The 113,070-nt window shown below is 69.6% G+C and carries 111 protein-coding genes, 4 tRNA genes and 1 riboswitch (1 of these 116 only partly in view); of the genes, 92 read left to right on the forward strand and 23 right to left on the reverse strand.

The window, feature by feature from the left end:
* The 9 genes from DEP02_RS00585 to recQ all read left to right on the forward strand — a co-directional run.
* Positions 1–961: molybdopterin-dependent oxidoreductase (locus DEP02_RS00585; protein WP_157977350.1), on the forward strand; the 961-nt coding region annotated here is incomplete at its 5' end.
* Positions 958–2,322: an NADH-quinone oxidoreductase subunit NuoH gene (gene nuoH, locus DEP02_RS00590; protein WP_112465336.1), complete on the forward strand. Its 1,365-nt coding sequence runs from the start codon at positions 958–960 to the stop codon at positions 2,320–2,322. The genes DEP02_RS00585 and nuoH, both read left to right, overlap by 4 nt.
* Positions 2,315–2,956, forward strand: a complete 642-nt coding sequence (gene nuoI / locus DEP02_RS00595) for an NADH-quinone oxidoreductase subunit NuoI (protein WP_112465337.1) — start codon at positions 2,315–2,317, stop codon at positions 2,954–2,956. The genes nuoH and nuoI overlap by 8 nt, the downstream gene beginning before the upstream one ends.
* Positions 2,953–3,795, forward strand: a complete 843-nt coding sequence (locus tag DEP02_RS00600) for an NADH-quinone oxidoreductase subunit J (protein ID WP_112465339.1) — start codon at positions 2,953–2,955, stop codon at positions 3,793–3,795. The genes nuoI and DEP02_RS00600 overlap by 4 nt, the downstream gene beginning before the upstream one ends.
* A complete protein-coding gene (gene nuoK, locus DEP02_RS00605) occupies positions 3,792–4,091 on the forward strand; it encodes an NADH-quinone oxidoreductase subunit NuoK (protein WP_112465340.1) in 300 nt (99 codons plus the stop codon). The genes DEP02_RS00600 and nuoK (DEP02_RS00605) overlap by 4 nt, the downstream gene beginning before the upstream one ends.
* A 15-nt stretch (positions 4,092–4,106) precedes the next feature.
* Positions 4,107–6,053, forward strand: a complete 1,947-nt coding sequence (gene nuoL / locus DEP02_RS00610; protein ID WP_112465342.1) for an NADH-quinone oxidoreductase subunit L — start codon at positions 4,107–4,109, stop codon at positions 6,051–6,053.
* A gap of 5 nt (positions 6,054–6,058) precedes the next feature.
* Complete coding sequence (locus DEP02_RS00615; protein ID WP_112465343.1) at positions 6,059–7,630, forward strand: NADH-quinone oxidoreductase subunit M; 1,572 nt, start codon at positions 6,059–6,061, stop codon at positions 7,628–7,630.
* Positions 7,627–9,276, forward strand: coding sequence for an NADH-quinone oxidoreductase subunit NuoN (gene nuoN / locus DEP02_RS00620; RefSeq protein WP_112465345.1), 1,650 nt, complete (start codon positions 7,627–7,629; stop codon positions 9,274–9,276). Before DEP02_RS00615 ends, nuoN begins: the two co-directional genes overlap by 4 nt.
* Positions 9,277–9,464: 188 nt before the next feature.
* On the forward strand, positions 9,465–11,444 hold the full coding sequence (gene recQ / locus DEP02_RS00625) for a DNA helicase RecQ (protein ID WP_112465437.1): 1,980 nt from the start codon (positions 9,465–9,467) through the stop codon (positions 11,442–11,444).
* 23 nt (positions 11,445–11,467) lie between these two features.
* Here the strand turns inward: recQ and DEP02_RS00630 are convergent, their stop codons facing one another.
* Positions 11,468–12,403: a M56 family metallopeptidase gene (locus DEP02_RS00630; protein ID WP_112465346.1), complete on the reverse strand. Its 936-nt coding sequence runs from the start codon at positions 12,401–12,403 to the stop codon at positions 11,468–11,470.
* A gap of 187 nt (positions 12,404–12,590) precedes the next feature.
* A complete protein-coding gene (gene fahA / locus DEP02_RS00635; protein ID WP_112465347.1) occupies positions 12,591–13,802 on the reverse strand; it encodes a fumarylacetoacetase in 1,212 nt (403 codons plus the stop codon).
* 235 nt (positions 13,803–14,037) lie between these two features.
* On the opposite strand from fahA, the gene DEP02_RS00640 reads away from it, so the two are divergent.
* Together DEP02_RS00640 and DEP02_RS00645 are read left to right on the forward strand one after the other, a co-directional pair.
* Positions 14,038–15,276, forward strand: a complete 1,239-nt coding sequence (locus DEP02_RS00640) for a carboxylate--amine ligase (protein ID WP_112465349.1) — start codon at positions 14,038–14,040, stop codon at positions 15,274–15,276.
* Positions 15,277–15,471: 195 nt separating this feature from the next.
* A complete protein-coding gene (locus DEP02_RS00645; RefSeq protein ID WP_112465350.1) occupies positions 15,472–16,281 on the forward strand; it encodes an HAD family hydrolase in 810 nt (269 codons plus the stop codon).
* Here DEP02_RS00645 and DEP02_RS00650 read toward each other — a convergent pair.
* Positions 16,275–16,769: a transglycosylase SLT domain-containing protein gene (locus tag DEP02_RS00650; protein ID WP_112465352.1), complete on the reverse strand. Its 495-nt coding sequence runs from the start codon at positions 16,767–16,769 to the stop codon at positions 16,275–16,277. The two genes, DEP02_RS00645 and DEP02_RS00650, sit on opposite strands and share 7 nt — an antisense overlap.
* 3 nt (positions 16,770–16,772) lie before the next feature.
* Positions 16,773–16,963, reverse strand: a riboswitch (cyclic di-AMP (ydaO/yuaA leader).
* 485 nt (positions 16,964–17,448) lie between these two features.
* Between DEP02_RS00650 and DEP02_RS00655 the strand changes: the two genes are divergently transcribed.
* The 5 genes from DEP02_RS00655 (at position 17,449) to DEP02_RS00675 (ending at position 22,597) form a co-directional block, all read left to right on the forward strand.
* On the forward strand, positions 17,449–18,459 hold the full coding sequence (locus tag DEP02_RS00655) for a polyprenyl synthetase family protein (protein WP_112465353.1): 1,011 nt from the start codon (positions 17,449–17,451) through the stop codon (positions 18,457–18,459).
* A 284-nt stretch (positions 18,460–18,743) separates the two neighbouring features.
* Positions 18,744–19,991 (forward strand): LolA family protein, encoded by a 1,248-nt coding sequence (locus DEP02_RS00660; protein WP_112465354.1) that lies wholly within the window; start codon positions 18,744–18,746, stop codon positions 19,989–19,991.
* An 80-nt stretch (positions 19,992–20,071) separates the two neighbouring features.
* Positions 20,072–21,016, forward strand: a complete 945-nt coding sequence (locus tag DEP02_RS00665) for an ABC transporter ATP-binding protein (RefSeq protein WP_112465355.1) — start codon at positions 20,072–20,074, stop codon at positions 21,014–21,016.
* The gene (locus tag DEP02_RS00670) at positions 21,003–21,878 is read left to right on the forward strand and encodes an ABC transporter permease (RefSeq protein ID WP_112465356.1); all 876 of its coding nucleotides are present in this window, start codon (positions 21,003–21,005) and stop codon (positions 21,876–21,878) included. The genes DEP02_RS00665 and DEP02_RS00670 overlap by 14 nt, the downstream gene beginning before the upstream one ends.
* 146 nt (positions 21,879–22,024) lie before the next feature.
* Complete coding sequence (locus tag DEP02_RS00675) at positions 22,025–22,597, forward strand: hypothetical protein (RefSeq protein ID WP_438947708.1); 573 nt, start codon at positions 22,025–22,027, stop codon at positions 22,595–22,597.
* 33 nt (positions 22,598–22,630) lie between these two features.
* On the opposite strand, the gene DEP02_RS00680 is transcribed toward DEP02_RS00675, so the two are convergent.
* The 7 genes from DEP02_RS00680 to DEP02_RS00710 all read right to left on the reverse strand — a co-directional run bounded on the left by DEP02_RS00680 (position 22,631) and on the right by DEP02_RS00710 (position 32,555).
* Positions 22,631–24,208, reverse strand: coding sequence for a DUF4153 domain-containing protein (locus DEP02_RS00680; RefSeq protein ID WP_438947709.1), 1,578 nt, complete (start codon positions 24,206–24,208; stop codon positions 22,631–22,633).
* 380 nt (positions 24,209–24,588) lie between these two features.
* Positions 24,589–25,551 carry an EamA family transporter RarD gene (gene rarD / locus DEP02_RS00685; RefSeq protein WP_112465358.1) on the reverse strand — a complete coding sequence of 321 codons (963 nt, stop codon included), beginning with the start codon at positions 25,549–25,551 and terminating at the stop codon, positions 24,589–24,591.
* Between the two features lie 140 nt (positions 25,552–25,691).
* Positions 25,692–26,771 carry a 2-oxoacid:ferredoxin oxidoreductase subunit beta gene (locus DEP02_RS00690; RefSeq protein ID WP_112465359.1) on the reverse strand — a complete coding sequence of 360 codons (1,080 nt, stop codon included), beginning with the start codon at positions 26,769–26,771 and terminating at the stop codon, positions 25,692–25,694.
* Entirely contained in the window at positions 26,764–28,692 is a 1,929-nt protein-coding gene (locus tag DEP02_RS00695; protein WP_112465360.1) for a 2-oxoacid:acceptor oxidoreductase subunit alpha, read from the reverse strand. The genes DEP02_RS00690 and DEP02_RS00695 overlap by 8 nt, the downstream gene beginning before the upstream one ends.
* Positions 28,693–28,861: 169 nt before the next feature.
* Positions 28,862–29,533: a response regulator transcription factor gene (locus DEP02_RS00700; RefSeq protein WP_112465361.1), complete on the reverse strand. Its 672-nt coding sequence runs from the start codon at positions 29,531–29,533 to the stop codon at positions 28,862–28,864.
* Between the two features lie 234 nt (positions 29,534–29,767).
* Entirely contained in the window at positions 29,768–31,135 is a 1,368-nt protein-coding gene (locus tag DEP02_RS00705) for a sensor histidine kinase (RefSeq protein WP_112465438.1), read from the reverse strand.
* Positions 31,136–31,331: 196 nt separating this feature from the next.
* Entirely contained in the window at positions 31,332–32,555 is a 1,224-nt protein-coding gene (locus DEP02_RS00710) for a sensor histidine kinase (RefSeq protein ID WP_112465362.1), read from the reverse strand.
* Between the two features lie 243 nt (positions 32,556–32,798).
* Here DEP02_RS00710 and DEP02_RS00715 point away from each other — a divergent pair, with 243 nt between their 5' ends.
* The 12 genes from DEP02_RS00715 (at position 32,799) to DEP02_RS00770 (ending at position 44,426) form a co-directional block, all read left to right on the forward strand.
* Positions 32,799–33,206 carry an NADH-quinone oxidoreductase subunit A gene (locus DEP02_RS00715; protein ID WP_112465363.1) on the forward strand — a complete coding sequence of 136 codons (408 nt, stop codon included), beginning with the start codon at positions 32,799–32,801 and terminating at the stop codon, positions 33,204–33,206.
* Positions 33,197–33,805, forward strand: coding sequence for an NADH-quinone oxidoreductase subunit B (locus DEP02_RS00720; protein ID WP_112465364.1), 609 nt, complete (start codon positions 33,197–33,199; stop codon positions 33,803–33,805). Before DEP02_RS00715 ends, DEP02_RS00720 begins: the two co-directional genes overlap by 10 nt.
* Positions 33,802–35,220, forward strand: coding sequence for an NADH-quinone oxidoreductase subunit C (locus DEP02_RS00725; protein ID WP_112465365.1), 1,419 nt, complete (start codon positions 33,802–33,804; stop codon positions 35,218–35,220). Before DEP02_RS00720 ends, DEP02_RS00725 begins: the two co-directional genes overlap by 4 nt.
* Entirely contained in the window at positions 35,217–36,185 is a 969-nt protein-coding gene (locus tag DEP02_RS00730) for a complex I subunit 1/NuoH family protein (protein ID WP_112465366.1), read from the forward strand. The genes DEP02_RS00725 and DEP02_RS00730 overlap by 4 nt, the downstream gene beginning before the upstream one ends.
* Complete coding sequence (locus DEP02_RS00735; RefSeq protein ID WP_112465367.1) at positions 36,186–36,803, forward strand: NuoI/complex I 23 kDa subunit family protein; 618 nt, start codon at positions 36,186–36,188, stop codon at positions 36,801–36,803. It abuts the gene before it with no gap.
* Positions 36,800–37,441, forward strand: a complete 642-nt coding sequence (locus tag DEP02_RS00740; RefSeq protein WP_232838896.1) for an NADH-quinone oxidoreductase subunit J family protein — start codon at positions 36,800–36,802, stop codon at positions 37,439–37,441. Before DEP02_RS00735 ends, DEP02_RS00740 begins: the two co-directional genes overlap by 4 nt.
* Positions 37,441–37,842 (forward strand): NADH-quinone oxidoreductase subunit NuoK, encoded by a 402-nt coding sequence (nuoK, locus tag DEP02_RS00745; protein WP_112465440.1) that lies wholly within the window; start codon positions 37,441–37,443, stop codon positions 37,840–37,842. The genes DEP02_RS00740 and nuoK (DEP02_RS00745) overlap by 1 nt, the downstream gene beginning before the upstream one ends.
* Positions 37,839–39,833: an NADH-quinone oxidoreductase subunit 5 family protein gene (locus DEP02_RS00750; protein WP_112465439.1), complete on the forward strand. Its 1,995-nt coding sequence runs from the start codon at positions 37,839–37,841 to the stop codon at positions 39,831–39,833. Before nuoK (DEP02_RS00745) ends, DEP02_RS00750 begins: the two co-directional genes overlap by 4 nt.
* A 6-nt stretch (positions 39,834–39,839) precedes the next feature.
* A complete protein-coding gene (locus DEP02_RS00755; protein WP_112465368.1) occupies positions 39,840–41,414 on the forward strand; it encodes a complex I subunit 4 family protein in 1,575 nt (524 codons plus the stop codon).
* Positions 41,411–42,940, forward strand: coding sequence for an NADH-quinone oxidoreductase subunit N (locus DEP02_RS00760; RefSeq protein WP_112465369.1), 1,530 nt, complete (start codon positions 41,411–41,413; stop codon positions 42,938–42,940). The genes DEP02_RS00755 and DEP02_RS00760 overlap by 4 nt, the downstream gene beginning before the upstream one ends.
* A 233-nt stretch (positions 42,941–43,173) precedes the next feature.
* Complete coding sequence (htpX, locus tag DEP02_RS00765; RefSeq protein WP_112465370.1) at positions 43,174–44,037, forward strand: zinc metalloprotease HtpX; 864 nt, start codon at positions 43,174–43,176, stop codon at positions 44,035–44,037.
* Positions 44,034–44,426 carry a YccF domain-containing protein gene (locus tag DEP02_RS00770; RefSeq protein ID WP_112465371.1) on the forward strand — a complete coding sequence of 131 codons (393 nt, stop codon included), beginning with the start codon at positions 44,034–44,036 and terminating at the stop codon, positions 44,424–44,426. The genes htpX and DEP02_RS00770 overlap by 4 nt, the downstream gene beginning before the upstream one ends.
* Positions 44,427–44,451: 25 nt before the next feature.
* Here the strand turns inward: DEP02_RS00770 and DEP02_RS00775 are convergent, their stop codons facing one another.
* On the reverse strand, positions 44,452–45,726 hold the full coding sequence (locus DEP02_RS00775; RefSeq protein ID WP_112465372.1) for an APC family permease: 1,275 nt from the start codon (positions 45,724–45,726) through the stop codon (positions 44,452–44,454).
* A gap of 153 nt (positions 45,727–45,879) precedes the next feature.
* Between DEP02_RS00775 and DEP02_RS00780 the strand changes: the two genes are divergently transcribed.
* Complete coding sequence (locus DEP02_RS00780; protein ID WP_112465373.1) at positions 45,880–46,143, forward strand: GlsB/YeaQ/YmgE family stress response membrane protein; 264 nt, start codon at positions 45,880–45,882, stop codon at positions 46,141–46,143.
* Positions 46,144–46,273: 130 nt separating this feature from the next.
* Here the strand turns inward: DEP02_RS00780 and DEP02_RS00785 are convergent, their stop codons facing one another.
* A complete protein-coding gene (locus DEP02_RS00785; protein ID WP_112465374.1) occupies positions 46,274–46,762 on the reverse strand; it encodes a YajQ family cyclic di-GMP-binding protein in 489 nt (162 codons plus the stop codon).
* A gap of 228 nt (positions 46,763–46,990) precedes the next feature.
* On the opposite strand from DEP02_RS00785, the gene DEP02_RS00790 reads away from it, so the two are divergent.
* Positions 46,991–47,072 (forward strand) — tRNA-Tyr (locus tag DEP02_RS00790).
* A gap of 71 nt (positions 47,073–47,143) precedes the next feature.
* Here the strand turns inward: DEP02_RS00790 and DEP02_RS00795 are convergent.
* Positions 47,144–47,800 carry an SDR family oxidoreductase gene (locus DEP02_RS00795; RefSeq protein WP_112465375.1) on the reverse strand — a complete coding sequence of 219 codons (657 nt, stop codon included), beginning with the start codon at positions 47,798–47,800 and terminating at the stop codon, positions 47,144–47,146.
* A gap of 102 nt (positions 47,801–47,902) precedes the next feature.
* On the reverse strand, positions 47,903–49,168 hold the full coding sequence (locus tag DEP02_RS00800; RefSeq protein ID WP_112465376.1) for an amidohydrolase family protein: 1,266 nt from the start codon (positions 49,166–49,168) through the stop codon (positions 47,903–47,905).
* 197 nt (positions 49,169–49,365) lie between these two features.
* Here DEP02_RS00800 and DEP02_RS00805 point away from each other — a divergent pair.
* The 7 genes from DEP02_RS00805 to DEP02_RS00835 all read left to right on the forward strand — a co-directional run bounded on the left by DEP02_RS00805 (position 49,366) and on the right by DEP02_RS00835 (position 52,712).
* Positions 49,366–49,438: transfer RNA gene (locus DEP02_RS00805), tRNA-Thr, on the forward strand.
* A gap of 46 nt (positions 49,439–49,484) precedes the next feature.
* Positions 49,485–49,557 (forward strand) — tRNA-Met (locus DEP02_RS00810).
* An 86-nt stretch (positions 49,558–49,643) separates the two neighbouring features.
* The gene (rpmG, locus tag DEP02_RS00815; RefSeq protein WP_003948671.1) at positions 49,644–49,808 is read left to right on the forward strand and encodes a 50S ribosomal protein L33; all 165 of its coding nucleotides are present in this window, start codon (positions 49,644–49,646) and stop codon (positions 49,806–49,808) included.
* Between the two features lie 96 nt (positions 49,809–49,904).
* Positions 49,905–50,357 (forward strand): MaoC family dehydratase N-terminal domain-containing protein, encoded by a 453-nt coding sequence (locus DEP02_RS00820; RefSeq protein WP_112465377.1) that lies wholly within the window; start codon positions 49,905–49,907, stop codon positions 50,355–50,357.
* Positions 50,358–50,364: 7 nt separating this feature from the next.
* A complete protein-coding gene (locus DEP02_RS00825) occupies positions 50,365–50,793 on the forward strand; it encodes a MaoC family dehydratase (RefSeq protein WP_112465378.1) in 429 nt (142 codons plus the stop codon).
* A gap of 88 nt (positions 50,794–50,881) precedes the next feature.
* Complete coding sequence (locus tag DEP02_RS00830; RefSeq protein WP_112465379.1) at positions 50,882–51,937, forward strand: UDP-N-acetylmuramate dehydrogenase; 1,056 nt, start codon at positions 50,882–50,884, stop codon at positions 51,935–51,937.
* Between the two features lie 58 nt (positions 51,938–51,995).
* The gene (locus tag DEP02_RS00835) at positions 51,996–52,712 is read left to right on the forward strand and encodes a DsbA family protein (protein ID WP_112465380.1); all 717 of its coding nucleotides are present in this window, start codon (positions 51,996–51,998) and stop codon (positions 52,710–52,712) included.
* A 10-nt stretch (positions 52,713–52,722) separates the two neighbouring features.
* On the opposite strand, the gene DEP02_RS00840 is transcribed toward DEP02_RS00835, so the two are convergent.
* Both DEP02_RS00840 and DEP02_RS00845 read right to left on the reverse strand, forming a co-directional pair.
* A complete protein-coding gene (locus DEP02_RS00840) occupies positions 52,723–53,787 on the reverse strand; it encodes an adenosine deaminase (RefSeq protein WP_112465381.1) in 1,065 nt (354 codons plus the stop codon).
* 130 nt (positions 53,788–53,917) lie between these two features.
* On the reverse strand, positions 53,918–55,144 hold the full coding sequence (locus DEP02_RS00845; RefSeq protein WP_157977351.1) for a pyridoxal phosphate-dependent aminotransferase: 1,227 nt from the start codon (positions 55,142–55,144) through the stop codon (positions 53,918–53,920).
* Positions 55,145–55,452: 308 nt separating this feature from the next.
* Between DEP02_RS00845 and DEP02_RS00850 the strand changes: the two genes are divergently transcribed.
* The 3 genes from DEP02_RS00850 (at position 55,453) to nusG (ending at position 56,819) form a co-directional block, all read left to right on the forward strand.
* A tRNA-Trp gene (locus DEP02_RS00850) sits at positions 55,453–55,525 on the forward strand.
* A 107-nt stretch (positions 55,526–55,632) separates the two neighbouring features.
* Positions 55,633–55,920 carry a preprotein translocase subunit SecE gene (gene secE, locus DEP02_RS00855; RefSeq protein WP_112465383.1) on the forward strand — a complete coding sequence of 96 codons (288 nt, stop codon included), beginning with the start codon at positions 55,633–55,635 and terminating at the stop codon, positions 55,918–55,920.
* Positions 55,921–56,000: 80 nt separating this feature from the next.
* Positions 56,001–56,819, forward strand: a complete 819-nt coding sequence (nusG, locus tag DEP02_RS00860) for a transcription termination/antitermination protein NusG (RefSeq protein ID WP_112465384.1) — start codon at positions 56,001–56,003, stop codon at positions 56,817–56,819.
* 155 nt (positions 56,820–56,974) lie between these two features.
* On the opposite strand, the gene DEP02_RS00865 is transcribed toward nusG, so the two are convergent.
* Positions 56,975–57,880, reverse strand: coding sequence for a hypothetical protein (locus tag DEP02_RS00865; protein ID WP_112465385.1), 906 nt, complete (start codon positions 57,878–57,880; stop codon positions 56,975–56,977).
* Between the two features lie 358 nt (positions 57,881–58,238).
* Between DEP02_RS00865 and rplK the strand changes: the two genes are divergently transcribed.
* The 14 genes from rplK (at position 58,239) to DEP02_RS00945 (ending at position 78,062) form a co-directional block, all read left to right on the forward strand.
* Positions 58,239–58,673: a 50S ribosomal protein L11 gene (gene rplK, locus DEP02_RS00870; protein ID WP_112465386.1), complete on the forward strand. Its 435-nt coding sequence runs from the start codon at positions 58,239–58,241 to the stop codon at positions 58,671–58,673.
* Between the two features lie 99 nt (positions 58,674–58,772).
* Positions 58,773–59,498, forward strand: coding sequence for a 50S ribosomal protein L1 (rplA, locus tag DEP02_RS00875; protein ID WP_112465387.1), 726 nt, complete (start codon positions 58,773–58,775; stop codon positions 59,496–59,498).
* A 159-nt stretch (positions 59,499–59,657) separates the two neighbouring features.
* Positions 59,658–60,590 (forward strand): SCO4651 family lipoprotein, encoded by a 933-nt coding sequence (locus DEP02_RS00880; protein ID WP_232838903.1) that lies wholly within the window; start codon positions 59,658–59,660, stop codon positions 60,588–60,590.
* 118 nt (positions 60,591–60,708) lie between these two features.
* Positions 60,709–61,542 carry an SCO4651 family lipoprotein gene (locus DEP02_RS00885; RefSeq protein WP_112465389.1) on the forward strand — a complete coding sequence of 278 codons (834 nt, stop codon included), beginning with the start codon at positions 60,709–60,711 and terminating at the stop codon, positions 61,540–61,542.
* A 300-nt stretch (positions 61,543–61,842) separates the two neighbouring features.
* Positions 61,843–62,373, forward strand: a complete 531-nt coding sequence (gene rplJ / locus DEP02_RS00890; protein ID WP_112465390.1) for a 50S ribosomal protein L10 — start codon at positions 61,843–61,845, stop codon at positions 62,371–62,373.
* Positions 62,374–62,490: 117 nt separating this feature from the next.
* Positions 62,491–62,880: a 50S ribosomal protein L7/L12 gene (rplL, locus tag DEP02_RS00895; RefSeq protein ID WP_112465391.1), complete on the forward strand. Its 390-nt coding sequence runs from the start codon at positions 62,491–62,493 to the stop codon at positions 62,878–62,880.
* A 610-nt stretch (positions 62,881–63,490) separates the two neighbouring features.
* On the forward strand, positions 63,491–66,979 hold the full coding sequence (gene rpoB, locus DEP02_RS00905) for a DNA-directed RNA polymerase subunit beta (protein WP_112465392.1): 3,489 nt from the start codon (positions 63,491–63,493) through the stop codon (positions 66,977–66,979).
* 97 nt (positions 66,980–67,076) lie between these two features.
* Complete coding sequence (locus DEP02_RS00910) at positions 67,077–70,976, forward strand: DNA-directed RNA polymerase subunit beta' (RefSeq protein WP_112465393.1); 3,900 nt, start codon at positions 67,077–67,079, stop codon at positions 70,974–70,976.
* A 133-nt stretch (positions 70,977–71,109) separates the two neighbouring features.
* A complete protein-coding gene (locus DEP02_RS00915; RefSeq protein ID WP_232838898.1) occupies positions 71,110–71,667 on the forward strand; it encodes a DUF1707 and DUF4190 domain-containing protein in 558 nt (185 codons plus the stop codon).
* 1,100 nt (positions 71,668–72,767) lie between these two features.
* Complete coding sequence (rpsL, locus tag DEP02_RS00925) at positions 72,768–73,139, forward strand: 30S ribosomal protein S12 (protein ID WP_030422047.1); 372 nt, start codon at positions 72,768–72,770, stop codon at positions 73,137–73,139.
* Between the two features lie 2 nt (positions 73,140–73,141).
* Positions 73,142–73,612, forward strand: coding sequence for a 30S ribosomal protein S7 (gene rpsG / locus DEP02_RS00930; RefSeq protein WP_112465396.1), 471 nt, complete (start codon positions 73,142–73,144; stop codon positions 73,610–73,612).
* Between the two features lie 40 nt (positions 73,613–73,652).
* Positions 73,653–75,779, forward strand: a complete 2,127-nt coding sequence (gene fusA / locus DEP02_RS00935) for an elongation factor G (protein WP_112465397.1) — start codon at positions 73,653–73,655, stop codon at positions 75,777–75,779.
* A gap of 156 nt (positions 75,780–75,935) precedes the next feature.
* Positions 75,936–77,129, forward strand: a complete 1,194-nt coding sequence (gene tuf / locus DEP02_RS00940) for an elongation factor Tu (RefSeq protein ID WP_112465398.1) — start codon at positions 75,936–75,938, stop codon at positions 77,127–77,129.
* A gap of 270 nt (positions 77,130–77,399) precedes the next feature.
* Positions 77,400–78,062, forward strand: coding sequence for a hypothetical protein (locus DEP02_RS00945; protein ID WP_438947710.1), 663 nt, complete (start codon positions 77,400–77,402; stop codon positions 78,060–78,062).
* A 205-nt stretch (positions 78,063–78,267) separates the two neighbouring features.
* Here DEP02_RS00945 and DEP02_RS00950 read toward each other — a convergent pair whose 3' ends face one another.
* Together DEP02_RS00950 and DEP02_RS00955 are read right to left on the reverse strand one after the other, a co-directional pair.
* Positions 78,268–79,644 (reverse strand): alpha-lytic protease prodomain-containing protein, encoded by a 1,377-nt coding sequence (locus DEP02_RS00950; RefSeq protein WP_112465399.1) that lies wholly within the window; start codon positions 79,642–79,644, stop codon positions 78,268–78,270.
* Between the two features lie 164 nt (positions 79,645–79,808).
* Positions 79,809–80,771, reverse strand: coding sequence for a LysR family transcriptional regulator (locus tag DEP02_RS00955; protein ID WP_112465400.1), 963 nt, complete (start codon positions 80,769–80,771; stop codon positions 79,809–79,811).
* A 164-nt stretch (positions 80,772–80,935) separates the two neighbouring features.
* Here DEP02_RS00955 and DEP02_RS00960 point away from each other — a divergent pair, with 164 nt between their 5' ends.
* From DEP02_RS00960 to gdhA, 9 genes are all read left to right on the forward strand, one after another.
* A complete protein-coding gene (locus DEP02_RS00960) occupies positions 80,936–84,016 on the forward strand; it encodes a glycosyl hydrolase 115 family protein (RefSeq protein WP_112465401.1) in 3,081 nt (1,026 codons plus the stop codon).
* An 87-nt stretch (positions 84,017–84,103) separates the two neighbouring features.
* Entirely contained in the window at positions 84,104–84,685 is a 582-nt protein-coding gene (locus DEP02_RS00965) for a DUF2563 family protein (protein ID WP_232838899.1), read from the forward strand.
* Positions 84,686–86,451: 1,766 nt separating this feature from the next.
* Positions 86,452–87,555, forward strand: a complete 1,104-nt coding sequence (gene mycP / locus DEP02_RS00975; RefSeq protein ID WP_332871912.1) for a type VII secretion-associated serine protease mycosin — start codon at positions 86,452–86,454, stop codon at positions 87,553–87,555.
* A gap of 160 nt (positions 87,556–87,715) precedes the next feature.
* On the forward strand, positions 87,716–88,132 hold the full coding sequence (locus DEP02_RS00980; RefSeq protein WP_232838901.1) for a hypothetical protein: 417 nt from the start codon (positions 87,716–87,718) through the stop codon (positions 88,130–88,132).
* A 64-nt stretch (positions 88,133–88,196) separates the two neighbouring features.
* Complete coding sequence (locus DEP02_RS33805) at positions 88,197–89,381, forward strand: hypothetical protein (RefSeq protein ID WP_198668234.1); 1,185 nt, start codon at positions 88,197–88,199, stop codon at positions 89,379–89,381.
* A gap of 304 nt (positions 89,382–89,685) precedes the next feature.
* Positions 89,686–90,090, forward strand: coding sequence for an SAM-dependent methyltransferase (locus DEP02_RS00990; RefSeq protein WP_332871913.1), 405 nt, complete (start codon positions 89,686–89,688; stop codon positions 90,088–90,090).
* A 619-nt stretch (positions 90,091–90,709) separates the two neighbouring features.
* Complete coding sequence (locus tag DEP02_RS01000; RefSeq protein ID WP_112465405.1) at positions 90,710–91,345, forward strand: PH domain-containing protein; 636 nt, start codon at positions 90,710–90,712, stop codon at positions 91,343–91,345.
* A gap of 19 nt (positions 91,346–91,364) precedes the next feature.
* Positions 91,365–91,637, forward strand: coding sequence for a hypothetical protein (locus DEP02_RS01005; protein WP_112465406.1), 273 nt, complete (start codon positions 91,365–91,367; stop codon positions 91,635–91,637).
* Between the two features lie 319 nt (positions 91,638–91,956).
* Positions 91,957–93,312 (forward strand): NADP-specific glutamate dehydrogenase, encoded by a 1,356-nt coding sequence (gene gdhA / locus DEP02_RS01010; RefSeq protein ID WP_112465407.1) that lies wholly within the window; start codon positions 91,957–91,959, stop codon positions 93,310–93,312.
* 95 nt (positions 93,313–93,407) lie between these two features.
* Here the strand turns inward: gdhA and DEP02_RS01015 are convergent, their stop codons facing one another.
* The 4 genes from DEP02_RS01015 to DEP02_RS01035 all read right to left on the reverse strand — a co-directional run bounded on the left by DEP02_RS01015 (position 93,408) and on the right by DEP02_RS01035 (position 97,014).
* Positions 93,408–93,854: a hypothetical protein gene (locus DEP02_RS01015; RefSeq protein WP_112465408.1), complete on the reverse strand. Its 447-nt coding sequence runs from the start codon at positions 93,852–93,854 to the stop codon at positions 93,408–93,410.
* 91 nt (positions 93,855–93,945) lie between these two features.
* Positions 93,946–94,257, reverse strand: coding sequence for a PIN domain-containing protein (locus tag DEP02_RS01020; protein WP_232838902.1), 312 nt, complete (start codon positions 94,255–94,257; stop codon positions 93,946–93,948).
* Between the two features lie 112 nt (positions 94,258–94,369).
* Positions 94,370–94,678 carry a ribbon-helix-helix domain-containing protein gene (locus tag DEP02_RS01025; protein WP_112465409.1) on the reverse strand — a complete coding sequence of 103 codons (309 nt, stop codon included), beginning with the start codon at positions 94,676–94,678 and terminating at the stop codon, positions 94,370–94,372.
* A 341-nt stretch (positions 94,679–95,019) separates the two neighbouring features.
* Positions 95,020–97,014: an ATP-binding protein gene (locus DEP02_RS01035; protein ID WP_112465410.1), complete on the reverse strand. Its 1,995-nt coding sequence runs from the start codon at positions 97,012–97,014 to the stop codon at positions 95,020–95,022.
* 663 nt (positions 97,015–97,677) lie between these two features.
* Between DEP02_RS01035 and rpsJ the strand changes: the two genes are divergently transcribed.
* From rpsJ to DEP02_RS01185, 29 genes are all read left to right on the forward strand, one after another.
* Positions 97,678–97,986 carry a 30S ribosomal protein S10 gene (gene rpsJ, locus DEP02_RS01040; protein ID WP_003948644.1) on the forward strand — a complete coding sequence of 103 codons (309 nt, stop codon included), beginning with the start codon at positions 97,678–97,680 and terminating at the stop codon, positions 97,984–97,986.
* A gap of 18 nt (positions 97,987–98,004) precedes the next feature.
* Entirely contained in the window at positions 98,005–98,649 is a 645-nt protein-coding gene (gene rplC / locus DEP02_RS01045) for a 50S ribosomal protein L3 (protein ID WP_112465411.1), read from the forward strand.
* 8 nt (positions 98,650–98,657) lie between these two features.
* A complete protein-coding gene (gene rplD / locus DEP02_RS01050; RefSeq protein ID WP_112465412.1) occupies positions 98,658–99,317 on the forward strand; it encodes a 50S ribosomal protein L4 in 660 nt (219 codons plus the stop codon).
* Positions 99,317–99,736 carry a 50S ribosomal protein L23 gene (gene rplW, locus DEP02_RS01055; RefSeq protein WP_112465413.1) on the forward strand — a complete coding sequence of 140 codons (420 nt, stop codon included), beginning with the start codon at positions 99,317–99,319 and terminating at the stop codon, positions 99,734–99,736. Before rplD ends, rplW begins: the two co-directional genes overlap by 1 nt.
* 53 nt (positions 99,737–99,789) lie before the next feature.
* Entirely contained in the window at positions 99,790–100,626 is an 837-nt protein-coding gene (gene rplB / locus DEP02_RS01060) for a 50S ribosomal protein L2 (protein WP_112465414.1), read from the forward strand.
* A 12-nt stretch (positions 100,627–100,638) separates the two neighbouring features.
* A complete protein-coding gene (gene rpsS, locus DEP02_RS01065) occupies positions 100,639–100,920 on the forward strand; it encodes a 30S ribosomal protein S19 (RefSeq protein WP_112465415.1) in 282 nt (93 codons plus the stop codon).
* A gap of 41 nt (positions 100,921–100,961) precedes the next feature.
* Entirely contained in the window at positions 100,962–101,309 is a 348-nt protein-coding gene (rplV, locus tag DEP02_RS01070) for a 50S ribosomal protein L22 (RefSeq protein WP_003974262.1), read from the forward strand.
* Entirely contained in the window at positions 101,309–102,139 is an 831-nt protein-coding gene (gene rpsC / locus DEP02_RS01075) for a 30S ribosomal protein S3 (RefSeq protein ID WP_112465416.1), read from the forward strand. The genes rplV and rpsC overlap by 1 nt, the downstream gene beginning before the upstream one ends.
* Before the next feature lie 5 nt (positions 102,140–102,144).
* Entirely contained in the window at positions 102,145–102,564 is a 420-nt protein-coding gene (rplP, locus tag DEP02_RS01080) for a 50S ribosomal protein L16 (protein ID WP_112465417.1), read from the forward strand.
* Positions 102,564–102,788 carry a 50S ribosomal protein L29 gene (rpmC, locus tag DEP02_RS01085; RefSeq protein ID WP_018564811.1) on the forward strand — a complete coding sequence of 75 codons (225 nt, stop codon included), beginning with the start codon at positions 102,564–102,566 and terminating at the stop codon, positions 102,786–102,788. The genes rplP and rpmC overlap by 1 nt, the downstream gene beginning before the upstream one ends.
* Positions 102,788–103,069 (forward strand): 30S ribosomal protein S17, encoded by a 282-nt coding sequence (gene rpsQ, locus DEP02_RS01090; protein WP_112465418.1) that lies wholly within the window; start codon positions 102,788–102,790, stop codon positions 103,067–103,069. Before rpmC ends, rpsQ begins: the two co-directional genes overlap by 1 nt.
* A gap of 286 nt (positions 103,070–103,355) precedes the next feature.
* The gene (gene rplN / locus DEP02_RS01095) at positions 103,356–103,724 is read left to right on the forward strand and encodes a 50S ribosomal protein L14 (RefSeq protein WP_003998823.1); all 369 of its coding nucleotides are present in this window, start codon (positions 103,356–103,358) and stop codon (positions 103,722–103,724) included.
* A gap of 2 nt (positions 103,725–103,726) precedes the next feature.
* Positions 103,727–104,050 carry a 50S ribosomal protein L24 gene (gene rplX / locus DEP02_RS01100; protein ID WP_111003147.1) on the forward strand — a complete coding sequence of 108 codons (324 nt, stop codon included), beginning with the start codon at positions 103,727–103,729 and terminating at the stop codon, positions 104,048–104,050.
* Positions 104,050–104,607, forward strand: coding sequence for a 50S ribosomal protein L5 (gene rplE, locus DEP02_RS01105; RefSeq protein WP_112465419.1), 558 nt, complete (start codon positions 104,050–104,052; stop codon positions 104,605–104,607). The genes rplX and rplE overlap by 1 nt, the downstream gene beginning before the upstream one ends.
* A 5-nt stretch (positions 104,608–104,612) precedes the next feature.
* Entirely contained in the window at positions 104,613–104,798 is a 186-nt protein-coding gene (locus tag DEP02_RS01110) for a type Z 30S ribosomal protein S14 (RefSeq protein ID WP_112465420.1), read from the forward strand.
* Positions 104,799–105,009: 211 nt separating this feature from the next.
* Complete coding sequence (rpsH, locus tag DEP02_RS01120; RefSeq protein WP_112465421.1) at positions 105,010–105,408, forward strand: 30S ribosomal protein S8; 399 nt, start codon at positions 105,010–105,012, stop codon at positions 105,406–105,408.
* Positions 105,409–105,432: 24 nt separating this feature from the next.
* The gene (rplF, locus tag DEP02_RS01125; RefSeq protein ID WP_112465422.1) at positions 105,433–105,972 is read left to right on the forward strand and encodes a 50S ribosomal protein L6; all 540 of its coding nucleotides are present in this window, start codon (positions 105,433–105,435) and stop codon (positions 105,970–105,972) included.
* 3 nt (positions 105,973–105,975) lie between these two features.
* Positions 105,976–106,359 (forward strand): 50S ribosomal protein L18, encoded by a 384-nt coding sequence (rplR, locus tag DEP02_RS01130; RefSeq protein ID WP_112465423.1) that lies wholly within the window; start codon positions 105,976–105,978, stop codon positions 106,357–106,359.
* 40 nt (positions 106,360–106,399) lie between these two features.
* Entirely contained in the window at positions 106,400–107,005 is a 606-nt protein-coding gene (gene rpsE / locus DEP02_RS01135; RefSeq protein ID WP_112465424.1) for a 30S ribosomal protein S5, read from the forward strand.
* A 2-nt stretch (positions 107,006–107,007) separates the two neighbouring features.
* Positions 107,008–107,190: a 50S ribosomal protein L30 gene (rpmD, locus tag DEP02_RS01140; protein WP_073951480.1), complete on the forward strand. Its 183-nt coding sequence runs from the start codon at positions 107,008–107,010 to the stop codon at positions 107,188–107,190.
* A gap of 2 nt (positions 107,191–107,192) precedes the next feature.
* On the forward strand, positions 107,193–107,648 hold the full coding sequence (gene rplO, locus DEP02_RS01145) for a 50S ribosomal protein L15 (protein ID WP_112465425.1): 456 nt from the start codon (positions 107,193–107,195) through the stop codon (positions 107,646–107,648).
* Positions 107,649–107,829: 181 nt separating this feature from the next.
* The gene (gene secY / locus DEP02_RS01150) at positions 107,830–109,143 is read left to right on the forward strand and encodes a preprotein translocase subunit SecY (protein ID WP_112465426.1); all 1,314 of its coding nucleotides are present in this window, start codon (positions 107,830–107,832) and stop codon (positions 109,141–109,143) included.
* The gene (locus tag DEP02_RS01155; protein ID WP_112465427.1) at positions 109,143–109,793 is read left to right on the forward strand and encodes an adenylate kinase; all 651 of its coding nucleotides are present in this window, start codon (positions 109,143–109,145) and stop codon (positions 109,791–109,793) included. Before secY ends, DEP02_RS01155 begins: the two co-directional genes overlap by 1 nt.
* A gap of 242 nt (positions 109,794–110,035) precedes the next feature.
* Positions 110,036–110,872 carry a type I methionyl aminopeptidase gene (map, locus tag DEP02_RS01160; RefSeq protein ID WP_112465428.1) on the forward strand — a complete coding sequence of 279 codons (837 nt, stop codon included), beginning with the start codon at positions 110,036–110,038 and terminating at the stop codon, positions 110,870–110,872.
* A gap of 241 nt (positions 110,873–111,113) precedes the next feature.
* The gene (gene infA / locus DEP02_RS01165; protein ID WP_003948620.1) at positions 111,114–111,335 is read left to right on the forward strand and encodes a translation initiation factor IF-1; all 222 of its coding nucleotides are present in this window, start codon (positions 111,114–111,116) and stop codon (positions 111,333–111,335) included.
* A gap of 77 nt (positions 111,336–111,412) precedes the next feature.
* Positions 111,413–111,526 carry a 50S ribosomal protein L36 gene (gene rpmJ / locus DEP02_RS01170; RefSeq protein ID WP_003998809.1) on the forward strand — a complete coding sequence of 38 codons (114 nt, stop codon included), beginning with the start codon at positions 111,413–111,415 and terminating at the stop codon, positions 111,524–111,526.
* Positions 111,527–111,743: 217 nt separating this feature from the next.
* Positions 111,744–112,124, forward strand: a complete 381-nt coding sequence (gene rpsM, locus DEP02_RS01175) for a 30S ribosomal protein S13 (protein ID WP_112465429.1) — start codon at positions 111,744–111,746, stop codon at positions 112,122–112,124.
* A gap of 69 nt (positions 112,125–112,193) precedes the next feature.
* Positions 112,194–112,598: a 30S ribosomal protein S11 gene (rpsK, locus tag DEP02_RS01180; protein WP_003956432.1), complete on the forward strand. Its 405-nt coding sequence runs from the start codon at positions 112,194–112,196 to the stop codon at positions 112,596–112,598.
* Between the two features lie 153 nt (positions 112,599–112,751).
* Positions 112,752–113,070: the beginning of a DNA-directed RNA polymerase subunit alpha gene (locus DEP02_RS01185; RefSeq protein WP_112465430.1), read on the forward strand. It continues 704 nt past the right edge of the window; the window shows 319 of its 1,023 coding nt (coding positions 1–319); its start codon is at positions 112,752–112,754; its stop codon lies beyond the right edge, outside the window.

The raw sequence follows: 113,070 nt of genomic DNA on the forward strand, positions 1-113,070 counted from the left end.
GGTGTGGATCCCGCGCCGGGCGGGCGAGCGCGGCGCCGTCGAGGCCGGCGCACTGCCGTCGCTGCTGCCGGGCGGGCGTCCGGCGACCGACCCGCGCGCGCGGGAGGAGGTCGCCGCGCTCTGGCGCGTCGCCGAACTCCCGCACCGCTACGGCCGCGACACCGGCCAGATCATCGAGGCCGCGGCCGGCGGCGAACTGCAGGCGCTGCTCGTGGCCGGTGTGGAGGTCGCCGACCTGCCCGATCCGGCACGCGCGCGTGAGGCCCTGTCCGAGGTGGGCTTCGTGGTGTCGCTGGAACTGCGGCCCAGCGAGGTCACCGAACGAGCGGACGTGGTCCTGCCCGTCGCCGCCGTCGCCGAGAAGGCCGGCACCTTCCTCAACTGGGAGGGCAGGGTCCGCTTCTTCGAGGCCGCGCTCAAGCCCGACCAGATGACCCGCACGCTGTCGCCCACCGACGCGCGCGTCCTGCAGATGCTGGCCGACGCCATGGACGTACACCTGGGGCTGCCGGACCTGCGGACCGTGCGCGCGGAGCTGGACCGGCTGGGCGCCTGGACCGGGCCGCGCGCCGACGACCCGCAGGGGGCCACGGGCGTACTGCCCCGGCCCGCCGCCGGGGAGGCCGTGCTCGCCGGGCACCGGCTGCTGCTCGACCAGGGTGTCCTGCAGGAGGGCGACGAGGCGCTCGCCGGCACCCGGCATGCCGCACGCGCGCGCGTGTCGCCCGCCACGGCCGCCGAGGTGGGCGTCCGGAACGGCGACCTGCTCGCCGTGACCGGCCCCGCGGGATCGGTCGAACTCCCGCTGGAGATCACCGAGATGACCGACCGGGTGGTGTGGCTCCCGCTGAACTCCGTCGGCGGGGGTGCCGCCTCCGACACCGGGGCGGTGCCCGGCTCCCTCGTCCGTATCGGCCCGGCGACGTCCTCGACCGAGGCCCCCAAGGAGGTGGAGGCATGAGCCCGTACCTCGCCGCTGAGAACCTTTCGATGTTCGGCACCGATCCGTGGTGGCTGGTCGTCGTCAAGGCGGTGTTCTGCTTCGCCTTCCTGATGGTGACCGTGCTGTTCTCCATCGTCTGGGAGCGCAAGGTCGTCGCCTGGATGCAGCGGCGCATCGGCCCCAACCGGAACGGCCCCTGGGGCATGCTCCAGTCGCTGGCCGACGGCGTGAAGCTGATGCTCAAGGAGGACCTCGTCGTCAAGCGCGCGGACAAGGTGGTCTACGTCCTCGCGCCGATCGTCGCCGCCATCCCGGCCTTCATGGCGATCGCGGTGATCCCCTTCGGGCCGGCCGGCAACGAGATCTCGATCTTCGGCCACCGCACCGCGATGCAGCTGACCGACCTGCCGATCGCGGTGCTCTACATCCTCGCGGTCGCCTCCGTCGGCATCTACGGCATCGTGCTGGCGGGCTGGAGCTCCGGATCCACCTACCCGCTCCTGGGCGGCCTGCGGTCCTGCGCGCAGATGATCTCCTACGAGATCGCCATGGGCGTCGCGTTCGCCTCCGTGTTCCTGTACTCGGGGTCGATGTCGACATCGGCGATCGTCGAGCAGCAGCACGACCGCTGGTACATCCTGCTGCTGCCGTTCTCCTTCATCCTCTACATCGTCACGATGGTCGGCGAGACCAACCGCGCCCCGTTCGACATGCCGGAGTCCGAGGGCGACCTGGTCGGCGGCTTCAACACCGAGTACTCGTCGATCAAGTTCGCGATGTTCATGCTCGCCGAGTACGTGAACATGGTGACGGTCTCGGCGGTGGCGACCACGCTGTTCCTGGGCGGCTGGCGGGCCCCCTGGCCGATCAGCACCTTCTGGGAGGGCGCCAACCACGGCTGGTGGCCGCTGCTCTGGTTCGTGATCAAGGTCCAGCTGCTGCTGTTCTTCTTCATCTGGCTGCGCGGCACGCTCCCACGGGTCCGCTACGACCAGCTGATGAAGCTCGGCTGGAAGGTGCTCATCCCGGCCTCCGTGGCCTGGCTGATGCTCGTGGCGACAGTGCGGGTGCTGCGCAACGAGAACGTCGACTTCGTCGACATCGCCCTGTACGTCGGCGCCGCCGTGCTGACCGTACTGGTCCTGTCCTTCGTCGCCGACATGTTCCGCGAACGGGCGAAGGCCGCCGAGAAGCCCGTCGCCCAACCCGTCGGCTTCGACCCGATGGCCGGCGGATTCCCCGTACCGCCGCTGCCGGGGCAGGAGCTGCCGCCGGTGCCGCGGCGCCGCCCGCGCCGCGAGCGCGAGTTGATTGTCAGTGGCGGGTCGGATACTGAACGTGACGGATCTCTGGATGGAAAGGAGGCGTCCGATGGCTGAGGAGCCCAAGGAGACCAACCCCGGTTTCCTGAACCCCGTGGCCGGCTTCGGCGTGACCTTCAAGGCCATGTTCAAGAAGCGGCTGACCGAGCAGTACCCGGAGCAGGAGAAGACCACCGCTCCGCGCTTCCACGGACGGCACCAGCTCAACCGCCATCCGGACGGCCTGGAGAAGTGCATCGGCTGTGAGCTGTGCGCCTGGGCCTGCCCCGCCGACGCCATCTATGTGGAGGGCGCCGACAACACCGACGAGGAGCGCTACTCGCCGGGCGAGCGGTACGGCCGCGTCTACCAGATCAACTACGCCCGCTGCATCCTGTGCGGCCTGTGCATCGAGGCGTGCCCCACGCGCGCGCTGACGATGACCAACGAGTTCGAACTGGCCGACTCCAGCCGCGCCAACCTCATCTACACCAAGGAACAGCTGCTCGCCGGACTCGAAGAGGGCATGGTCGACACGCCCCACGCCATCTACCCGGGCACCGACGAGCAGGACTACTACCGGGGTCTGGTGACGGAGGCCGCGCCCGGCACGGTGCGCCAGGCCGCCGTCTCCAAGGGAGAGGCCCCGCAGGAGGCCTCCTCGACCTTCGGCGAGGACGAACCCGCGTCGGAGGAGGTGATCGGCCGATGACCGCACAGCTCGCCGCCTACTCCACCTCCACCGGAGAGGCCTTCCAGTTCTGGGTCCTCGGCACCGTCGCGGTGATCGGCGCCCTGTGCACCGTCTTCATGAGGAGGGCCGTGCACAGCGCGCTGTGCCTGGCCGCCACCATGATCGTCCTGGCGGTGTTCTACCTCGCCAACGGCGCCTACTTCCTGGGCGTCGTGCAGATCGTCGTCTACACCGGCGCGATCATGATGCTGTTCCTGTTCGTGGTGATGCTCGTCGGTGTGACCGCCGCGGACTCCCTGAAGGAGACCATCAAGGGCCAGCGCTGGCTGGCCCTCCTGTGTGGGCTCGGCTTCGGCATCCTGCTCTTCGCGGGCATCGCCCACGCCTCCCTCAAGGACTTCCACGGCATCGGCAGGGCGAACGCGAACGGCAATGTGGAGGGCCTGGCCTCCCTCATCTTCACCCGGTACGTGTTCGCCTTCGAACTCACCGGCGCCCTGCTCATCACGGCCACCGTCGGCGCCATGGTGCTCACCCACCGCCAGCGCACCGAGCGGGCCCGCACCCAGCGCGAGCTGTCCGAGCAGCGCGTGCGCGAGGGGACGCACGTACCGCCGCTGCCGGCACCCGGCGTCTACGCCCGCCACAACGCCGTGGACATCGCCGGCCTGCTGCCCGACGGCACCCCGTCCGAGCTCACCGTCAGCAAGACGCTGCGCGAGCGCGGCCAGATCCGGGACGTCTCCACGGAGGCGCTCAACGATCTGAGGGCCCTGGAGCAGCGCGCCGAGGAGCGCCTGGAGCGCACCGAGATCGAGCCGGCGACCTTCAAGCGGTCCGAGGAGGCGTCGAAGTGAACCCCGTCAACTACCTCTACCTCGCCGCCCTGTTGTTCACGATCGGCGCCACCGGCGTGCTGATCCGGCGCAACGCCATCGTGATCTTCATGTGCATCGAGCTGATGCTGAACGCCTGCAACCTCGCGCTCGTCGCCTTCTCCCGGATGCACGGCAACCTCGACGGCCAGATCATCGCGTTCTTCACGATGGTCGTCGCCGCAGCGGAGGTCGTGGTCGGGCTCGCGATCATCGTGTCGCTGTTCCGTTCCCGCCACTCGGCCTCGGTCGACGACGCCAGCCTGATGAAGCTGTAAGGGGTCGGAAGAATCGTGGAGAACCTGATTGCGCTGCTGATCGCGGCGCCCCTGCTCGGAGCGGCCGTCCTCCTGGTCGGCGGCCGGCGCCTGGACGCCGTCGGCCACTGGATCGGCACCCTGCTCGCGGCCGTCTCCTTCGGGATCGGCCTGGTCCTCTTCGCCGACCTGCTCGGCAGGAGCGCCGACCAGCGGACCCTGACCCAGCACCTGTTCAGCTGGATCCCGGTGGCCGGCTTCCAGGCGGACGTCACGTTCCGCCTCGACCAGCTGTCGATGACGTTCGTACTGCTGATCACCGGTGTCGGCTCGCTGATCCACCTGTACTCGGTCGGGTACATGGAGCACGACGAGCGGCGCCGCCGCTTCTTCGGCTATCTGAACCTGTTCCTCGCGGCGATGCTGCTGCTCGTCCTCGCCGACAACTACCTGCTGCTGTACTTCGGCTGGGAAGGTGTCGGCCTCGCCTCCTACCTGCTGATCGGCTTCTGGCAGCACAAGCCCGGCGCGGCCACCGCGGCGAAGAAGGCCTTCCTGGTCAACCGCGTCGGCGACATGGGCCTGGCCATCGCGATCATGCTGATGTTCGCGACGTTCGGGACCTTCGCCTTCGGGCCGGTGTTCAGCCACGCCGGTGACACCTCCGAGGGCAGGCTCACCGCCATCGCCCTGATGCTGCTGCTGGCCGCCTGCGGCAAGTCCGCCCAGGTGCCGCTGCAGTCCTGGCTCGGCGACGCGATGGAGGGCCCGACCCCGGTCTCCGCCCTCATCCACGCCGCCACGATGGTGACCGCGGGCGTCTACCTGATCGTCCGCTCCGCAGCGGTCTTCAACGGCGCGCCCAGCGCACAGCTCGTGGTCACCGTCGTCGGCGCGGTCACGCTGCTGTTCGGTGCGATCGTCGGTTGCGCGAAGGACGACATCAAGAAGGCACTGGCCGGCTCGACCATGTCGCAGATCGGCTACATGGTGCTGGCCGCGGGCCTCGGCCCCATCGGCTACGTCTTCGCGATCATGCACCTGGTGACGCACGGCTTCTTCAAGGCCGGGCTGTTCCTCGGCGCCGGTTCGGTCATGCACGGCATGAACGACGAGGTCGACATGCGCAAGTACGGCGGCCTGCGCAAGTACATGCCGGTCACCTTCATCACCTTCGGCCTCGGCTACCTCGCCATCATCGGCTTCCCGGGCCTGTCCGGCTTCTTCTCCAAGGACAAGATCATCGAGGCGGCCTTCGCCAAGGGCGGCACCGAGGGCTGGATCCTCGGCGGCGCGGCCCTGCTGGGCGCGGCCATCACCGCGTTCTACATGACACGCGTGATGCTGTTGACGTTCTTCGGCGAGGAGCGCTGGCGCAACCGGCCGACGGCCTCCCCCGCCGAGCCCGACGTGGAGCCGGCGGCCGAGGATCGCGGGACCCGCGCCGAGCCGCACCCGCACGAGTCGCCCAGGGTCATGACGATCCCCATGATCGTGCTGGCCGTCGGGTCGGTCCTCGGCGGCGCGTTCTTCAGCATCGGCGACCGCTTCCTGCACTGGCTGGAGCCGGTCACCGGACACAGCGAGGGCAACTCGCCGCTCAGCGCCCTGACCGTCACCGCGGCGACCATGGTGTGCCTGGCGATCGGCGTGGCCATCGCCTGGGCCCAGTACGGCCGCAAGCCGGTCCCGGTCGTCGCCCCGCGCGGGTCGCTGCTCACCCGGGCCGCCCGGCGCGACCTGCTCCAGGACGACTTCAACCACGTCGTCCTGGTCCGCGGCGGCGAGCACCTCACACGGTCCCTGGTGTACCTCGACCACACCCTGATCGACGGTGTCGTCAACGGCACGGCGGCCTCGGTCGGTGGCCTGTCCGGGCGGATGCGCCGGCTGCAGAACGGCTTCGCGCGCTCCTACGCGGTCTCGATGTTCGGCGGTGCGGCACTCCTGGTGGCCGCGACCCTGCTGATGAGGGCGGTCTGATACCGATGTCCTTTCCTCTGCTGACAGCGACGGCGGTACTCCCGGCCGTCGGGGCCATCGCCACGGCCGCCGTGCCGGCCGCCCGGCGCACCGCCGCCAAGTGGCTCGCCCTGGCCGTCTCGCTGGGCACGCTCGCGCTGGCGGTCACCATCCTGGTCCGCTTCGACCCGGGCGGTGCCCGCTACCAGCTCACCGAGTCCCACTCCTGGATCGCGGCCTTCGGGGTCCGGTACGAACTGGGCGTGGACGGCATCGCGGTGGCGCTGATCGGGCTGACCGCCCTGCTCGTCCCGTTCGTGATGCTGGCCGGCTGGCACGACGCCGACCAGTTGGAGACCGGAAGCCGCCGCTGGCGGCCGACACAGGGCTTCTTCGCCCTGATCCTGGCTCTTGAGGCGATGGTGATCATCTCCTTCGAGGCCACCGACGTCTTCCTCTTCTACATCTTCTTCGAAGCCATGCTGATCCCGCTGTACTTCCTCATCGGGGGCTTCGGGGACCGTGCGCACGAGCACGGGGAGAAGGCGGCGTCGACACAGCGGTCGTACGCGGCGGTGAAGTTCCTGCTCTACAACCTGGCCGGCGGCCTGATCATGCTGGCCGCGGTGATCGGCCTGTACGTGGTCGCCGGGAGCTTCTCGCTCACCGAGATCGCGCAGGCCCGTGCCAACGGCTCGCTGCACATGGCGACCGACGTCGAACGCTGGCTGTTCCTCGGCTTCTTCTTCGCCTTCGCGGTGAAGGCGCCGCTGTGGCCGTTGCACACCTGGCTGCCCAACGCCATGCAGGAGTCCACCGCGCCGGTCGCCGTCCTCATCACGGCCGTGGTCGACAAGGTGGGCACCTTCGCGATGCTCCGCTTCTGCCTCCAGCTGTTCCCGGAGGCGAGCAAGTGGGCCACGCCGGTCATCCTGGTCCTGGCCCTGATCAGCATCATCTACGGTGCGCTGCTGGCGGTCGGCCAGCGGGACATCAAGCGCCTGATCGCGTACGCGTCGATCTCGCACTTCGGCTTCATCATCATGGGCATCTTCGCGATGACCAGCCAGGGCCAGTCCGGGGCGACGCTCTACATGGTCAACCACGGCCTGTCGACGGCCGTGCTCATGCTGATCGCCGGCTTCCTGATCTCCCGTCGCGGCTCCCGGCTCATCGCCGACTACGGCGGTGTGCAGAAGGTCGCTCCGGTGCTCGCCGGCACGTTCCTGATCGGCAGCCTCGCCACCCTGTCCCTGCCGGGACTGGCGCCCTTCGTCAGTGAGTTCCTGGTCCTGGTCGGCACGTTCACGCGCTACCCGGCGATCGGCATCGCCGCCACCTTCGGCATCGTGCTCGCCGCGCTGTACAGCCTCGTTCTCTACCAGAGGACGATGACCGGCCCGGTCAAGAAGGAGGTCTCGGCGATGCCGGACCTGCGGGTGCGGGAGCTGGTGGTCGTGGCACCGCTGGTCGTGCTGCTGATCTTCCTGGGCGTCTATCCCAAGCCCGTCGCGGACATCGTCAACCCGGCGGTCAAACAGACCTTGTCCGACGTACACAAGACCGACCCCAAGCCCGAGGTGGAGGCGGCCAAGTGAGCACAGCAGTCGTCCACAACCTGTGGACAACCGCGGCCGATCCGATCTCGAAGATCGACGCGCCGAAGATCGAATACGGGCAGTTGTCGCCCACCCTGATCGTCGTGGGCGCGGCGATCGTCGGGGTGATCATCGAGGCGTTCGTCCCGCGCCGGTCGCGCTACTACGCGCAGGTGTTCGTGTCCGTCGTCGCGCTCTGCGCCGCGTTCGCCGCGGTCGTCGCGCTCGCGGCGGACGGATACGGCACCACCAAGGCGCAGATCGCGGCCATGGGCTCCATCGCCGTCGACGGACCCTCCCTGTTCCTGCAGGGCACGATCCTGCTGGCGGCCCTGGTCGGCCTGTTCACCTTCGCCGAACGGCGACTGGACCCGGCCGCGCACGGCAACCGGGTCGACTCCTTCGCCGCGCAGGCGGCGTCCGTACCGGGCAGCGACAGTGAGAAGGCCGCGGTCAAGGCCGGCTTCACCACCACCGAGGTCTTCCCGCTGCTCCTGTTCGCGGTCGCCGGCATGCTGGTGTTCCCGGCGGCCAACGATCTGCTGACCCTGTTCGTGGCCCTGGAGGTCCTGTCCCTCCCGCTGTACCTGCTGTGCGCGCTGGCCCGCCGCAAGCGGCTGATGTCGCAGGAGGCGGCGGTCAAGTACTTCCTGCTGGGCGCGTTCGCCTCCGCGTTCACCCTGTTCGGCATCGCGCTGCTGTACGGGTACGCGGGCTCGGTGTCGTACGCGACGATCGCGCAGGTCGTCGACGGAAACGTGCCGAGGATCGACCCGGTGCTCGCGAACACCATGGGCAACGACGCGCTGCTGCTCATCGGCGCCGCGATGGTCACGATGGGCCTGCTGTTCAAGGTGGGCGCCGTACCGTTCCACATGTGGACGCCGGACGTCTACCAGGGCGCGCCGACCCCGGTCACCGGGTTCATGGCGGCGGCGACCAAGGTGGCGGCCTTCGGCGCGCTGCTGCGGCTGCTGTACGTCGTCCTGCCGGGCATGCGCTGGGACTGGCGGCCGGTGATGTGGGCGGTCGCGATCGTCACCATGCTGGTCGGTGCGATCGTCGCGATCACGCAGACCGACATCAAGCGGCTGCTGGCGTACTCGTCGATCGCCCACGCCGGATTCATCCTCGCGGGTGTCATCGCGACCTCGCGGGACGGCGTCTCCTCCGTCCTGTTCTACCTGGCCGCGTACTCCTTCGTGACGATCGGCGCCTTCGCCGTGGTCACCCTGGTCCGCGACGCCGGCGGCGAGGCCACGCACCTGTCCAAGTGGGCGGGGCTCGGCCGCCGTTCGCCGCTGGTGGCGGCGGTCTTCGCGGTGTTCCTGCTGGCCTTCGCCGGCATCCCGCTGACCTCCGGCTTCGCGGGGAAGTTCGCCGTGTTCAAGGCGGCGGCGGAGGGCGGCGCGGTCCCGCTGGTCGTGATCGGTGTGATCTCGTCCGCGGTCGCCGCCTTCTTCTACATCCGCGTGATCGTCCTGATGTTCTTCAGCGAGCCGCGTCCTGAGGGCCCGACGGTGGCGGTCCCGTCACCGCTGACGATCACCGCGATCGGCGTGGGCGTGGCGGTCACGGTGGTGCTCGGTGTGGCGCCGCAGTACTTCCTGGACCTGGCGAACCAGGCGGGGGTGTTCGTGCGCTGAGGCCGTCTCCGCGACACGCGGCTGCCCGGTACCTCCGTCGGCGGAGGTACCGGGCAGCCGCATGTAGGGCCGGACAGTCGTATGTGCGGATCTTCGGACTGGCGTCCTGTGGATAACTTCGGGGTCCGTCGGTGCGGACCCCTATCGTGGAGGCAGTGGTCGAGGGACGACGCACGGGGGACGAGACGATGAGCGGGACGGGCGGTGTCACCGAGATGCCAGTGATGGACAGCGAGGCGAGCGAGGTGCTGGCCACGCTGCACCGGGTCTTCGGATACGAGGCATTCCGGGGCGAGCAGGAAGCGGTCATCGAGCATGTGGTGGCGGGCGGCGACGCCGTCGTGCTCATGCCCACCGGTGGTGGCAAATCGCTGTGCTACCAGATTCCGGCCCTGATCAGACCCGGTACGGGCGTCGTCGTGTCGCCGCTGATCGCACTCATGCAGGACCAGGTGGACGCGCTGCGGGCGCTGGGTGTGCGCGCCGGGTTCGTCAACTCCACGCAGGACTTCGACGAGCGTCGCGTGGTGGAGGCGGAGTTCCTGGCCGGCGAGCTGGACCTGCTCTACCTGGCACCGGAGCGGCTGCGCCTGGAGTCCACGCTCGACCTGCTCTCCCGCGGCAAGATCTCCGTCTTCGCCATCGACGAGGCGCACTGCGTGTCCCAGTGGGGCCACGACTTCCGCCCCGACTACCTGGCGCTGTCGCTGCTGGGCGAGCACTGGCCGGACGTGCCGCGGATCGCGCTCACGGCGACAGCCACCCGCGCCACCCACCAGGAGATCACCCAGCGGCTGAACATGCCGCAGGCCCGGCACTTCGTGGCGAGCTTCGACCGGCCCAACATCCAGTACCGGATCGTGCCCAAGGCCGACCCCAGGAAGCAGCTGCTGACCTTCCTCGGTCAGGAGCACCCGGGCGACGCGGGCATCGTGTACTGCCTGTCACGCAACTCGGTGGAGAAGACGGCGGAGTTCCTCAGCCGCAACGGCATCGAGGCGGTGCCCTATCACGCCGGTCTGGACGCGGGCACCCGCGCCGCGCACCAGTCCCGGTTCCTGCGGGAGGACGGCCTGGTCGTGGTCGCCACCATCGCCTTCGGCATGGGCATCGACAAGCCGGACGTACGGTTCGTCGCCCACCTGGACCTGCCCAAGTCGGTCGAGGGCTACTACCAGGAGACCGGCCGCGCGGGACGCGACGGCCTGCCGTCGACGGCCTGGATGGCCTACGGCCTGAACGACGTCATACAGCAGCGCAAGCTCATCCAGTCCGGCGAGGGCGACGAGGCCTTCCGCCGCCGGGCCCAGGCCCATCTGGACGCGATGCTCGCCCTGTGCGAGACGGCCCGGTGCCGCCGCGGCCAGCTCCTCGCCTACTTCGGCCAGGACCCGGACCCGGCCGGCTGCGGCAACTGCGACACCTGCCTGACCCCGCCCGAGACCTGGGACGGCACGGTCGCGGCCCAGAAGGTGCTGTCGACGGTGGTGCGGTTGAAGCGGGAGCGGGGTCAGAAGTTCGGCGCGGGGCAGATCATCGACATCCTGCTCGGCAAGCGCACCGGCAAGGTGATCCAGTTCGACCACGACCAACTGTCCGTCTTCGGCATCGGCGAGGAACTCACCGAGGGCGAATGGCGGGGTGTCGTACGGCAGTTGCTGGCGCAGGGCCTGCTCGCGGTCGAGGGTGAGTACGGCACGCTGGTACTGACCGACAGCAGCGCCTCGGTGCTGCGGCGCGAGCGTGAGGTGCCGCTGCGCAAGGAGCCGGGGAAGCCGGCGGCCGTACGGGCGTCGACCGCCCGGGCCGACCGCAAACCCAAGGCGGCGGCGGCCGAGCTGCCCGAGGAACTGCTCCCCGCCTTCGAGGCCCTGCGCGCCTGGCGCGCCGAACAGGCCCGCGAGCAGGGGGTCCCGGCCTACGTGATCTTCCACGACGCCACCCTGCGGGAGATCGTCATGCTCTGGCCGGTCTCCGTGCCACAGCTCGGCACGGTCGGCGGCGTCGGCGAGAAGAAACTGGCGACGTACGGGGACGGGGTGCTCGCGGTGCTCGAGTCACTGGGCGGGCCGCCCGGCGCGGCAGTGGCCGATGACGGCACGGCCGGTCCGGGCGGACCGGAACCGGCGGAGGACCTGCCCGAACCGGAACCCGACGACTGGATGTAGGCGGCTGGGCACAGGGGCGGGCGTCACATGGCCGTCAGCCCCGGGGCGAATGTGATCAGCAGCGGGAGCAGGGGCACCAGGGACGCCACCGCCGTGGTGAGCGTCCTGTGCCCGCGGTCCAGCCGGGGCGGGGGCTCCAGGAGGCGGTCCACCCGCTCGCCCAGCAGGCGGTGGCTGTTGGCGCAGGAGAGGACTCCGCGGTGCTGGTTGAGCTCGATCAGGGCCAGCGCCGTGGTGAGGTGGCCGTGGCGGCGGGAGGCCGTGTCGTCGGCGGCCAGTTCGACCAGCCGGTGCGTCTGGTCGCAGAAGTGCGCGAACAGCGGAACGCGCGGGAAGCCGGTGGCCAGCGCGGTCGACAGGTGCAGCAGCCAGTCGTGGCGGGCGCGGGCGTGACCCCGCTCGTGGGCGAGGACGGCGTCGAGCTGGTGGCCGGTGAGCCGGCGCAGCGCGCCGGTGGTGACGACCAGCTGGGGCGGGTGACCGGGCACCCACCAGGCGTCGGGGTACTCGTCCTCCAGCACCAGCAGCGGCCCGCGGGCCGCCGGAAGGCCGGCGGGCAGGTCGGGAGCGCGTTCGCGCAGGTGCGCTCGGGCCAGGCCGCGGCGCCGGCGCGCCTCGACGAGTTCGCGGGCGAGCATCGCGGTGGTCCAGGCGGCGCCGCAGGCCAGCAGCAGGGTGAGGCCGGCTGTCCAGGCAGGCGCCGCCGAGAGGTCGTACGCGGCGGTCACGGCCGGCGGCGCCGGGGCGAAGACCCGGTCGTGAACGGTGCGGAAGACGGCCGCGGTGCCCAGCACCAGGGCGGCGAGGCAGCACAGCAGAGCCGTGGCGACCAGGCACTGCCACACCCACAGCGCGACGACGGGCTCCCGTTCGGGCCACGCCGCCCGGGTCAGCGCGCGGGGGACCGGCACGGCGACCGTCAGTGCGACGGCGCCCAGCAGGAGCAGGCAGACGGTCATTGCCACGGACTCCGGATCCTCGTCGGAGGGGGCGGGTGTCGGGGTCGTGCGGTGGTGGGGCGGTGGGGTACGGCAGGCCGGCGCGTCGGGCGCGCACGGCCTGCCGCCAGTATGACGGTCACGGGCACCGGGAGTCAGGGGCCGGCCGCAACCGATTCCCCCGCCACACCGGCCACAGACACCCCCGTCATCCCGACACGATCCGCCCCGCCACCTCCCCGAGCCCCACCCGGGCGCCGCCCGCCCCCGGAGCCCAGGCCGACAGCGTCACCACGTCCCCGTCCTCCAGGAACGCCCGCTTGCCGTCCGGGAGTTCCAGCGGATCACGGCCGTTCCAGGTCAGCTCCAGCAGCGAGCCGCGTTCGCGTTCGGTGGGTCCGCTCACCGTGCCCGAGCCGTACAGGTCTCCCGTGCGCAGCGAGGCGCCGTTGACGGTCAGGTGGGCGAGCTGCTGCGCGGCCGTCCAGTACATGGTGGAAAACGGTGGCTCGGACACCACGTGACCGTTGATCGCGACGGAGATCCGCAGGTCGTAGCCGCCGGGCTCCTCCGCGGAGTCGTCGAGATAGGGCAGCAGCGGATGGGTGCGCTCCGGCGGAGCCACCCGCGCGTGCTCCAGCGCGTCCAGCGGGGTGATCCACGCCGACACCGACGTGGTGAAGGACTTGCCGAGGAACGGGCCGAGGGGGACGTACTCCCAGGCCTGGATGTCGCGCGCCGACCAGTCGTTGAGCAGGCACAGCCCGAAGACGTGCTCGCGGAAGTCGCCCAGCGCGACCGGCTGCCCCATCCGCGACGGGACGCCCACCACGAAGCCGACCTCGGCCTCGATGTCCAGCCGGACCGAAGGACCGAACACCGGTGCGGGGTCGGTGGGAGCCTTCCGCTGGCCCGAGGGGCGCAGGACGTCCGTGCCCGAGACCACCACCGTCCCGGAGCGGCCGTGGTAACCGATCGGCAGGTGCTTCCAGTTGGGGGTCAGCGAGTCCGCGGCGTCCGGGCGGAAGATCTGCCCGACATTGCGGGCGTGGTTCTCCGAGGAGTAGAAGTCGACGTAGTCCGCGACCTCGAAGGGCAGGTGCAGGGTCACCGAGGACAGCGGGTGCAGGAACGGCGCGACCGCCTCCTGGTGGGACGGCACCGTCACCCACGCCGTCAGCGCGCGCCGCACGTCCGACCACGCGGTGCGGCCGGCGGCGAGCAGGGGGTTCAGGGTCGGCCGCGCGAGCAGGTCGGCGTACGGCGAGCCGAGCGCCCGAGCCGCCGCACCGGCGTCGAGAACGTGGTCGCCGAGCCGGACGCCGACGGTCCTCTCCGGCGACCCGGCCCGGGAGAAGACGCCGTAGGGAAGGTTGTGCGGACCGAAGGGGTCGCCCTCGGGGACCTCGAAGGGGGGCATGGGGTGTACTGCCTTCCTTTCCCGTTATCCACGTGATCCACGTGCTTTCCATGTGGTCGCGCCACACGTTACGGGGGTACTGCCGTTCTTGGGCAGGGCCTAAAGAGTTTGCAATGTCCGAATTGGTCTTGTGGGAGGGGTCAATTCCGGCTTAGCGTCCTTGGGGGACGCGGGCGGGGTGGGTCCGCTCCGCAGGGGGACACGTGGGGGGCCCGTGGCCAGGAATGCCGTCAGTGTGCCTTTCCGGGCCGACCGTGATGTACCGGGCCTGATCGTGAAGTTCGGGGACTATCCGCTGCACCACGGCGGGGTGGGCGCGATCCGCAGTCTGGGCCGTCTCGGCATCCCCGTGTACGCGATCACCGAGGACGCGTACACGCCCGCCGCCGCCTCCCGCTATCTCAGGCGTGCGTTCGTCTGGCCGACACGGGGCACGGAGGAGGCGGACCACCTGGTGGAGGGCCTGCTGCGGGTCGGCCGCCGCATCGGCCGGCCCACCGTCCTCGTACCCACGGACGAAGAGGCCGCCGTCCTGATCGCCGAACACCAGGACGAGCTCAAAAGCCGCTTCCTCTTCCCGCGCGTCGCCCCCGGCCTGCCGCGCCGCCTGGCCAGCAAGCAGGGCCTGCACGAGATGTGCGTGGAGCACGGAATCCCCAGCCCCGCGGCCGCCTTCCCGCAGTCGTACGACGAGATCGTGGCGTTCGCCGACCAGGCCTGCTTCCCGGTGGTGGCCAAGAACCGCGAGGCGTTCGTACGGCGCGAACGCCCGGCCGTGAACGGCACCACGAGGATCACCACCCGCGAGGGCCTGCTGACCCTCGCCCGCGACTGGGGCGAGCGGCCCGGCGTGGTCCTGCAGGAGTACCTGCCGCGGGAGGAGGCCGAGGACTGGATCGTGCACGCCTACTTCGGTCAGGACTCGGCCCCGCTCGCGATGTTCACCGGCGTCAAGGTCCGCTCCTGGCCGCCGCATGCGGGGATGACGGCGAACGCGTACATCGTGGACAACCCGGAACTCGCCGACCTCGCCGCGCGTTTCATCAAACAGATCGGCTTCACCGGCATCGTCGACCTGGACCTGCGCTTCGACCGGCGCGACGGACAGTACAAGCTCCTCGACTTCAATCCGCGCATGGGCGCCCAGTTCCGGCTCTTCGAGAGCGAGTCGGGGGTGGATGTCGTGCGTGCCATGCACCTCGACCTGACCGGTCGCCCCGTTCCGGAGGGGGAACAGCGCGCGGGCCGCCGGTACGTCGTGGAGAACATCGACCTGCCCGCCCTGCTCGCCTACCGCCGCAGCGGCTGTACGACGCCGCACGCGCCGGCGAGGGCGAGCGGGACGGAGCTGGCCTGGCTCGCGGGTGACGACCCGCTGCCGTTCCTCACCATGCTCGTGCGCTTCGTGCGGCCCGGCGCGAAGCACCTCCACCAACTGTGGCGGACCAACCGCCGCGGCAGCGCGACCGGTTAGGGCAGCCCGGTCCTGCGGCTGCCCAAGCTCCTCGTGACGGGGCCCAGTCGGGCAATTCGGGGAGTTTCCCGCTCGGGGCACCGAAGCGCCCGCCCGGACGGGAGGGTTGAGGGAGGGCGGCCGGAACAGCCGTGTCCGCCGCCGTCGTCCGGTTCCCGTCGAGTCGCCGGGGCGGAGGGTACGTATTCTCTGATCATGCCCCCTGCCCTCGCATATACCCTCATCGCCACTGACCTGGACGGAACGCTGCTGCGCGGCGACGACAGCCTGTCCGAACGGTCCCTCGCCGCGCTCGCGCGGGTGGCGGCCGCCGGTGCCCGGCACCTCGTGGTGACCGGACGGCCGGCGCCGAGGGTGCGGCCGCTGCTCGACGCCCTGGGCGCCACGGGGCTCGCGGTGTGCGGTCAGGGCGCACAGGTCTACGACGCCGTCACGAACCGTCTGCTGTGGTCGGTCACCCTGGACCGGGAACTGGCCGAGACCGCGCTCGGCAAGATCGAGGCCGAGGTGGGCGAGGTGTACGCCGCCGTCGACCAGGACGGCGTCGACGGGCTCACGCTCATCGAGCCGGGGTACCGCATGCCGCACCCGACCCTGCCCGCCGTACGGGTCGACCGGCGCGACGACCTGTGGCGCACGCCCATCAGCAAGGTGCTGCTGCGCCATCCCGTGCTGTCCGACGACGAGTTGACGGCGGCGGCGCGCAGCGTGGTGGGCTCCCTGGCCACGGTCACCATGTCGGGCCCGGGGACCGTCGAACTCCAGCCGTGCGGCATCACCAAGGCGACCGGGCTGGCGCTGGCCGCAGGACACCTGGGGCTGGGCCGCGAGAGCGCCCTCGCCTTCGGTGACATGCCCAACGACATCCCCATGTTCCAGTGGGCCGCCCGGGGTGTCGCCATGGCCAACGCCCATCCGGAGCTCAAGGCGGTGGCCGACGAGGTCACGCTGTCGAACGAGGACGACGGCATCGCCGTCGTCCTCGAGCGATTGTTTGATCAGTAGGGGCCGTTGACGTTGTCGATCGAGCCGTACCGCTTGGCCGCGTAGTTGCAGGCGGCGGTGATGTTCGCGACCGGGTCGTAGATGTCGTACGAGGTGCCCGGGACGTGGTAGGCCTTGAAGGTCGGGTCGATGACCTGCAGCAGGCCCTTGGACGGGATGCCCTTGGCCGCGTTGGAGTCCCAGAGGTTGATGGCCCGCGGGTTGCCGGAGGACTCGCGCATGATGTTGCGGTGGATGCCGTTGTAGGTGCCCGGGATGCCGTTCTTCTTCATGACCTCCAGGGAGGCGCGGATCCAGCCGTCGAGGTTGTTCGGGTAGCCGATGCCCGTGATCGTCCGGACGGTGGCCCCGCCGGCCGGGGTCGCCGCGGACGCGCTGGTGGCACCGAGGAGCGGAACGGCGAGGACGGCGACACCCGTACCGGTGACGGCGAGGGTGCGGAGGGCGCGGGCTGTGCGGGAGCGGTGGCGCTGACCCTTTGCAGGCATGGGGAATTTCCTCTCCGTCGCCTGCGAGGTGAGCTGTCGGGTTCGGGCGGGGAGGTGCCCGGCCGTGCCTTTGAGGGCACGACTTCACCCCGAGCCGTTCCGGCGCGGCGTACGACACAGGACGTACGACGCCCGGCCCGGCGACTTACCTGGGTCCCCCGCTCCTGCCGTGAGTGACTTGGTCGATGGGTTCACGGGCGGCGGCAGGATTCGGCGTCCGCCCGTCGGCCGGGAACGTATGCGAGAGCACATGTCCGGAACAAGGGTCGGATGCGGGGAACGCCCTGATTGACCTTGATCCGAGGGGTATGAGGTGCTTGATCCTTTGCGCCCGCCAAGGCTCAACTGGCGTACAGGCAAAGGAAAGGTCAAGTCGACCGGGGGGAGATGGGCAGAGAGGTCGACGTGACCCAATTCACGGTTTGGTGGCGTGAGGAGTAATTGCGGCCAATGGGAATTGAAACCCCAATAGGGGTGAATCGGGCCGTGTGGGTGAGTGCCCGTATGGGCCGTGCGGCAGGCGCGTGATGGTGGTCACGTCGGGTGATGAGGCCCGACCCGTATCGGTGGGCGCTATCGGTGATCGAAACTTGACCGGATACGCTGACTTGAGTGATGGCAGAGACCTATCGACAAGCCGTGTGACCGCCAGCTGACACCAGCAGACAGGAGACCCCTCGTGACCGTCGTCGGGCCGTTCGGGCTGAACGTGCGGGACCAGGCTCTCGAAGCCGATGTCCGGGCCGGGATGGCGGCTGTCGAGGAAGGCCTGCTCGAAGCCACCAAGAGCGAGGTCCCGTTCATCACGGAGGCCGCTCAGCACCTCGTCAAGGCGGGCGGGAAGCGGTTCCGTCCGCTGCTGGTGATGCTCGCGGCCCAGTTCGGCGACCCGTACGCGCCGGGGATCGTGCCGTCGGCCGTGGTCGTGGAGCTGACCCACCTGGCCACGCTGTACCACGACGACGTGATGGACGAGGCCGCGGTGCGCCGCGGGGTGGCCAGCGCGAACACCCGCTGGGGCAACTCCGTCGCCGTCCTGACCGGCGACTTCCTGTTCGCCCGGGCCTCGCAGGTCCTCGCCGACCTCGGGCCGGAGGCGGTCCGGGTGCAGGCCGTGGCGTTCGAGCGGCTGGTCACCGGGCAGATCCTGGAGACGGCGGGCCCGCAGGACGGCCGGGACCCGGTCGACCACTACCTGGACGTGCTGGGCGGCAAGACCGGGTCGCTGGTGGCGGTGTCGTGCCGGTTCGGCGCGATGATGTCCGGCGCCGACGAGACGGTCGTGGACGTGCTGACGCAGTACGGCGAGCGGCTGGGCGTCGCCTTCCAGCTCGCGGACGACGTCCTGGACATCGCCTCCGACTCGCACGAGTCCGGCAAGACGCCCGGCACGGACCTGCGGGAGGGCATCGCCACGCTGCCGGTCCTGCGGCTGCGCGAGCGCGTGGCCCGGATGGGGCTGGCCGAGGACGTCGCCCTGTGCGAGCTGCTGGACTCCGACCTGAGCGACGACACGCGGCACGCCGAGGCACTGACGGCGCTGCGCACTCACCCGGCGCTGGAGCAGGCCCGCCGGGACACGGTGCGCTACGCCGAGGAGGCACGGGCCGCGCTGGCTCCGCTGCGCGAGTGCGAAGCGAAGACCGCGCTGACGGACCTGTGCGACGCGGTGGTGCACCGGGCCGGCTAGGGCCGGTTCCAGGCCGTGCGGCCCGCGCCGGGCTGCTCCATTCGGGTGGCGCTCTCCACCCCGACCCCTACGGGGTGGCGGAGGCGCCGCCCTTTTCGTGTCATACCGCAGGCGTACACGAGTTGGCTCCGGGGACTGACGCTTCCTCGCGGCCGATTTGGTCGGATGGAGACCACGGACCACACCACTCCTCACCGATTTGGGTGAGAATGGCGGCTCGGGGTTGCCCCAGTTCGAAGGACAGCCGAAGAACAGCCGCCGCCGACAACGGAGGTAGGGCACACATGGCACCGTACGAATCCGACGACAGCACGGGCGCCGGGCAGGTGGACGGCAAGCACTCGGGCCGGCGCAGGGCCGCGCGCTACGTCGTCCCGGTCGCGGTGGTGGGGGTGACGGCGGTGACCATCGGGCTCGTCCCGGCACTCGCCGACTCCGGCAGCCCCGACCTGCCGAAGATCACCGCGCAGCAACTCGTGGAGAAAATAGCCCGGTCGGACGTCCAGCAGCTGTCCGGCACGGTCAAGATCAGCACCGACCTGGGCCTGCCCGACCTCGGCGGCCTGGAGAGCGGCCTGATCCCGGGCGTCGGCAAGGGTGGTGAGGGCTCGTCGGCCGACCCGACGTCCAAGCTGACCGAACTGGTCTCCGGCACGCACACCCTGCGCGTCGCGGCCGACGGCCCGGACCGGCAGAAGATCTCGCTGATCGAGAAGGCGGCCGAGTACAGCCTCATCCACAACGGCAAGGACGTCTGGGGCTACGACAGCGAGTCGAACGAGGTCTTCCACGGCACGGCGGCCGACAGCGGCGGGAAGCACAGGGGCGACAGGGGCGACGTGCCCGCCACGCCCAAGGACTTCGCCGACCAGGCCCTGAAGTCGGTCGACGACACCACCTCGGTGATCGTCGACGGCACCGCGCGGGTCGCCGGCCGCGACGCCTACCGGCTGGTCGTCAAGCCGAAGCACGCCTCCGGCACCACGGTCGGCGCGATCAGCATCGCGGTGGACGCCAGAACCGGGCTGCCGCTGAAGTTCACTCTCACCCCGGCGAGCGGCGGCGCCGCCGTCGTGGACGTGGGCTTCACCCAGGTCAGCTTCGCCAGGCCGGCCGCCGCCACGTTCGACTTCACCCCGCCCAAGGGGGCGAAGATCACCGAGGAGAAGGACGCCGGAAAGGGCACCGGCAAGGACAGGGGCAAGGACGCCGGACCGGGTGAGCACTTCCGGGACTCCGGCCCGGCGCGGAAGGACCTCGCGAAGAGCGGCGGCCCGACGGTCCTCGGCAAGGGCTGGAACTCCATCGCCGTGTTCGACTCCGGCGCCGAGGGCGGCATCCCGTCGTCCTCCGGCAACGGCGACCTGAGCGGCTTCCTCGGCTCGCTCGGCGACCGCGTCTCCGGCACGTTCGGCAAGGGCACGGTCTTCTCCACCCGCCTGATCAACGCCCTGATGACGGACGACGGCAAGGTCTACGTCGGTGCCGTCACCAAGGACGCGCTGGTGAAGGCGGCGAACACCGGGCGGTGACGCCGGGCGGTGACGCCGCGCGGTGAGAGCGCGCGGTGAGAACGCGACGGCACGACGAAACGGACGGAACGAGGGAGCCGATGGACGAAGGGAATGACGGCGTCATCCGCACCCGCGGGCTCACCAAGCGCTACCGCGGCGGGCAGCTCGCCGTCGACGGTCTCGACCTGACCGTCCCGGCGGGCAGCGTCTTCGGCTTCCTCGGTCCGAACGGCTCGGGCAAGACCACCACCATCCGCATGCTGATGGGGCTCATCGAGCCCACCTCCGGCACGGCGCGCGTGCTGGGGCACGCCATGCCCCGCTCCTCGCGCGCCGTGCTGCCCCGGGTCGGCGCGCTCATCGAGGGCCCGGCCCTGTACGGCTACCTGACCGGCCGGGACAACCTGCTGCGCTACGACGCCGCCGACTCGACCGCCGACCCCCGCACCCGGCGTGCCCGGGTCGCCGCCGCGCTGGACCGGGTGGGCCTGACGGCGGCGGCGGGCAAGAAGGCCAAGGCGTACTCCCTGGGCATGAAACAGCGCCTGGGCCTCGCCGCCGCGCTGCTCCAGCCGCGCAGACTGCTCGTCCTGGACGAGCCGACCAACGGCCTCGACCCGCAGGGCATGCGCGAGATCCGCTCCCTCATAAGGGAGTTGGCCTGTGACGGCACGACCGTCTTCCTCTCCTCCCACCTGCTGGACGAGATCGAGCAGGTGTGCACCCACGCGGCCGTCATGACCCAGGGCCGGCTGGTCACCCAGGGCGCGGTGGCCGAGCTGGCCGCCGGTGCGCGCGGACGGCTGGTGGTGACCACGCCGGACACCGGGGAGGCGGCCCGGGTGCTGAAGGAACAGGGCGTCGGCGACCTGGTCGTCGGCGAGGACCGGGTGACCGGCGACCCACCGGAGCGTGATCTCGCCGAGGTGAACGCCGCGCTGGTGACGGCGGGCGTCCGCGTGCGTGGCTTCGGGCTCGAACGGGCCTCGCTGGAGGACGCGTTCGTGGCGCTCACGGGGGAGGGCTTCGATGTCGCGGGCTGAGACCGCCGTACGCACCCCGAGCCCGCTGTGGACCTTCGGGCTGCTGCGCAGCGAGCTGGCCACCACCTTCCGGCGCTGGCGCACCCTCGCCCTGCTGGGCGTGCTGGCCGCCGTACCGGTCCTGGTCGGGGTGGCCGTCAGGATCGAGACGGGGGACGGCTCGTCGCCGGCCCACGGGGGCGGCGGTGACGGCCCGGCGTTCATCGCGCAGATCACCAACAACGGACTGTTCCTGGTCTTCACCGCGCTGGCCGCCACCCTGCCGTTCTTCCTGCCGATGGCCGTCGGCGTGATCGCGGGTGACGCGATCGCGGGGGAGGCGAACACGGGCACCCTGCGCTATCTGCTGGTCGCCCCGGCCGGCCGTACCCGCCTGTTGCTGGCCAAGTACGCCACGACGATGGTGTTCTGCCTGGTCGCCACCCTCGTGGTCGCCGTCTCGGCGCTCACCGTGGGCGCGCTGCTCTTCCCGCTCGGCGACCTGACGACCATCTCCGGCACGCGGATCGGCTTCGCCGAGGGACTGGGCCGGGCACTGCTGATCGCCCTCGTCGTCGCCGCGTCCCTGACCGGCCTCGCCGCCCTCGGCCTGTTCGTCTCGACGCTGACCAACAGCGGCATCGCGGCGATGGCCACGACCGTGGGCCTGCTGATCACCGTCCAGATCCTCGACCAGATCCCCCAGCTCCACGCGATCCAGCCGTATCTCTTCTCCCACTACTGGCTGTCCTTCGCCGACCTCATGCGCGAGCCGGTCCACTGGGACGGCCTGGTGAAGAACCTTCAGCTGCAGACCCTGTACGCGGCGGTGTTCGGCTCGGCGGCCTGGGCACGGTTCACGGCGAAGGACATCACCGCGTAGGGACCGGCCCCGGTGACGGCGCGGGCCACCGGTTCCTGGTGCGAGTCTGTGACGTTGCGGTGACGTGGGCGGGGCAGGCGGGCGGCGAGACTCGACAGTACGCGTACGCGTACGACCGGATGGCACTCATCCGAGTGAGGGAACCGATGTCTCGACCGACCCGCGAGCCCGCCCCCGCCCGCGGTTTCGACGCAGTGGCCGAAGCCGTGCTCGGCGAGGACCCCAGGACCGCGACCGGTGGGACGGGCGCCGTCCTGCTCGCCGAACCCCTGGCGCGGATCAACGAGGCCGTGAAGGAGGGCCGTATCGACGAGGCGGCGACGCTGACGGAACGCACCGTCGCGCAGACCTCCGGCACCCTCGACCCGGACCACCCCGAGGTACTGCGCCTGCGCGAACTGACCGCCTACATCGCCTACTTGGCGGGCGACCCGCTCCGTTCCCTCCGCCTCTGCCTCGACCTCGCCCGCATCCACCGCCGCCACCGCGACGCGGAGGCCGCCTACGGCGACATCCAGAGCGCGGCCACCGCCTGGCGCGCGGTCCGCGACCCCGAGCAGGGCCTGCGCCTCGGCCGCGACCTGATCGGCCTGTGGACCGAACTCACCACCGAGGCCGGCCCCGCCGCCGACGACATGGACCAACTGCGCTCCGCCCGCGCCCGTATGGGCCGCCTGGCCGAACGAGCCCGCAACGCGGCGCCCCCGGCTACGAGCTGACGCGTTCGCCGCGGCGGAAACGGGACGCCCCGGTCAGCGGTACTCGGAGCTCTCCCCGATGCTTTCGCAGACCATCGGGTCCGTCATCGCAGGCGGCCGTTCCTCGAGGATCTGCCGGGCGCGGACATCTCCCCAGCTGGTCTCGTACCAGGACGCCGTTGCCGGACCGAGCTCCTTCGCCAGGGCACCGAGGACGCAGGACCGCAGGGGCTCCTCCAGCCTGTCCAGGGCGGGGACCGCGTCCGCCGAGAGGTCACGCGCGTAGTCCAGGTCGAACCTGTGGGTCCTCTCGTAACGCCGCACGTTCTTCTCGGCGATCAGACCGTCGGGAGAGGCCAGGCCGAAGGCGAGGACCCCGGCAGCTGCCGACGCGGCGACGGCGCGGGGCAGCCGGCGTGCGCCCCAGATTCCGGCGGCCATGATCAGCAGGATGACCAGGCCGAGCCACAGTTCCACGGCCACGACGGAGATCCGCAGCCGGGTCAGCCCGTACGCCTCGACGTACATGTCCATGCGCCGTACCGCCGAAGCGACCACGATCAGGGTGAGTGCGCAGAGGGTGCCGAGGACTCCCCGCACCAGGGTCCGGTCACCGGGCCCGCCGCGTGGTGCCCAGCGCAGCGCGAGGACGATGACCAGGAGGGTGAGGAGCGTGGCGAGGAGGAGCTGCCAGAAACCCTGCCGCGCGTACTCGGAGTAGGTCTGGCCGGTCTTCTCCAGGACGGCCTGGTATCCGCCGAAGAGGACGGCGAGCTGGATGGCGTTGAAGACGGCGAACAGGGCGCACAGCACGAGCAGGGGAAGCGCCCACTCGCCCCGGCCGCGGGCGCGGCCCGGAGTGGTCCTGAAGCTGTCCCACCGCAGCGGGGCGGCGGCGCTGTGTGCCGCCGCGAGGGCACCGAGGAGCCCGAGGGCGAACAGCACCAGCCGCCAGGGGCCTTCGCCGACGGACGTGTCCGGGACCAGTCTGCTCAGCAGGTCGGCGAAGGCCGAGTCGGCCCCGGCGAACAGCGCGCCGAAGACGAGGAGGAGCACGGCCGTCACGGCAAGGGCCCGCAGCGCGGAACCCACGTTGCCGGAGGCGTTGCCGGCCCGGGCGCGCACTCCTCGCCAGCCCCACACGGTGCCCTTGAACAACGAGTTGACCAGCCCGAAGGAGCTGAGGGCGACACCGGCCCAGGTCCGCGAGCCGTGGAGGGCGAGCGATGCGAGACCGATGGCGGTGGCCACGGCGAGGAAAGAAGGCCACTGGGCGGCGCGCAGCGCCGGAACCAGCAGGAGGGCGAGCCCTCCGACGCCCCAGGCGAGCGTCCAGGGACGGGCCTGTGTCCGGCCCGCCTGGCGCGCGGCGAAGTACGCGGTGAGCGTGGCCGGCAGGGCGACGAGCAGCAGATTGACGCCCACACCGTGGCTGAGCAGCACCATGCTGAGCACGCCGGTGGCGAGCGCCGACCAGAGGACGGGGGTGTCCACGGTGGAGGGCGGTTCACGGGGCAGGTCGGTGAACCAGAGTTCGTGGGTGTGGGTGCCCGCGTACACGGAGCCGGGGGCTTCGCCGGACCGCGTGTCCGTCGCCGCGCGCGCCCTGCCCTCCGCCTCTCCCTCAGGCACTTCGGGTATGCGCTCCGTCGGCCGGGACCGCTCGGGCGGTTTGGCGGGCACAGGTGGTTTCTCTGTCATGGGACCCCCTCCCAACCGGCCCCTGAACGCATGTACTCGGGTACGTCGAGCGGGTACCGGTGTCGCTTGCGAAGCCGACCGCCATGATCGTCAGGGCGGCGTGCCCGCAAGGGTAGCGGGGCGCGGACATGTCACGCTCCACCGAGCCGATCCGGCCGGCCGGGCCACGCAGAACTCGTTGCCCTCCGGCTTCCGGCATCCGCCGGAACAGCGGCCGGCCCGTGTGCCAGGAACCATTGACAACAACGGGTGGCCGGGCGCCCGTGCCCGCTCCGGGGTGCTCACACCGTTACCGGCGGCGGGCCTGCCGTCTACGCCTCCACCGGATCCGCCTTCGCCACCGCCGCCGCCCGGGGAGCCCCGATCCGGGCCCTGAGCAGTGCCGCCCGTCGGGCCGTGCGCAGGCCGTCCCAGGTCAGGAGGGTCAGGGCCAGCCAGACCAGGGCGAATCCGGCCCAGCGCTCGGCGGGCATGGACTCGTGGAAGTAGACGATGCCCAGCAGGAACTGGAAGAGCGGGGCCATGTACTGCAGCAGGCCCAGTGTGGACAGCGGCACCCGTATCGCGGCCGCGCCGAAACAGACCATCGGCAGCGCGGTGACGATGCCCGTGGAGGCGAGCAGGGCGGTGTGCCCGGCGCCCTCGGTGGCGAAGGTGGAGCGGCCCTGGGCGCCCAGCCACAGCAGGTAGGCGAGGGCGGGCAGGAACTGGACGGCGGTCTCGGCGGCCAGCGACTCGACGCCGCCGAGGTTGACCTTCTTCTTCACCAGACCGTAGGTGGCGAAGGAGAAGGCCAGGCACAGGGAGATCCACGGCGGGCGGCCGTAGCCGATGGTCAGCACCACGACGGCGGCGGCGCCGATGCCGACCGCCGTCCACTGCACGGGCCGCAGCCGCTCCTTGAGGAGCAGCACGCCCATCGCGATGGTGACCAGCGGGTTGATGAAGTAGCCGAGGGAGGCCTCGACGACGTGCCCGCTGTTCACGGACCAGATGTAGACGCCCCAGTTGACGGTGATCACCGCGGCGGCGACCACGACGAGGCCCAGCCTGCGCGGCTGCCGCAGCAGTTCGCCGGCCCAGGCCCAGCGGCGTACGACGAGCAGCGCGACGGCGACGAAGGCGAGGGACCACACCATGCGCTGGGCGAGGATCTCCACCGCGCCGGCGGGCTTGAGCAGAGTCCAGTAGATGGGGACGATGCCCCACATCCCGTAGGCGGCTATGCCGTTCAGCAGTCCTGTGCGCCGTTCAGCCCTCGGCTTCTCGCTCAAGCGATCCCTCCTTCATGCTCTGCCCGCGTGCGCGCGCCACAGAAGAAGGTAACGCCGGACACCCCCGCCTGTCATACCCGTACCGCAGGACGGTCATGACAGGCGGGGGTGCCCGGCGTACTCGGCAGGAGCCGGCGTACTCAGCCGACGACCGTCCAGGTGTCCCCGCCGGCCAGCAGCGCCGCCAGGTCGCCCTTGCCGCGCTGCTCGATCGCCGTGTCCAGCTGGTCGGCCATCAGGGTGTCGTACACCGGGCGGTCGACGGAGCGGAGCACACCGATCGGCGTGTGGTGCAGGGTGTCCGGGTCGGCCAGCCGGGACAGCGCGAAGGCCGTGGTCGGCGAGGTCGCGTGGGCGTCGTGGACGAGGATGTCGGACTCGTTGGCCGGGGTGACGTCGACGATCTTCAGATCGCCGGTGGCCGCGTCCCGTACGACACCGCGCGCACCGTCCTCGCCGAAGCGGATCGGCTGCCCGTGCTCCAGGCGGATCAGGGCCTCCTGGGCCTGCTGGCGGTCCTTGAGGGCGTCGAAGGCACCGTCGTTGAAGATGTTGCAGTTCTGGTAGATCTCGATCAGCGCGGTGCCCGGGTGGGCGGCGGCCTGGCGCAGCACCTCGGTCAGGTGCTTGCGGTCGGAGTCGATCGTCCGCGCCACGAAGGACGCCTCCGCGCCGATCGCCAGCGACACCGGGTTGAAGGGCGCGTCCAGCGAGCCCATCGGCGTCGACTTGGTGATCTTGCCGACCTCGGAGGTCGGGGAGTACTGACCCTTGGTCAGGCCGTAGATCCGGTTGTTGAACAGCAGGATCTTGAGGTTGACGTTGCGGCGCAGGGCGTGGATCAGGTGGTTGCCGCCGATCGACAGCGCGTCGCCGTCACCGGTCACCACCCACACGCTCAGGTCGCGCCGCGAGGTCGCCAGGCCGGTGGCGATGGCGGGGGCGCGGCCGTGGATGGAGTGCATCCCGTAGGTGTTCATGTAGTACGGGAAGCGGGAGGAACAGCCGATGCCGGAGACGAAGACGATGTTCTCCCTGGCCAGTCCCAGCTCCGGCATGAAGCCCTGGACGGCCGCCAGGATCGCGTAGTCGCCACAGCCGGGGCACCAGCGCACTTCCTGGTCGGACTTGAAGTCCTTCATGGACTGCCTGGCCTCGGCCTTCGGCACCAGGGAGAGCGCCTCGACCGTGCTCCTGCCTTCCGTGGACGTCTCAGCCATCGATGGCCTCCTTCAGAGCCGTGGCGAGCTGTTCGGCCTTGAACGGCATTCCGTTGACCTGGTTGTACGAGTCCGCGTCCACCAGGTACTTCGCCCGCACCAGAGCGGCGAGCTGCCCGAGGTTCATCTCGGGGATCACCACCTTGTCGTAACGTTCCAGGACCGCGCCGAGGTTCTTCGGGAACGGGTTGAGGTGGCGCAGATGGGCCTGCGCGACGGCCTCCCCGGCCGCGCGCAGCCGGCGTACGGCCGCGGTGATCGGGCCGTAGGTCGAGCCCCAGCCCAGAACGAGGGTGTTCGCGCCGTCCGGGTCGTCGACCTCCACGTCCGGGACCTCGATGCCGTCGACCTTGGCCTGCCGGGTGCGGACCATGAAGTCGTGGTTGGCGGGGTCGTAGGAGATGTTGCCCGTGCCGTCCTGCTTCTCGATGCCGCCGATGCGGTGCTCCAGGCCCGGCGTGCCCGGGATCGCCCACGGGCGGGCCAGCGTCTTCGCGTCCCGCTTGTACGGCCAGAACACCTCTGTGCCGTCGGCCAGGGTGTGGTTGGGCCCCTGCGCGAACCGCACGGTGAGGTCCGGCAGCTCGTCCGGCTCGGGGATGCGCCACGGCTCGGAGCCGTTGGCCAGGTAGCCGTCGGAGAGCAGGAAGACGGGCGTGCGGTACGTCAGCGCGATGCGGGCCGCGTCCAGGGCGGCGTCGAAGCAGTCGGCCGGGGTGCGGGGGGCGACCACCGGGACCGGGGCCTCGCCGTTGCGGCCGTACATCGCCTGCAGCAGGTCGGCCTGCTCGGTCTTGGTCGGCAGGCCGGTGGACGGCCCGCCGCGCTGGATGTCGACGATCAGCAGCGGCAGCTCCAGGGAGACCGCGAGCCCGATGGTCTCCGACTTCAGGGCCACGCCCGGGCCGGAGGTCGTGGTGACGGCGAGCGAACCGCCGAAGGCGGCCCCGAGCGCCGCACCGATGCCGGCGATCTCGTCCTCGGCCTGGAAGGTCCGCACGCCGAAGTTCTTGTGCCGGCTCAGCTCGTGCAGGATGTCCGAGGCCGGGGTGATCGGGTACGAGCCCAGGAACAGCGGCAGGTCCGCCTGCCGGGAGGCGGCGACCAGGCCGTAGGCCAGGGCCAGGTTCCCGGAGATGTTCCGGTAGGTGCCGACGGGGAAGGCCTTGGCGGCCGGGGCGACCTCGTAGGAGACCGCGAAGTCCTCCGTCGTCTCGCCGAAGTTCCAGCCCGCGCGGAAGGCGGCGATGTTGGCGGCCGCGATGTCCGGCTTCTTGGCGAACTTCGTCCTCAGGAACTTCTCGGTGCCCTCGGTGGGCCGGTGGTACATCCAGCTCAGCAGGCCCAGCGCGAACATGTTCTTGCTGCGCTCGGCCTCCTTGCGGGACAGGTCGAAGTCCTTCAGCGCCTCCACCGTCAGCGTGGTCAGCGGCACCGGGTGCAGGCTGTAGCCGTCCAGCGAGCCGTCCTCCAGCGGGGAGGCATCGTAGCCGACCTTCGCCATCGCGCGCTTGGTGAACTCGTCGGTGTTGACGATGATCTCCGCGCCGCGCGGCAGATCGCCGATGTTCGCCTTCAGCGCGGCCGGGTTCATCGCGACCAGCACGTTCGGCGCGTCGCCGGGGGTGAGGATGTCGTGGTCGGCGAAGTGCAGCTGGAAGGAGGACACGCCCGGCAGGGTGCCCGCGGGGGCGCGGATCTCGGCCGGGAAGTTCGGCAGGGTCGACAGGTCGTTGCCGAAGGCCGCCGTCTCCGAGGTGAAACGGTCACCGGTGAGCTGCATACCGTCGCCGGAGTCCCCCGCGAACCGGATGATCACCCGGTCCAGACGGCGGACGTCCTTCGTCCCGGCCGCCCTGCGCTGCTCTCCTACGACGGCTCCGTCGGCCTGCTCCGCTGGACTGCTGACCTGGCTGGTCACTGAACTGGACCTCCCTCGAGGCGGCTGTATGGGAGCGGCCTTCACGAAGAGCCTGCCGAAGACCTTCCCGGTTTCAACCCTACGTCGGTCAGGGTCGCCTTCCTTGAACCGTTCGTATGGTGGACGCGACGCTGAGACGGCTCGATCCGACCGTCACAGTGTCGGACGATCAAGAGTTCAGATAGGTGAGCACGGCCAGAACACGCCGGTGATCCCCGTCACTCGGGGCCAGTCCGAGCTTCAGGAAGATGTTGCTGACGTGCTTCTCGACCGCGCCGTCGCTCACCACCAGCTGCCGGGCGATCGCCGAGTTCGTCCGCCCCTCGGCCATCAGGCCCAGCACCTCCCGCTCCCGCGGGGTGAGCCCGGCCAGCACGTCCTGCTTGCGGCTGCGCCCCAGCAGCTGGGCGACCACCTCCGGGTCCAGGGCCGTACCGCCCTCGGCGACCCGCACCACCGCGTCCACGAACTCCCGGACCTCGGCCACCCGGTCCTTGAGCAGATAGCCCACCCCGCGACTGGAGCCGGCCAGCAGCTCGGTGGCGTACCGCTCCTCCACGTACTGCGACAGCACCAGCACACCCAGCCCCGGGTGCGCCTTGCGCAGCTGGACGGCGGCCCGCACCCCCTCGTCGGTGTGCGTCGGCGGCATCCGTACGTCCGCCACGACGACGTCGGGCAGCGCCGACTGGTCGTACAGCTCCGTGATGGTCTTGATCAGCGCCTCGGCGTCGCCGACACCCGCCACGACCTCGTGCCCGCGGTCGGTCAGCAGCCGGGTCAGGCCCTCCCTGAGCAGCACTGAATCCTCGGCGATGACCACCCGCACCCTGTCCTCCACGATCCTCGGCCCCCCACAGCCCCGCTCGTCGGTCGTTGCATACGACATGGTCCAGCATTCCAGCATTCGGACCCTGCCGCGCCCGGGCCCCGGGAAGTGGGGGAGGTGGCTGCGTATTCGACGTATTCGGCTACACGACTGACGGCATGTTGCGGCATGTCTCGGCCTGCCGACCACGGCCGGGTGGCCGCGGCCGGCAGGCCGCACGTCAAAGAATTCGGATCCGCGGTGCGGTCAGCGCCGCCAGGGCAGCTCCGCCGTCACCCGGGTGGGCCCGCCGGCCGGCGAGTCGACGACCAGGATCCCGTCCACCGCGTCCAGCCGCTCGGCCAGCCCCGCCAGGCCCGACCCCTCGGACGGGTCCGCACCGCCGACCCCGTCGTCCACGACCTGCAGCATCAGCCGGTTCTCCGCCCGCCACACGTCGACGGAGGCGGACCGGGCCCCGCTGTGCTTGCTGACGTTCTGCAGCAGCTCGGAGACGGTGAAGTAGGCGATGCCCTCGATCGCCGGTGCCGGCCGCTGCGCCAGGTCCACCTCCACCCGCACCGGCACGGTGCAGCGCGAGGCGACCGAGGACAGGGCCGCGTCCAGACCGCGGTCGGTCAGTACGGCGGGGTGGATGCCGCGGGCCAGGTCCCGCAGCTCCTGCAGCGCCGTCTTCACCTCGCCGTGCGCCTCGTCCACCATCCGCGCCGCCGCCTGCGGGTCCTCCGCCAGCTTCTCCTTGGCCAGGCCCAGGTCCATCGCCAGCGCCACCAGCCGGGCCTGCGCGCCGTCGTGCAGGTCCCGCTCGATGCGCCGCAGGTCCGCGGCGGCCGTGTCGACCACGACACCCCGGTCCGACTCCAGCTCCACCACCCGCGCCGACAGCCGCGACGGCCCGAGCAGCCCGTGCACCAGCACCCGGTCCACCATCGTCAGCGCCCGCACGATCCACGGCGTGGCCAGCGTGAACAGCAGCCCCACCAGCGCGGTCACCGTGATCTCGAACGGGTTGTCGAGGTAGATGCCGTGCTGCCCGTCGCCGTAGAGCTGGATGCCGCCCTGGTCGGCCCACATCGGGAAGACCCAGAACCACAGCGGGTACGTCAGCAGCCCCCAGCCCAGCGACCAGAAGGTCACCGCGACGGAGAAGGAGAACACCGCCCACGGGAACTGCAGCACGGCGTAGAGCAGGGCCCGCCAGGAGCTGCCGCTCTTCAGCAGGGTCCCCGTCCAGGCCAGGACACCCGACTCCTTCGTCCGCAGCGGCTCCGGCTCGGCCACCTCCAGGCCGAGCAGACCGCGCGCCCGCGCCCGCTCCAGCACGCCGAACAGGCGGCAGCCGGCCAGCGCCGCCGCCAGCACCGGGACACCGAAGAACGTCACCAGCATGCCCACGCCCAGCGACACCATCGTGACGGCGTACGTGAAGAGCATGATGCCGACCGGCAGGCTCAGCAGCACGTATCCGAACTCGCGCCAGCTGCGCGCCTCGAACGGCGCCCGCAGCCCGGCCGGCACCAGGTGCCGCCGCCGGCCCGGGGTCCCGTCGTGGAACCCGTCCCCGCTGTAGGGCCCGTACCCCTGTCCGTACCGCGATCCGTACTGGGTGGCCATCGGCGTCGTCCCGTTCCCCTCGTCGTGCTGCGTCTCGTCGCGCTGCGTCTCGTCGTGCTGCGTCCTGCGGCTTGCTTTCCGCGGCTGTCCCGCCATGCCTCCAGCCTGCTCGGCCGTGGGGGGTGGGGCCATGGAGCGCGTCGGCGTCCTGGGCGGGGGGTTTTCCCCACCCCTTGCCGGGGGCGCCCGCGTCCCGCTACCTCGGGCCGGAGGCGTCCGCGCCCCGGCCGTCCGTGCGGTCCCGCCACGGCAGCTCCGCCGTGACCGTCGTCGGGCCGCCCTGCGGCGAGTCGACGACGAACAGGCCGTCGACCGCGTCCAGCCGCTCGGCCAGACCGCGCATCCCCGTCCCGCCGTCCAGCCGGGCACCGCCGCGGCCGTCGTCCCACACCTGGATCAGCAGCCGGCCCTCGGTCCGCCACACGTCGACGGAGGCGGACCGGGCCCCGCTGTGCTTGCTGACGTTCTGCAGCAGCTCGGAGACCGTGAAGTAGGCGATGCCCTCGATGGCCGCGGCCGGGCGGGCGTCCAGGTCGGCCGTCACCTTCACCGGCACGGTGCAGCGCGAGGCGACCGAGGACAGGGCCGCGTCCAGGCCGCGGTCGGTCAGTACGGCGGGGTGGATGCCGCGGGCCAGGTTCCGCAGCTCCTGCAGCGCGAGCTTCACCTCGCCGTGCGCCTCCTCGACCATCGCGGCGACCAGTTCGTCGGCCTGACCCTCCAGCAGCTTCTCCTTGGCCAGGCCGAGACCCATGGCCAGGTTGACCAGCCGGGCCTGCGCGCCGTCGTGCAGGTCCCGCTCGATGCGCCGCAGGTCCGCGGCGGCCGTGTCGACCACGACACCGCGGTCGGACTCCAGTTCGGCGATGCGCCGCTCCAGCTCGTCGGAGGGCGAGAGCAGGGCGCGCACCATGGCCCGGTCCACGTTCGTCATGCCCCGCGCGAGGAACGGCAGCACCGGCCACAGCACGAACAGCGAGACCAGCGTGACCACGAAGGTGAACACGCCCCAGGGCAGTCGCATGAAGTGGTACAGCGCCGTGCGCCAGCCCACCGGGTCCTTCAGCGCCGTCCAGAGCCGGTTGGGCAGTCCTTTCGTGCGGAGCAGCGGCAGCGGGCTCGGCTCCTCGATCCGCACCCCGAGCAGTGCCCGGGCCCGCGCCCGCTCCAGCCGGCCCAGCTGCCGCGTGCCCATGAGCCCGGCCGCCAGCAGCGGGAAGCCGATCACGTTGAGCGTCAGCGCGGCGCTGGTGGGCAGCACCGACACCACGTAGACGAAACCGAACAGCGACACCGGCAGGTTCGCCAGGAGATGCGTGATCTCCTTCCAGGTGGGCAGGTCGTAGGCGAGACGAGCCGGGGGCAGACGGTCCTCGGCGCCGGCTGCCACCGGATCGGCGGGGGAGTTGCGTGCGGTCATACCGGTCAGCGTGCCGTGCGGCGGGCGTCCCGCGCCATGAGGTCGGCCGCCCTGTCCGGCGGGGGAAAACCCCACCCTCGCACCTCATGGTGTGCAGGACTGCTTACCGTTCCTTTATCAGGGCCTAGACTCCCGTGCGTACAGATCGTCGAACACAGGGCCAGAGGACAAGGCCAGAAGACAGGGCCGGGAGACAGGTCCGGGAGACAGGGCCGGCACGGCCAGGGAGCGAGGGGACGGACGGTGCGGGAGACGTTGCGGGGGTCGACCGCCGTCGTCGCGGCGGACCACTTCCAGTCCTATTCGGTCGTCGGGCTGCTCGCCGTCGTGGGCGTGCTGTTCGTCGCCGTCGCCTTCGGCGCGGGCCGGCTGCTGCGCCCGGTGGTCCCCACGCCGGAGAAACTGCTGACGTACGAGTGCGGCGTCGACCCCGTCGGCGAGGGCTGGGCGCACACCCAGGTCCGCTACTACGTCTACGCCTTCCTGTACGTCGTCTTCGCCGTCGACTCGATCTTCCTGTTCCCCTGGGCGACGGTCTTCGCCGCCCCCGGCTACGGCGCGACGACGCTCGTGGAGATGTTCATCTTCCTCGGCTTCCTGGCCGTGGGCCTGCTGTACGCATACAAGAAGGGCGTCCTGGCATGGACGTGAACCCCGAGCCCGTTCTGCTGCCCGAGCCGAAGAGGCTGGGCGCGCTCGCCCGGCTGGCTCCCGAGCCGATGAAGGTCGTCCTGAACTGGGGCCGCCGCTACTCGCTGTGGGTCTTCAACTTCGGTCTCGCCTGCTGCGCGATCGAGTTCATCGCCGCGTCGATGGCCCGGCACGACTTCATCCGGCTCGGCGTGATCCCGTTCGCGCCCGGGCCGCGCCAGGCCGACCTGATGGTGGTGTCCGGCACGGTCACGGACAAGATGGCCCCGGCGATCAAACGCCTGTACGAGCAGATGCCCGAGCCGAAGTACGTCATCTCCTTCGGCGCCTGCTCCAACTGCGGCGGCCCGTACTGGGACTCGTACTCCGTCACCAAGGGCGTCGACCAGATCATCCCGGTGGACGTCTACGTCCCCGGCTGCCCGCCGCGCCCGGAGGCGCTGCTCCAGGGGATCCTGAAACTCCAGGAGAAGATCGCGCGGGAGTCGCTGGGGGAGCGGTACGGGGTCGGGACGGCGCGCCCTTCGACGGCGGCGCTGCGGAGCGGGCTGGTGAATCCGCCGGCCGCCGGAGCCGTCGGCGAGGAGGACGCGCGATGAGCGGTGCCGGTGCCGGCTGGCTGCCCGCGCCCGCCGAGGAACTGTTCGGCGAAGGGGCCACGGCGGAGGAGTCCTACGAGGTCCTCACGGTGGACGTACCGCCCACCGCGTGGGTGCCCGCTCTGCTGACCGCCCGCGACGAGCTGGGCTGCACCTACTTCGACTGGCTGAGCGCGGTCGACGAGCCGGGCACGGGCTTCCGCGTCTCGGCCCACGTCGTCGCCCTCGCCCCGGTACGGCGCCTGCTGCTGCGTACGACGGTCCCGCACGAGGCGTCGGTGCTGCCCACCGCGGTCGACGTCTACGCGGGCGCGGGCTGGCACGAGCGCGAGACGCACGAAATGTTCGGGGTCCGCTTCGAGGGCCACCCCGCCCTGGACCACCTCCTCCTGCCGGAGACCTTCGAGGGCCACCCCCTGCGCAAGGACTTCGTCCTGGCCGCCCGCGTCGCCAAGGCCTGGCCGGGGGCGAAGGAACCAGGGGAGCCCGCGGTGGGTACCGCCCACGGCGGCCCCAGGCGCCGCCAGATGCTGCCCCCGGGCGTCCCCGACCCCAACGAGTGGGGCCCCTTGAAGGGCCAACTCCCACCGGCCCCGGCCCGCCCCGCAAGGGGCACGGCCCGCCCGGCGGGCGAGCGTCCGGTACGGCGTACCCGCACGGCGGCGGAGGGCTCGGCGAGCCAGACCGGCTCCGTAACGGACGCGACCGGGGCCGCGAGGCCCCGCCGGACGCGGAGCGCGAGCGAGGGTTCGGTCAGCCAGGGCACCGGCCGGGAGACTCCGGCGGGGACCGAGGGCGCGCCCGGCGAGGCCGGGGCGGTGGCCGGGAGCACCGCGCCGCGGGGGCAGGCGGCCGGGGGGTCCCGCCGGGCGCGAAGTGCGTCCGAGGGGTCGGTCAGTCAGCGCGCGGCAGGCGTGGAGGACGCGAGCCCGGAGGCTGCGACGGCGGCCGAGGGCGCACCCGCGGAAGGCGGCGGGGCGGTGGCCGGGGGTGCCGCGCGGCGGAAACAGGCCGCGGCCGAAGGCGCGACGTCGCAGGCCGCGGCGGCGGAAGGGCCGGCCGCGGAGGCTTCGGTGGCCCATGAGCCGGGCGCGGAGGCGTCCTCCGCAGCCCGGTCCGGGCCTCGGCGTACGCAGAGCGCGTCCGAGGGGTCGGCTTCCCAGCGGGCCGGCACCGGGCCACGTCGTGCGCGCAGCGCGAGCGAGGGTTCGGCCTCCCAGCGTGCGGCGGCGGCCGACCGGTCGCCCGTGCCTCCCGCGACCCCGCGCAGCCCGGACGCCCCCTGGCACCACGCCCGCCCGGCGTTCGACGAGTCCGAGCCGAAGCCGCGGCGGAAACCCGAGGACGCCACCCCCGACGACAACGCCCCCGACACCCCTGACACCCCCGACGGCTCCGAAGGAGGCCCGCAGTGAACGACGCGGTCGACGTCGCCCTGCGACTCCTGATCGTCTTCGCGGTCTTCCTCACCTTCCCCCTGATCATCGGTCAGACCGAGCACAAGGTGATGGCCCACATGCAGGGCCGCCTCGGTCCCATGTACGCCGGCGGCTTCCACGGCTGGGCCCAGCTCGTCGCGGACGGCGTGAAGTTCGTGCAGAAGGAGGACGTGGTCCCGGCCGGTGCCGACCGCCGGGTCTTCCAGCTCGCCCCCGCCGTCGCCCTGCTGCCGTACCTCCTCGTGCTGCTCGCCATCCCGATCGGCCCCGGCGAGGGCGCCGTCGGCCAGGTCCTCGACGCGGGCATCTTCTTCGTGCTCGCCGTGATGGGCGTCGGCGTCCTCGGCTCGCTCATGGCCGGGTGGGCCTCCGCCAACAAGTTCTCCCTCCTCGGCGGCCTGCGCACCGCCGCCCAGCTCCTCGCCTACGAACTGCCCATGCTGCTCGCCGCCGCCTCCGTGGCGATGGCGGCCGGCACGGTCTCCCTGCCCGGCATCGTCCACGCCTTCCAGTGGTGGTGGCTGCCCTGGCAGATCGTCGGCGCGATCGTCTTCTTCGTCGCCGGCCTCGCCGAACTGCAACGTCCGCCGTTCGACATGCCCGTCGCCGACTCGGAGATCATCTTCGGTGCGTACACCGAGTACACCGGTCTGCGCTTCGCCCTCTTCCTCCTCGCCGAGTACGCCGGGATCGTCGTCCTGTGCGGTCTGACCACCGTCCTCTTCCTGGGCGGCTGGCACGGCCCCTGGGGCGCCGAGGGACTCGGCTGGCTGTGGACCCTGCTGAAGACCGCCGTCCTCGCCTTCGTCGTCATCTGGCTGCGCGTCACCCACCCCCGCCTGCGCGCGGACCAGCTCCAGAAGTTCTCCTGGACCCTCCTCGTCCCCCTCTCCCTCGCCCAGATCGCCCTCACCGGCATCGTCAAGGTGGTGATTTCCTGAATGGCCCCCATCCCTGGCTCCGGCCTCGCCAAGGGCCTGGCCGTCACCCTGCGCACGATGACGAAGAAGACCGTCACCGAGCAGTATCCGGACACCCAGCCCGACCTGCCGCCCCGCACCCGCGGAGTGATCGGCCTGTTCGAGGAGAACTGCACGGTCTGCATGTTGTGCGCCCGCGAGTGCCCGGACTGGTGCATCTACATCGACTCCCACAAGGAGACGATCCCGGCGGCGACCCCCGGCGGCCGCGAACGCAGCCGCAACGTCCTCGACCGCTTCGCCATCGACTTCGCCCTGTGCATGTACTGCGGTATCTGCATCGAGGTCTGTCCTTTCGACGCCCTGTTCTGGTCCCCGGAGTTCGAGTACGCCGAGACCGACATCCGCGACCTCACCCACGAGCGCGACAAGCTCCGCGAGTGGATGTGGACCGTGCCGGCCCCGCCCGCCCTGGACCCCGGCGCGGAGGAACCCAAGGAGATCGCCGCCGCCCGCAAGACCGCCGAGAAGCTGGCCGCCCAGCAGCAGGCCGCACAGGCCGCACAGGCCGAGCAGTCGAAGCAAACCGAGCAGTCAGAGCCGCCCAAGCAGCCCGAACCGCGGGAGGAGGACGCATGAGCATCGCCGCCGCAAGCCCCGGTTTCCTCTCCCCGACCGGAGTCGAGATCGCCTTCCTCCTCGTCGGCCTGGTCACCTTCGGCGCCGCCCTCGTCACCGTCACCACCCGGCAGCTGGTGCACGCCGCCCTGTGGCTGGTGGTGGCCCTCGGTGGCCTCGCCGTCGAGTACCTCCTGCTCACCGCCGAGTTCATCGCCTGGGTTCAGGTCCTCATCTACGTCGGTTCCGTCGTCGTCCTCCTCCTGTTCGGCCTGATGCTCACCAAGGCCCCCATCGGCCGCTCCCCGGACGCCGACTCCGGCAACCGCTGGGCCGCCCTCCTCGTGGCCGGCGCCGCCGCGGCCGCCCTGGTCTGGGTGGTCGTCGATGCCTTCCGCACCACCTGGATCGACCTGGACGGCGCCGCCGTCGGCACCACGAAGGTCACCGGCGAGAGCCTCTTCCAGAACTGGGTGCTGCCCTTCGAGGCCCTCTCCGTCCTCCTGCTGGCCGCCCTGGTCGGCGCGATCGTCCTGTCCCGCAAGGCGAAGGCGGACGCAGCCGCTTCTTCCCGAGCTCCGCAGGAGCGCGGCGACCAGGGCGCGGACCGGAGCGAGGACCGGAACACGGACCGGAGCGCGCAGGAAGGTGCCCGCTGATGCACCTCGCCTATCCCGCCGTGCTCTCCGCCCTCCTCTTCTGCACCGGCCTGTACGGCGTCCTCGCCCGCCGCAACGCGATCCTGGTCCTGATGTCCGTCGAGCTCATGCTCAACGCCGTCAACCTCAACCTGGTCGCCTTCGACGTCTGGCTCACCAGGGCCGCGATCGAGACGCTGCACTCCGGGCAGGCCCTGACCCTGTTCACCATCGCCATCGCCGCCGCCGAGATCGGCATAGGCCTGGCGATCGTCCTCGCCGTCCACCGCAACCGCGGCACCTCGGACATCGACCGGCTCCGCGATGCCGCCGAGGGCCCCGACGACGACCTCGACGACGGCCCCGACAGCGACGCCGCCGCGCGAGCGCAGGCCGCTGGGAAGGCGGAGGCCACCGCGTGACCACGACCACCCTCGCCGTCCTCGTCCCCCTCCTTCCGTTCCTCGGCGCCGTGGCCGGCCTGCTGCTCGGCCGCACCGCCCCCGGCTTCGTCCGCCCGCTCGCCGTCCTGCCGACCCTCGCCTCCCTCGTCCTGACCGCGCTGGTCGCCGCGGACCAGGGCGGCGGCCGGGCCGTCGACGCCGCCACCGAGCTCACCCCCACCGGCTCGGTCCCCATCGAACTCGCCCTGCACATCGACGGCTTCGCCGCGCTCGTCGCCGTCCTGGTCGGCGCCGTAGCCACCTGCGTGCAGATCTACTCCATGGGCTACCTGCGCGACGACCCGCGCTACCCCTCCTACGCCGCTCTCGTCTCCCTGTTCACCTCCGCGATGCTGCTCGTCGTCTACTCCGGCGACCTGATCGTGCTGCTGGTCGGCTGGGAAGTCATGGGCATCTGCTCCTACTTCCTGGTCGGCCACTACTGGGAGACCCCGGAGGCCCGCGCCGCCTCCATCAAGGCCTTCCTGGTCACCAAGCTCGGTGACGTACCGTTCCTGATCGGCCTGTTCGCACTCGGCACCGCCGCCGGGTCCTTCCGGATCACCGAGGTCCTCGACACCGTCGCGAGCGGCGGACTGCACCACCCGACCGTGGTCGCCCTGCTGCTCCTCGCCGGCGTGGCGGGCAAGTCGGCGCAGTTCCCGCTCCACACCTGGCTGCCCGACGCGATGGCGGGCCCCACACCCGTCTCCGCGCTGATCCACGCCGCGACGATGGTCGCCGCCGGCGTCTACTTCGTCGCCCGGCTCCTCCCCGTCTTCCAGGCCTCCGCGGCCGCGATGACCGTCCTCGCCGTCATGGCCGCCGTGACCATGGCCGGCTCGGCGCTCGCCGCACTCGCCCAGGACGACATCAAACGCGTCCTCGCCTACTCGACGATCAGCCAGCTCGGCTACATGACCGGCGCCCTCGCCGTCGCCGACCGCGGCGCGGCCGTCTTCCACCTCCTGTCCCACGGCGCCTTCAAGGCGCTGCTGTTCCTCGCCGCCGGCGTGATCATCCACGCCGCCGGCACCAACTCGCTGGCCGCCATGTCCCGCATGAGCAACCTGCGCGACCGCGTCCCGGACGCCTACTGGACGATGACCGTGGCGCTCCTCGCGCTCGCCGCGATCCCCCCCTTCAGCGGCTTCTTCTCCAAGGAGTCCGTCCTCGGCGCCGCCGAACACGTCGCCTCCGGCCACACCGACCACGCCCCCGGCGCGGCGGGCTGGACCGTCCTCGTCGCCGGCCTCGTCACGGCCCTGCTCACCGGCGCCTACGCCATGCGCCTGTGGCTGCGGGCCTTCCGCGGCCAGGGCACCGAGGCCCCCGACCACGGCAAGCAGCCCCTCGCCATGAACGCCGTCCTCTGGGTGCTCGCCATCCCGTCCCTCGCCTTCGGCGGCCTCGCCTTCCGCACCCTGCCCGCCTGGTTCGACGGCCGCGACCTGAGCCCCACGCTCACCACCTCCGTCCTCGGCACGGGGGTCGCCCTGGTCGGCGGCATCGTCACCTACGGCGCCTGGCGGCACACCACCGCACTCGCCGCCCGCGTCCCCCTCGGCGCCGTCGCCGCCCACCCGGAGGCCGACGCCGGACTCGTCGAGGCCGAGGCCATCGCCAGCCACAAGCCCGCTTACGGGGACATCGCCTACGCGCCCGACCCCGCCGACCCCGGACGGCTGCTGCTCGGACCGCTGCACCGCCACGCGGCCGTCGGCTTCCACCTCGACGCCGTGTACGCGGCCCTCTTCGTCCGCCCGGTCCTGGCCGGAGCGAGCCTCGTCCGGTTCCTCGACCGGGAGGTCGTCGAGACCTACGTACGCGGCGCCGGCGCCGCCCCCCGGCTGCTCGGGGCCGTCGTACGGCGTGCCCAGACCGGCAATGTGCAGACCTATGTGAGCGCGCTGCTCGCCGGCACCGTCGTCCTCGCGGTCGCCGCCGTCCTTCTCGCCACGGGAGTGTGAGCAGGCGTGACCGGTATCAACGAGTCCGTGATGCAGTTCCTTCTGGCATTCCTCGTCGTCGGCCCGCTCCTCGGGGCCGGGGCCGCCCTCCTGCCTGCCCCGCCCGGACTGAAGGGGAAGTCACCCGACCAGGCCGTGCTCCGGCACGGCGTCACGGTCACCGGCGCCGTCCTCGCCGCCGCGATCGCCCTCACGGCCGGCTTCGACCACGCCCAGGCGTCGAAGATGCAGGCCACGACCGACATCAGCTGGATCCCCGCACTCCACGTGCGCATCCACCTCGGCGTCGACGGCATCTCCCTCCCCCTCCTCGTCCTGACCGCGCTGCTGGCCTTCCTCTGCGCGCTGTACTCCTACTTCAAGCCACCCGCGGGCCCGACCCCGAAGGCATTCGTCGCGCTGCTGCTCCTGCTCGAGTCCGGCACCCTCGCGACCTTCGCCGTCCTCGATCTGCTGCTGTTCTTCCTCGCGTTCGAGATGGTGCTCATCCCGATGTACTTCCTCATCGCCCGCTGGGGCGGCGAGGGCCGTCAGGCCGCCGCCTGGCGGTTCATCCTCTACACACTGCTCGGCTCGGTCGTCATGCTGCTCGGCCTGCTCCTGATCGGGATCAAGGCCGGCACATTCGACATGGTCGCACTCGCCACTGACAACGGCCGGTCACTGACCGCGACCGTGCAGGTCATCGCGGTTCTGGCGATCGGAGTCGGGCTCGCGGTCAAGACACCGTTGTGGCCGCTGCACAGCTGGCTGCCGGACGCCCACACCGCCGCCCCGACCGTCGGCTCGGTCCTGCTGGCCGGTGTCCTGCTCAAGATGGGAACGTACGGGTTCGTCCGGATCCTGCTGCCGATCACGCCCGACGGCTTCCACACCTTCGCGCCCTACCTCGCCGCCTTCGCCGTCGTCGGGATCATCTACGGATCCCTGGCCTGCCTCGCCCTGGCCAGACCGGGCGCCAAGGGCGACCTCAAGCGGCTCATCGCCTACTCCTCCGTCGGCCACATGGGCTTCGTCCTGCTCGGCATCGCCACCATGACCCCGACCGGCGTGAACGGCGCCCTGTTCGCCAACATCGCCCACGGCCTCATCACCGGCCTGCTCTTCTTCGTCGTCGGCGCCCTCAAGGACCGCACCGGCACCACCGACCTCGACGCCCTCGCGGAGAAGACAGGCGCCGCCCTGTACGGAAAGGCCCCGCGCCTGGGCGGCCTGCTCGCCTTCGGCGCGGTCGCCTCGCTCGGCCTGCCCGGACTCGCCGGATTCTGGGGCGAGATGCTCGCCCTGTTCGGCTCGTTCAGGCCCGCCGACGGCCTCAGCCGGCCCGCCTTCCTCACCTTCATGGCGATCGGCGTGTTCGGCACCCTCCTGACCGCCGCGTACATGCTCATCGTGGTCCGCCGCGTCTGCATGGGCGCCGTACCGCGGCAGGCGCCCCGGCTCGCCGACGTCCACACCTACGAGTTCGCGGCCTGGACCCCGCTCGTCGCCCTCACCGTCCTCGCCGGGCTCTGGCCGAAGGCCCTGCTCGGGCTCACCGACCCGGCCGTGCAGCAGCTCCTCGCAGGAGGCACCCGATGAGCGCCCTGCTCCTGGCCCAGCCGTCGGCCGAATCGATGGTCCAGTCCGTCGACTGGCTCGCCATCGCACCGCCCACCCTCACCGCGGTGGTCGCGCTCGCGGTGCTCGTCGCCGACCTCTTCGTGCCCGCCGGCCGCAAACCCGTCCTCGGCCGGGTCTCCATCGCGGGCCTCTCCGCCGCCACCCTGTTGCTGCTGCCCCTCCTCGACGGCCGCCGCAGCACGTTCTGCCTGACCGGACAGGCCGACGTCTGCAGCTACACCGCCGACCACTTCGCCCTCGTCATCCAGTTCCTCGTCCTCGGCGGCGCGCTCCTCACGGCCCTGCTGTCGGTCACCGCGCTGAAGGACGCGCGCGGAGCACTGCCCGAAGGGGAGTTCTGGTTCCTGCTGCTGGCCTCCACCGCCGGCGCCGCCCTGCTGCCCGCCGCACGCGACCTGGCGACCCTGATCGTCGCCCTGGAGGTCGCCTCCCTGCCCGCCTTCGCCCTCGTCGGCCTGCGGCACGGCGACCGCAGGTCCTCCGACGCGGCCCTGAAGTTCTTCCTGTCCTCGGTCACCGCCACCGCCGTCAGCCTCCTCGGCGTCAGCTTCGTCTACGCCTCCACCGGCACCCTCTACCTCACCCAGGTCGCCGACCGCATCCAGCACGTCGACGGACAGCTCCACACCGTCGCCCAGACCGGCGTCGTCCTCACCCTCGTCGGCTTCGCCTTCAAGACGGCCGCCGTCCCCTTCCACTTCTGGGTCCCCGACACCTACGTGGGCGCCCCCCTGCCCATCGCCGCCTACCTGTCGGTCATCGGCAAGGCGGTCGGCTTCACCGGCCTGATCCTCGTCACCGTCGTCGCCTTCCCGTCGTACGCCGGTGCCTGGGGGCCGGCTCTCGCCATATTCGCCGCACTCACCATGACCGTCGGCAACGTCGGAGCCCTGCGCCAGCAGGCCACGCGCGCGTACAGCGCGGTACGGCTGCTCGCCTGGTCCTCCGTCGGGCAGGCCGGCTACCTCCTGGTGCCGATCGCCGCGGCCGGATACGCGAAGGACCCCCAGAAGTCGATCGGCTCCACGGTCGCCTACGCCCTCATGTACGCCGCCGTGAACCTCGGTGCCTTCGCAGTCGCCGCCCTCGTGGGCCGTACGAGGGAACGCAACCGCATCACGGACTACCGGGGCCTGTACGCCACCAACCCGCTGACCGCCCTCCTGATGGCCTTCTTCCTGCTGTGCCTGGCCGGACTGCCCCCGGGCGTCATCGGCCTGTTCGCCAAGGTCACCGTCTTCTCCGCGGCCGTCGACGCCGGACTCGGCTGGCTCGCCGTCGTCATGGCCGTCAACGTGGTCATCGCGCTCTTCTACTACCTGCAGTGGACGGCACTGCTGTTCCGCGCCCCCGAGGGCGAACCCGTACGGCACCGCGTCCCGGTCCCCCTCACCGCCGCCATCACCCTCACGGCCGTCCTCGGCATCGCCCTGTCCGGCGCACCCCAACTGGTCCTGCGCTTCGCCGGCACCGGCCTGTTCTGAACACCGGGGAGTCGCCACACGCGCGCCGGGCACTCGCCCCCCACGCGCGCGTGCCGCTCGGCGTCCCGCTCACCCGGACGGCCCGCGCGCCGTCGCGCACTCCAGGGAACCCGCGGCTCCCGCCTGGCGTTGACCAGTACGTAAGGGTCCACTGGAGGCGACACCACGCCATCGGTGGCGTCGGACAACAGCAAGCGAAGGGTTCCCCTGCCGCACCGCTTGGAGGGCGTACCGTGCACCGCCGGCACAACGGGCTCAGGACCGCAGTCCTCCTCGGGGGACTGTCCGCACTCATCATCGTCATCGGCAGTTTCTTCGGCCGCACCGGCCTGATCGTCGCGGTCCTCGTCGCCCTCGGCACCAACGCGTACGCGTACTGGAACAGCGACAAGCTGGCACTGCGCGCCATGCGCGCCCGTCCGGTCAGCGAGTTCGAGGCCCCGGCCCTCTACCGCATGGTCCGCGAACTCTCCACCCAGGCCCGCCAGCCCATGCCCCGCCTGTACATCTCCCCGACGGAGGCGCCCAACGCCTTCGCGACCGGCCGCAACCCGCGCAACGCGGCCGTGTGCTGCACGGAAGGCATCCTGCGCATCCTGGACCAGCGTGAACTGCGCGGCGTCATCGGCCACGAGCTCAGCCACGTCTACAACCGCGACATCCTCATCTCCTCCGTCGCCGGAGCCCTCGCCTCCGTGATCATGTTCCTGGTCAATTTCGCCTGGCTGATCCCGATCGGCCGCTCCAACGACGACGAGGGCCCCGGCCTGCTCGGCATGCTCCTGATCATGATCCTCGGCCCGCTCGCGGCCACCGTCATCCAACTGGCCATCAGCCGCTCCAGGGAGTACGAGGCCGACGCGTCCGGCGCCCGGCTCACCGGCGACCCCCTCGCCCTCGCCAGCGCCCTGCGCAAGCTGGAGATCGGCACCCAGCAGCTCCCGCTGCCCCCCGAGCCGCGTATCGAGACCGCGAGCCACATGATGATCGCCAACCCGTTCCGCCCGCGGCAGGGACTGTCGAGAATGTTCTCCACGCACCCGCCGATGGCGGAGCGCATCGCCCGACTCGAGCAGATGGCAGGTCACTACCGATGAAGACAATCCTCAACGTCATCTGGCTGATCCTCAGCGGCTTCTGGCTGTTCCTCGGCTACCTCCTCGCGGGCGTGCTGCTGTGCATCACCATCATCGGCATCCCCTTCGGCATAGCTTCGTTCCGTATCGGCGTCTACGCCCTGTGGCCCTTCGGATACACCACGGTCGAGCGCCGCGACGCGGGCGCCCCCTCCTGCGTCGGCAACGTGCTGTGGCTGATCCTCGCCGGCTGGTGGCTGGCCCTCACCCACATCACCACCGGCATCGCGCTGTGCCTGACGATCATCGGCATCCCGTTCGGCATCGCCAACTTCAAGCTGATCCCGGTCTCCCTGTTCCCGCTGGGCCGCGAGATCGTCCGCACGGACCAGCCGTTCGCGACACGCTGACAGGCGGAGGCAAGGACCCGGAGTCCTACCGCGCGGCCACCCACCGCCGTACGCCGTACGAGGCCATGCCCACCGCCAGCACACCGGCACCCACGGCCACCGAGACCCACGGCAGAGCGAAGGCCAGCGTCACGCACCCGACGAGCCCCACCGCCGGAACCACGCGCCGGGCGGGAGAGGCGTCCAGGGTCCAGGCGGAGGCGTTGGCGACGGCGTAGTACGCCAGCACACCGAAGGAGGAGAAACCGATCGCGCCCCGGACGTCCACCGTGGCGGCCAGGACCGCGACCACCGCACCCACGGCCAGCTCCGCCCGGTGCGGCACCTGGAAACGGGGGTGCACGGCGGCCAGCACGCCGGGCAGGTGCCGGTCCCGCGCCATGGCCAGCGTGGTCCGCGAGACGCCCAGGACGAGGGCGAGCAGCGACCCCAGCGCGGCCACGGCGGCCCCGGCCCGCACCACCGGCACCAGCCCGGGCACCCCGGCCGCCCGTACCGCGTCGGCCAGTGGCGCCCCCGCGTGCCCGAGCCCCACCGGCCCCAGCACGGACAGGACGGCCACCGCCACGCACGCGTACACGGCCAGTGTGATGCCCAGGGCGAGCGGGATCGCGCGGGGGATGGTGCGCTCCGGGTCCCGTACCTCCTCGCCGAGGGTCGCGATCCGCGCGTACCCGGCGAACGCGAAGAACAGCAGCCCGGCCGCCTGCAGCACACCGCCGACGCCCACGGAGCCGCCGACGGCCGCCCGCCCGGCGGCGGAGGCCCCGGAACCCAGGCACACGACGACCACGGAAGCGAGGACCGCCAGCACCACCGCCACGATCACCCGCGTCAGCAGGGCGGACTTCTGGACGCCGCCGTAGTTCACCGCGGTCAGCGCCACCACGGCCGCGACCGCCACCGCGTGCGCCTGCCCCGGCCAGACGTACGCGCCCACGGTGAGCGCCATCGCCGCACAGGAGGCCGTCTTCCCCACCACGAACGCCCAGCCCGCCAGATGACCCCAGAACATGCCGAGCCGCTCACGCCCGTACACGTACGTGCCGCCCGAGGCCGGATACCGGGCGGCCAGCCGCGCCGACGAGGTGGCGTTGCAATAGGCCACCACGGCGGCGACCGCGAGCCCGAGCAGCAGCCCGGAGCCGGCCGCGCGCGCCGCCGGTCCCAGGGCGGCGAAGATCCCGGCCCCGACCATCGAGCCGAGCCCGACCACCACGGCGTCCCGGACCCCCAGGGTGCGCCGCAGCTCGGACGCGGAAGCGGAGAAGGAAGGGGAAGAGGAAGGGGACCGGGTCATGGTCCGAACCCTACTGACCAGCGCAACCGCGGAGCGTGGCCGTGGCGTCTTCCTCCCCAACGCGGTCGGAACGCCGCATGAACACACGTGTGGTAGGCACGATCTCGACAGACGATCACGACACGCGACGAGTACGACGGGCAGGTTCAGAGCATGAGCATCATCAGCTGGATCATCCTCGGGCTGCTGGCCGGGGCCATCGCGAAGTTCCTGCTGCCGGGCCGCGACCCGGGCGGCTTCATCGGTACGACCCTCATCGGCATCGCCGGTGCGTTCATCGGCGGCTGGATCTCCGCCCGCTGGCTGGACCACCCGATCAACAAGAGCTTCGACAGCGCCACCTTCGCCGCGGCGATCGGCGGCTCGCTCGTCCTGCTGATCGCCTACCGCATCCTGTTCGGCAACTCCCGCGACTGAGCGCGCCGCAGTCAGCAGAAACGCGACTGAGCGCGCCGCAGTCAGCAGAAAGAGGAAGGGTGGGCACCAGCGGGGTGCCCACCCTTCCTCGTGACTTCCGCATGCCGCGCCCGTACGTGGCGCTCCGGTCCTACCGGTAGTTCACGAACTGCAGCGCGAAGTCGAAGTCCTGGCCCTTGAGCAGGGCGATCACGGCCTGCAGGTCGTCGCGGCTCTTGGAGCTGACGCGCAGTTCCTCACCCTGGATCTGGGCCTTCACGCCCTTGGGGCCCTCGTCGCGGATGAGCTTGGCCACCTTCTTCGCGTTCTCCTGGGAGATGCCCTCCTTGATCGACGCGAAGAGCTTGTACTCCTTGCCGGACAGCTGCGGCTCGCCCGCGTCCAGGGCCTTCAGCGAGATGCCGCGCTTGATCAGCTTGGACTGGAAGACGTCGAGGACTGCCTTCACCCGGTCCTCGGAGTTCGCCTCCATGAGGATCTTGTCACCGGACCACGAGATCGAGGCGCCCACGCCCTTGAAGTCGTAGCGCTGCGAGATCTCCTTGGCGGCCTGGTTGAGGGCGTTGTCGACCTCCTGCCGCTCGACCTTCGAGACGATGTCGAAACTGGAGTCGGCCATGTCCTGTGGCTCCTTGTATCGAGGTGCGTATCGGATGCGTGTCGGCGGGTGTGGGGAGGCCGCCGAACCCGCTCTTCGGGCCGCGGGCCGCATCCGCACCAGCCTAGTCACCCCCCGTCCCCGCGGTGCCGATCAATCGGGTGGCGAAGCACCCTTCCGTATCGGGTATTGTTTACGTCGTTGCCAGGGAGAACTGCCGAAAGACGGTTCGAACGGACAGCAATACCCGGCGGTGTGCCCGAGCGGCCAAAGGGAGCAGACTGTAAATCTGCCGGCTCAGCCTTCCCAGGTTCGAATCCTGGCGCCGCCACACTGGGAAACCCCCTCTGATCTGCGGAGACGTAGATCAGAGGGGGTTTTGCGTGAAGGGCTGACGCCCACTCAGTTGCCCGCCACCGACTTCACCGCGACCGAGACCGGTGCCGAGCCGCTGATGAGTTCCAGGGTCAGGCCGGCGGTGGCGGGGGTGTCGACCAGTTCGGCCAGGACGGCGGCCACGTCGTCGCGGGGGATCGCGCCGCGGCCGGTGTGGGCCTCCAGGCGTACGAGACCGGTGCCGGCGTCGTTCGTCAGTGCGCCGGGGCGCAGGATCGTCCAGTCCAGGGCCTCCTGGTCGCGGATGTAGTCGTCGGCCGCGCCCTTGGCGCGCAGGTAGACGTCGAAGACCTCGTCGCCCTTGTGCCCCGCGTCCGCGCCCATCGACGACACGACCAGGTGGCGGCGCACGCCCGCGCGTACCGCCGCGTCCGCGAACAGCACCGCCGCGCCCTTGTCCACCGTGTCCTTGCGTGCCGCGCCGCTGCCCGGGCCCGCGCCCGCCGCGAACACCGCCGCGTCGGCGCCCCGCAGCCGCTCCGCGACCTCCTCGACCGACGCCGACTCCAGGTCGAGTACGACCGGTTCGGCACCGGCCGCCCGCAGGTCCTCGCCCTGCTCGGCACTGCGGATGATCCCCGCCACCTCGTCCCCGCGCGCGGCGAGCAGCCGCTCCAGCCGCAGCGCGATCTGACCATGACCACCAGCGATGACAATGCGCATGTCTCCGACCGTACGCCCGAACGGCCGCGTCCGCCGCACGACTTCGGGCGTGTCCCGGGGCGCACACGCGCATACCGCGTCACGGCGCATCCGCACACCGCGTCACGACAGCTCGCCCCGCCCCTGCCGCGGCAGCCCCAGCTCCGCCGTGGCGGCCGAGTCGCAGAACTCCCGCACCGCGCTCGTACGTGCCACCACGCGCCCCCGGTGCACCACGATCCGGCTGTACCCGAGCGACAGCGCGCCCGCGAGCCGGTCGCCGCGCACCGCGAGCAGCTCGGCGGGAAAGCCCGCCTCCACCCGCACCTCGGGCAGACCGAGCGCCGCGCGGGCCGAGGCGCTCACCGCGTCGTAGGCGTCCTCGGGGCGCAGCCCGTGGCGGGAGGCCAGCAGGTACGCCGCCTCCAGTGGGTCGCCGCGCCCCACCGGGTTCGACACGTCCCGCAGGGCGCCGCTGCCCGCGGCCACCCGCACCCCGGCCGCCCGCAGCAGCCGCACCGGAGGAGTGTCCCGTCCCTCGGCGTCCCCGCAGCCGCCCTGGGGCAGGCACACCACCGTCACCCCGGCCGCGGCCAGTTGGTCCGCGGCCCGCGCGGCAGCCCCGGCCGGCAGCCGGGACAGGCCGCCGCACGGGCCCAGCGTGACTCCGGGGCGCAGTCCGCCCGCCATCGCCGCGATCCGCGCCAGGCGGGCCGGGTCGGCCCCGTCCGTGTGCAGGTCGACGGGGCAGCCGTGCTCGGAGGCGACCTCGAGGACCGCCTCGACGTAGCCCGCGGGGTCGGGGTCCACGTCCGGGCAGCCGCCCACCACGCACGCGCCCGCCTTCACCGCGTCCCGCAGCACCGCCAGGCCCTCCGCGCCGGCCGCACCGGTGAGCACGCGCGGCACCGCCACCGTCGTCAGCCCGGTCAGTCCGCGCAGCGCCCGCCGCGCCCGCAGAACCGCCGTCAGGGCGCCGAGCCCCTGGACGTCACCCACGCGTACGTGTGCGCGCACGGCCGTCGCCCCGTGGCCCAGTTGCAGCAGCGCGGCCTCGGTCGTCCGGCGCTGGACGTCCTCCGGCTCGTACGACACCGGACCGTCGCCGTCGGCGGTCAGGGCGGTGTCCAGGTGGGCGTGGGGTTCGGCGGGAGCAGGCAGGAGCAGATAGCCGCCGAGATCCACGCGCGTGCCTTTGTCCCGCGGCCCGCCGGCGGCGAGGCTGCCGGCGGTGCCGACCGCCTCGATGCGCCCGCCGGCCAGCCGTACGTCCACGGTCCGCCCGTCGGCCAGCCGGGCCCCGCACAGCAGCAGCCCGTCCGGGCCCGTCCGTCCGGACGGGCCCGGCGAGGGGGACGAAGGGGGTGGCTGCGGCTGACCGGGGGGCATCGCACTCCAGGTGGGGACACGGACCGCGTGGCCGCGCGCGGGACGCAAGATCACGCAGAGTGAGTCGAGCCTAGGGTGGTCACCGGGCCCGACGGGGGAGGAGCGCAATAGTCGTACCGGTGTGGCCGCGCGGCGGGACGGCACGGCGAAACGGATTTGGGTGTAGGGCGGCGAAGCGTGTAATGTCTTCCTCGCTCGCCCCAATAGCTCAGTCGGCAGAGCGTCTCCATGGTAAGGAGAAGGTCAACGGTTCGATTCCGTTTTGGGGCTCTGATGTGAGAGGTTCCCGCCGTCCGGTGGGTTCCCATCGCATCGCAGCGGTGTAGCTCAGTCGGTAGAGCAAGCGGCTCATAATCGCTGTGTCACCGGTTCAAGTCCGGTCACCGCTACTCCAAGTAGCCGATTGCGGGGTCGGTCCTTCGATCGGCTACTCTTTCTGCGTTGAAAACCCACCCGTTCGTCAAGGAGCACTCACGTGGCTGCCACCGACGTCCGCCCGAAGATCACGCTGGCCTGCGTGGAGTGCAAGGAGCGGAACTACATCACCAAGAAGAACCGGCGCAACAACCCGGATCGTCTTGAGATGAAGAAGCACTGCCCGCGTTGCAACGCGCACACCGCGCACCGCGAGACGCGATAAACAAAATTTCATACATGAGGCCGCCCCCGCACCCGGGGGCGGCCTCATGTTGTTTCATGTGGGAAAACCCCAGCTGACACCAGGAGGTGCCGAGCCATGGCGCTCGACCAGTCCTTCGTGGGGCGGTCCTACCCGCCCACCGCCCCCTACGAGGTCGGACGGGAGAAGATCCGTGAGTTCGCGGAGGCGGTGGGAGACGCCAACCCGGCCTACACGGACCCGGAGGCCGCCAAGGAACTCGGCCACCCCGAGGTGATCGCCCCGCCGACCTTCGTCTTCGCGATCACCTTCAAGGCCGCCGGACAGGTCATCGAGGACCCGCAGCTCGGCCTCGACTACAGCCGCGTGGTGCACGGTGACCAGAAGTTCGCCTACACCCGGCCCGTGCGCGCCGGCGACCGGCTCACCGTCACCTCCACCATCGAGGCGATCAAGTCCCTGGCCGGCAACGACATCCTGGACATCCGCGGCGAGGTGCACGACGAGGCCGGCGAACACGTCGTGACCGCCTGGACCAAGCTGGTGGCCCGCGCGGCCGAGGAGGCGTGAGAAACCGATGACAGCGAAGATCGCTTACGACGACGTCGAGGTCGGCACCGAACTTCCGGCCCGGACCTTCCCCGTGACCCGTGCCACCCTCGTCCAGTACGCGGGCGCCTCCGGGGACTTCAACCCCATCCACTGGAACGAGAAGTTCGCCAAGGAGGTCGGGCTGCCGGACGTGATCGCGCACGGCATGTTCACCATGGCCGAGGCGATCCGCGTCGTCACCGACTGGGTCGGCGACCCCGGCGCCGTCGTCGAGTACGGCGTCCGCTTCACCAAGCCCGTCGTCGTCCCGAACGACGACAAGGGGGCCCTGATCGAGGTCGCCGGCAAGGTGGCGGCCAAGCTCGACGACAACACCGTGCGGGTCGACCTGACGGCCACGAGCGGCGGTCTGAAGGTCCTCGGGATGTCCCGGGCGGTCGTACGACTGGCCTGACCGCCGACCATGGCGACGAGCCGTCGGCGTACAAGGCGGTACGAGGCTGTACGAGGTTGTGTCAGTGGGGTCTCGTAGTCTTGGGCGCGTGCAGGAACTCCACGACGCGCCCCTCGCCCCGCTGACCACCCTCCGGCTGGGCGGCCCCGCGACCCGGCTGATCATCGCGGCCACCGACGCCGAGGTGATCGACGCCGTCCGCGAGGCCGACGCCGGCGGCACGCCGCTGCTGCTCGTCGGAGGCGGCTCCAACCTGGTCATCGGCGACAAGGGCTTCGACGGCACCGCCCTGCGCATCGCCACCCGCGGCTTCGAGCTCAGCGGTACGACGCTGGAGCTGGCCGCCGGCGAGGTCTGGACCGACGCGGTGGCCCGCACCGTCGAGGCCGGCCTCGCGGGCATCGAGTGCCTGGCCGGCATCCCCGGCTCCGCCGGCGCGACCCCGATCCAGAACGTCGGGGCGTACGGCCAGGAGGTGTCCACCACCATCACCGAGGTCATCGCCTACGACCGCCGGGCGGGTGGGACGGTGACCCTGGAGAACGAGGAGTGCGCGTTCTCCTACCGCCACAGCCGCTTCAAGGCCGACCCCGAGCGGTACGTCGTCCTGCGCGTCCGCTTCGCCCTCCAGGACGCGGACGGGCTGTCGGCGCCCGTCAGGTACGCCGAGACCGCCCGCGCCCTCGGCGTCGAGGTGGGCGACCGGGTGCCGCTCGCCACCGCCCGCGACACCGTGCTGAAACTGCGCGCCGGGAAGGGCATGGTGCTGGACCCGGAGGACCACGACACCTGGTCGGCCGGCTCCTTCTTCACCAACCCGATCCTCACCGACGCCGACTTCGCCGTCTTCCGCGCGCGTGTGCGGGACCGGCTGGGCGAGGGCGTCGAGCCGCCCGCCTACCCGGCGGGGCAGGGCCACACCAAGACCTCCGCGGCCTGGCTGATCGACAAGGCCGGCTTCACCAAGGGCTACGGCACCGGACCGGCCCGCATCTCCACCAAGCACACCCTCGCCCTCACCAACCGCGGCGGTGCGACCACCGAGGACCTGCTGACCCTGGCCCGCGAGGTCGTGGCCGGCGTCCGTGAGACCTTCGGCATCACCCTGGTCAACGAGCCGGTGACGGTGGGCGTGAGCCTGTAGGCGCCGGGACTGCCGGTAGGTTCACAGGGCACAAGCGGAACAAGGGGAGGGGAAGACCATGGGGGAGCGACGCGGCAGACGTGCCCTCGCAGCCGCGGCCGCGGCTGTCCTGGTGGGCGTGCTCACCACGGGGTGCGGCGAGCGCCACGCCGAAGCCGGGGACGGGAAGCCCCACGCACCGGCGGCGTACACGGGCGTGGAGGAGATCCCCGAGACGCTCGCACCCGACGGCACCACCATCCGCGTGGGATCCCCGCGCGCGAAGATCGTCGTCCATGTGTACGAGGACCTGCGCTGCCCGGCCTGCGCGGAGTTCGAGAACCAGGGCGGTGAGGGGCTGCGCGAGATGATCCTGTCCGGCGAGGTCCGGGCCGAGTACACGCTGGCCTCGTTCCTCGACGACCGGGGCGGCCAGGGCTCGAAGAAGGCCGCCAACGCCCTGCGGGCCGCCCTGGACGCCGGCAGGTTCGTCGAGTACCACGAGGTGCTCTTCGCCCACCAGCCCGAGGCGACCGTCGACGGCTACACCGACGCGTTCCTGCTCGACCGGGCCTCCCAGGTCCAGGGCCTGCGCGGCACGGAGTTCGACGCGGCGGTCAAGGGCATGAAACACCGCGACTTCGTGACCGCCTCCGAGAAGGCCTACGAGAAGTCGGGAGTGCCCGGCACGCCCGCGATGAAGGTCAACGGCAAGACCGTCCCCGATCACCTGTCCGGAGGCCTCTTCGACAAGGATCTGCTGCCCATGGTGATCGGCGCCATGGCCCGTTCCTGACCGGTGCGGTTCAGCCCGCCAGCCAGTCGTCCACCCCCGACAGCAGCTTCGCGCGGACGTCCTCCGGGGCCGCCGACGCGCGGATCGACTGCCGGGCCAGTTCGGCCAGTTCGGCGTCCGTGAAGGCGTGGTGACGGCGGGCGATGTCGTACTGGGCCGCCAGGCGGGAGCCGAACAGCAGGGGGTCGTCGGCACCCAGGGCCATCGGGACGCCGGCCTCGAAGAGCGTGCGCAGGGGGACGTCCTCCGGCTTCTCGTACACGCCGAGGGCCACGTTCGACGCCGGGCACACCTCGCAGGTCACGCCCCGATCGGCGAGGCGCCGCAGCAGGTGCGGGTCCTCCGCCGCGCGCACCCCGTGGCCCACCCGGTGGGCCTGCAGGTCGTCCAGGCAGTCGCGGACCGAGGCCGGGCCGGTGAGCTCGCCGCCGTGCGGGGCCGCGAACAGGCCACCGGCCCGCGCGATCGCGAACGCCCGGTCGAAGTCCCGCGCCATGCCCCGGCGTTCGTCGTTCGACAGTCCGAAGCCGATCACGCCGTGGTCCCGGTAGCGCACGGCCAGCCGGGCCAGCGTGCGGGCGTCCAGGGGGTGCTTCATACGGTTCGCGGCGACCAGCACCCGCATCCCCAGGCCCGTCTCGCGCGAGGCCGTCTCCACCGCGTCCAGGATGATCTCCAGCGCCGGGATCAGCCCGCCCAGGCGCGGGGCGTACGAGGTCGGATCGACCTGGATCTCCAGCCAGCCCGAACCGTCCTTGACGTCCTCCTCGGCGGCCTCCCGCACCAGGCGCCGGATGTCCTCCGGCTCCCGCAGGCAGGAGCGCGCCGCGTCGTACAGCCGCTGGAAGCGGAACCAGCCCCGCTCGTCCGTCGCCCGCAGCTTCGGCGGCTCCCCGCTGACCAGGGCCTCCAGCAGCGTCTCGGGCAGTCGTACGCCGTACTTGTCGGCCAGCTCCAGCAGGGTGCTGGGCCGCATCGACCCGGTGAAGTGCAGGTGCAGATGGGCTTTCGGCAGCTCGGAGACATCACGTACACGCGGGGGGTTCGGGGGGTGCCCCCCTGAAGAGCTCAGCATTCCTGGATCGTGCCGCACGTCCCCCGCGTCCCGGTAGTCGTTTCCCCTTTCGTGGTCTTGCTCGCACAAACGAAGGGGTCCGCAGTCTGCTCATGTGAGCAGGCTGCGGACCCCGTGCGAAAAGCGGACCTCAGTCCCGCGCCTCCGCCAGCAGCTTCTGGATCCGGCTGACGCCCTCCACCAGGTCCTCGTCACCGAGGGCGTACGACAGCCGCAGATAGCCCGGCGTGCCGAACGCCTCGCCCGGGACGACCGCGACCTCGGCCTCCTCCAGGATGAGCGCGGCCAGCTCCACCGAGTCCTGCGGGCGCTTGCCGCGGATCTCCTTGCCGATCAGCCCCTTCACCGACGGGTAGGCGTAGAACGCGCCCTCCGGCTCCGGGCAGAGCACGCCGTCGATCTCGTTGAGCATCCGCACGATGGTCTTCCGCCGCCGGTCGAAGGCCTCGCGCATCCTCGCGACCGCCTCCAGGTCGCCGGAGACCGCGGCGAGGGCGGCCGCCTGGGCGACGTTCGACACGTTCGACGTGGCGTGCGACTGGAGGTTCGTCGCGGCCTTGACCACGTCCTTGGGGCCGATGAGCCAGCCCACGCGCCAGCCGGTCATGGCGTACGTCTTGGCGACGCCGTTGACGACGATGCACTTGTCGCGCAGCTCGGGCAGCAGCGCCGGCAGGGAGACGGAGACGGCGTCGCCGTAGACCAGGTGCTCGTAGATCTCGTCGGTGAGCACCCACAGGCCGTGCTCCAGGGCCCAGCGGCCGACCGCCTCGGTCTCGGCCTCGGAGTACACCGCGCCGGTCGGGTTGGAGGGGGAGACGAAGAGGACGACCTTGGTCTTCTCCGTGCGGGCGGCCTCCAACTGCTCGACCGTCACGCGGTAGCCGGTGGTCTCGTCGGCGACGACCTCGACGGGGACACCGCCGGCCAGGCGGATGGACTCCGGGTACGTCGTCCAGTACGGCGCCGGCACGATGACCTCGTCGCCCGGGTCGAGGATCGCGGCGAACGCCTCGTAGATGGCCTGCTTGCCGCCGTTGGTGACCAGGATCTGGGAGACGTCGGGCTCCCAGCCGGAGTCGCGCAGCGTCTTGGCGGCGATCGCGGCCTTCAGTTCGGGCAGGCCGCCGGCCGGGGTGTACCGGTGGTACTTGGGGTTCTTGCAGGCCTCGACCGCGGCTTCGACGATGTAGTCCGGGGTCGGGAAGTCCGGCTCACCGGCGCCGAAGCCGATCACCGGACGCCCGGCGGCCTTGAGGGCCTTGGCCTTGGCGTCCACGGCGAGGGTCGCGGACTCGGAGATCGCGCCGACTCGGGCGGAGACCCGGCGCTCGGTGGGAGGAGTTGAAGCGCTCATACCGGCCATCGTTCCAGACCGGAAACGGCCGCGGCACTTCGGTTTCGCCCCCTGGACCGCCCTGCTGCTCCGTGAGCCCGCGTCCGCGGTGACGGATGCGACCCGGAGACCGCGGCCGGGGGGCGGCGCGGCCGGTTTCCGGACGATCCGCCGCCGATCTTCCGCCGGCGGAGCACCTTCGGACGCTTTCCGTTCGACGACCGGCGCCGGAGCACGTACACTCTCACCTCGTTGGCCTTCAGCGGTCGCCGCCGTACCTGGTGCACATCGAGCATCCGGTCGGATGCGGTACGTTGGGGGGCACACAAAGGGTCGTAGCTCAATTGGTAGAGCACTGGTCTCCAAAACCAGCGGTTGGGGGTTCGAGTCCCTCCGGCCCTGCTACACACTCCATCGCCAGGATGTGTGCGCATGTACGTACAGCAATGCACCGCCGTGCGGCTCGACCGGGCGCGGCACGGCCACGACCCGGAATCAGGTGAGGACGAATGACGGACGCCGTGGGCTCCCTCGACACGCCTGATGCCCAGGACGAAGTTGCGGAGTCGAAGAAGAAGCCCCGCAGGGGCGGCAAGCGCGCCAAGAAGGGCCCGCTGAAGCGCCTCGCGCTCTTCTACCGCCAGATCATCGCGGAACTCCGCAAGGTCGTCTGGCCCACTCGCAACCAGCTGACGACGTACACCACCGTGGTGATTATCTTCGTCGTCATCATGATCGGCCTGGTGACCGTGATTGACTATGGGCTCGACCACGCGGCCAAGTACGTCTTCGGCTGAGCCAAGAGCGAAGGGCGCCGCGGTACCCGGCGCCCCTTTCGCATGTTCCACCCCTATGTATCCAGGAAGAAGCAGCCACCGTGTCTGACCCGAACCTGAACGACGCCATCGAGCCGACCGAGTCCGTGGATGACGAGCTCGACACCGTCGAGGGTGCGGACGAGGTCGACGAGGCCGAGGCTGACGAGACCGCCGCGGGCGAACCGGCCGAGGAGGCCGCCGTCCGCGTCGAGGACGAGGCACCCGAGGGAGGGGCCGTCGAGGAGGAGCCGGAGGCCGAGGTGGACCCGGTCACCAAGCTCCGCGAGGAACTGCGCACGCTGCCCGGCGAGTGGTACGTCATCCACACCTACGCCGGCTACGAGAAGCGCGTGAAGGCCAACCTGGAGCAGCGCGCCGTCTCGCTGAACGTCGAGGACCTCGTCTACCAGGCCGAGGTTCCCGAGGAGGAGATCGTCCAGATCAAGAACGGCGAGCGCAAGACGGTCCGGCAGAACAAGCTGCCCGGCTACGTGCTCGTCCGGATGGATCTGACGGACCAGTCCTGGGGCGCCGTCCGCCACACCCCGGGCGTCACCGGCTTCGTGGGGGACGCCTTCAACCCGTACCCGCTGACGCTCGACGAGATCGTGAAGATGCTCGCCCCGGAGGCCGAGGAGAAGGCCGCCCGCGAGGCCGCCGAGGCCGAGGGCAAGCCGGCCCCGCAGCGCAAGGTCGAGGTCCAGGTGCTGGACTTCGAGGTCGGCGACTCGGTCACCGTCACCGACGGCCCGTTCGCCACGCTGCAGGCGACGATCAACGAGATCAACCCCGACTCGAAGAAGGTCAAGGGCCTGGTGGAGATCTTCGGCCGCGAGACGCCGGTCGAGCTCTCCTTCGACCAGATCCAGAAGAACTGACCCTGACCACGAGCCGAAGAAGCTGAAGACGCCCCTGCCGGAGGTTTCCGCCAGCAGGGGCGTTGTGCGTGCGGCTGCGGCTGCGGCTGCGGCTGCGGCTGCGGCTGCGGCTGCGGTGCCTGGGGCCGCTGTGCGTATCGGCAGGGTGCCGGGGATCAGTTGAAGCAGCCGGGGACGGTGGTGGGGCTGGTGCGGCAGTTGTTCGGGGTGTTGGCGGCGACCACGGTGGTCCGCAGGGTCACGGTGCCCTGGTTGTTGTAGATGCCGCCGGGGTTGTCGTCGTCGGCGTGGTTGTGGCTGATCCTGCTGAAGGACACCGTGGTGGTGCCGCCGGGGGCGCTGGGTACGCCGTTGGCGATGCCGCCGCCGGTCTGCGCGGTGTTGTCGGCGATGTTGCTGGCGGTGACGGTCAGTGTCCCGATGTTGGCGATGCCGCCGCCCGCGCCGTCGGCTGTGTTCCTGCTGATCTGCGAGGCTTTGACGGTCAGCGTGCCGTCGTTGACGAGACCGCCGCCGTTCCGGGTCGCGGAGTTGCCCCGGACGACGGTTCCGGTCAGGTGGGCCTGAGAACCGTTGAACACGCTGATGCCGCCGCCGAAGTCGGCGTGGTTGTCCTTGATCACGCTGCCGGTGACGGTCAGGGTGCCGTTGCCGGTGACGACGATCCCGCCGCCGGCGCCTGTCACGAGGGGACTGCCGGTGGCGTCGCCGTCGGCGATGACGGCCGATCGCAGCGTCAGGTTGCCGCCGTCGACGGTGAGGATGCGGAACGACCCCGATGTGCGGGTGAGGGTCGCGCTGTTGCCGTTGATGGTGATCGGCGTGGTGATGGCCGGCAGTTCGGTGGTCAACTGGTACGGGCAGTTGCGTGCCAGGTTGAGGGTGTTGCTGTCCGGGCTGGCGTTGGCCGTGTCGATGGCATCGCGCAGGGCGGTCTGGCTGCACGCCACGTTCTGGGCTGTGGCCGAGGCGGAGGAGGCCGGCGCGGTGGAGGCCAGCGTGGCGAGCGTGCTTATGCAGAGGACCTGGGTGGTGCGGACGAAAAACCCACGGGTGAACATGTCGCTCCTTCTGAAATCGCGCCCGCCGCGGGCGCGCGACGGTTCGGAAGGGCCGTGGGCGCCGCGGGCAGGGGTGCTGTCAGCGAAGGAAATCCCCGTCGAGTCACCTGTTTTCTCCGTGTGTCGCCTGATTTAAGCCCGATGGTCCTCCGTGATGCGCCCGATGGCCGAATCGGGCCGAGGGGCGCGCGGCCGCACGGGGGATGCCCCCGCGAGCTGCTTGACCTCGGCGATTTCAGGTCCCGAGGGGGCAGGGGCTATCGTGGTGCGGTATGCCATCTGCGGGATCGTGCATCCGAATAGGGCAGGTCCAAGGCGCGGATGGTACTCAACCTCTCAGCAAGGACCCGGAGAGAGCATGCCTCCCAAGAAGAAGAAGGTCACGGGGCTCATCAAGCTCCAGATCCAGGCCGGTGCAGCCAACCCGGCTCCGCCGGTCGGCCCCGCGCTGGGTCAGCACGGCGTCAACATCATGGAGTTCTGCAAGGCCTACAACGCCGCGACCGAGTCGCAGCGCGGCTGGGTCATCCCGGTGGAGATCACGGTCTACGAGGACCGTTCCTTCACCTTCGTCACCAAGACTCCGCCGGCCGCCAAGATGATCCTCAAGGCCGCGGGCGTGGAGAAGGGCTCCGGCGAGCCGCACAAGACCAAGGTCGCCAAGATCACCCAGGCGCAGGTCCGCGAGATCGCCCAGACCAAGCTGCCCGACCTCAACGCCAACGACCTGGACGCCGCCGAGAAGATCATCGCCGGCACCGCCCGTTCCATGGGCGTCACCGTCGAGGGCTGAACCCCAGCACCGTAGTACTCATGCGGCCGTGGAAGGCCGCACGTGGCAGGGCCTGCTCGGCCCGTACCACGACTCCTTTCAGAACACTCAGGAGCAGTTGTGAGCAAGCGCAGCAAGGCCCTTCGCGCTGCGGACGCCAAGGTCGACCGGGAGAAGCTGTACGCCCCGCTCGATGCCGTCCGTCTCGCCAAGGAGACCTCCACGACCAAGTTCGACGGCACTGTCGAGGTCGCCTTCCGTCTGGGTGTCGACCCGCGCAAGGCCGACCAGATGGTCCGTGGCACCGTGAACCTTCCGCACGGCACCGGCAAGACCGCCCGGGTCCTGGTCTTCGCGACCGGTGACCGTGCCGAGGCCGCGCGTGCCGCGGGTGCCGACATCGTCGGCGCCGACGAGCTGATCGACGAGGTGTCGAAGGGCCGTCTGGACTTCGACGCCGTCGTCGCCACCCCGGACCTCATGGGCAAGGTCGGCCGCCTCGGCCGCGTCCTCGGCCCGCGTGGTCTGATGCCGAACCCGAAGACCGGCACGGTCACCCCGGACACCGCCAAGGCCGTGTCCGACATCAAGGGCGGCAAGATCGAGTTCCGCGTCGACAAGCACTCGAACCTGCACTTCATCATCGGCAAGACCTCGTTCGACGAGACCAAGCTGGTGGAGAACTACGGCGCCGCGCTGGACGAGATCCTCCGTCTGAAGCCGTCCGCCGCCAAGGGTCGCTACATCAAGAAGGCCGCCATCACCACCACGATGGGCCCCGGTATCCCGGTCGACCCGAACCGCACCCGCAACCTCCTCGCCGAGGAGGACCCGGCCGCGGTCTGAGCCCGACGGCTCACCTCAACCGGTCACGGGCCCCGCACCTGCTCAGGTGCGGGGCCCGTCCCCTTTCCGGCCCGCGGTCCGGTGGTCTGCGCTACGGTGCGGACACGGGATACGCACGCGAGGAGCGAGGGCGCAGGGGTGGGACCGGGACCGACGACGATCACGTCCGTGCGCCGTGGGAGCCTCGCCCTGGCGGTGGCGGCCGCGCTGACCGCGGGCTCCGCCTGCACCACCGCCGGTTCCTCCGCCTACCCGGCCTCCTCCGGCCCTTCCGGCAGCGGTGGTGTGGCGGCGGACGACCCCGGCGAGCGCCGGGAGGCCGGGGCGGGCACCGCTTCCGCCGCGGCGCTGCGGTCCGCCGAGCGCGCCACCTCGGCCGCCGACTCCGCCCGGGTGGAGTCCAGTACGACCATGGGCGCGATGATGTCCATGAAGGCCACCGGCGCCCTCTCCTGGGGCGACGGACTCACCGGCACCCTCACCCTCACCTACACCGGTGGCACCGTGGCCGAGGCCATGCGCCGGCTCGGCAGCACCACGATGGAGGCCCGGTACCTGCCCGACGCCTACTACGCCCGCATGGGGGACGCCTTCGCCGCGCAGGCGGGCGGCCGCCACTGGCTCCGGTACGTGTACCAGGACCTGGAGCACCTCGCCGACGGCTCGGGTGCCCAACTCGGCGACCAGATGCGCGACACCGCGCCCCACCAGTCCGTGAAGCTGCTGCTGGCCTGCGGTGACGCCAGGAAGGTCGGCGAGGAATGGGTGCGGGGCGACCGCACCACGCACTACACGGGCACGGTGGACGTGGCCGGACTGGCCACACGCGACTCCGGGCTCGACGAGGACCAGGTCGCGGACCTCAAGGAGCGGCTCACCCGGGCCGGTGTCACCACCCAGACCGTGGACATCTGGGTCGACGACCGGGACCTGCTGGTCAAGAAGGTGGAGAGGGCGCAGACGGCATCGGGTGAGCTGACCCAGACCGCGTACTACTCCGACTACGGCGTGAAGGTGTCGGCCGAGGTTCCCCCCGCCGGGGACACCAAGGACTTCAAGGAACTGGTGGGCGGCCACGGAAGCCTCTCCTGAGCGCAGGTTCGGCCCCACGAAATTCGAACGACTCTGTCATACCGGTGGGATAGGCTCCAGTCCCTGTTGTGCTTCAGTTCTGTGTTCCTCGGGGGGATCGATGACTTGGGGGGATTCGATGAGAACGTCCGTACCTGCCGCCGGACTTGCCGCACTTCTTCTCGCCGCGGGCGCGGTCGGCTGCTCGAAGGGCTCGGGTGAGGAGTCGCCCGCCATGTCGCCGGCCGCGGCCGTGGCCAAGGCGGCGAAGAACACCGAGGACATCTCGTCCTTCCGCTACACGATGACCGGCAAGGTCCCCGAGGAGGGCCGGATCAAGGCCGAGGCCTCGATGCGGGTCAAGCCTGATGTCGCCATGAGCATGAAGATGACGGCGCTCGACCGGGGTGCCGACGGCTCCGCCGAGATCCGGCTCGTGGACAAGGTCATGTACATCGGCAGCGCCGAGATGGCCAAGGAGATGGACGGCAAGAGCTGGATGAAGTTCGACCTGGCCGCGCTCGGCTCCGACCAGGAGCTGAACGAGCTGGGCGCCGCGAGCCAGGCCGAGCAGAACCCGGCGACCGAGTCCACGTTCCTCACCGGTGCCAAGGACGTGAAGAAGGTCGGCACCGAGAAGATAGACGGGGTCGAGACCACCCGCTACACGGGCACCATCACCCTCGACGACCTGCGCGCCTCCCTCAAGGAGAAGGATGCCAAGGCCGCCGAGCGCGGCGAGAAGAGCATCAAGCAGTACGAGACGATGGGCGTCGAGAAGCTCACGATGGACATGTGGATCGACGGCGAGGACCACACCAAGCAGTTCCGGATGCGCGGCGACACCGACAAGGGCCCGCTGGACATGACCATCAAGTTCCTCGACTTCAACCAGCCGGTGACGGTCGAGGCCCCGCCGGCCAAGGACACCGTCGACCTGGCCGAGATGATGAAGGGCAGCGAGGAGGGCTGACCCCCCTCGCCGGCTCCGGGAACGGATTTGCCTCACGGCGATCCGTTCCCGTACTCTCCTACAGAAGCCAAAGACCGCTGGTCGTTACCGTGCGCTCGTATGAGAGTGCGGTGGCCGAAGGATCCGCTGAACTGCGGACGACCCGCGCAGGTGACAGTGGAAGAACTCCCGGAGTGCGCGCGATCGTGTCGTGTGCGGCCGGTCGAGTCCGCCCCGTGCGCCTGCGCCGGGGCGTTTCGTTTTCCCAGTCCTCCTTCGGGTCCGCGCGGTCCGAATCACCCGGAAGGAGGCCGAGGCTCTATGGCGAGGCCCGACAAGGCTGCCACGGTTGCGGAGCTGACGGACAAGTTCCGCAGCTCCAACGCCGCCGTGCTGACCGAGTACCGCGGTCTCACCGTGGCGCAGCTCAAGACGCTGCGCCGTTCTCTCGGTGAGAACGCCCAGTACGCCGTGGTGAAGAACACGCTGACCAAGATTGCGGCCAACGAGGCCGGAATCACGCTGGACGAACAGCTCTTCGCTGGTCCTACGGCGGTCGCCTTCGTCACCGGTGACCCGGTGGAGTCGGCGAAGGGTCTCCGTGACTTCGCCAAGGAGAACCCGAATCTCGTCATCAAGGGCGGTGTCCTTGACGGCAAGGCGCTGTCCGCCGACGAGATCAAGAAGCTTGCGGACCTGGAGTCCCGCGAGGTTCTGCTCAGCAAGCTGGCCGGTGCCTTCAAGGCGAAGCAGTCCCAGGCTGCCTCCGTCTTCCAGGCGCTGCCGTCGAAGCTCGTCCGCACCGTGGACGCGCTGCGCGCCAAGCAGGCCGAGCAGGGCGGTGCCGAGTAACTCGGCTCGCTTCGTGATCCTCGCCGCCCCGTGGGCGAGGGTCGACGCGGGCCCGACGTACGCCCGCCTTACCCCGTACATCCGGCACCTGCCGATTTGAATGGAAGGACCGCCATCATGGCGAAGCTCAGCCAGGAAGACCTGCTCGCGCAGTTCGAGGAGATGACCCTCATCGAGCTCTCCGAGTTCGTGAAGGCCTTCGAGGAGAAGTTCGACGTCACCGCCGCCGCGGCCGCCCCGGTCATGATGGCCGGTCCGGGCCAGGCTGCCCCGGGCGCCCCCGCCGAGGAGGAGAAGGACGAGTTCGACGTCATCCTCACCGGTGCCGGCGACAAGAAGATCCAGGTCATCAAGGTCGTGCGTGAGCTGACCTCCCTGGGCCTGAAGGAGGCCAAGGACCTGGTCGACGGTGCGCCGAAGCCCGTCGTCGAGAAGGTCAACAAGGAGGCCGCGGACAAGGCCAAGGAGGCCCTCGAGGGCGCCGGCGCCTCCGTCGAGGTCAAGTAAGACCTTCACGGGTCCGTCAGGGACTCCCGCGCGCTGACAGCAGTCCCGTAGGGCTGTAACGCGAACGCACCGAGGAGCGATCATCCATCCGGGTGGTCGCTCCTCGGCGTTTGCCGGGGGCGGCGCAGGGTGCCTTGCACCCGCGGCCGGGAGGGGTATGGTGATCTTCGTCGTGCCTCGACAGGTCCCGGCGACAGGCCGCAAGTGACGAGGGCAGCATCCGGTTTTGGCATGGGGGGCCTTGACGAACTGCACGCAGCGCGCAATTCTCAGGACGCGTCGTCACAAGGATCCGAATCCGAGGCATGGATCGACGACGAAGAGGGCAGTATCAGGGTGCGTTGAGGGCAGGCATGCCGCAGGCGTTGACAACTACGAGGGTCTCGAAAAACCCGTACTGGACATCAGTGGGCCAAGTGGCTACACTGACCCTTTGCGCTGCCTGTTAGCTGCCCCCTGCCCGTCACCAGGGGCATTCCCTCGCCTCAGCAATGACGACCGGACTCTCACTGACCTGGCATTTCGGCCGGAATCAGGATGACCTGTCGGCACGCGGCGGCGGGGGGCCGGTACGCGCGTAGTGAGTCCGAGCCCTCGGAAGGACCCCCTCTTGGCCGCCTCGCGCAACGCCTCGACCGCGAATATGAACAACGGCGACAGCACCGCCCCGCTGCGCATCTCCTTTGCAAAGATCAAGGAGCCCCTCGAGGTTCCGAACCTTCTCGCGCTGCAAACCGAGAGCTTCGACTGGCTGCTCGGCAACGACACGTGGAAGGCTCGCGTCGAGGAGGCTCTGGAGAACGGTCAGGACGTCCCCACCAAGTCCGGCCTCGAGGAGATCTTCGAGGAGATCTCCCCGATCGAGGACTTCTCCGGGTCCATGTCCCTGACCTTCCGGGACCACCGCTTCGAGCCGCCGAAGAACTCGATCGACGAGTGCAAGGAGCGCGACTTCACGTACGCCGCCCCACTCTTCGTCACGGCCGAGTTCACCAACAACGAGACCGGTGAGATCAAGTCCCAGACCGTCTTCATGGGCGACTTCCCGCTCATGACGAACAAGGGCACCTTCGTCATCAACGGCACCGAGCGTGTCGTGGTGTCTCAGCTGGTCCGTTCCCCCGGTGTCTACTTCGACTCCTCCATCGACAAGACGTCCGACAAGGACATCTTCTCCGCCAAGATCATCCCCTCCCGGGGCGCCTGGCTGGAGATGGAGATCGACAAGCGTGACATGGTCGGTGTCCGCATCGACCGCAAGCGCAAGCAGTCCGTCACCGTCCTGCTGAAGGCGCTCGGCTGGACCAACGAGCAGATCCTCGAGGAGTTCGGCGACTACGAGTCGATGCGCGCCACCCTGGAGAAGGACCACACCCAGGGCCAGGACGACGCGCTGCTGGACATCTACCGCAAGCTGCGCCCGGGCGAGCCCCCCACGCGTGAGGCCGCGCAGACGCTGCTCGAGAACCTCTACTTCAACCCCAAGCGCTACGACCTCGCCAAGGTCGGCCGCTACAAGGTCAACAAGAAGCTGGGTACGGAGACCGCGCTGGACGCGGGCGGCGTCCTGACCGTCGAGGACGTCATCGCGACGATCAAGTACCTGGTGAAGCTGCACGCCGGCGAGATCGAGACCACCGGTGACAACGGCGAGACGGTCGTCGTCGAGACCGATGACATCGACCACTTCGGCAACCGCCGTCTGCGCAGCGTGGGCGAGCTCATCCAGAACCAGGTCCGCACCGGTCTGGCCCGTATGGAGCGCGTCGTCCGCGAGCGCATGACCACACAGGACGTCGAGGCGATCACGCCGCAGACCCTGATCAACATCCGGCCGGTCGTCGCCTCCATCAAGGAGTTCTTCGGCACCAGCCAGCTGTCCCAGTTCATGGACCAGAACAACCCGCTGTCCGGGCTGACGCACAAGCGCCGTCTGTCCGCGCTCGGCCCGGGTGGTCTCTCCCGTGAGCGGGCCGGCTTCGAAGTCCGTGACGTGCACCCCTCGCACTACGGCCGCATGTGCCCGATCGAGACGCCGGAAGGCCCCAACATCGGTCTGATCGGCTCGCTGGCCACCTACGGCCGGGTCAACGCGTTCGGCTTCGTCGAGACCCCGTACCGCAAGGTCATCGACGGTCAGGTCACCGACAAGGTGGACTACCTGACGGCCGACGAGGAGGACCGCTTCGTCATCGCGCAGGCCAACGCCATCCTGACGGACGACCTGCGCTTCGAGGAGAACCGTGTCCTGGTCCGCCGCCGTGGCGGCGAGGTCGACTACGTCGGCCCCGAGGACGTGGACTACATGGACGTCTCGCCGCGCCAGATGGTGTCGGTCGCGACCGCCATGATCCCCTTCCTGGAGCACGACGACGCCAACCGTGCCCTCATGGGCGCGAACATGATGCGCCAGGCCGTTCCGCTGATCCAGGCGGAGTCCCCGCTCGTCGGCACCGGCATGGAGTACCGCTCCGCCGTCGACGCCGGCGACGTCGTCAAGGCCGAGAAGACCGGTGTGGTCCAGGAGATCTCCGCCGACTACATCACCACCGCCAACGACGACGGCACGTACATCACGTACCGCCTGCACAAGTTCGCCCGCTCCAACCAGGGCACCTCGGTCAACCAGAAGGTCATCGTCAGCGAGGGCGACCGCGTCGTCGAGGGCCAGGTCCTCGCCGACGGTCCGGCCACCCAGAACGGCGAGATGGCGCTCGGCAAGAACCTGCTGGTCGCGTTCATGCCGTGGGAGGGTCACAACTACGAGGACGCGATCATCCTGTCGCAGCGCCTCGTGCAGGACGACATCCTCTCCTCGATCCACATCGAGGAGCACGAGGTCGACGCCCGTGACACCAAGCTCGGTCCCGAGGAGATCACCCGGGACATCCCGAACGTCTCCGAGGAGGTCCTCGCCGACCTCGACGAGCGCGGCATCATCCGCATCGGCGCCGAGGTCATCGCCGGTGACATCCTGGTCGGCAAGGTGACCCCGAAGGGTGAGACCGAGCTGACCCCGGAGGAGCGCCTGCTGCGCGCGATCTTCGGTGAGAAGGCCCGTGAGGTCCGTGACACCTCGCTGAAGGTGCCGCACGGCGAGACCGGCAAGGTCATCGGCGTACGCGTCTTCGACCGCGAGGAGGGCGACGAGCTGCCGCCGGGCGTGAACCAGCTGGTCCGCGTCTACGTGGCGCAGAAGCGCAAGATCACCGATGGTGACAAGCTCGCCGGCCGCCACGGCAACAAGGGCGTCATCTCCAAGATCCTGCCGATCGAGGACATGCCGTTCCTGGAGGACGGCACTCCGGTCGACATCATCCTCAACCCGCTGGGCGTGCCGTCCCGAATGAACCCGGGACAGGTCATGGAGATCCACCTCGGCTGGCTCGCCAGCCAGGGCTGGGACGTCTCCGGCTTCCAGGAGGAGTGGGCCGAGCGCCTGAAGACCATCGGCGCCGACCGGGTCGAGCCGCGCACCAACGTGGCGACCCCGGTCTTCGACGGTGCACGCGAGGACGAGATCGCGGGTCTGCTGGAGCACACCATCCCCAACCGCGACGGCGACCGCCTGGTCCTGCCGTCCGGCAAGGCCCGGCTCTACGACGGCCGCTCCGGCGAGCCGTTCCCGGACCCGATCTCGGTCGGCTACATGTACATCCTGAAGCTGCACCACCTGGTCGACGACAAGCTGCACGCCCGTTCGACCGGTCCGTACTCGATGATCACCCAGCAGCCGCTGGGTGGTAAGGCCCAGTTCGGTGGCCAGCGGTTCGGCGAGATGGAGGTGTGGGCGCTCGAGGCGTACGGCGCCGCCTACGCCCTCCAGGAGCTGCTGACCATCAAGTCCGACGACGTCACCGGCCGCGTGAAGGTCTACGAGGCCATCGTCAAGGGCGAGAACATCCCCGAGCCCGGCATCCCCGAGTCCTTCAAGGTGCTCATCAAGGAGATGCAGTCTCTCTGCCTGAACGTGGAGGTGCTGTCCAGCGACGGTATGTCCATCGAGATGCGCGACACCGACGAGGATGTCTTCCGCGCCGCGGAGGAGCTCGGCATCGACCTGTCCCGGCGCGAGCCGAGCAGCGTCGAAGAGGTCTGACGGGAGTCCGGCGGGCCTCCTGACCAGGAGGCCCGCCGACCCCCAGGCCCCCGTTTCAGACCACAGACTTAACGACCCTGAGAGGGATTGACGCATAGTGCTCGACGTCAACTTCTTCGACGAGCTGCGGATCGGCCTGGCCACCGCTGACGACATCCGTCAGTGGAGCCACGGCGAGGTCAAGAAGCCCGAGACCATCAACTACCGCACCCTCAAGCCCGAGAAGGACGGCCTCTTCTGCGAGAAGATCTTCGGCCCCACCCGGGACTGGGAGTGCTACTGCGGCAAGTACAAGCGTGTCCGCTTCAAGGGCATCATCTGCGAGCGCTGTGGCGTCGAGGTCACGCGTGCGAAGGTGCGCCGTGAGCGGATGGGCCACATCGAGCTGGCCGCCCCCGTCACGCACATCTGGTACTTCAAGGGCGTCCCGTCGCGCCTGGGCTACCTGCTGGACCTGGCCCCGAAGGACCTGGAGAAGGTCATCTACTTCGCGGCGTACATGATCACGTACGTCGACGAGGAGCGCCGTACCCGCGACCTGCCCTCGCTGGAGGCCCACGTCTCCGTCGAGCGCCAGCAGATCGAGCAGCGCCGCGACGCCGACCTGGAGTCCCGCGCCAAGAAGCTCGAGGCCGACCTCGCCGAGCTGGAGGCCGAGGGCGCCAAGGCCGACGTGCGCCGCAAGGTGCGCGAGGGTGCCGAGCGTGAGATGAAGCAGCTGCGCGACCGCGCCCAGCGCGAGATCGACCGCCTGGACGAGGTGTGGACCCGGTTCAAGAACCTCAAGGTCCAGGACCTCGAGGGCGACGAGCTGCTCTACCGCGAGCTGCGTGACCGCTTCGGCACGTACTTCGACGGCTCGATGGGTGCCGCGGCGCTGCAGAAGCGCCTGGAGTCCTTCGACCTGGAGGAGGAGGCCGAGCGGCTCCGCGAGATCATCCGCACCGGCAAGGGCCAGAAGAAGACCCGTGCGCTCAAGCGCCTGAAGGTCGTCTCCGCGTTCCTGCAGACCTCCAACAGCCCCAAGGGCATGGTCCTGGACTGCGTCCCGGTCATCCCGCCGGACCTGCGTCCGATGGTGCAGCTGGACGGTGGCCGCTTCGCGACCTCCGACCTGAACGACCTGTACCGCCGTGTCATCAACCGCAACAACCGCCTGAAGCGGCTTCTCGATCTCGGCGCGCCCGAGATCATCGTCAACAACGAGAAGCGCATGCTCCAGGAGGCCGTCGACGCGCTCTTCGACAACGGCCGCCGCGGCCGCCCGGTCACGGGCCCCGGCAACCGTCCGCTGAAGTCGCTGTCCGACATGCTCAAGGGCAAGCAGGGCCGCTTCCGCCAGAACCTGCTCGGCAAGCGCGTGGACTACTCCGCGCGTTCCGTGATCGTCGTCGGTCCGCAGCTGAAGCTGCACCAGTGCGGTCTGCCGAAGGCGATGGCGCTGGAGCTGTTCAAGCCGTTCGTGATGAAGCGCCTGGTCGACCTGAACCACGCGCAGAACATCAAGAGCGCCAAGCGCATGGTCGAGCGCGGCCGCACGGTCGTGTACGACGTGCTGGAAGAGGTCATCGCGGAGCACCCGGTCCTGCTGAACCGTGCGCCCACGCTGCACCGCCTCGGCATCCAGGCCTTCGAGCCGCAGCTGGTCGAGGGCAAGGCCATTCAGATTCACCCGCTCGTGTGCACCGCGTTCAACGCGGACTTCGACGGTGACCAGATGGCCGTGCACCTGCCGCTGTCCGCGGAGGCGCAGGCCGAGGCCCGCATCCTGATGCTGTCCTCGAACAACATCCTCAAGCCGGCCGACGGCCGTCCGGTGACGATGCCGACCCAGGACATGGTCCTCGGTCTGTTCTTCCTCACCACCGACGGCGAGATGCGGGAGTTGAAGGGCGAGGGCCGCTCCTTCTCCTCCGTGGCCGAGGCGATCATGGCGTTCGACGCCGGTGAGCTGTCGCTGCAGACCAGCGTGGACATCCGCTTCCCGGTGGGCACCATCCCGCCGCGCGGCTGGACCCCGCCGGCCCGCGAGGAGGGCGAGCCGGAGTGGCAGCAGGGTGACAGCTTCCGCCTGCAGACGACCCTGGGCCGCGCGCTCTTCAACGAGCTGCTGCCCGAGGACTACCCGTTCGTCGAATTCGAGGTCGGCAAGAAGCAGCTCTCCGAGATCGTCAACGACCTCGCCGAGCGCTACCCGAAGGTCATCGTGGCGGCCACGCTCGACAACCTGAAGGCGGCCGGCTTCTACTGGGCCACCCGCTCCGGTGTCACCGTCGCCATCTCCGACATCGTCGTCCCCGAGGCGAAGAGGGAGATCGTCCACAGCTACGAGGCGCAGGACGAGAAGGTCCAGAGGCAGTACGAGCGCGGTCTGATCACCAAGGACGAGCGGACCCAGGAGCTCATCGCGATCTGGACCAAGGCGACCAACGACGTCGCCGAGGCCATGACGGGCAACTTCCCGAAGACCAACCCGATCTTCATGATGGTCAACTCGGGTGCCCGAGGAAACATGATGCAGATGCGTCAGATCGCCGGTATGCGCGGTCTGGTGTCGAACGCCAAGAACGAGACCATCCCGCGGCCCATCAAGGCGTCGTTCCGCGAGGGTCTGACCGTGCTGGAGTACTTCATCTCCACCCACGGTGCCCGTAAGGGTCTGGCCGACACCGCCCTGCGTACCGCCGACTCCGGCTACCTCACCCGTCGTCTGGTCGACGTCTCCCAGGACGTCATCATCCGCGAGGAGGACTGCGGCACCGACCGCGGCCTCAAGCTGCGTATCGCGCAGCGGGGCGCCGACGGCGTGCTGCGCAAGGCGGACAACGTCGAGACGTCCGTGTACGCGCGCTGCCTCGCCGAGGACATCGTCGTCGACGGCCAGGTGCTGGCCCCGGCCGGCACCGACCTGGGCGACGTGCTCATCGGGGAGCTGGTCTCCCGCGGCGTCGCGGAGGTCAAGACCCGCTCGGTCCTGACCTGCGAGTCCGCGGTGGGCACCTGCGCCATGTGCTACGGCCGTTCGCTCGCCACCGGCAAGCTGGTCGACATCGGTGAGGCGGTCGGCATCATCGCCGCCCAGTCCATCGGTGAGCCCGGCACCCAGCTGACGATGCGTACCTTCCACACCGGTGGTGTGGCCGGTGACGACATCACCCAGGGTCTGCCGCGTGTCGTCGAGCTCTTCGAGGCCCGTACGCCGAAGGGTGTCGCCCCGATCTCCGAGGCGGCCGGACGCGTCCGGATCGAGGAGACCGAGAAGACCAAGAAGATCGTCATCACCCCGGACGACGGCAGTGACGAGACGGCGTTCCCGATCTCGAAGCGTGCCCGTCTGCTGGTGGGCGAGGGCGACCACGTCGAGGTGGGCCAGAAGCTCACCGTGGGTGCCACCAACCCGCACGACGTGCTGCGCATCCTGGGTCAGCGGGCCGTCCAGGTCCACCTGGTCGGCGAGGTGCAGAAGGTCTACAACTCGCAGGGCGTGTCGATCCACGACAAGCACATCGAGATCATCATCCGGCAGATGCTGCGCCGTGTGACGATCATCGAGTCCGGCGACGCCGAGCTGCTGCCCGGCGAGCTGGTCGAGCGCTCGAAGTTCGAGACCGAGAACCGTCGTGTGGTCCAGGAGGGCGGTCACCCGGCCTCCGGTCGTCCGCAGCTGATGGGTATCACCAAGGCCTCGCTGGCGACCGAGTCCTGGCTGTCGGCGGCGTCCTTCCAGGAGACGACCAGGGTCCTGACGGACGCGGCGATCAACGCCAAGTCCGACTCCCTGATCGGCCTCAAGGAGAACGTCATCATCGGTAAGCTCATCCCGGCCGGTACGGGACTGTCCCGCTACCGCAACATCCGGGTCGAGCCGACCGAGGAGGCCAAGGCCGCGATGTACTCGGCCGTGGGCTACGACGACATCGACTACTCGCCGTTCGGCGCGGGCTCCGGCCAGGCCGTTCCGCTGGAGGACTACGACTACGGTCCGTACAACCAGTAGGCGAGTGCGCGCTCGACGCACTGAGGTGACGCACTGAGGGGCGGCCACTCCGGTCACGGGGTGGCCGCCCTCGGCGTTTCGGCGCCCGATGGCGCATGATGGAAGGACTCGTACGGTTCGGGGGAGGTCGTCCGTGTCGTTTCCGCCGTCGCAGCCGTCCTGGCAGCCCTGGCAGCCCGGACGGGGCGTTCCGCAGCCGTGGCAGGGCCAGGGCAGTCCGTCGCTGCTCGCGTCCCACGCCGACCGTGAGCGTGCCGTGGACGTGCTCAGGGCGGGCTTCAGCGAGGGCCGCCTGGACCAGGGGGAGCTGGACCAGCGCGTCACCCGGGCGTACCAGGCGCGTACGGTCGGGGAACTGGGGCTCCTGGTCGCCGATCTGCCCCAGGGCCCGGCGCCGTATCCCGCGGCGGTTCCGGCCGTCCCCGCGACGTTCCTGCCGCGCCCGGTCCCGCCCACCAACGGCAAGGCGGTCGGCTCCCTGGTCTGCGGCGTGCTCACCCTGATGACAGCCGGCCTCACCGGCCTCCCCGCGGTGGTCCTGGGCCACGTCGCCCGCTCCGAGATCCGCCGCCGCGGCGAGGGCGGTGACGGCCTGGCCCTGGCCGGCCTGGTCCTGGGCTGGCTCTCCGTCGTCGGCTGGGCCCTCTTCCTCGTCCTCTTCATCGTGGCGGCAGTGGCCTCATCGAGCTGACACACGCCGGACCGGCCATCCGTCCGGTCATCCGTCCGGGCGCGCCTGACGAGGGCGCCGGCGGGGAACCGTCACCAACCGGCCTCCCGACGACGACCGCGTCACCGTGCACGGCGCACGCCTGCGGCCCCTCGGCCGGCGGTTCGTTCAGAGGTGTGCTGGGGAGAGGGCGTTGACGGTCGTGTGCCGGTTGGTCTCCCGGCGGTGGGCTTGCGTTTGCCGGGTGCCGTGCGTGCTTCCGGTCCCTGGGCCGGCGGCCCGTTCAGGTGTGTTCGAAGAGGGTGGTGACGGGGACTCACGGCGGCGGTCGTGTTGCCCGGCGCGGGCCGTGTCCCACGACGTGGTGCAGGCGATCAAGCCCTTCGCGTTCCGGAACGAGGTCCGTGGCGGTCTCCGGGGGAAGCGGCAGCCCGCGCAGTGTCTCGCTGGGACGGGCCGGACACGCGATCCGGCGGAGCGAACCATCCCCCACCCGCGGATTCCGGGCCTTGATCCCCCGCGCCACCTGGCGGGACGCCATCTGGCGGTGCTTGCGCATCCCGTGCCCCGGGGCGGTGGTCGCCGGACGGCGCGCCCGCGTGTGTTCCGGCGTGGGCCGCCCGGGCGGACATCCGCTGCCGCGGGCGGTCGTGGCAGCGCCGTACGACCGGACCGTGGTCCGTCCGGGCGCGCCCGCCGACGCTCCGGGGCACGTCGGCCGGGTGGAGATTCCGTCGGTGTACGGAGGGCCGTGATTCTCTGCGTTCAAAGCCGTGGCAGCGGGCTGACGTGCGGGAATTGTCGTATCCATGGACCGTGATCCGTGGATACGAAGATCGCGCGGTGTACAGGGGCTTGACAAAGTACGCGGAACGACGCGGGCGGGGCCCATTTGTTTTGACCGCAGCCAATGAGGTAGGTACGCTCAGACCTTGTGCCTGGGGTGTGCCCTGGCTTTCGTGCGTGCCTTCACACCGCACAGGGAGCCGCTGACGGCCACCGTGATCTGCGCCTCTTTCTGCCTTGCGGTGGGAGTCTGCGGGATTCGACACACCCGACCGCGTGGGTCGGTGACGTTCCAGGTTAGCTGTACCCATCGGCACACAGAAACCGGAGAAGTAGTGCCTACGATCCAGCAGCTGGTCCGCAAGGGCCGGCAGGACAAGGTCGACAAGAACAAGACGCCGGCACTCGAGGGTTCGCCCCAGCGTCGTGGCGTCTGCACGCGTGTCTTCACAACCACCCCGAAGAAGCCGAACTCGGCCCTCCGCAAGGTCGCGCGTGTGCGTCTGACCAGCGGCATCGAGGTCACCGCTTACATTCCGGGTGAGGGACACAACCTGCAGGAGCACTCCATCGTGCTCGTGCGCGGTGGCCGTGTGAAGGACCTGCCGGGTGTTCGCTACAAGATCATCCGTGGCTCGCTCGACACCCAGGGTGTCAAGAACCGCAAGCAGGCCCGCAGCCGCTACGGCGCCAAGAAGGAGAAGTAAGAATGCCTCGTAAGGGCCCCGCCCCGAAGCGCCCGGTCATCATCGACCCGGTCTACGGTTCTCCTCTGGTGACCTCCCTGATCAACAAGGTGCTGATGAACGGCAAGCGCTCCACCGCCGAGCGCATCGTCTACGGCGCCATGGAGGGCCTGCGCGAGAAGACCGGCAACGACCCGGTCATCACGCTGAAGCGCGCTCTCGACAACATCAAGCCGACCCTCGAGGTCAAGTCCCGCCGCGTCGGTGGCGCCACCTACCAGGTGCCGGTCGAGGTCAAGCCCGGCCGCGCCAACACCCTGGCGCTGCGCTGGCTGGTCGGTTACTCCCGCGCCCGCCGCGAGAAGACCATGACCGAGCGTCTGCTCAACGAACTCCTCGACGCCTCCAACGGCCTCGGTGCCGCTGTGAAGAAGCGCGAGGACACGCACAAGATGGCCGAGTCCAACAAGGCCTTCGCGCACTACCGCTGGTAGTCGCTACCCCGACGAGAGACCGAGAGAAGACTGAAGCCTTATGGCTACCACTTCACTTGAACTGGCCAAGGTCCGCAACATCGGGATCATGGCCCACATCGACGCGGGCAAGACGACCACCACCGAGCGGATCCTGTTCTACACCGGTGTGTCCTACAAGCTTGGTGAGACCCACGAGGGCTCCGCCACGATGGACTGGATGGAGCAGGAGCAGGAGCGTGGCATCACGATCACCTCTGCTGCCACCACCTGTCACTGGCCGCTGGAGGACGTCGACTACACCATCAACATCATCGACACGCCGGGTCACGTCGACTTCACCGTCGAGGTGGAGCGCTCCCTGCGCGTGCTCGACGGTGCCGTGACGGTGTTCGACGGTGTTGCCGGCGTCGAGCCCCAGTCCGAGACGGTGTGGCGTCAGGCGGACCGCTACGGCGTTCCGCGTATCTGCTTCGTGAACAAGCTCGACCGCACCGGTGCCGAGTTCCACCGCTGCGTCGGCATGATCAAGGACCGCCTGGGTGCGCAGCCGCTCGTCATGCAGCTGCCGATCGGCGCCGAGGCCGACTTCCGGGGCGTCGTGGACCTGGTCCGCATGAAGGCCCTGATGTGGTCCGCCGAGGCGTCCAAGGGCGAGATGTACGAGACCGTCGACATCCCGGCCACGCACATCGAGGCCGCCGAGGAGTGGCGCGGCAAGCTGGTCGAGGCCGTCGCGGAGAACGACGAAGAGATCATGGAGCTGTACCTGGAGGGCCAGGAGCCCACCGAGGAGCAGCTGTACGCCGCGATCCGTCGCATCACCATCGCGTCCGGCAAGTCCACCGAGACCACGATCACTCCGGTCTTCTGTGGCACCGCGTTCAAGAACAAGGGCGTCCAGCCCCTGCTCGACGCGGTCGTGCGCTACCTCCCCACGCCGCTCGACGTCGAGGCCATCGAGGGCCACGCCGTGGGCAACACGGAGGAGGTCATCACGCGCAAGCCGTCCGACGAGGAGCCGCTCTCCGCCCTCGCGTTCAAGATCATGAGCGACCCGCACCTGGGCAAGCTCACCTTCGTCCGGGTCTACTCGGGCCGCCTGGTGTCCGGCACTCAGGTGCTGAACTCCGTCAAGGGCAAGAAGGAGCGCATCGGCAAGATCTACCGTATGCACGCCAACAAGCGTGAGGAGATCGAGTCGGTGACCGCCGGTGACATCGTCGCCGTCATGGGCCTGAAGCAGACCACCACGGGTGAGACGCTGTCCGACGACAAGAACCCGGTGATCCTGGAGGCCATGGACTTCCCGGCGCCGGTCATCCAGGTCGCCATCGAGCCCAAGTCGAAGGGCGACCAGGAGAAGCTGGGCGTCGCGATCCAGCGCCTGGCCGAGGAGGACCCGTCCTTCCAGGTCCACTCGGACGAGGAGACCGGCCAGACCATCATCGGCGGCATGGGCGAGCTGCACCTCGAGGTGCTGGTCGACCGTATGCGCCGTGAGTTCAGGGTCGAGGCCAACGTCGGCAAGCCGCAGGTGGCGTACCGCGAGACGATCCGCAAGGCCGTCGAGCGCGTGGACTACACCCACAAGAAGCAGACCGGTGGTACCGGGCAGTTCGCCAAGGTGCAGATCTCGATCGAGCCGCTCGAGGCCGGCGACACCTCGTACGAGTTCGTGAACAAGGTCACGGGTGGCCGCGTCCCGAAGGAGTACATCCCCTCGGTGGACGCCGGTGCGCAGGAGGCCATGCAGTTCGGCATCCTCGCCGGTTACGAGATGACGGGCGTCCGCGTGACGCTGCTCGACGGTGGCTACCACGAGGTGGACTCCTCCGAGCTCGCGTTCAAGATCGCCGGTTCGCAGGCCTTCAAGGAGGCCGCGCGCAAGGCGAGCCCGGTCCTCCTCGAGCCGATGATGGCCGTCGAGGTCACCACGCCCGAGGACTACATGGGCGAGGTCATCGGTGACATCAACTCCCGCCGTGGCCAGATCCAGGCCATGGAGGAGCGGGCGGGTGCCCGCGTCGTGAAGGGCCTCGTGCCCCTCTCGGAGATGTTCGGCTACGTCGGAGACCTCCGCAGCAAGACCTCGGGTCGCGCAAGCTACTCGATGCAGTTCGACTCCTACGCCGAGGTTCCGCGGAACGTCGCCGAGGAGATCATCGCGAAGGCCAAGGGCGAGTAACTCAGCCGAGTTCCAGCCTTTAGGCTTGACTCCGGAGCCTCACGGGGCATTCCACCGCAATCGTGGTCGAATGCCCCGGAGATCCGGGCCATCCAGCAAAGATCACCTGGCGCCGATGAAGTAAGGCGTACAGAACCACTCCACAGGAGGACCCCAGTGGCGAAGGCGAAGTTCGAGCGGACTAAGCCGCACGTCAACATCGGCACCATCGGTCACATCGACCACGGTAAGACGACCCTCACGGCCGCCATTACCAAGGTGCTGCACGACGCGTACCCGGAGCTCAACCAGGCCACCCCGTTCGACAACATCGACAAGGCCCCCGAAGAGCGTCAGCGCGGTATCACCATCTCGATCTCGCACGTCGAGTACCAGACCGAGGCGCGTCACTACGCCCACGTCGACTGCCCGGGTCACGCGGACTACATCAAGAACATGATCACCGGTGCCGCCCAGATGGACGGCGCGATCCTGGTGGTCGCCGCGACCGACGGCCCGATGCCGCAGACCAAGGAGCACGTGCTCCTGGCCCGCCAGGTCGGCGTGCCGTACATCGTGGTCGCCCTGAACAAGGCCGACATGGTGGACGACGAGGAGATCCTGGAGCTCGTCGAGCTCGAGGTCCGTGAGCTCCTCACCGAGTACGAGTTCCCGGGCGACGACGTTCCGGTCGTCAAGGTCTCCGCGCTGAAGGCCCTCGAGGGCGAGCAGCAGTGGGTCGACTCGGTCCTCACCCTGATGAAGGCCGTCGACGAGTCGGTTCCGGAGCCGGAGCGGGACATCGACAAGCCGTTCCTGATGCCGGTCGAGGACGTCTTCACGATCACCGGTCGCGGTACGGTCGTCACCGGCCGCATCGAGCGTGGTGTCCTCAAGGTCAACGAGACCGTCGACATCATCGGCATCAAGCCGGAGAAGACCACCACCACGGTCACCGGCATCGAGATGTTCCGCAAGCTGCTCGACGAGGGCCAGGCCGGTGAGAACGTCGGTCTGCTGCTCCGCGGCATCAAGCGCGAGGACGTCGAGCGCGGCCAGGTCATCATCAAGCCGGGCTCGGTCACCCCGCACACCGAGTTCGAGGCCCAGGCCTACATCCTGTCGAAGGACGAGGGTGGCCGCCACACCCCGTTCTTCAACAACTACCGTCCGCAGTTCTACTTCCGCACGACGGACGTGACCGGCGTGGTGACCCTCCCCGAGGGCACCGAGATGGTCATGCCGGGTGACAACACCGAGATGAAGGTGGAGCTCATCCAGCCCGTCGCCATGGAGGAGGGCCTGAAGTTCGCCATCCGCGAGGGTGGCCGCACGGTGGGCGCCGGCCAGGTCACCAAGATCGTCAAGTAAGTCTTGAGGATCGTCTGACCCGGTAGCTCCGCTGCGAGCACCTGAGAGGGCCCGTACGACTGAGGTCGTACGGGCCCTTTCGCGTGCGGACCCGCGTCAAGTCCATGACCTGGGACGTCACTCGTCAGCAGGAACCACTGGCATATGCGTCCCGGCTTTGCCCCGTCCGGCCTACTTTCGGCGCATGGTCAGCTCATCCCACGAGGCCCTGCACCGGATCTTCCAGGAGGGCCCGGGCCTCTTCGCCCGCGCCGTCAAAGGCTGCTGAGGATGGACACCGCGGACAACGGCAGCTTCGTCCTCGCGGTCGAGTCCCAGGGCAGACGTGACCCGGACAAGCCGGCGAGCTGGGCGTACTACCTCTCCCACCTGTACGCCAAGTACCGGACGCCCCCGGTCCTCCTCGTCGTCCGCCCGGACCGGAGCACCGCGGCCTGGGCGGCGCGGCAGGTCGACATCGGCCCGCCGCAGTGGCCCTCTCTGACCCTGCGTCCCCTGGTTCTCGGTCCGGACGACCTGCCCGTGATCAACAGCCCGGAGGAAGCGGCCCGCGACATCCCGCTGACCGTCCTGTCCGCGGCGCTGAAAGACCTGCTGGCCGACGACGAGAACACCGCAGGCATCCTCATCGAGCTCACCGAACAAGGCTTCGGCAAGACACCGGCCGCAGATCTCTGGAGGTACCTCATGGCCGCCGATCTCTCCTTCTTCCAGTCGCAGACCGCCCAGAACCTCCGGGCCGAGCGGCGTGCCGAGGACGTACTGCTCCTGCTGGACCGCCGGGGGGTCGAGGTCTCCGAGGAGGATCGGGGGCGGATCGTCGGCTGCACCGATCTCGACACGTTGAGCGCCTGGTTCGCGCGGGCCATCACGGCGACCTCGACGGCCGAGCTGTTCGCGCCGACCGAGGACGAGGACGGGCCCGGGGCCTGAGCCCGACCCGGCGGACGGGCCCCTTTGCGCACGGACGGCGGACGAGAAGCACGAGGGGCGTGGCGAGGCCGCCCGGTACCTGACGCGGACCGAGCGACCGCGTGCGGGCACGGACGGCCGGGTCCGCGGGGCTCCCTCGGTACCCCCGGACCCGGCCTCGCCGCGGTCGCTCAGTGGTGGATCGGTGTCCACCCGGTGCCGGCGCTCACACTCGCTGCCACAGCGCCGGTACGTTCGGCGGCTCCCAGCCAGGCTGGGCCTGGTGGCCCTGGAGGCAGCGGTAGGTGGCGCCGCCGTAGGTCACCGTGTCACCCGCCTTGTAGACGGTACCGGCCGCCCAGGTGCCGCCCGGGTCACCGGGACCGGGGTCTTCGGGGCCGTTGGTGGTCGTCTTCAGCGTGAGCCCGTAGCTGCTCAGGATCGGGTTGACGGGCTGGAAGAACGTCGTCCCGCCGCTGGAGCAGTTGCCCGAGCCGCCCGAGGTGACGCCCTGCGCCTGGCTGCCGGAGATGTACGAGCCGCCCGAGTCACCGGGCTCGGCGCACACCGAGGTGCGGGTGACCCCGGAGACGGTGCCCTCCTGGTAGGTCACGCTGGTGTTCAGCTGCTGGACCGTGCCGCAGTGCCAGCCGGTCGTCGAGCCGGAGCGGCAGACGGAGGAGCCCACGGTCGCCACCGTGGACCCGGTCACCTGGACGTTCCGGCCGCTCTGGTTGACGTAAGGGGTCGCCGTCCAGCTGGAGTTGGTGGCCACCCAGGCCATGTCGCTGCCGGGGAAGACCGACGCCTGGAAGGTGCCCTGGGCCACCCGGTTGGACCCGGTGGTGCTGCTGCCCGCCCGGCCGCAGTGCCCGGCGGTGGCGAAGCCCTGCTGGGTGCCCTTGGTGACCGGGAAACCGATCGAGCAGCGGGAGCTGTTGTTGATGTAGTACGCCTCGCCACCCCGCAGGTCGTACAGCGCACGCGGCCGTTCGGCCGACTTCCGCACCCGTACCAGGTCACGGTCGACGCCTGCCGCGGCCAGCAGGTGCCGCGCCGCGGCCGGTCGTACCGCCTCCACCACCACGGTGTTGTCACGGACGTCGACGTACCAGACCGGCGCGTCGACGGTGGACGTGTGCCGCGCGGCCCGGTCCAGGCGCGCCTTGGCCGCGTCCAGCGTGGCGAGGGAGTGCCGGACGACGACGGCCTCGGCGCCCCCGGCCTCGATCGCCGGGACGTCGGCGGCGTCGGTGGTGGCCACGGTCAGCGTGCCCGACTCGGCGCCGCGTACCCAGGCGCCCGCGAAGTCGGCGCCCAGCGCACCCCGCAGCCGGCCGGCCGTGGCGCCCGCCTCCGCCTCGTTGGCCAGCCGCCGCTCGGCCTGCTGCCGGTCCAGGCCCAGGTCGCGCCGCATGGCGTGCAGTACGGCGGGGGAGGTGTCGGCGGTACGGAGGGTCTGCGCGGCCGACGGCCCGTGCGGCCCGGTGGGGGCGGGGACGGGGGCCGTCCCGGCATTCGCCGAACCGCTCAGGCCGGTCAGGAGCAGGGCTCCCGTCGCCGCCAGGGCGGCGCACACGGCTCTGGTGTGTCGCTGGAGCATGGGGTCTCCTCGGTCTCGGTGGGAGGTGCCGAAACCGTAGGGAGGATCAACTCCGTGTCATAAGCCATCAGTTGACCCCCCTGTCCGACGTTATGGAGCGCTGCCCGGCGTTGTGGAGCGCTGCCCGGCGTCGTGGAACGGCCGTTCACGGAGGTGGGACGCGGTCACGTCACCCCCGCGTCCGGCCGCCCGCCCGTGGTGAGCCAGTCGGCGTAGCCGCGACTGCGCGTCGCCGCGCCCGCGTGCGCGGTGCGGGCCCGGGCCAGAACGGTCGCCGCGGTGTCCGGCCGCTGGGTCGCCGGGTGCCAGCCCAGCAGGTGCCGCCACACCAGCGGCGTACCGGTCAGCGGCTTGGTGGTGATGCCGGGCGTGGTCGGAAAGGTGGCCCGGCACAGCCCCACGGCCCGGCCCACCTGCACCAGGTGCACGCAGGACGCGGTGTCCGTCTCGTACATCCGCCGCGGAGTGAACCCGGCGCGGGCGCAGGCCGCCGTGAAGCAGTCGGCGAAGCAGCCGTCGCCGGGCACGCACGCCCACTCCTCGTCCGCCAGTCCGGCCAGGTCCACCTCGCGTCCGCGGGCGAGCGGATGCCCCTCCGGGAGCATCACGAACACGGGGTCGACGGCGATCTCCCGCCAGACGAGCTGCTCGGCATCCGGCGGCGCGGCCGTGCCGCACGTCCCGGCGACGGCGAAGTCCAGGCGGCCCTCGGCGAGCAGGGCGGCCAGCTCCCGCTCGGACCAGGAAGTGTGGGTGGTCACCTGGGCGTCGGGCGCGGCGTCCGCCAGCAGGTCCACCAGGGCGCCCAGCAGCGGCCCGTGCGTGGCACCCAGCCGCAGCCACTCGGCTGCCCGCCGGGCCTGCGCGAACCGGGCCGCCTCCTGCTGGAGTCCGGTCACGGCGGGCAGCACGATCCGGGCCCGCTCCAGCACCAGTTCGCCCAGGGCGGTGGCCCGCACCCCGTGCCGTCCGCGCGCGAACAGCTCCCCGCCCAGGGCTCGTTCGATGCGCCTGAGCTGCGCGCTCAGCGCGGGTTGCGCGAGTCCGAGAACCGCTGCCGCCCGGGTGAGGCTTCCCGCCTCGGCGATCGTCCGGACCGTCTTCAGATGCCGCAACTCCAGCTCCATGCAGGGAGCTTGCGACGCCGGAGGCAGGCGGGCAAGGGGTTGGTCCAGACCGGACGTGGGCGCTGTTACGAAACTATTCGACGTGTACGACCCCTGGTTCCCCGCGAGCCCCTCACCCACCATTTGTCATGTCACTAACCAAATTCGAGTGGGAGGGGTGTGCCATGTCTGCGCACGTCAGCCGGAGAGCCGTCCTGGGTGCCGCGGGCCTCGCCGCGGTGCCGGCGCTGTCGCCGGGTGTGCCGGGTGCGTCGGACACCGCGTGGGCGGCGGCCGGGAGCGGAAGCGGCGGGGGTCCGCGGGTGACGGACCCGGGGGCGTACGTCTCCTTCGCGCCCCGCGAACCGAGGCCGGGCTCCTTCTCCCTGGTGGGCGCCCCGGTCGTGGTCAGCGCCGACGACCACCCCGGAGTCGTACGGGCGGCAGGGGACCTGCGCGGGGACATCGAGCGGGTCACGGGCGTACGCCCGGGGCGCACCGTGGCGCGCTTCGCCGTCCTGGTGGGGACGATCGGCCGCAGCCCGCTGGTCGACGGCCTGGTGAAGTCGGGGAAGCTGGACGTCACCGGCGTGCGCGGTCGCTGGGAGACGTCGCTCCAGACGGTGGTGGACCACCCGATGCCGGGGGTGGAGCGCGCCCTCGTCATCGCGGGCAGCGACCCGCGCGGCACGATCTTCGGGGCGTACGACGTCTCGTACGGCATCGGCGTCTCGCCCTGGTACTGGTGGGACGACGTCCCGCCCACCCCCAGGCACCGCGTCTGGATCCTGCCGGGCCGCCACACGCAGGGCACGCCGACGGTGAAGTACCGCGGCATCTTCATCAACGACGAGAACCCGGCGCTGGGCACCTGGGCGCCGGAGTACTTCGGCCCGGGAAAGGCCCCGGGCCACCCCGGCGGCTTCACCGCCGACTTCTACGCCAAGGTGTTCGAACTCCTGCTCCGCCTGAAGGGCAACTACCTCTGGCCGGCGGTGTGGGGCCGCGCCTTCGCCGAGGACGACCCGGAGAACCATCGGCGGGCCACGGAGTACGGCGTTGTCATGGGCACCTCCCATGAGGCCCCCATGATGCGCGGCATCGAGGAGTGGAACCGCCACGCGAGCGCGGGCAGCGACCCCTACGGCGGCAACGGCGAGTGGTCGTACCTCCGCAACGCCGACGCGATCAAGGCGTACTGGCGGGACGGCATCCAACGCATGGTGGACCAGGGCTTCGAGGGCGTCGTCACCCTGGGCATGCGTGGAAACGGCGACACCAGCCTCCCGGACGGCGACGGCATCGAGCTGATGCAGGAGATCATCGCCGAGCAGCGCCGCATCATCGAGGAGGTCACCGGCCGGCCGGCCGCCGAGACCCCGCAGGTCTGGACCCTCTACAAGGAGGTGCAGCGCTACTGGGACCGCGGCCTGCGCGCCCCCGACGACGTCACGGTCGTCCTCACCGACGACAACTGGGGCAACATCCGCAAGCACCCCGACCCCGCGGAGGGCCCCCGAGCCGGCGGCCACGGCCTCTACTACCACTTCGACTACGTGGGCGCGGGCCGCAACTACAAGTGGGTCGACACGGCGAACCTCCGCAACGTCTGGGAGCAACTCCACCAGGCCCACGCCTACGGCAACCACGGCCTGTGGGTGGTCAACGTAGGGGACCTGAAGGGCAACGAACTCCCCACGGAGTTCTTCCTGAACTACGCCTGGAATCCGGACAGTCTGCCTTTCGAACACCTGGAGGAGTGGGAACGCCGCTACGCCCGCCAGAACTTCGGCGAGGCGGCCGCCGCCCCGATCGCGGAGGTCCTGGCGACGTACGGCCGCCTCCAGGCCCGCCGCAAGCCGGAGCTCCTGAACCGTCGCATCACCCTCCAGGACGGCGAGGTCGTCTACGACGACGAGCAGACCCCGTTCCACTTCGCCCACCGGGAGCTGGAGCGGGTGACGGAGGAGTGGAAAACCCTGGCCCGCAAGGCCGACCGCATAGCGCGCCGGCTGCCCGCCCGCACCCAGGACGCCTGGTTCGAGCTGGTCGGCTACGAGGTGGAGGCCACCGCGAACCTCTACGCCCTGAGACAGGCGGAGTTCACCAACCTCCTCTACGCGAGGCAGGGCCGCGCGGCGACCAACGACCGTGCGAAGGAAGCGGAAGCGGGCCTGGAGCGTGACTTCGCCCTCGCCGACCGCTTCAACCACGAGGTGGCGGGCGGCAAGTGGAACGGCTTCCAGACCCAGCCCCACATCGGCTACGGCGACGTGGAGCGCTACGGCCCGAACGCCGGCTGGCAGCAGCCGGAGAAGGACAACGTGGCCCTGCCGGACGAACTGTTCCCGGCGGTGCAGCGGATCGAGATACCGAGCGCCGCCGCACTGGGCGTCTCGGTGGACGGCGCGGAGGACGCGGGCAGTTGGTGGCCGGGCGGGGCGACGACCGGGGCGACGCTGCCGGTGTTCAGCCCGTACCAGACCCGACCGCAGCAGTACGTGGAGATCTTCAACCGGGGCCGCACCCCCTTCGAGTACCGCATCACGCCGTCGGCCCCGTGGCTGCGGGTCGACCGCCCCCGGGGCCGGGTGGAGAAACAGGTCCGGGTGGAGGTCCGGGTGGACTGGCGCAGGGTGCCGCCCGGCGGCGCGGAGGCGCATCTGACGATCACGGGAGCGGGGGCCACCGTGACGGTCGCCTGCACGGCGGAGAACCCGTCACGCCGGTCCTTGCGGGGCTTCGTCGAGGCGGGCGGCTACGTGGCGATCGACGCGGAGCACTACGACCGCGCGGTGGGGCAGTGGCGCCGGCTGGACGACATCGGCCGCACGACGTCGGGGATGACCCAGTGGCCGGTGACGGCCCCGCGCCGCACCCCCGGCCGCCCGGACTCCCCCCGCCTGGAGTACGAGGTGACCTTCGTGTCGCGGCCGGGCGAGGTGACGGTCTGGGCGGAGCTGTCCCCGAGGAACCCGTCCCTCCCGACCGGCAACCTGCGCTACGCGGTCTCCTTCGACGAGGGTGCCCCCCAGACGGTCGACATCAACGCGGGCGCGGACGACGGCCTGCTGAACATGCGGTGGGCCCGGAACACCTCCGACAACGTCAACCGCACGGCAACAAGGCACAAGCTCACCCGTCCGGGCGTCCACCGCCTGAAGTTCTGGACGGTGGACCCCACGGTGATCCTCCAACGCCTGCTGATCGACACGGGCGGCCTGCCGGAGACGTATCTGGGACCGCTGGAGAGCATGCGGCTTTAACCCGGTTCGGCACTGACAGTGGACGGGACTAGAGTTGTGTTACTGGCGGGGCTCCCGCTTAACGAACTCACGGGGGAGGACGTTGACTTGTCGGATGACGCTGGGACCGATGCACCGCTGATGCCGTTGGTGCCGTTGGCGCCGTTGATGGCCGGTCTTCCCGGTCTGTTCGGTGTGGCCGGTGCCGCCGCTGGGGCTGCGGCCGATGTGGCCACGGAGCTGTCGTCGTTCACGAAGTTCCAGAAGCGGGTGGACGATCTGATCCGCGATCTGAAGGGCTCGGAGGCCGGTCCGGGCAAGGTGGGGGAGGCCCAGCTCGCCCGGCACCAGTTCGGTGGCGGAAGCGGGTCGTGGGCGGAGGCGGCCGGTCTGTACTCGGCGTACGAGACGGTGATCAGCGAGCTGGAAACGCTGTCGAAGCTGCTGTCGGACTCGATGGAGGGCATGGGCATCGCGGTCCTGGCCTCGCACAAGGGCTACGCGAACATCGACGTGGACGTGCGGAGCCGGATGGCGGCGATCAGCGCGGAGACGACGAAGCACTACGGCGGGAGCTACGACCCGTCGCTGCCGCAGAAGAGCCAGGACGGCGGTGAGCACGGCGGCGGGACTGCCGAGCCCACGCAGCCGGCCCAGCCGTCGGCGGGCGACGCGGGGGGCACCATCTGATGGCGGGTGGCAGGGGCAGCGGCGGTGGTACGTCCTTCGAAAGCATGAGCCACGAGCAGATGCTGGCGTGGCTGGACCAGGCGAACGCGGGGGAGGTGCAGGCGGTCGCGGACCGTCTGAGGGCGGCGGCCGAGGAGATCCGGAAGATCGCGGAGGAGTTGAAGGTCCGCCCGCAGTGGGTGGCGTGGAAGGGCGAGGGCGCGGAGGCGTTCCGCGCGTGGGCCAACGATCTGGCCAACTCCGCCCTCCGGCTGGGTGACTTCAGTGAGGGTGCGGCGAAGTGGCTGGGCCAGGCGTCGAACGCGATCGCCACGGCCCAGGCGTCGATCCCCCGGGACACCAAGGGCGCGCAGGCGAACCTGGCCGCGGCGATGGCGGCCCACAACGACCCGGACGCGGCGGCGATCCGCACCAAGTCCGCGAGCGAACTCGCCGCCCTGAAGGCCGACCAGGAGAAGGTCCGCCTGGAGGCGGCGGCCCAGATGCGCAAACTGGGACAGTCGTACAAGCTGTCCGCGACACAGATGGACAACTTGGAACGGCCCAAGTTCCCACCGCCGCCGAACGCGATCAGGCCGCCGATTGACTACCGACCATCTGAGGACCTGGCGCGTCCTGAAACCAGCAATACCCGTGGCATGGACAGCGGAGGCGTAAGTTCTGGCACCGCCGCTGGTATTGGCGGCATCGCAAGAGCTGAGCACCGGGATTCTACGATCTCCGGGCTCCCTTCGAATCTGCCGACAAGCGGGTCTCCGTCCAGTCACTCACCTCCGACGGCGGTTGAGCCTGTGACGCACGTCGGCATCGACTCAGTGTCTGCACTACCGGATGCCCATCAGCCTTCTTCGGGCTCCGGGCCCACGAGTGGGCCTCCCGCGACTGTGCGTCCGGACACAGGAACCCTGCCGCCGACGAGCGGACTGGTTCCTCCGGTATCGCGTGGCCCTGTACGCATGCCGTCAGCTTCAGGTGGACTCGGGAAGTCAGCCGGTGGGGGACGCTTGCCTGGGCAGGCCGGGCAAGCACCCATCGGGCCTGCTCCCGGTCGTGGAGTCGCAGGAATCAGTCCTACCCCGGGTCGAAATCTGCCCATTTCCGGGGGGCCGACCGACCGCGCCATCCCAATTGGTCAGGGACCGACATCGACATCGGGCAGAGGCGGCGCTCCGTCCGGTTCGGGAATCACCGGTGGCCGTCCGGCTACACCCTCCACCACCGGTCGGCCGATGGGGCGAGCATCTGGCGTCTCACTTGGTGGCCAGTCCGAAGCCAGTCCAGGCTCTGCCAGCCGCCTGCCGAACACGGGAGCACCAGCACTGCCTATCACCCAAACTGCAGGACCCACCGCCGGGCGCGCCGCGGCAACGCCGCGCGACGGCATCGTCGGCGGTACTCCGCAGCGAACAGGCCGTGCTCCGTCGCGATCCGGTGCCCAGCTACCCTCCGCACCGACGAGGGGGGGTATCTCGGGTGGCATGCCCAGCGGGACTGGTTCGCGGGGTGGTGTTCGCGATACTCAGACCGGATCGACCAGTCGTACGCGGCAGCGGAATGAGAAGCAGAAGAACGGCCGTCGAGGCGAATCACCGACCACCGACTGACGATCAGGGAACAGGAAAACCATGCGCATGCCCACAGGCAAGACGTGGCACAGGGGGCTTCGTCCCGTGGCCTCAATGGCCGTGGGCGTACTGCTAGCTATCAGTCCAGCTACGCTGGCTCATGCTGACTCCACCCGCTCTCAACAGTGGCACCTGGATGCTATGCGCGCCGAGGAGATGTGGCGGACGAGTACGGGCGAGGGCGTAACTGTCGCTGTCATCGACACCGGGGTCGATCCCGCCAATCCCGACCTAAAAGGACGGGTGCTCGATGGGCTGGACCTGGCACCTTCAAGTCGTTCAGGTGACGAGCGCACGGATTATGACGGCCACGGCACGGGTATGGCCGGACTCATCGCTGGTACGGGGGCGTACGGGGGCGGAAAAGGTGCGTTCGGCCTCGCACCTGGCGCCAAGATTCTTCCCATTCGTGTGCCTGCAGAGAACGAAGATGTACTGGGTTTCGCGAGACCCGCGTATTTCAGCAAGGCCATCCGTTATGCCGCGGACCAGCGTGCCCAGGTCATCAACATTTCCATGGCTTCGTCGATCAACACCCCACAACTTACTGATGCAGTAAAATACGCTTTGGCGCGCGGCTCGCTGGTCTTTGCAGGCGTGGGCAACGACGCTGACAAAGGCAACCCGGTTCTCTACCCAGCCGGAACCCCCGGTGTCGTTGGTGTGGCAGCGGTGGGCAAGAACCTCCGGCGTGCATCCTTCTCCGAGCATGGCCCCCAGGTGGACATCGCCGCCCCCGGCGAAGACATGGTCCACGCCTGCGGTGGCAAGACAGGCCTCTGCAAGACCAGCGGCACCAGCGACGCCACCGCCCTGGCCTCCGCCAGCGCCGCCCTGATCTGGTCCAAGCACCCGGACTGGACCAACAACCAGGTCCTCCGCGTGATGCTCAACACCATCGGCGCCCCCACGGACGGCACCAAGCGCAACGACTCCATCGGATACGGCATCGTCCGTCCGCGCATCGCCCTGCAGAACCCGGGCGACCCCGGGCCGCCGGACGTCTACCCGCTCCCGGACCTGGCAGCCGCGGCATCGCCCTCCGCGCCGCCGAGGCCCACCGAGGTACCGAGCAGGGATGCCGACGCATCAAATGGTGAGGCCGCCGCTGCCACTGCGTCCCCCAAGGGGAACGACGGCAACGGCATGCTGTGGGTCGGTCTCGGCGCCGGCGCCGTTCTGCTGATCGGCGGCACCGTGGCGGCCTTCGCTGTCGCGAGGCGCAGGCGGGCCAACGTTCACTGATCTTTTTCTCTGTCCAGTGAAGGACCCGACCGTCCCCCAGAAGCGCCGAGGACCAAAGGTAACCACCGTGTTACTCAGGCTAGTTGCTAGCGTGGCGGGCGCAGGCCAACCGAACCGACGTGGGTAGAGCGTCGTGACAGCGGATGCAGAGGAGTGCCACATGAACTGGGCCGGTGCCGACCATCCGGTGGGTACGCGCCTGAATCAGCTACCCGCTGACTCCAGCAGCGGATCCTTCGGAAGCCGGCCGGATCTCGCGTCGTCTCCTGCGCAGAAGCAGGCCGCCGCAAAGGCGCTCGAGGAACACATTGAGCCCGATACCAAGAAGGCGGGGGACTGGGCCGACGAGCAGACAGGCGCTGTCGTCAAGGAGTTCGGGGCGAAGGACGGGCATGGGTGGCTCACGTCCGGCGCAGTGAGCAAGGCTCACAAGACCTGGGGCGAGCAGGCGCAGAACCTCATGAACAGGCTTTCCTCGGAGAAGACGGCGCTACGGAGCACCAAGACCGTACTGACGGGAACGGACGTCCGAGTCGGAACCGGGGTCCGCCAGCCGTCGGCTCTCGACCGGTTCTGACGGCCGTCCGCCACCGGGCAAACACATCACTCATCGGGGACCCATGCCGACGTACCACGAGATCTTGACGACCGACCTGTCCAAGCTCACCACGGCTGCCGAACGCTGGGACGGCATGGCCAAGGAGTTCTACAAGCAGGAAACCGCGTACCGGCGGGACGTGCACGGCATCTCCATGGGACAAACCTGGACCGGGCTGAGTGCGGACGCCGCCAACAGACGCTTCGACATCACGCTGAAGGAGTTCCAGAACGCACAGGTCGAAGCCAAGGCGATCGCCTCGCTCCTCCGTGATGCCCACACCCAGTTCGTCGACCTGCGGAAGAAGCTGGAGTCGGCCCGGGACGAGGCCGTCTCCAAGGACATGAAGGTCTCGGACCAGGGCGTGGTCTCCTACGACACCGGAAGGCTGAGCACGAGCGAACTCAGCGCACTGCACCACGATCCCGACTACCAGGAAAGCGTCCGCAAGGCCGTCGCCTCCTGGCAGCAGCGCATCGATCAACTGGTGAAGGACGTGGGCGACGCCGACAAGGGCGTGGAGGTCGCCTTCAACGCCGTGGTGATCGACTCCGACACGACGGACGGCACCACCAACGGTTTCAACGGAAAGGCTCAGGGTGATATTGAGACATACAAGCAGGAAGCCAAGAGGCAAGAAACAGAGAGAAAATCCGAAGCGAAACAGAAGGAAAGCAAGGAGGGGGCTGGAGATGAAACCCTGAAGACCATTATTAGGGGTATTGGGAGGGGTGCCGCAGCCTTCTCGCATCAGCCTGGCGATCTGGGTGCAAAATTTATCGGAGCGGTCGCGGAGGTTACTGGATACAATCAGACTCAAGGGATTACTATTGGTGGCTCCGTAGGGTTTGTTGTTGGTGTTTCTGGATCGGTTTCCCTCGTTCAGACCACGACTCCAGATGGACGCCCTCAAATCAACTTCATGTATTCATATGGAGAAACCACTGCGGGCTGGGACGTTGGCGCATCTGCGGATATTGGATTCATTAAAAGTAACGCTGACGATATTAGTCAACTCAAGGGAGCAGGGTGGGACACCGAAGCATCGCTCCACGCGGGCGTCGGCGTCTATGGGGGCTATCAGCACGCAATTGGTACAGTAAACTCAAAGGGTGAGCCAGTAGGTACGGCCTCGGGGGGTATAGGCTTGGGCCTGGGTAATGAAGTTGCTACAGGGTTCAGCAACGGAGATGGGTGGACCCTATGGGAAAGAAAAAAGAGGAGATAAGGAAATGCCTCTACTGATCGGGGTAATTTTTTTCGTGCTTGGAGTCCTATTCGCAACGAATTTTGGTGGCGCCGCTGAGCGTGCCTTCCACCTCTTTAGTCGGACAAACCCAACGATTGGGTCCGCCACGCCGAAGACATTGCGAATCGTGGGTGGGTTTTGGGTTCCTTTGGGGGCATTCTTCATCGCTGTCGGCCTCTTCAGGTGACGCGCTTGGCCTGCCGGTGCTCTTCTGGCAGTCCAGGCGTGAGGAGGAGCTGTGCACGCTGGAGCGCCTCCCCTCGCTGCCGGATACGGTGCCGATGTGCGCGACCCGCGGAAGATCCTCGCCGAGGCGGCTCACACGCTGGACTTCGACCGGCCCGTCGGGCTGGTCCTGCTCGGCATCATGGGGCAGCTCTCGGACGACGAGGGGCCCGAGCGGATCGCGGCCGAGCTGATCGGTGCTCTGCCGCGGGGCAGTTACGTGGCCCTGAGCGATGGCACGGACACCAGCGAGAAGCTCAAGGCGGCCGTCGAGGCGTATAACGCGCAGTCCGTCAACACGTACCACCTGCGTTCGCCCGAGCGCATCGGGAGTTTTCTGCAGGGGCTGCGTCTGGTCGAGCCGGGCCTGGTCAGGTCTGCCGACTGGCGTCCGGACCCGGGCTCGGCGGACAACGCTCACGAGCAGGGCCACGCCGTCGGGGCGGTGGGCCTGAAGGAGTAGGAGCTGCCCAGGAGGTCACGCCTGTGACTGGCAGCGGGCTTCGACGGCGTCGGCATGGTCGGCGACCTGGCCGCCGATGACCGTGCCGGCTGGCGGCAGGCCCGCCTTCCGGTGCGCGGGCCCGCCGTGGCTGCGCACCGGTGTCAGGGGGTCAGCCGCAGCGCCTTGAGCACACTGGGGCTCAGGGTGACGTCGTTGTCGCCGGAGGCCACCGTGTGGTCGTCCTCGACCCGATACGCGCCCTGTGCCGTGTTGACCAGGGTGAAGCGTCCGCCGTCCAGTGTGCCGAGCAGCAGGACGTACTCCTTTCCTGCGGTGAGGTCGGCCGCCTCGGGGCTGGAACTGGGCGTCGTGTAGACGACGTCGATGCTCCTTCGCGCCGGTGCACAAAGGCGGACACGCGCGGGTGGTCACGGACGTAGAAGGCCGTGAACCGTGCGGCACGCTCCCGGTCGGGTGCGGTCTGGATGTCGTCCACACCCCGTGCATGTCATGAGCCCGGCACTTCCTTACAGCCGGCCCCGAATTCTGTGCCTCCCGGCGCCGGCCGCCACGCGCCGGCCGTTGTCGCTACGGTGGGGCGGCTATTGAAGCTGGGCTGGGGCGGGAAGTGGCGGGGATGAGAACGGACCGGGCTGAGCGGCGCCGGCAGGCCCGGGGGGAGCGGCGCGCGCGGGTCGAGCAGCTTGCCGGGACGATGGCGGCGCCGGGGGTGCCGCTGGTGTGGGGTGCCGGGTGGGGTGGAAGGGGGACGGCGGCGGTCTGGTGCGTCGTGTTCGTGGTACTGACCGATCTCCCGGCCGGGGCGAGCCTGGCGCATCCGCAGCCGGGTCACTTGATCGCCGTGCTGTGGGCGTTGCTGGTCGTCGGCTGGCCGTGCAGCTGGCTCGCGCTGTGGCGGATCACCGCTGACCGGGACGGTGTGTACATACGCCGCCTGTGGTCCTCACGGTTCCTGCCGTGGTCGGTGATCAGCCGTGTGGAGATGCGGCACGACGGGCAGTTGGAGTTCTTCGGTCCGGAGAAGGAGCCCATGGCCGGACTGTTCGCACCGCCCTGGCTGAGGCGTGTCGTCCGTCGTTCCGGCGGGGGAGGGGGCCAGGCGGCGGCCGACACGTTGACCGCCATGACCCAGCACGATCACCTGCGCCCCACCGCGCAGGCCGAACGTGCGCTGATCGGTTCAGGACTCGTCCGCTGGGCGGTCCCTCTGGCCGTCGGGCTGTATGCCGCGGCCGAATTTCTGCACCGCTGACACCACCTGCCTGTGCTCCGTGTTCTGGCTCCCGCTGGTCGCGGCCCAGAGCGTCGGCTGGACTCCGCCTTGGCTGCGCCGCAGGCAGCGTGGTCCCGTCCGGCTGTTCGGTGTGGCGGGCCTCGTGCTCTATGCAAGCGTGCTGGTCAATACGGTCCCGCGGCTGGCCCGTGCCGACGCCGACACGCTGGCCTACGCCTCCTACACCGGCGGCGCTCTGATGTTCGTATGCATAGCCCTGCTCGTCGTCTGCGCCGTCCTTGCCGGCAGGGCTCGGGACGAAGCTCGCTGAGGACAGGACATCGGTGACGCGGGGGGCGGGACGGTGACGTAGTTGTCCTCGTCACACGTTTGCCTCCGAGTGCCATCGGAGCCGTCCTGCGCCGTACTGTTGGTGGTGGTTTGTCCTTCCTCTGCGGATGGGCCGTCTCACATGGTGGGCTTCTGGTGATCGATCACTGGTCAGTACATTGACACAGGAGTAACACTGAAGGGTCGGTCGTTTCCCGGATGGACCATTCCCGGGACGGCCCTGTCCCTGCGCGGAGGCAACGGCGCCTAGCGCTTCATCGCCGGTTGGTGCCGGCAGTTGTGCCAGAAAGGGGTCCGCCGTGACGCGACTCGACACCAAGGACTCGCTCGCCTCCCTGCTCGCCGAGATCGAGTACCGCAACCCCGCACAGCCCGAGTTCCACCAGGCCGCTCACGAGGTGCTGGAGACGCTGGGGCCGGTGCTCGCGGTCCGGCCGGAGTACGCGGAGGCGGGGCTTATCGAGCGTCTGTGCGAGCCGGAGCGGCAGATCATCTTCCGGGTGCCGTGGCAGGACGACCGCGGACGGGTGCACGTCAACCGCGGGTTCCGGGTGGAGTTCAACAGTGCGCTCGGCCCGTACAAGGGCGGCCTGCGCTTCCACCCGTCCGTGAACCTCGGCATCATCAAGTTCCTCGGCTTCGAGCAGGTCTTCAAGAACGCGCTGACCGGGCTCGGCATCGGCGGTGGCAAGGGCGGCAGCGACTTCGACCCGCACGGGCGCAGCGACGCCGAGGTCATGCGGTTCTGCCAGTCGTTCATGACGGAGCTGTACCGGCACATCGGCGAGCACACGGACGTGCCCGCCGGTGACATCGGCGTCGGCACCCGCGAGGTCGGCTACCTGTTCGGCCAGTACCGGCGGATCACCAACCGCTGGGAGGCCGGCGTGCTCACCGGCAAGGGCCCTCACTGGGGCGGCTCCCTGATCCGGCCCGAGGCGACCGGCTACGGGAACGTGCTGTTCACGGAGGCGATGCTGCGCGAGCGCGGCGAGGACCTGGAGGGCCAGACGGCGATCGTCTCCGGCTCCGGGAACGTCGCGATCTACACCATCGAGAAGCTGCTCGCCCTCGGCGCCAACCCGCTGACCTGCTCCGACTCGGGCGGGTACGTGATCGACGAGAAGGGCATCGACGTCGGGCTGCTGAAGCAGGTCAAGGAGGTCGAGCGCGGCCGGATCAGCCAGTACGCCGAGCGCCGCGGCTCCTCCGCGCGCTTCGTACCCGACGGGCGGGTCTGGGAGGTCCCGGCCGACATCGCGCTGCCGTCCGCGACACAGAACGAACTCGACGAGAAGGACGCCGTGACGCTCATCCGCAACGGCGTGAAGGCCGTGTCCGAGGGCGCGAACATGCCGACCACGCCCGAGGCCGTGCACCTGCTCCAGCAGGCGGGGGTCGCCTTCGGCCCCGGCAAGGCCGCGAACGCGGGCGGGGTGGCGGTCAGCGCCCTGGAGATGGCCCAGAACCACTCCCGTACGTCGTGGACGGCCACCCAGGTGGAGCGGGAGCTGGCCCTCATCATGTGCGACATCCACACCACCTGCCACGAGACCGCCGAGCGCTACGGCGCCTCCGGCGACTACGTCACCGGCGCGAACATCGCCGCCTTCGAGCGGGTCGCCGACGCGATGCTGGCGCAGGGCGTCATCTGACCCCTGCCGCTGATCACTGTCGCTGATCCCTGCTGCCGGGGCGCCAGGCTCTTGCCGTGGGCGCTCCGGCGCCGGGAATCAGGGGATCAGGGGGATCAAGCCGTACCGTGGTCCTTTTCGCCGTCCGACCTGGTTCCGCCGCCCGTCTCGCCGAGCGCTGTCGCCAGGCGGGAGAGCAGCCTGGCGTAGACCGTGGTCGCCGCGGCGACGATCGTGGGGATGAGTGCCAGGACCAGGACGCCGAGCAGTACCGGCCACTGGCGCATCCCGCCCTCGCAGGCCGCTCCCCTTTCCTGGAACGCTGCGATCAGCGGGCCCTGGCAGCCCCGGCCGCCGGCGGAGCCCGAGGCGTCGGGGCTGTCCGAGGCGAGCATCAGCATCGCGAAGACGCCCCACATCAGCAGCGCGGTCAGTGTCCAGGCGATCGACCACTTGTCCATGCGGTCCGCGTCCCGGAGCGTTTTGTCGTGCCCACGGTTCCCGTTCTCGGGCGCCGCCTCCCCGGGCATCTCCCCGGTGCCGTGCGCGTCGGCTGCCGTCATCCCGTCCCCCGAGTCCGTTCGCGTGTGCCTTCGCCGCTCCGACCCTAGCGTGATGATGATGGACCCACCGGTGCGACCGTCCCGTGGAGGCTCACGGCAGCAACGTGAACGAGGAAACGTGCCTCGGACGTACGGTGCCGAAGTGCGTGCGGTCGACCGTGGCCACCTCGGCGACCCCGAGGCGCTCCGCGCAGGCGATCACCGAGGCGTCCACCATGCCCAGGGGCAGGTCGACGTAGCGGGCGGTCGGCTCGGCGATGCCGAGCCAGTCGCCGGGGTGGACGGGCTCGACGGTGAACAGGCCCTCGGCGAAGTCCTGGGTGAGCAGCAGTTCGGCACGCGGACCGAGCCGGCGTTCGGCCAGGTGGGCCACTTCGGCGATGACCAGGGCGGGGACCCGCAAGGGGCCGGGGTGGGACTCCAGCGGGACTCCAGCAGGCGGCGGCACGCCGTGTGCCAGGCGTCACGGCGGTCGAGCAGGGCGTAGAGGGGGCCTGCATCGACGATCAGGACACTCACGGGCTGAGCCGTCGTCGGGCGGTGCCCTCCTCCTCGGCGAGTATGTCCCGTCCCTCGGCGAGCCCGGCCAGCAGTTCCTCCATGCGCTCGGAGATGTCGCTGCGGCCGCTGTCACCCGCGCCCGCGGAACTGAAGACGCGGCGTGGTGCCGCGTCACCGTGGCTTTCCCCGCCCGGCAGATGGGCCGCGATGGCCTCCCGTGTCCACTCGGAGACCGTCATGCCGCGCCGGGCCGCCTCGTGGCGCATCCTGGCGTCCAGCGCCTCGTCGATCTTGACGGTGGTCCGCTTCATGTATGCCGGCATACCGGCTCCTGTGTTCGCCTGCCCGGCTTCGATCCGACTGAAGGCTGATCACGCTGCCGCGCCGGCATCAAGGCCCGCGTTGCGGCAGTCGCGGCAGTAGGCCCCCGGGTGCGGAGTCCGGATCGCGCGTTCGCAGCCCTCGCAGTTGTGGAGCGGCAGAGGGGCGGCGGGTCCGCCACCGGACGGCGGCCCGCAGCTCGCGCTCACGCCGGAGGCGTGGGCCGCGTTCGTCATGCCGTTCGGCTCGGTGCGCGCGCACGACTGATCGCGGCGGCGCGAGCTGCGCGCACTTCGTGCCAGGGGCGGCCGTAGTGGCCTGATCCCGTCGCCGGGTTCGTACCTCACGGTGTGACGTCGGCAGTGTCGGCGCTTCGCGAGGCGGGAATCGTCCCGTCGGCGACGAGGTCCGTCACGGCGTCGCCGTGGTTGCGGACCAGGTAGTCCATGGCGTGCTCGGTGGAGGACTGGTACTCCAGCTGCGCACTGTGGAAACGCAGGCGTTCCTGGCAGTCCTCGATGATCTCGCCCCAGGTCTTCACCATGATCCGGAAGCGTGGGCTGGACACCGCGCAGCCCGGGACGCGGTCCACTTGGTGCGCCAGCTGCCGTAGCGTCTTGTCCATGGCGTTGCCCACCAGCCAGAAGTCCCAGGTCACCGCCGGGTCGCGGAACCGGTCGTCGGACATCACGGCCTCGGCGTAGCCGCTGATCTGGCTGAACTCCGTCATGCCGAGGATGGCACCGGGCCGCTTGAGCTCGACGATCAGATGACTCCGTTCGCCCTTCCGGTGCCGTGCGACCCGCGACAGCATCAGGTCGACCCGGCCGGGGCGTCCGTCCTCGCGCAGGACGGGTCCGGGAGCGGGCGTGTCGCGTCCGAGCAGCCGGCAGTGGTGCGCGAGCACCACGTCGAGGCTGCGGTCGCTGACGTGCAGCGCGTACTCCTCGCCGAACACCCAGCACTGATCCTCCAGAATGCGGTGGAGTTCGTCCCGCTCCCTGACGCGCTGCTTCACCTCGGGGGTGAAGACGAGGTGTTCCAGAGCGGTGAGGAAGTCGATGCGGTTGGCCACCGCCGTCGACGCCTTGATCAGCGCCGAGAGCGTGGTGCGCTTCAGGAGCCGGTTCAGCTCCTCCCGTTCCTGCCTGGAGAGGGTGAACAGCTCGTCGGCGATCCGCAGGACGTCCGACGGCTCGTGGGCGAGGACGGAGCGGAGCAGCGCGAAGGTGGTCTTCCGCGTGCCGGTGGATTTGGGAAGGTGCCGGAAGACGGTGGTGGCCACGGCGTCGAAGGTCTCCCGCTCGGCCCGGTCCTTCTCGTCCGTCGCGTCGCCCGCGTACGGATAGATCCCCTCCCGCCGCCACTGCGCGACCTGCTCGCGCCGCCGTTCGTCCACGCGGGTCCGGAAGTGGCCCCGGAGCCGGTCGCGGGCCGCTGACAGGACGTCGGCCGCGGGGCCGTCGGGGGCCCAGTCGGTGAAGGCGAGGTCCTCGGAGTCCACGTCGTCGAAGCCGGACCAGCTGAGGTGGGCGGTGAACTCGAAGCCGGGGGCCTGGATGCCGGGCTTGAGCTGGGTGCGGGACATGCCCTCGCCGTCGCAGAGGAAGAGCGCGCGGGGGACCGGGCGGCGCCATTCGACGACTTTCAGCCGGGCAGGCTCGCCGCCCTGGTGCGCGGGCACCGACAGGACGTAGTCGCGTGCGTGCTGTTGCTCGGCGGCCGGGTCGAGGATCTGACCGTCGTACTCGATACGGACATCCGGGTACCGCTCCAGATACGTGGCGAAGGCCGTGGTGAGCGAGGAAAGGGCGCGGCAATCCGCGAGCGTGTCCAGCTCCTCCCCGCCGAACGACTCGAAGAGCGTGCCGGTGGCGGTGCCGTCGGCGGGCTCGGGGTCGCCGATGTCGAACTCGTCCATGGAGTGCCGGTCGGCCTCGATGACCAGCTGCTGCCGGCCCGCGCCGGTGTCGTCGCCCTCGCTGACGCTGGTCCAGCGCACCCGGGCGCCGAGGGCGAAGGCGCGTACCCGGCCCCGCCCGTTCTTGCCGTGCAGGGCGCGGCCCTTTTCCGGGGTGCCCTTCGCGCGCTTCTTCCACGAGGCGCCGATGGGCCGGAAGTACTCCTCGCCGTGCTCGGCGGACATCCCGCTGCCGTCGTCCTCGATCCGGACCCGGTCCACGCCACCGAGGTCGTTGCGCTCCAGGGTGACCACGACACGCCCGGCGTCGGCGTCCAGGGCGTTCCAGATCAGCTCCTCGACGGCCCCCACGGGGTCGCGCAGCCGCGCCAGCTCGGCGATGTGCTCCCGGCTGGTCTCCAGTCGGATCTTGACCATGGTCGACGTGGCCCTTCCGTGTGTGCGTCCCCGGAGTCGGGAGAGCCCAGTGTGATGGCCCGGACGGCCGGGACGTACGAAACGGCCGGGAAATCACCCGTGGGAATGATCAGTACCGGGCCGCGGGTGCCGCTGTCGTCGCCTTCGGCTCAGGCACTCCGCGCCCGCCCGGCTCGCCGAGCGCCCTCGCGGTGTCCGCAGGGTCCGCCGCTGCTTTCGCTCCCGGGCCCAGCGCGATGATCAGCGGCCTCGGTTTGGCCTATGCCCCCTCCGGGGTACTCTCTACGGCCCGATTGGCCAGCGCCCTGCCCGCTGTGGCAGACTGTCCGAGTTGCTCGGTCGAGTGTTGATGTCGCGCGCCTCCCGCCGGGAGGACCGGAAGCGAGTCCCACGGTACTCGTCGCCCTAACTGCCTCACGGCAGCGCTGGGGCGGACGTACGGGAATCTTCCGGGAAGCGTGGGCGCGGCGCCGACCAGGCGCCCGGTGGGTCTTCAGCCCCCGGCTCGCGGTTCTGGTGGGCCGTGCACAATCCTGCAGGGATGTTCGAAACAAGGGACATCTGTGTCAGTGGGAGTGCGACACGCCCGACCGCGTGGGTCGGAGAAAAGCAAGAAAACACCGGGCTCCAGAGCGTATGGAGAGACAGGACTGCTGAGTAGCCATGGCGGGACAGAAGATCCGCATCCGGCTCAAGGCCTACGACCACGAGGTCATCGACTCCTCGGCGAAGAAGATCGTCGAGACGGTGACCCGTACTGGTGCGTCGGTCGCGGGCCCGGTGCCGCTGCCCACTGAGAAGAACGTGTACTGCGTCATCAAGTCGCCGCACAAGTACAAGGACTCGCGCGAGCACTTCGAGATGCGCACCCACAAGCGCCTGATCGACATCCTCGACCCGACCCCCAAGACCGTTGACTCTCTGATGCGACTCGACCTCCCGGCCGGTGTCGACATCGAGATCAAGCTCTGAGGCGCGGTGATCTGAGAGATGACCAAGCAGATCAAGGGCATCCTGGGCGAGAAGCTCGGCATGACGCAGGTCTGGGACGAGAACAACCGTGTCGTCCCGGTCACCGTCGTCAAGGCCGGACCGAACGTCGTCACCCAGGTCCGTACGAACGATGTCGACGGCTACGAGTCCGTCCAGCTCGCCTTCGGCGAGATCGACCCGCGCAAGGTGAACAAGCCCCTCAAGGGTCACTTCGCGAAGGCCGACGTCACCCCCCGCCGCCACCTCGTCGAGCTCCGCACCGCGGACGCCGCCGAGTACACCCTCGGCCAGGAGGTCACCGCCGAGGTGTTCGAGGCGGGCGTCAAGGTCGACGTCACCGGCACGAGCAAGGGCAAGGGCTTCGCCGGCGTCATGAAGCGCCACAACTTCAGTGGCAACAACGCCTCGCACGGTGCCAAGCGCGTGCACCGCACGCCCGGCTCCATCGGTGGCTGCGCCACCCCGGGTCGTGTGTTCAAGGGCCAGCGCATGGCGGGCCGTATGGGCAACGAGCGGGTCACCACCCAGAACCTGACCGTCCACGCCGTTGACGCGGAGAAGGGTCTGCTGCTCATCAAGGGCGCGGTTCCCGGTCCGAACGGCGGCCTCGTCCTGGTCCGCACCGCGGCCAAGGGGGCCTGAGGTAACCGATGAGCACTGTTGACATCCTTTCGCCGGCCGGCGAGAAGGCCGGTAGCGTCGAGCTCCCCGCGGAGATCTTCGGCGTCGAGAAGGTCAGCATCCCGCTGATCCACCAGGTCGTCGTCGCGCAGCTGGCCGCCGCCCGTCAGGGCACCCACAAGACCAAGACCCGTGGCGAGGTCCGCGGCGGTGGCCGCAAGCCGTACCGCCAGAAGGGCACCGGCCGCGCCCGTCAGGGCTCGATCCGCGCGCCGCAGTTCGCCGGCGGTGGCATCGTCCACGGCCCGCAGCCGCGCGACTACTCGCAGCGGACCCCGAAGAAGATGAAGGCCGCGGCCCTGCGCCACGCCCTCACCGACCGGGCCCGCCACGACCGCATTCACGTCGTCACCGGCGTGATCGAGGGCGAGACCCCCTCCACGAAGGCCGCCAAGTCGCTGTTCGGCAAGATCTCGGAGCGCAAGAACCTGCTCCTGGTCGTCGACCGCTCCGACGAGGCCGCGTGGCTGTCCGCCCGCAACCTGCCCCAGGTCCACATCCTGGAGCCGGGCCAGCTGAACACGTACGACGTTCTCGTCTCGGACGACGTGGTCTTCACCAAGGCCGCTTTCGAGTCCTTCGTCGCCGGCCCGAACAAGGCCAACGACAACGAAGGGAGCGAGGCCTGATGGCTACGCGTCACCCGAGCATCGCCTCCAAGGCGGCCAAGGCCGCCAAGGCCGCGCGTGTCGCCAAGGCACGCCGCCACGCCGCCGAGGGCAAGAACACGGTCGAGACCCCGCTGAGCAAGTCGTACACGGACCCCCGTGACGTCCTGGTCAAGCCGGTCGTCTCGGAGAAGAGCTACGCGCTCCTCGACGAGAACAAGTACACGTTCGTCGTCGACACGCGTGCCAACAAGACCCAGATCAAGCAGGCCGTCCAGGCGGTCTTCGAGGTCAAGGTCACCGGGGTCAACACGATCAACCGCCAGGGCAAGCGCAAGCGGACCAAGACCGGTTTCGGCCAGCGTTCCGCGACCAAGCGCGCGATCGTGACCCTCGCCGAGGGCGACCGCATCGACATCTTCGGCGGTCCGACCGCCTGACGGCGGTTCGGAGCGTCCAGATAGTCCGGATCATTTCCGAGGACTGAGAGACAATGGGTATCCGCAAGTACAAGCCGACGACTCCTGGCCGTCGTGGCGCCAGCGTCGCCGACTTCGTCGAGATCACGCGGTCCACGCCGGAGAAGTCGCTGGTCCGTCCCCTGCACAGCAAGGGCGGCCGTAACAATTCCGGTCGTGTGACCGTCCGCCACCAGGGCGGTGGCCACAAGCGCGCCTACCGCGTGATCGACTTCCGTCGTCACGACAAGGACGGCGTGCCGGCGAAGGTCGCGCACATCGAGTACGACCCCAACCGCACCGCGCACATCGCGCTGCTGCACTACGCCGACGGCGAGAAGCGCTACATCATCGCGCCGCGCGGCCTGCACCAGGGCGACCGCGTCGAGAACGGTCCCGGGGCCGACATCAAGCCGGGCAACAACATGGCCCTGCGTAACATGCCGGTCGGTACCACGATCCACGCGATCGAGCTCCGCCCCGGCGGCGGCGCCAAGATCGCCCGTTCCGCCGGTGCCTCCGTGCAGCTGCTCGCGAAGGAGGGCTCCTACGCCCACCTGCGCATGCCGTCCGGTGAGATCCGCCTGGTCGACGTCCGCTGCCGCGCCACCATCGGTGAGGTCGGCAACGCCGAGCAGTCCAACATCAGCTGGGGCAAGGCCGGCCGCAAGCGCTGGCTGGGCATCCGCCCGTCCGTTCGTGGTGTGGCGATGAACCCGGTTGACCACCCCCACGGTGGTGGTGAGGGCAAGACCTCGGGTGGCCGTCACCCGGTCAGCCCCTGGGGTCAGAAGGAAGGTCGTACTCGTGCTCCCAAGAAGGCGAGCAACAAGTACATCGTCCGCCGCCGCAAGACGAACAAGAAGCGCTAAGGACGGGTTGAGATGCCTCGTAGCTTGAAGAAGGGGCCCTTCGTCGACGACCACCTGATCAAGAAGGTGGACTCGCAGAACGAAGCCGGCACCAAGAACGTCGTCAAGACCTGGTCCCGTCGCTCGATGATCGTGCCGGCCATGCTCGGCCACACGATCGCGGTGCACAACGGCAAGACCCACATCCCGGTGTTCGTCACCGAGTCGATGGTCGGCCACAAGCTCGGCGAGTTCGCGCCGACCCGCACCTTCCGGGGCCACGTCAAGGACGACCGGAAGTCGAAGCGCCGCTAAGCGGATCGCATTCAGACACGTAAGTAACTGAAGGGACAACCATGGAAGCCAGGGCCCAGGCGCGGTACATCCGCGTCACGCCCATGAAGGCCCGCCGCGTGGTGGACCTCATCCGTGGCATGGACGCCACGGAGGCCCAGGCCGTCCTGCGATTCGCCCCGCAGGCAGCCTCCGTGCCGGTCGGCAAGGTGCTGGACAGCGCCATCGCCAACGCCGCGCACAACTACGACCACACCGACGCCGACAGCCTCTTCATCTCCGAGGCGTACGTCGACGAGGGCCCGACCCTGAAGCGGTTCCGTCCGCGCGCCCAGGGCCGTGCCTACCGGATCCGCAAGCGGACCAGCCACATCACCGTGGTCGTCAGCAGCAAGGAAGGAACCCGGTAATGGGCCAGAAGGTAAACCCGCATGGGTTCCGGCTCGGTGTCACGACCGACTTCAAGTCGCGTTGGTACGCCGACAAGCTGTACAAGGACTACGTCAAGGAAGACGTCGCCATCCGTCGGATGATGACGTCCGGCATGGAGCGCGCCGGTATCTCCAAGGTGGAGATCGAGCGCACCCGTGACCGCGTCCGCGTGGACATCCACACCGCGCGTCCGGGCATCGTCATCGGCCGCCGTGGCGCCGAGGCCGACCGCATCCGCGGCGACCTCGAGAAGCTCACGGGCAAGCAGGTCCAGCTGAACATCCTCGAGGTCAAGAACCCCGAGACCGACGCTCAGCTGGTGGCCCAGGCCGTTGCCGAGCAGCTGTCCTCCCGCGTCTCCTTCCGCCGTGCCATGCGCAAGAGCATGCAGTCGGCGATGAAGGCCGGCGCCAAGGGCATCAAGATCCAGTGCGGTGGCCGCCTCGGCGGCGCCGAGATGTCCCGCTCGGAGTTCTACCGCGAGGGCCGCGTGCCCCTGCACACGCTCCGCGCGAACGTGGATTACGGCTTCTTCGAGGCCAAGACGACCTTCGGCCGCATCGGTGTGAAGGTCTGGATCTACAAGGGCGACGTCAAGAACATCGCCGAGGTCCGCGCCGAGAACGCCGCCGCCCGTGCGGGCAACCGCCCGGCCCGTGGTGGCGCCGACCGCCCGGCCCGTGGTGGCCGCGGTGGCGAGCGGCGCGGTCGCAGGCCGCAGCAGCAGTCGGCTCCGGCCGCCGAGGCCCCCAAGGCCGAGGCTCCGGCCACTGCGGCTCCGGCTGAGAGCACCGGAACGGAGGCCTGACCGACATGCTGATCCCCCGTAGGGTCAAGCACCGCAAGCAGCACCACCCGACGCGCAGTGGTATGTCCAAGGGTGGCACGCAGGTTGCGTTCGGCGAGTACGGCATCCAGGCGGTGACCCCGGCCTATGTGACGAACCGCCAGATCGAGGCGGCTCGTATCGCCATGACCCGTCACATCAAGCGTGGCGGCAAGGTCTGGATCAACATCTACCCGGACCGCCCGCTGACCAAGAAGCCCGCCGAGACCCGCATGGGTTCCGGTAAGGGTTCGCCGGAGTGGTGGGTCGCGAACGTCAAGCCCGGTCGCGTGATGTTCGAGCTGTCCTACCCGAACGAGAAGATCGCCCGTGAGGCGCTGACCCGTGCGGCCCACAAGCTGCCGATGAAGTGCCGGATCGTCAAGCGCGAGGCAGGTGAAGCGTGATGTCGGCCGGTACCAAGGCGTCCGAGCTGCGCGAGCTGGGCAACGAGGAGCTTCTGGGCAAGCTCCGCGAGGCCAAGGAAGAGCTGTTCAATCTCCGCTTCCAGGCGGCGACCGGGCAGCTCGAGAACCACGGCCGTCTGAAGGCGGTCCGCAAGGACATCGCGCGGATCTACACCCTGATGCGCGAGCGTGAGCTGGGCATCGAAACGGTGGAGAACGCCTGATGAGCGAGAGCAATGTGACTGAAAAGACCGAGCGCAACGCCCGCAAGACCCGTGAGGGCCTGGTCGTCAGCGACAAGATGGACAAGACCGTCGTCGTCGCCGTCGAGGACCGTGTGAAGCACGCGCTGTACGGCAAGGTCATCCGCCGTACCGAGAAGCTCAAGGCGCACGACGAGCAGAACGCTGCCGGCATCGGCGACCGCGTCCTCCTGATGGAGACCCGGAGGCTGTCCGCCACCAAGCACTGGCGCATCGTCGAGATCCTCGAGAAGGCGAAGTAAGAAGCGGGGGCCCAGCCCCCGCTGACCCCGCCAGGGGCTTCCCGCCCCTGGCACCCCACCGGGGCTCTGCCCCGGTCGGCTCCGGCCGCATCCGGCGGCGGACCCGCGAGGCAACGAGTGGGATCCCGCCGGACGGCCGGAGCCGGCCCGGGGCGCTCGCCCCGGCGGCGAGGGTCCATGCCTTCAGAGGTACAAGTAATTTCTGCGGGAGTGACCCGCAGGCCAGTTCCGCCAGGCTCTCCGGGCAGGTACCCGGAGGGAACCGGCAGACGATCAGGAGATAGACGTGATCCAGCAGGAGTCGCGACTGCGTGTCGCCGACAACACGGGGGCGAAGGAAATCCTTTGCATCCGTGTGCTCGGCGGCTCCGGTCGCCGCTACGCGGGCATCGGTGACGTCATCGTCGCCACCGTCAAGGACGCGATCCCCGGTGGCAACGTGAAGAAGGGTGACGTCGTCAAGGCGGTCATCGTTCGCACCGTCAAGGAGCGCCGCCGTCCGGACGGCTCGTACATCCGCTTCGACGAGAACGCCGCCGTCATCCTCAAGAACGACGGCGACCCTCGTGGCACCCGTATCTTCGGCCCGGTCGGCCGTGAGCTGCGCGAGAAGAAGTTCATGAAGATCATCTCCCTCGCGCCGGAGGTGCTGTGAGCATGAAGATCAAGAAGGGCGACCTGGTCCAGGTCATCACCGGCAAGGACAAGGGCAAGCAGGGCAAGGTCATCGCCGCTTACCCGCGCGATGAGCGTGTCCTGGTCGAGGGTGTCAACCGGGTCAAGAAGCACACCAAGGCCGGTCCGACCGCCCGCGGTTCCCAGGCCGGCGGCATCGTCACCACCGAGGCGCCGATCCACGTCTCCAACGTCCAGCTGGTCGTGGAGAAGGACGGCAAGAAGGTCGTGACCCGCGTCGGTTACCGCTTCGACGACAACGGCAACAAGATCCGCGTTGCCAAGCGGACGGGTGAGGACATCTGATGGCTACCACCACTGCCCCGCGTCTGAAGCAGAAGTACCGCGAGGAGATCGCGGGCAAGCTGCGTGACGAGTTCAAGTACGAGAACGTCATGCAGGTTCCCGGCCTCGTCAAGATCGTGGTCAACATGGGTGTGGGCGACGCCGCCCGCGACTCCAAGCTGATCGAGGGCGCCATCCGCGACCTCACCACGATCACCGGCCAGAAGCCGGCGGTCACCAAGGCCCGCCGGTCCATCGCGCAGTTCAAGCTGCGTGAGGGCCAGCCGATCGGTGCCCACGTCACGCTCCGTGGCGACCGCATGTGGGAGTTCCTGGACCGCACCCTGTCGCTCGCGCTGCCGCGCATCCGCGACTTCCGCGGCCTGTCCCCCAAGCAGTTCGACGGCCGTGGCAACTACACCTTCGGTCTCACGGAGCAGGTCATGTTCCACGAGATCGACCAGGACAAGATCGACCGCGTCCGGGGTATGGACATCACCGTGGTCACCACGGCGACCAACGACGAAGAGGGCCGCGCCCTTCTCCGTCACCTCGGCTTCCCCTTCAAGGAGGCGTAAGCGAGATGGCGAAGAAGGCTCTCATCGCGAAGGCTGCTCGCAAGCCCAAGTTCCGTGTGCGTGGCTACACCCGCTGCCAGCGCTGCGGCCGTCCGCACTCCGTGTACCGCAAGTTCGGCCTGTGCCGCGTGTGCCTTCGTGAGATGGCTCACCGCGGCGAGCTGCCGGGCGTGACCAAGAGCTCCTGGTAATCCGGTAATTCCGGACTCCCAGGGCTCTCGGTAAGCAATGGGAACGGCAGGAGGCCCGCTCCGCATGGCTTAGGCTTGCGGGGTTGGGCACCTGCCGTGCCTAGACGACTTACTACGCCGTAGGTCCACCGCGCCGCACCCGTCCCGTCTCGGATCGGGGAGAGGGATGGCGCACCAGGAAACCCCGGCGAGAGAGGCCGAAGGCCAATTCATGACCATGACTGATCCGATCGCAGACATGCTTACGCGTCTGCGGAACGCGAACTCGGCGTACCACGACTCCGTGTCGATGCCGGCGTCCAAGATCAAGTCTCACATCGCGGAGATCCTCCAGCAGGAGGGCTTCATCACGGGCTGGAAGACCGAGGACGCCGAGGTCGGCAAGAACCTCGTCCTCGAGCTGAAGTACGGCCCGAACCGTGAGCGCTCCATCGCGGGCATCAAGCGGATCTCCAAGCCCGGTCTCCGGGTGTACGCGAAGTCCACCAACCTGCCGAAGGTGCTCGGCGGCCTCGGCGTGGCGATCATCTCCACGTCCCACGGGCTCCTCACCGACAAGCAGGCCGGCAAGAAGGGCGTGGGTGGGGAAGTCCTCGCCTACGTCTGGTAGCGGAAGGGAACGGAGGAAACAGCTATGTCGCGCATCGGCAAGCTCCCCATCGCGGTTCCCGCCGGCGTGGACGTCACCATCGACGGCCGCACGGTCTCGGTCAAGGGCCCCAAGGGCGAGCTGACCCACACCGTCGTCGAGCCGATCGGGATCGTCAAGGGCGAGGACGGCACCCTGCAGGTGACCCGTCCCGACGACGAGCGTCAGAACAAGGCCCTGCACGGCCTGTCCCGCACGCTGGTGGCGAACATGATCACCGGCGTGACCCAGGGTTACGTGAAGAAGCTCGAGATCAGCGGTGTCGGTTACCGCGTGCAGGCCAAGGGCTCGAACCTGGAGTTCGCGCTCGGCTACAGCCACCCGGTCACCGTCGAGGCGCCCGAGGGCATCACCTTCAAGGTGGAGACCCCGACCCGCTTCTCGGTCGAGGGCATCGACAAGCAGAAGGTCGGCGAGATCGCGGCCAACATCCGCAAGCTGCGCAAGCCCGACCCGTACAAGGCCAAGGGCGTCAAGTACGAGGGCGAAGTCATCCGCCGCAAGGTCGGAAAGGCGGGCAAGTAAGCCATGGCATACGGGCAGAAGATCCTCAAGGGCGACGCCTACAAGCGCGCCGCGATCAAGCGCCGTCACATCCGGATCCGCAAGAAGGTGTCCGGTACGGCGGAGCGTCCCCGTCTGGTCGTGACCCGCTCCAACCGCCACATCGTGGCGCAGGTGATCGACGACCTCAAGGGCCACACCCTGGCGTCGGCGTCCACCCTGGACGGCTCGATCCGCGGTGGCGAGGGCGACAAGTCCGCGCAGGCCAAGCAGGTCGGCGCCCTGGTCGCCGAGCGTGCCAAGGCCGCCGGTGTCGAGGCTGTCGTGTTCGACCGTGGTGGCAACCAGTACGCCGGGCGCATCGCCGCCCTGGCGGACGCCGCCCGCGAAGCCGGCCTCAGGTTCTGAGCCGGTTCCGAGCTAGCGGAAACAGAGAGAGGTAATTCCAATGGCTGGACCCCAGCGCCGCGGTGGCGGTGCCGGTGGCGGCGAGCGGCGGGACCGGAGGGGCCGTGACGGCGGCGCAGCTGCCGCCGAGAAGACCGCGTACGTCGAGCGCGTCGTCGCGATCAACCGTGTCGCCAAGGTTGTGAAGGGTGGTCGTCGCTTCAGCTTCACCGCGCTGGTCGTGGTGGGCGACGGTGACGGCACCGTGGGTGTCGGATACGGCAAGGCCAAGGAGGTGCCGGCCGCCATCGCCAAGGGTGTGGAGGAGGCCAAGAAGCACTTCTTCAAGGTTCCCCGGATCCAGGGCACCATCCCGCACCCCATCCAGGGTGAGAAGGCTGCCGGCATCGTGCTGCTCAAGCCCGCCTCCCCGGGTACCGGCGTGATCGCCGGTGGTCCGGTGCGTGCCGTGCTCGAGTGCGCCGGTATCCACGACGTGCTGTCGAAGTCGCTCGGCTCCGACAACCAGATCAACATCGTGCACGCCACCGTGGAGGCTCTCAAGGGCCTGCAGCGTCCCGAGGAGATCGCGGCCCGCCGTGGTCTGCCGCTGGAGGACGTGGCCCCCGCGGCCCTGCTGCGTGCGCGTGCCGGGGCGGGTGCGTAATCGTGGCGCAGCTCAAGATCACGCAGGTCAAGTCCTACATCGGCAGCAAGCAGAACCACCGTGACACCCTGCGTACGCTCGGGCTCAAGAAGCTCGGCGACGTGGTCGTCAAGGAGGACCGTCCCGAGTTCCGCGGCATGGTGCACACCGTCCGCCACCTCGTGACGGTCGAGGAGGTCGACTGATCATGGCGGAGCAGAACCCGCTGAAGATCCACAACCTCCGTCCCGCCCCCGGCGCCAAGACCGCCAAGACCCGTGTCGGTCGTGGTGAGGCGTCGAAGGGTAAGACGGCCGGTCGTGGTACCAAGGGCACCAAGGCCCGCAACCAGGTTCCGGAGAGCTTCGAGGGCGGCCAGATGCCGCTGCACATGAGGCTCCCGAAGCTGAAGGGCTTCAACAACCCGTTCAAGACCGAGTACCAGGTCGTCAACCTCGACAAGCTGGCCGCGCTCTACCCCGAGGGCGGCGAGGTCACGGTCGAGGGCCTGGTGGCCAAGGGCGCCGTTCGCAAGAACAGCCTCGTCAAGGTCCTCGGCCAGGGCGAGGTCTCCGTGGCGCTGCAGGTGACGGTCGACGCCGTCTCCGGCTCCGCCAAGGAGAAGATCACCGCCGCCGGCGGTACCGTCACCGAGCTCGTCTGACACCCTCGGACGTTTCGATGACATGAGCGATCCCGACCGGGGATACCTCACAATGAGGTATCCCCGGTTGGTCGTTCCACGGGGGGCAGTGTCGCCGGTAAGGTGGCCTGCACCGTTCTTTTCCGTCGAACCTCAAGACCGTCACCCTTGACGCACTTGCGCGGGGGTCGCAGGAGGCACCGTGCTCACCGGCTTCGCCCGGGCGTTCAGGACGCCCGACCTGCGCAAGAAGCTGCTCTTCACACTCGGCATCATTGTGGTGTTCCGTATCGGTACCCACATCCCGATTCCCGGCGTCAACTACCAGGCCGTCCAGCAGTGCGTGAAGGAGGCCTCGGGCAACCAGGGCCTCTTCGGCCTGGTGAACATGTTCAGCGGCGGCGCGCTGCTGCAGATCACGATCTTCGCGCTGGGCATCATGCCGTACATCACGGCGAGCATCATCCTGCAGCTGCTGACCGTGGTGATCCCGCGGCTGGAGGCCCTCAAGAAGGAGGGCCAGGCCGGCACGGCGAAGATCACCCAGTACACCCGTTACCTGACGGTGGCGCTCGCCGTCCTGCAGGGCACCGGCCTGGTGGCCACCGCCCGCAGCGGCGCCCTGTTCTCCGGGTGCACTGCCGCGGGCAACATCGTCCCGGACCAGTCGATCTACAACACGATCGTCATGGTGATCGTCATGACCGCCGGTACGACCGTGGTCATGTGGCTGGGCGAGCTCATCACCGACCGCGGTATCGGCAACGGCATGTCGATCCTGATGTTCATCTCGATCGCCGCGACCTTCCCGTCCGCGCTGTGGGCCATCAAGAAGCAGGGCAAGCTCGCCGACGGCTGGATCGAATTCGGCACCGTCATGCTCGTCGGGTTCGTCATGGTCGGCCTGGTCGTCTTCGTCGAGCAGGCCCAGCGACGCATCCCGGTGCAGTACGCCAAGCGCATGATCGGCCGCCGCTCCTACGGCGGGACGTCGACGTACATCCCGCTCAAGGTGAACCAGGCGGGTGTGATCCCCGTCATCTTCGCGTCGTCGCTGCTCTACATCCCGGCACTGGTCGCCCAGTTCTCCGGGGGCAACTCGGGGTGGAAGACCTGGATCCAGCAGAACCTGGTGAAGGGCGATCACCCGATTTACATCACGATGTACTTCTTGCTCATCGTGTTCTTCGCGTTCTTCTACGTGGCGATCTCCTTCAACCCCGAGGAAGTCGCCGACAACATGAAGAAGTATGGTGGCTTCATCCCGGGCATCCGGGCTGGCCGACCGACCGCTGAGTACCTCTCGTACGTGCTCAACCGGATCACCTGGCCGGGTTCGCTGTATCTGGGACTGATCGCTCTCGTGCCGACGATGGCGTTGGTCGGGTTCGGTGCAAACCAGAACTTCCCCTTCGGCGGGACCAGCATCCTGATCATCGTGGGTGTCGGTCTCGAGACGGTGAAGCAGATCGAGAGCCAACTCCAGCAGCGCAATTACGAAGGGTTCCTCCGCTGATGCGAATCGTCCTCGTCGGACCGCCTGGTGCGGGCAAAGGAACACAGGCCACACGCCTAGCGGAGAAGCTGCGCGTACCGCACGTCTCCACGGGCGACCTGTTCCGCGCCAACATCAGCCGGCAGACGGAGCTCGGCAAGCTCGCGAAGTCCTACATGGACGCCGGCAACCTGGTGCCCGACGAGGTCACCATCGCCATGGCCAAGGACCGCATGGAGCAGCCGGACGCCGAGAGCGGCTTCCTGCTGGACGGCTTCCCGCGCAATGTCGCGCAGGCCGAGGCGCTGGACGAGCTGCTGCGGACCGAGGGCATCGAGCTGGACGCGGTGCTGGACCTCGAGGTGCCCGAGGAGGAGATCGTCAAGCGGATCGCCGGTCGGCGGACCTGCCGCAAGGACTCGGCGCACGTGTTCCACGTGACGTACAGCCCGCCGGAGAAAGAAGGCGTCTGCGACGTCTGCGGCGGGGAGCTGTACCAGCGGGACGACGACGCGGAGGGGACCGTCCGCAAGCGGCTGGAGGTCTACCACACGCAGACCGAGCCGATCATCGACTACTACAAGGCGCAGGGGCTCGTCGTGACGATCTCCTCGCTGGGGCCGGTGGACGAGATCACGCGGAGGGCGCTGGAGGCGCTCAAGCGCGGTTAGCCGCGCTGCTCGGCCGTGGTCGGCCGCGGTTCCCTGCGGGGGCCGCGGCCGACGTGTGCACGGCGTCGGTGCGGCCGTCCCGGGGGGCTGCGCCCCCGGACCCCCGCATCGGCCTGAACGGCCTCGCCCTCAAACTCCCCCGAGCTCTTCGGGCAGGGAGCGCCCCCACGGGCCGGGTTTCGCCGCCCCTTATTGTTGAAGGTGTCCGTCCTCTTCCCGGTCCGAGAAAGGCCGTAGCCCCCATGGTGCAGATCAAGTCCCCCGAGCAGATCGCCAAGATGCGTGCGGCGGGGCTGGTCGTCGCCGCCATTCACACGGCCACCCGGAAGGCGGCCGTGCCCGGGGCGACCACCAAGGACCTGGACCGGGCGGCGCGCAAGGTGCTCGCGGAGCACAACGCCAAGCCGAACTTCCTCGGCTACGGCGGCTTCCCGGCGACGATCTGCACCTCCGTGAACGAGGTCGTCGTCCACGGCATCCCCTCCGACGACATCGTCCTGAAGGACGGCGACGTCATCTCCGTCGACTGCGGCGCGATCGTCGACGGCTGGCACGGCGACGCGGCCTACACCGCCTTCGTGGGGTCAGGACACGCCCCGGAGCTGGTCGAGCTCTCCCGGGTGACCGAGGAGTCGATGTGGGCCGGCATCGCGGCGATGAAGCAGGGCAACCGCCTGGTCGACATCTCGCGGGCCATCGAGACGTACATCCGCCGCCAGCCGAAGCCGGGCGGCGGCCGTTACGGGATCATCGAGGACTACGGCGGCCACGGCATCGGCACCGAGATGCACATGGACCCGCACCTGCTGAACTACGTCGACCGCCGCCGCGGCAAGGGCCCCCGGCTGGTCCCCGGCTTCTGCCTCGCCATCGAGCCGATGGTCTCCCTCGGCACCCCGAAGACCCGGGTCCTGGAGGATGACTGGACGGTCATCACCACGGACGGCACCTGGTCCTCCCACTGGGAGCACTCGGTCGCTCTGACGCCCGAGGGTCCTCTGGTCCTGACGGCCCCTGACGGGGGCAAGGCGAAGCTGGCCGAGTACGGCATCACGGCGGCACCGGACCCACTGGCCTGACGGCGGCCCGGGCGACGCGACGACCGTCGGCCGGCCGGAGAGCGGTGTCAAGAACCGGACGGCATCATGACGGCACCGGGTCCCTTGCATAAAGATCTCCGGTGTGGGGCAGGCTTTCTCGATTCGTGTTTCGTGGAGCGCTGACGTAGACTGACTCGTCGGCTCTTGTGCGCCCGCATGCCTGTGTACAGGACGCGGTGCGGCGAGAGTCGATCAAGGTAGTCGATTCGAAGGGCGAAGCGTGGCCAAGAAGCAAGGTGCCATCGAGATCGAGGGCACTGTCGTCGAGTCTCTGCCGAACGCCATGTTCAAGGTCGAGCTCCAGAACGGCCACCAGGTCCTGGCACACATCAGCGGCAAGATGCGCATGCACTACATCCGCATCCTCCCTGACGACCGGGTCGTGGTGGAGCTGTCTCCGTACGACCTGACGCGTGGCCGGATCGTCTACCGGTACAAGTAGATCTGCCCGCACCCCATCCGTGGGGTGCGCATTCCGCTCCGGCGGGATGGTGGCACTGACCCGGAGAACCTCATCCCATGAAGGTCAAGCCGAGCGTCAAGAAGATCTGCGACAAGTGCAGGGTGATCCGCCGTCACGGCCGGGTCATGGTCATCTGCGAGAACCCGCGCCACAAGCAGCGCCAGGGCTGACGCACGACCGACCGCACCCTCTGCACCGCCATCGCAGGGATTCGCGCGACGCAAGCTGAATATGTTCATACGCAGGACCCGAGCGGAGTTCGTCCGTTCGACACCCCCGGTTCGGAGGCCGGGGACCCGGTTCGTACCAAATCCTTGGAACAGAGGAGGACGGCGGGCTGGGAGCCGGTCCTGTGGAAGACCTCCGAAGATCAACTGGAGCCATTGAATGGCACGCGTATCCGGTGTTGACATCCCGCGCGACAAGCGCGTGGAGGTCGCTCTCACCTACGTGTTCGGCATCGGCCGGACCCTGTCCCAGCAGACGCTGGCCGCCACCGGCATCGACCCGGACACCCGCGTCCGCGAGCTGTCCGAAGAGCAGCTCGTCGCGATCCGTGAGTACGTCGACAACAACATCAAGACCGAGGGTGACCTCCGTCGCGAGATCCAGGCCGACATCCGCCGCAAGGTCGAGATCGGTACGTACCAGGGTCTGCGGCACCGCCGCGGTCTGCCCGTCCGCGGTCAGCGCACCAGCACCAACGCCCGTACCCGCAAGGGCCCGCGTCGCGCCATCGCCGGCAAGAAGAAGCCGGGCAAGAAGTAGTCCGCAGCGACACTCGCCGTCCAGCGGTCTTCGCTGTAGGACCGACCACCTCCCACAGGAGTTTCAGACATGCCCCCCAAGGGACGTCAGGGCGCTGCCAAGAAGGTGCGCCGCAAGGAAAAGAAGAACGTCGCTCACGGCCACGCCCACATCAAGAGCACGTTCAACAACACCATCGTTTCGATCACCGACCCGTCCGGCAACGTGATCTCCTGGGCCTCCGCCGGCCACGTCGGCTTCAAGGGCTCCCGGAAGTCCACGCCGTTCGCCGCGCAGATGGCCGCCGAGTCGGCCGCCCGCCGCGCCCAGGAGCACGGCATGCGCAAGGTCGACGTGTTCGTCAAGGGTCCGGGCTCCGGCCGTGAGACCGCCATCCGTTCGCTGCAGGCGACCGGTCTCGAGGTCGGCTCCATCCAGGACGTCACCCCGACCCCCCACAACGGCTGCCGTCCGCCGAAGCGCCGCCGCGTCTGACGCGTTCGCCGCTTCACGGCAGTGGGTGTCCGGGCGGTACGGTCCGTATACGGGTCGTACCGCCCGTACCCTTGCAGTACCCGCACCCTGTCCGGTGCGGTCTGGTCGGGCGTCATATAGCGGGCGCCCACGACTGAAGGATCTGATCCACACATGCTGATCGCTCAGCGCCCCTCGCTGACCGAAGAGGTCGTCGACGAGTTCCGCTCCCGGTTCGTGATCGAGCCGCTGGAGCCGGGCTTCGGCTACACCCTCGGCAACTCCCTGCGTCGTACGCTCCTCTCCTCGATCCCGGGTGCGGCGGTCACGTCCATCCGCATCGACGGCGTTCTGCACGAGTTCACCACCGTGCCGGGCGTCAAGGAGGACGTCACCGACCTGATCCTCAACATCAAGCAGCTGGTCGTCTCCTCCGAGCACGACGAGCCCGTGGTGATGTACCTGCGCAAGCAGGGCCCGGGTCTGGTCACCG

This window comes from Streptomyces triticisoli (assembly GCF_003270085.1).
Classification (GTDB): Bacteria; Actinomycetota; Actinomycetes; order Streptomycetales; family Streptomycetaceae; genus Streptomyces; species Streptomyces triticisoli.

Excerpts from the sequence above, each read along its gene's own strand:
- rpsQ (WP_112465418.1), top strand. The coding sequence starts at position 102,788 with ATGAGCGAGAGCAATGTGACTGAAAAGACCGAGCGCAACGCCCGCAAG.
- mycP (WP_332871912.1), top strand. The coding sequence starts at position 86,452 with ATGCGCGCCGAGGAGATGTGGCGGACGAGTACGGGCGAGGGCGTAACT.
- fahA (WP_112465347.1), bottom strand. The coding sequence starts at position 13,802 with ATGCCCCCCTTCGAGGTCCCCGAGGGCGACCCCTTCGGTCCGCACAAC.
- DEP02_RS00705 (WP_112465438.1), bottom strand. The coding sequence starts at position 31,135 with ATGGCCACCCAGTACGGATCGCGGTACGGACAGGGGTACGGGCCCTAC.
- DEP02_RS00770 (WP_112465371.1), top strand. The coding sequence starts at position 44,034 with ATGAAGACAATCCTCAACGTCATCTGGCTGATCCTCAGCGGCTTCTGG.
- rplW (WP_112465413.1), top strand. The coding sequence starts at position 99,317 with ATGGCTACGCGTCACCCGAGCATCGCCTCCAAGGCGGCCAAGGCCGCC.
- DEP02_RS00945 (WP_438947710.1), top strand. The coding sequence starts at position 77,400 with ATGGACACCGCGGACAACGGCAGCTTCGTCCTCGCGGTCGAGTCCCAG.
- rplL (WP_112465391.1), top strand. The coding sequence starts at position 62,491 with ATGGCGAAGCTCAGCCAGGAAGACCTGCTCGCGCAGTTCGAGGAGATG.
- DEP02_RS01000 (WP_112465405.1), top strand. The coding sequence starts at position 90,710 with ATGAGAACGGACCGGGCTGAGCGGCGCCGGCAGGCCCGGGGGGAGCGG.
- rplC (WP_112465411.1), top strand. The coding sequence starts at position 98,005 with ATGACCAAGCAGATCAAGGGCATCCTGGGCGAGAAGCTCGGCATGACG.
- rplP (WP_112465417.1), top strand. The coding sequence starts at position 102,145 with ATGCTGATCCCCCGTAGGGTCAAGCACCGCAAGCAGCACCACCCGACG.
- rpsE (WP_112465424.1), top strand. The coding sequence starts at position 106,400 with ATGGCTGGACCCCAGCGCCGCGGTGGCGGTGCCGGTGGCGGCGAGCGG.
- rpsJ (WP_003948644.1), top strand. The coding sequence starts at position 97,678 with ATGGCGGGACAGAAGATCCGCATCCGGCTCAAGGCCTACGACCACGAG.
- DEP02_RS00795 (WP_112465375.1), bottom strand. The coding sequence starts at position 47,800 with ATGCGCATTGTCATCGCTGGTGGTCATGGTCAGATCGCGCTGCGGCTG.
- rpsM (WP_112465429.1), top strand. The coding sequence starts at position 111,744 with ATGGCACGCGTATCCGGTGTTGACATCCCGCGCGACAAGCGCGTGGAG.
- DEP02_RS00710 (WP_112465362.1), bottom strand. The coding sequence starts at position 32,555 with ATGACCGCACGCAACTCCCCCGCCGATCCGGTGGCAGCCGGCGCCGAG.
- DEP02_RS00785 (WP_112465374.1), bottom strand. The coding sequence starts at position 46,762 with ATGGCCGACTCCAGTTTCGACATCGTCTCGAAGGTCGAGCGGCAGGAG.
- DEP02_RS00665 (WP_112465355.1), top strand. The coding sequence starts at position 20,072 with ATGGACGAAGGGAATGACGGCGTCATCCGCACCCGCGGGCTCACCAAG.
- DEP02_RS00670 (WP_112465356.1), top strand. The coding sequence starts at position 21,003 with ATGTCGCGGGCTGAGACCGCCGTACGCACCCCGAGCCCGCTGTGGACC.
- DEP02_RS00825 (WP_112465378.1), top strand. The coding sequence starts at position 50,365 with ATGACAGCGAAGATCGCTTACGACGACGTCGAGGTCGGCACCGAACTT.
- DEP02_RS00630 (WP_112465346.1), bottom strand. The coding sequence starts at position 12,403 with ATGACCGTCTGCCTGCTCCTGCTGGGCGCCGTCGCACTGACGGTCGCC.
- rplJ (WP_112465390.1), top strand. The coding sequence starts at position 61,843 with ATGGCGAGGCCCGACAAGGCTGCCACGGTTGCGGAGCTGACGGACAAG.
- DEP02_RS00885 (WP_112465389.1), top strand. The coding sequence starts at position 60,709 with ATGAGAACGTCCGTACCTGCCGCCGGACTTGCCGCACTTCTTCTCGCC.
- rplX (WP_111003147.1), top strand. The coding sequence starts at position 103,727 with ATGAAGATCAAGAAGGGCGACCTGGTCCAGGTCATCACCGGCAAGGAC.
- rplF (WP_112465422.1), top strand. The coding sequence starts at position 105,433 with ATGTCGCGCATCGGCAAGCTCCCCATCGCGGTTCCCGCCGGCGTGGAC.
- DEP02_RS01015 (WP_112465408.1), bottom strand. The coding sequence starts at position 93,854 with ATGACGGCAGCCGACGCGCACGGCACCGGGGAGATGCCCGGGGAGGCG.
- secE (WP_112465383.1), top strand. The coding sequence starts at position 55,633 with ATGACGGACGCCGTGGGCTCCCTCGACACGCCTGATGCCCAGGACGAA.
- nuoI (WP_112465337.1), top strand. The coding sequence starts at position 2,315 with ATGGCTGAGGAGCCCAAGGAGACCAACCCCGGTTTCCTGAACCCCGTG.
- DEP02_RS00740 (WP_232838896.1), top strand. The coding sequence starts at position 36,800 with ATGAGCATCGCCGCCGCAAGCCCCGGTTTCCTCTCCCCGACCGGAGTC.
- DEP02_RS00650 (WP_112465352.1), bottom strand. The coding sequence starts at position 16,769 with ATGCCTGCAAAGGGTCAGCGCCACCGCTCCCGCACAGCCCGCGCCCTC.
- DEP02_RS00735 (WP_112465367.1), top strand. The coding sequence starts at position 36,186 with ATGGCCCCCATCCCTGGCTCCGGCCTCGCCAAGGGCCTGGCCGTCACC.
- DEP02_RS00820 (WP_112465377.1), top strand. The coding sequence starts at position 49,905 with ATGGCGCTCGACCAGTCCTTCGTGGGGCGGTCCTACCCGCCCACCGCC.
- DEP02_RS01155 (WP_112465427.1), top strand. The coding sequence starts at position 109,143 with ATGCGAATCGTCCTCGTCGGACCGCCTGGTGCGGGCAAAGGAACACAG.
- rplD (WP_112465412.1), top strand. The coding sequence starts at position 98,658 with ATGAGCACTGTTGACATCCTTTCGCCGGCCGGCGAGAAGGCCGGTAGC.
- DEP02_RS00960 (WP_112465401.1), top strand. The coding sequence starts at position 80,936 with ATGTCTGCGCACGTCAGCCGGAGAGCCGTCCTGGGTGCCGCGGGCCTC.
- DEP02_RS00660 (WP_112465354.1), top strand. The coding sequence starts at position 18,744 with ATGGCACCGTACGAATCCGACGACAGCACGGGCGCCGGGCAGGTGGAC.
- DEP02_RS00845 (WP_157977351.1), bottom strand. The coding sequence starts at position 55,144 with ATGAGCGCTTCAACTCCTCCCACCGAGCGCCGGGTCTCCGCCCGAGTC.
- rpsG (WP_112465396.1), top strand. The coding sequence starts at position 73,142 with ATGCCTCGTAAGGGCCCCGCCCCGAAGCGCCCGGTCATCATCGACCCG.
- DEP02_RS00725 (WP_112465365.1), top strand. The coding sequence starts at position 33,802 with ATGAGCGGTGCCGGTGCCGGCTGGCTGCCCGCGCCCGCCGAGGAACTG.
- rplR (WP_112465423.1), top strand. The coding sequence starts at position 105,976 with ATGGCATACGGGCAGAAGATCCTCAAGGGCGACGCCTACAAGCGCGCC.
- DEP02_RS00835 (WP_112465380.1), top strand. The coding sequence starts at position 51,996 with ATGGGGGAGCGACGCGGCAGACGTGCCCTCGCAGCCGCGGCCGCGGCT.
- DEP02_RS00840 (WP_112465381.1), bottom strand. The coding sequence starts at position 53,787 with ATGCTGAGCTCTTCAGGGGGGCACCCCCCGAACCCCCCGCGTGTACGT.
- rpmJ (WP_003998809.1), top strand. The coding sequence starts at position 111,413 with ATGAAGGTCAAGCCGAGCGTCAAGAAGATCTGCGACAAGTGCAGGGTG.
- rplV (WP_003974262.1), top strand. The coding sequence starts at position 100,962 with ATGGAAGCCAGGGCCCAGGCGCGGTACATCCGCGTCACGCCCATGAAG.
- nuoH (WP_112465336.1), top strand. The coding sequence starts at position 958 with ATGAGCCCGTACCTCGCCGCTGAGAACCTTTCGATGTTCGGCACCGAT.
- DEP02_RS00615 (WP_112465343.1), top strand. The coding sequence starts at position 6,059 with ATGTCCTTTCCTCTGCTGACAGCGACGGCGGTACTCCCGGCCGTCGGG.
- DEP02_RS00600 (WP_112465339.1), top strand. The coding sequence starts at position 2,953 with ATGACCGCACAGCTCGCCGCCTACTCCACCTCCACCGGAGAGGCCTTC.
- rpsC (WP_112465416.1), top strand. The coding sequence starts at position 101,309 with ATGGGCCAGAAGGTAAACCCGCATGGGTTCCGGCTCGGTGTCACGACC.
- nuoK (WP_112465440.1), top strand. The coding sequence starts at position 37,441 with ATGCACCTCGCCTATCCCGCCGTGCTCTCCGCCCTCCTCTTCTGCACC.
- DEP02_RS00675 (WP_438947708.1), top strand. The coding sequence starts at position 22,025 with ATGTCTCGACCGACCCGCGAGCCCGCCCCCGCCCGCGGTTTCGACGCA.
- DEP02_RS00800 (WP_112465376.1), bottom strand. The coding sequence starts at position 49,168 with ATGCCCCCCGGTCAGCCGCAGCCACCCCCTTCGTCCCCCTCGCCGGGC.
- rpsK (WP_003956432.1), top strand. The coding sequence starts at position 112,194 with ATGCCCCCCAAGGGACGTCAGGGCGCTGCCAAGAAGGTGCGCCGCAAG.
- map (WP_112465428.1), top strand. The coding sequence starts at position 110,036 with ATGGTGCAGATCAAGTCCCCCGAGCAGATCGCCAAGATGCGTGCGGCG.
- DEP02_RS01025 (WP_112465409.1), bottom strand. The coding sequence starts at position 94,678 with ATGCCGGCATACATGAAGCGGACCACCGTCAAGATCGACGAGGCGCTG.
- fusA (WP_112465397.1), top strand. The coding sequence starts at position 73,653 with ATGGCTACCACTTCACTTGAACTGGCCAAGGTCCGCAACATCGGGATC.
- rpsH (WP_112465421.1), top strand. The coding sequence starts at position 105,010 with ATGACCATGACTGATCCGATCGCAGACATGCTTACGCGTCTGCGGAAC.
- rplK (WP_112465386.1), top strand. The coding sequence starts at position 58,239 with ATGCCTCCCAAGAAGAAGAAGGTCACGGGGCTCATCAAGCTCCAGATC.
- DEP02_RS00720 (WP_112465364.1), top strand. The coding sequence starts at position 33,197 with ATGGACGTGAACCCCGAGCCCGTTCTGCTGCCCGAGCCGAAGAGGCTG.
- DEP02_RS01110 (WP_112465420.1), top strand. The coding sequence starts at position 104,613 with ATGGCGAAGAAGGCTCTCATCGCGAAGGCTGCTCGCAAGCCCAAGTTC.
- DEP02_RS01035 (WP_112465410.1), bottom strand. The coding sequence starts at position 97,014 with ATGGTCAAGATCCGACTGGAGACCAGCCGGGAGCACATCGCCGAGCTG.
- rplO (WP_112465425.1), top strand. The coding sequence starts at position 107,193 with ATGGCGGAGCAGAACCCGCTGAAGATCCACAACCTCCGTCCCGCCCCC.
- rpsS (WP_112465415.1), top strand. The coding sequence starts at position 100,639 with ATGCCTCGTAGCTTGAAGAAGGGGCCCTTCGTCGACGACCACCTGATC.
- DEP02_RS00760 (WP_112465369.1), top strand. The coding sequence starts at position 41,411 with ATGAGCGCCCTGCTCCTGGCCCAGCCGTCGGCCGAATCGATGGTCCAG.
- DEP02_RS00690 (WP_112465359.1), bottom strand. The coding sequence starts at position 26,771 with ATGGCTGAGACGTCCACGGAAGGCAGGAGCACGGTCGAGGCGCTCTCC.
- DEP02_RS00780 (WP_112465373.1), top strand. The coding sequence starts at position 45,880 with ATGAGCATCATCAGCTGGATCATCCTCGGGCTGCTGGCCGGGGCCATC.
- DEP02_RS00955 (WP_112465400.1), bottom strand. The coding sequence starts at position 80,771 with ATGGAGCTGGAGTTGCGGCATCTGAAGACGGTCCGGACGATCGCCGAG.
- DEP02_RS00865 (WP_112465385.1), bottom strand. The coding sequence starts at position 57,880 with ATGTTCACCCGTGGGTTTTTCGTCCGCACCACCCAGGTCCTCTGCATA.
- rplB (WP_112465414.1), top strand. The coding sequence starts at position 99,790 with ATGGGTATCCGCAAGTACAAGCCGACGACTCCTGGCCGTCGTGGCGCC.
- DEP02_RS00775 (WP_112465372.1), bottom strand. The coding sequence starts at position 45,726 with ATGACCCGGTCCCCTTCCTCTTCCCCTTCCTTCTCCGCTTCCGCGTCC.
- DEP02_RS00980 (WP_232838901.1), top strand. The coding sequence starts at position 87,716 with ATGAACTGGGCCGGTGCCGACCATCCGGTGGGTACGCGCCTGAATCAG.
- recQ (WP_112465437.1), top strand. The coding sequence starts at position 9,465 with ATGAGCGGGACGGGCGGTGTCACCGAGATGCCAGTGATGGACAGCGAG.
- rpmC (WP_018564811.1), top strand. The coding sequence starts at position 102,564 with ATGTCGGCCGGTACCAAGGCGTCCGAGCTGCGCGAGCTGGGCAACGAG.
- rplE (WP_112465419.1), top strand. The coding sequence starts at position 104,050 with ATGGCTACCACCACTGCCCCGCGTCTGAAGCAGAAGTACCGCGAGGAG.
- DEP02_RS00950 (WP_112465399.1), bottom strand. The coding sequence starts at position 79,644 with ATGCTCCAGCGACACACCAGAGCCGTGTGCGCCGCCCTGGCGGCGACG.
- DEP02_RS00645 (WP_112465350.1), top strand. The coding sequence starts at position 15,472 with ATGCCCCCTGCCCTCGCATATACCCTCATCGCCACTGACCTGGACGGA.